We start from the raw sequence: 115,343 nt of genomic DNA on the forward strand, positions 1-115,343 counted from the left end.
CGCCAGAAATGATAAAAGAAATAATTCCTACTGTTGAAGTAGATCCAGCAACTATGAAGGAAAACGAAGCACCAAAATCACCTGGTATGAAATATAAACATTATGCACCAGATGCTCAAATGCATCTTGTAAATGGAAGTATTGAGTTTATACACAAACTTATACACAATTCCAAAACAGAAGGAAAAAGAGTAGGGATATTAACAACTGAAGAAAATGCAACGAAATATGATGCAGATGTAATTCTTACATGTGGAAAACGTAGTGACTTATCAACCGTAGCTGCAGCATTATATGATTGCATTCGTAAATTTAATGAAGAACATGTTGATATCATTTATTGTGAAACCTTCCCTTATGAAGGCATTGGAATTGCGATTATGAATCGTCTGTGGAAAGCCTGTGGACATTCAGTTATTCAGGAAAAATAATAGATGCTAAGGTTCGGTCCATTATTATATTCATATTTAGACAAAGCTCATAAAACTTGATTTTCAGACTGATTGCAAGCGTTTGTCAACAGTCTAAAAAATTTTATTAATTTCCCTCATATCATTTATAGGACGTGCATATCTTTTAATAGCAAGTCCTAGGGGGGAAAGCATGAATAGCTCATTAATCAATGAACTAATTACATTAACTATTATGGGATCTGCGCTAGGTTTAGATGCATTCTCAGTTGGATTAGGAATGGGAGTTATACAACTTAAATTTAAACAGATCATCAATATCGGTATTGTAATCGGACTCTTTCATGTAATAATGCCCTTATTAGGAATGATCATTGGATATGAGTTATCCGAGAATCTGGGACGATTTGCTGTATTACTCGGTGGATTCTTATTAATGGGGATAGGCTTTCACATGATCTACTCAACTTTATTTGGAAAAGAAGAAAATAAATATTCACCGACAGGAGTAGGGTTACTTCTTTTTGCATTTAGTGTAAGTGTGGACAGTTTTTCGGTTGGAATTAGCTTAGGAACATTCGGTGCTAAAACATGGCTAACAATTCTACTATTTGGTATTATCAGTACAATTTTAACCTGGGCTGGATTACTTTTAGGAAGAAGAGTAGAACAGGAACTTGGTAAATTTGGAGAACTATTAGGTGGTTCGTTCTTATTGATTTTTGGAATAAAACTATTATTTTTTTCTTAACAGATACATAAGGTGAATAAGAGCTAAGGATGGAGAAAATTGGAGACAATTGCCCCATCCTTTTATTTTTTAGTAAAATAGATTAAATAAAACGTTCAGATAAATGAGGGTGAGGTATTAAGATGAAAAATATATTATTTGTTTGTACCGGAAATACATGTAGAAGCCCAATGGCAGAAGCGCTATTAAGACATCATGGTAATGAGTTCTATCAGGTCAAGTCTGCTGGAGTATTTGCTATGTCAGGTGACCCTGCTTCTCAAAATGCAATATTGGCACTGAAAAATAAAGGGATAGATACAAATCATTCCTCGCAGCCAATAAATGAAGATCTATTGGAATGGTCTTCTAAAGTCTTATCAATGACATTGAGCCATAAACAAATGTTAGTTTCTAAGTTTCCTCAGTATAAGGATAGAATATTTACATTTTATGAATATATAAACGGTCAAGCTAAAGATATTTCTGACCCTTATGGAGGGTCATTAACAACTTATGAAAATACTTTGAGCGAATTAGAAGAGTTGGTAAAACAGATTGTACAGAAACCAAACGAATATTAATTTAATCAGTGATTAGATGTTAATTAGATGCCCTAAATCTGAACATAATAGTGTAAGATAGAAATTGAAGTCAATTCAATACGATAGAAAATTAATTCAAAGATATCAATACGGGGGTTATCTAATGAAAGTAGCAATAGCGTCTGATCATGGTGGATTAAATATACGTCAAGAAATCATGAATTTAATGGATGAAATGGGCATTGAATACGAAGATTATGGTTGTGAGTGTGGTACATCTGTAGACTACCCAGATTATGCATTCCCAGTTGCACAAAAAGTTGCAAATGGAGAAGTAGACCGTGGAATATTAATTTGTGGAACAGGAATTGGTATGTCAATTGCCGCAAATAAAGTTGAAGGAATTCGATGTGCTTTAGTGCATGATACTTTTAGTGCGAAAGCAACTCGTGAACATAATGATACGAATATTCTAGCTATGGGGGAACGAGTAATCGGACCTGGTTTAGCAAGAGACATTGCAAAAATATGGTTAACGACTGAGTTTGAAGGCGGTCGACATGAAAATCGAGTAAACAAAATTAAAGACTACGAAAAGAATCACCAATTATAAAACCTAAATGAGAAGCCGTTAATCCAAAACATAATGTGAAGATTATCGGCTTTTTTAATAATGAATAATAGAATGTTAGTCAATTTAAAGAATGATTCTACGAAAGGGGCAAAACAAGTGAATGAAGAATTAAGGTTAGTAGCCGGGCAAATAAAATCATTATTACACGAGCTAAATGATCATGTGAATTTTACAAGTGAGCATGTTTTAGTCATTGGATGTAGCACTAGTGAGGTTAGCGGACAAAGAATTGGAACTTCAGGAACAATCGAAGTAGCGGAAGTCTTATTTAATGAGATTAAGGCTTTTCAAGATGAAACAGGAGTACAATTAGCATTTCAATGCTGTGAACATTTGAACAGGGCATTGATTGTTCAAAGAAAAACGGCAAAAAGTTTACAATTAGATGAGGTAACTGTGGTACCAGTTCGTACTGCAGGAGGAGCACTTGCCTCATTCGCATATAGACATTTAGATCATGCTGTAATTGTTGAGCACATTAAAGCGGATGCAGGGATTGATATTGGCGATACTTTAATCGGTATGCATTTAAAGCACGTGGCAGTTCCTTTAAGAACAAGTATTAAACATGTTGGACAAGCCCATATTACGGTGGCAAAAACTCGTCCAAAGTTAATTGGTGGAGCGCGTGCAGTTTACGCAATAGATGAAGACGTTAAATAATGTGTTTTTTATTATAATAGAATAGTTAAATGTTAGTTATTTGAAAGATATATCTTTCATTTTCAATATAAAACATGGTAAAATAGAAAGGAATTCGGTCGTTTTATCGAATAATATAGTAAATTTATACTAGTAATGTTCGTGTTTTACAAAAAGGGGGATATAACTGTGGAAAATTTAAAAAAGCAAGATCCATCATTGTATGAGGCAATACAGTTAGAGTTAGGTAGACAACGTACTAAAATCGAGTTAATTGCTTCTGAAAACTTTGTAAGCGAAGCAGTAATGGAAGCCCAAGGTTCAGTATTAACAAATAAATATGCTGAAGGATATCCAAGCAAACGATACTATGGCGGTTGTGAATATGTTGATATCACAGAAAACATTGCAAGAGACCGTGCAAAAGAAATTTTCGGAGCAGAACACGTAAATGTTCAACCTCATTCAGGTGCTCAAGCGAATATGGCAGTTTATTTCACTATTTTAAAACATGGTGATACAGTATTAGGTATGAATTTATCACATGGTGGTCATTTAACTCACGGAAGCCCAGTAAACTTCAGTGGGGTACAATATAATTTCGTTGAGTATGGAGTAGATCCAGAAACTCAAGTAATTAACTATGAAGATGTATTAGAAAAGGCTAAAGCGCATAAGCCTAAATTAATTGTAGCTGGTGCAAGTGCTTATCCAAGAGCAATTGACTTTAAAAAATTCAGAGAAATTGCAGATGAAGTTGGAGCTTACTTAATGGTCGATATGGCACATATCGCTGGTTTAGTAGCAACAGGTCTTCATCAAAATCCAGTTCCATTTGCTGATTTTGTTACAACAACTACTCATAAAACATTACGTGGACCACGTGGTGGTATGATTTTATGTAAAGAAGAATTCGCAAAAGCGATTGATAAATCAATCTTCCCTGGAATTCAAGGTGGACCATTAATGCACGTAATTGCAGCTAAAGCTGTAGCATTTGGTGAAGCACTACAAGAAGATTTTAAAAAGTATGCACAAGCGGTCATCGATAACGCTGCTCGTTTAGCAGAAGGCTTAAAATCTAACGGCTTAAATTTAGTATCTGGTGGCACAGATAATCACTTAATTTTAATTGATGTTCGTTCATTAGAGTTAACTGGTAAAGTTGCTGAGCACGTATTAGATGAGGTTGGTATTACATGTAATAAAAATACAATCCCATTTGATCCAGCAAGTCCGTTTGTAACAAGTGGTATCCGTATCGGTACAGCTGCTGTAACTTCAAGAGGGTTTACTTTAGAAGATATGGATGAAATTGCATCAATCATTGCTGATACATTAAAAAATCACGAAAACCAAGAAGTACTAGAAGCATCTCGTAATCGAGTTAATGCTTTATCAAGCAAATACGAATTATATCCTACATTTTAATAAATAAAGTATAAAGTAAGCTATCTTTAGAACTGTATTTTCAATTGCAAATAGCATTGAAGGTGCAATTATACTAAAGATAGCTTTAATTTTTTAAAACTTTGTGATAAAGTTCACAAAAAGTTCATTTAAACTTGTGGAAAACTTCACATTATTAATCGGAAATGGATTACAATAACTCATGTAAACAGTAATTAAAAATTTATATAAACGGAGGCAAAAACTTATGTTTATTAATTTTTTAAGAACTAATAAAATTGCATCTGGTTTCTTAACGATTATTCGTCTTTATTTAGGTTATGAGTGGATCCATGCAGGTTGGGGTAAGTTATCAACTGGAGGATTCGATGCTTCAGGATTTTTAGGATTTGCAGTTAAAAGTGCCACAGGTGATCACCCAGCAGTTCAAGGGTGGTGGGCAGATTTTCTAACAAACTTTGCAATACCAAACATCGATTTATTTAATATATTAGTTCCTATTGGAGAATTCGCAATCGGACTTGGACTTATTCTTGGATGTTTTACAAAAACAGCAATGTTCTTTGGTTTAATGATGAACTTCGCATTTATGTTTAGTGGTACAACTAGTACAAATCCACAAATGGTATTATTAGGAATCTTTATAATAATTGCTGGTTCTAATGCAGGACGTATTGGATTAGATCACTATGTTAGCAAGTTTATTAATAGAAAAACTTCTTTCGCTCCAAAAGTACCAGATCATAATTTAAGAAACGCATCTTAACTATGTAACCAAAGAGGGAATCAATAGGTTCTCTCTTTTCAGAGTGTTGAAATATAAAATGGTCAATAGAAAAAACGGATTTTAAATGAACATTTATTAATGATGAGATGATCATTTTTGGTTGAGCTATCTATTAATGGTTTTAAATTTTAATATGTTTAACAATTTTATGATTCCAATAACGCTAGTAAGTTTTTTTCAGAAGTTAAAAATATTACAAAGCTATAAATTCAGTTGATTAGTTTAATAAATTAATGTTCGATCTTAATTGACCTACAATTTGATTAATAAACAACTGATAGGATACGCTAAGTAAAGGTTATTTGATTAGTTTATATTGCAGACTTCTTATTGATGAATAAGTTGATTGGAACGGAGGGGTGCTCGACTCCTATGGGATAAGCGGGAAGGCTGAGACCCCGCAGGCTCGCCGAGGAGGCTCAGGTCTCGCCCCATGGAAAGCGAGCATCCTGTAGTGGAAATCAACATCGCTCTACTCCATTACGAAAATTTGGTAAGTTAATTGACAAGGTTGTTTTTTAACAAGGTGCAAAGAGGGAACCAATAGGTTCTCTCTTTTTGTTTAAGATAAAAACTTCTCTGACTTATATTAATGAGGAAGAGGAGTTTTTTATTCAAAATGGGTCAAAATAGCAATTAGATTAATAAAAAAAGGCAATATTGAAGTTTATATGTAAAAAAGATCTAAATTAATTCTAAGTGATTGTATAATGTGGCTTGAATTATTTAACCGCTTTCGGTATTCTTTTTAAGAATAATAAATTAATAAGTATTTGCAAGGAGCGATAAAAGTGAGTAAAGTATACGTTTTTGATCATCCGTTAATTCAGCATAAAGTTTCTTTAATTCGTAAAAAAGACACTGGAACAAAAGAATTTCGTGCACTAGTTGATGAGGTTGCAGGTTTAATGGCATTCGAAATCACACGCGATCTACCACTACAAGAAGTGGAAATCGAAACACCAGTAGCAATTGCAAAGTCAAAAGTTATTGCTGGTAAAAAGTTAGGGATTGTACCAATTTTACGTGCAGGTTTAGGGATGGTTGATGGATTCCTTCAATTAGTTCCTGCAGCTAAAGTTGGACATGTTGGATTATACCGCGATCCTGAGACATTAAAACCGGTTGAATATTACGTTAAACTTCCTACAGATGTTGAAGAGCGTGACTTCATTGTGATTGATCCAATGCTTGCGACAGGTGGATCAGCGGTTGAAGCAATCAACTCTTTAAAAACACGCGGTGCTAAAAACATTAAGTTTATGTGCTTAATTGCAGCTCCAGAAGGTGTTGAAGTTTTACAAAAAGCACACCCAGATGTGGACATTTACATTGCTGCCCTTGATGAAAAATTAAACGATCATGGTTATATTGTACCTGGTCTTGGCGACGCTGGAGATCGTTTATTTGGTACAAAGTAATTACATTTTTAAAGCTTTCCTAGCATAGGAGAGCTTTTTTCACATTAAGAAAGTATAAATTGGCAGCTAGGTAGCTTACTCGACGTAGTCGTTAATTTTAGGAATTAAGTATAAGTGCAACTACGTCTCTACCTTTGTTTTAAAGGCTCGGAAGTCGACGAGTTTTCTTTAAATTAAAAGGGGTACAATAATTAAAAATTTGAACGTGAAATAAGGATGGGTAAGTTAAAGGGGATTAGGGAATGTCACTCGAAAAACAAAGGTTAATAATAGATGCAGCAAGACTATATTATGATTCTGACTTTAGTCAACAAGAGATCGCGACACAATTAGGAATCTCTCGTCCAACTGTATCAAGATTACTCCAACAAGCAAAGGAATTGGGATATGTACGCATTGAAATTATTGACCCCCTTGAAGGCAATCAAGATTTAGCCCGAGAGTTAAAGAAGAAATATAATTTACAATCTGTTGAAGTTTGCTATTCACCAATTGATGACTACAATGAAGTTTTGCAAACAATCACTAAAAAAGCTGCAGATGTATTAGTAGATATAGTCCATGATGGTGACGTTGTTGGAGTAACTTGGGGAACTACGATGTATCATATTGCAACAAAGTTAAGTAATAAACAAGTAAAGGGTGTAGAAGTAATTCAGCTGAACGGTGGAGTAAGTTACTCTAAAACGAATACATATGCATCTGAAACGGTAAATTTGTTTGCTGAAGCATTTAACACCGTACCAAGATATTTACCACTACCAGTTATATTTGATAATCCACAAGTAAAACAAATGGTTGAAGAAGATCGCCATATTGGTCGATTAATTGATTTGGGAAAACAATCAAACGTAGCAATTTTCACTGTAGGAACTGTTAAAAAGGATGCCTTGTTATTTAAAGTTGGCTACTTAAACGAGAAGGAAGAGACGGATTTACAAACATTCGCTGTAGGAGACATTTGCTCTCGCTTTTTTGATAAAGACGGAAATATTTATTCTGAACTCCTTGATCGACGAACGATTGGAATTGAGTTAGATGAGCTAAGAAGTAAAGAAAAATCTATTTTAGTCGCGGGTGGAGAAAGGAAAATAAATGCTATTCACGGTGCTTTAATGGGTAAATATGCAAGCATATTAATAACCGATCAATTTACTGCAAAAAGATTGTTAGAGCAAGGATAGGAAAGGAAGAGGTAAAGCTATTCCTTCCCTTTGTCATGTTCTCTATTAGACAAATTTTAAAAAGAGGGTGTCTTAAGAGTGGATATCCCCAAAATTAGATATTTTTACATTTAAAAAGGAGGCGTCTTTTTTGTCAGGTAACCTGACTTTGGAGACAGCCCCTTTTCTATATATATAAAAGGTAAAATTATCCTTGAACATAAGTTCAATTTGTATTTTACAAAATTTCATAGCGGTGTTATAGTAAAGACATATTCAAAGTAACTTAGTAAATAAACATTTTTTATAATAAAACCAATAAGGGAGCGACTATATATGAATTACGCAAGTTTAGTAGATCACACATTATTACGAGCTGACGCAAAAAGAGAGGAAATTGCAAAATTAGCTGAAGAAGCAAAAGAATTTAGCTTTGCATCAGTTTGTATCAATCCTACTTGGGTTTCTTATGCAAGTGAATTATTAAAGGATTCTTCTGTAAAGGTTTGTACGGTAATTGGTTTCCCTCTAGGAGCAAACACTCCAGAAGTAAAAGCATTCGAAACTACAAACGCAATTGAAAATGGTGCGGAAGAAGTTGATATGGTTATCAATATTTCTGCATTGAAAGAAAAAAATGACGAATTAGTTGAAAGAGATGTACGTGCAGTTGTTGATGCTGCTAAAGGTAAAGCTTTAGTAAAAGTAATTATTGAGACTTGTCTTTTAACTGACGAAGAAAAAGTTAGAGCGTGTGAATTATCAGTTAAAGCTGGCGCTGACTTTGTAAAAACTTCAACAGGATTTTCAACTGGTGGAGCAACAGTAGAAGACGTTGCATTAATGCGTAAAACTGTTGGAGAAAACGTAGGCGTTAAGGCTTCTGGCGGTGTTCGTAGCTTAAAAGACGTAGAAAATGTAGTAGCTGCTGGTGCAAACCGTATCGGAACAAGTTCAGGTGTTAAGCTCGTTCAAGGTGAAGAAGCAAACACAGCTTATTAATTTCAAAATAATTTTAAAATAAAAAAAAGTGAGTGAGTTATTGCTCTTTAGCTCTTACGTTGGTAATATGGTAAAGCGAAGACAAAACTCACACACTTTAATTAAGAATTACCTAACAATTCGTTAAAGGGTGATAAATATGAATACACAATCATTAATCAATGAAGCTTTAAAAGTTCGTGAAAACGCATACGTTCCTTACTCGAAGTTTAAAGTAGGTGCAGCAATTTTATTGAATAACCAAACGGTCTACACAGGTTGTAACGTAGAAAATGCTTCTTATGGACTAACAAATTGTGCAGAAAGAACTGCTATATTTAGTGCGGTCGCTGCGGGTAACGGTTCAGCAAAAATCGAATCAATTGCAATAGTAGGAGACACTGAAGGTCCAATTTCACCATGTGGTGCATGTAGACAAGTAATCGCAGAATTTAGTGATGAAAATACAAAAGTATACTTAACTAACTTAAAAGGTGACATCACTGAAACAACTGTTAAGGAATTACTTCCTGGATCATTTAGTTCAAAAGATTTACAAGGTTAATCCTTGTCTGACATCTAACTTCTAAATGATGTCTGACATCCAACAAATAAAAAAGTTGTGTTCGTTTTGAAAGCGCTTAGATTAATTAAAAACAAATTTATTGGATTTTCGGGGGAGAAACATGAAATATATTATAGCTCTTGTTGGATTACTAGTTGTTTTCGGTCTAGCATTCATCGCTAGTAGTGATCGTAAAAAAATTAAATATCGTCCAGTTGTTATCATGGTCGTTGTTCAAATCATTTTAGCGTTCTTATTATTAAATACAGAAGTAGGTTTAATTTTAATTAAAGGAATTTCTAACGGATTTGGAAAGTTATTAGAATACGCTGGTGAAGGTGTTAATTTCGTATTTGGTGGTATGGCAAATGAAGGTGCTTTCCCATTCTTCACAGGAGTATTATTACCAATCGTATTTATTTCTGCATTAATTGGTATTTTACAATTCACAAAGATTTTACCGTTTTTTATTAAATACATTGGTTTAATTTTAAGCAAAATCAATGGTATGGGTAAATTAGAGTCTTATAATGCAGTAGCATCTGCAATTTTAGGACAATCTGAAGTATTTATTTCAGTAAAAAAACAATTAGGTCATTTACCAAAAAATCGTTTATATACTCTTTGTGCATCAGCAATGTCAACAGTATCTATGTCAATCGTAGGTGCATATATGACGATGGTTGAACCAAAATATGTAGTAACGGCAATTGTATTAAACTTATTTGGTGGATTTATTATTTCTTCAATTATTAATCCTTACACTGTTACACCTGAAGAAGATATCTTAACGATACAAGAAGAAGAAAAACAAACATTCTTCGAGATGCTTGGTGAGTATATTTTAGATGGTTTCAAAGTAGCAATCATCGTTGCAGCAATGTTAATCGGTTTTGTTGCATTAATTGGTGCAATTAATAATATTTTTGATATGATTTTTGGAATCTCATTCCAAGGGATTTTAGGTTATGTTTTTGCTCCATTCGCATTCATTATGGGTGTACCATTTAAAGAAGCGGTTGATGCAGGTAGTATTATGGCAACAAAACTTGTTTCAAATGAGTTCGTTGCAATGATGGATTTAGCAAAACATGGTAAAGAGTTCTCAACTCGTACATTAGGAATTGTGTCAGTATTCCTTGTGTCATTTGCTAACTTCTCATCAATTGGTATTATTGCAGGTGCAGTTAAAGGTTTACATGAAAAGCAAGGTAATGTTGTAGCCCGTTTCGGTTTAAAATTATTATTTGGTGCAACATTAGTAAGTGTTTTAACGGCAATTATCGTAGGTATCGTTTTAAAATAATTTAATCCAAGCGTTTGACTTAGATCAGGCGCTTGTATTTTTTTTCTAATCTTAAAGTAGGAGGGTTGAGTTAAAAAGTGAATTTCTAACAATTTTCTTTTTAACAAGTCACTATGGGATCTGTAGGTTTACTTTTATCTGGTGCAACTCTGTTTTTAAATAGTCTTGTATTATTAAACAAAGCGAATGCTAAAAGTGCAGCTTTATTAAACTTATTTGTTGGTACATTACAAATCGTTATTCCTTTCTATTTATTAATGCATTTAGGTGCTGGTAAGTGGGAATTATTTAATACGGCAAGTATTTTCTTTTTTGGTATTACTTATTTATATAATGGATTTACAAATCTTAAAGGTTTTAATGGAACTGGCTTAGGTTGGTTCTCACTTTGGGTATCAATCATGTCTGTACTTTGGGCTTTCGTGAACTTCGCTATTATTCATGATGTTGTGAACGGACTATTATGGGTTATGTGGGCATATTTATGGTATCTATTCTTTGCTGGCCTTGTATTAGGTAAGAAAATAGAGCGATACACAGGAATTGTTGCAATGATACAATCTTGGACTACAATTACTCTTCCTGCATTTTTTATGCTTTTAGGGATTTGGCAGGAGACAGTCATTTCAAATGCATGGATCGTAGTTTTAGGAGCTTCGATTTTGTATTTTATCATACATGAGATTAAAGCGTATGTTACAAATAAAAGATTCCAGTTGTTTAACCAACCTGAATTAAAAAATTAATGATAATACAAAAAGACTAACTTTTTAGGTAAGCTTTATGCTTTACCTAGAGTTAGTCTTTTTTCATTTTGAAAACTTTGTAGGTTCTAGAGAAAATTACCTTTTTATACATGAATGAACGATTAGTGAGAAAGCTAAAAAGAAAATATCTTATATAAAGGAGAACCTGCATTGAATGAAAAATTACTTTCTTAAAATAATTATTTGTTTAGTTTTTTTACTAGTTCCATTTAAAGATGTTTATGTAAATGCACATGAACAACAAAAACAAGTAGCTTTAATTTCAGTTAAAGACGGAATGATTACACAGGCGATAAAAAATATTGCTGAACGTTTCCCTAATGTAACCGTAAGACAACAATACACTGAGACGTACTATGGTTTTTCTGTATCGGGTTCTCTTGAAGAGTTATCACAGTTAGCTAAAATGCCGTTAGTAAAGGATATGCACTTTGTTACAACTTATAGAGCTCATTTAGAAGATAGCATCCCTTTTATTGGAGCGGACGAAGCTCAATTATATAAGGATCAAAGGGGAAGAAAGATTACTGGTGAAGGCGTAAAGGTAGGAGTAATCGATACTGGTGTTGATTACAGGCATCCTGATTTGAAATCAAATTATGGTGGCGGTTACGATACGATTGATTTAGATAAAGATCCAATGGAGACTAAGCTTGAAGAAAAAAGTACATTTCATGGTACCCATGTAGCTGGTGTAATAGCGGCAAATGGAAAAAGAAAAGGTGTAGCCCCTAAAGCTACAATCTATGCATACCGTGCTCTTGGTCCTGGTGGTGTTGGTACATCAGAAACTGTTATGGCTGCAATTGAGCGAGCAGTGAAGGATAAAGTAGATATTATTAATTTATCGCTAGGAAATGATGTGAACGGACCAGACTGGCCGACAAGTATTGCGTTAGATAAGGCAGTAGAAAAGGGTGTACTTGCAATTACGGCTGCTGGAAACTCTGGACCAGGGCTATGGACTGTTGGTTCTCCCGCTACGGCATCAAAGGCTTTAACAGTTGGTGCAAGCTATCCACCTGTTCTTTTCCCATCTATCCACGTGAAAAATAAAGAGACAATTATTAGTCCTATGATTGGATCTGCTAAATGGGATAAAGGTTTAAATGGGCGATTTGTATTTAAGAAATACGGCGAAAAGCGTGATTTAAAAAGAGTAAAAGACAAAATTGTCTTGCTTGAAAGAGGAAAAATCACGTTCACAGATAAAGTAAAAAATGCTCAAGACGCTGGTGCAAAGGCGGTTATTGTCTTTAATAATATCGATGGAAATTTCATTGGACAAATTAAAGGGAAATTTACTGTTCCAGCAGCGACTATTTCAAGAAAAGAAGGTTTATTAATTAAGAAAATCATTGAAAAAAGTAAAGTAGAAGCTAAGACTGGCCATGAAAAGAAGGTTGATATACTTGCAGATTTCAGCTCTAGAGGGCCGGTAACAGGTACTTGGCAAATGAAGCCGGATTTATTAGCTCCAGGTGTACAAATAAAAAGTACAATTCCGGGTGGGTATTTAGCGCTTCAAGGAACGAGTATGGCAAGTCCACATGTTGCCGGAGCAGCTGCTCTTGTAAGACAACTGCACCCAGATTGGAGTATGGACGATTTAAAAAGTGTGCTAGTCAATACAGCAACACCATTATATAAGAATAATAAAAAGATGTATCATGCGTACGAACAAGGTGCTGGAAGATTAGATATTGAAAAGGCACTTGAGACTGAGACAACATTATTTCCAACTTCTTTATCTTTAGGAGTAACTAGAAAAACCGATTTACAAATTAAGAAAGATTTTGTCGTAAGAATATCTAATAAATCAAATATGCCAAAACAAGTTACAGCAATAAATAATCAGCCAGCCACTGGAATACAATGGGTATTACCTAAGCCTTTTACAATTCCAGCTAACACTAGCAAAAAAATTAGCCTTACTGCAACAGTTGATACGAAAGTATTAAGAGATGGATTTTATGATGGGGCAATTACGTTTAGTACAAATGATGATGAAAATCTAAGAATGCCGTTTTTATTACTACAAGGAGAACCGAACTTTCCGTCAGTAATGGGATTTCACTTTGGAAGGGTAAAAGGTAAAAATCGCTATAAATATGAGCTTTATTTACCAAGTAAGGTTGAGGAATACAAAATCGCTGTTTTTGAATCTGAAACATTCCGTTTGTTAGGTGTGATTGATGAACAGGAAAATAGTAAAAGGGGGATTATCAAGAAAGAACTAGTTTTAAAAGACTTTCCTAAAAGTGGAATTTATAAATTTGTGATTTTTTATAAACGTAAACAGTATGAAAGTGCAACGGAATCTTACGTAAATGTCGCAAAAATTTATGTAGAAGACTAAAAATTGGTAAGTAATTTTTAATAGTTTTTTAATTTAGGTAATTGACACATTTTTGTAACATATTGTATGCTTAACATGAATGTTTAAAAGGGTTTTCAATGTATGTAAATACTATGTTATTAAAATTTTTTGAACGTTTTGTGAACAATTTGTGAACGTTTTCAATGTTTAGAGATTTTAGCAAATATTTGTTGTAGAATTAACCATGATAAGACTTTTGGCAATTTTTTGGAGAATGACAATTGACATGGAGGGATTTTGTATGAAAAACAACAATCAACATCCTCTTAAAGCAATGGCACTCATGTCTTCCATTCTAGCTCAGCTTGTCGGTTCTATTCTCATAGGCATCTTTCTAGGAAGATGGATTGATTCATTTTTTAATTGGCCAGTACCAGTATTTATGATCATCTTTTTACTGTTAGGATTATTTACTGGAATCTACGGCACGCTTAAATTAGTTAAGCAATTCACACCAGGGGACTAGTTACATGCAAAAAGATAATTTTAGACGATTCACACGAGATATGTTGTATATCATTTCTTTAGCTGTTTTGGGTTGGGCATTTACCGACTATAAAACAATATTCACAGGCTATATTCTCGGAACAGTAACTAGCTTTTATTGTATATGGATTCTACACAGAAAGATAAATACCTTCTTTGACCGAGTTTTAAAGCAACAAAAAGTTCGATCTTTAGGTACTGTAATTTGTCTTTCAGCGGTGGCTCTAGCTATGGTCATCGCGCTTCGGTATGAAAATTTTGTGAGCATACCGGCACTAACTGCGGGACTAATGACAGGACATCTTGTCATTATGATACATTTTGCATTACAACAAACGTCTTTTGCAAGGAAGAGAGGTGAATAAATTGGAACACGGCACTTATGGTTTTAAATTTATTGGTTTAGATTTTACGTTAACAAATGTTCTAATGACTACCATTGCTGCAGTAATCGTCTTTATCATCGCAGTTACATGCGCAAGAAGTCTACAAATACGCCCAACAGGAAAGCAAAACTTTTTAGAGTGGGTTGTAGATTTCGTTAAAGGCATTATCAACAGTACAATGGATTGGGAAACTGGTGGTCGCTTCCTTACACTAGGTGTGACATTACTTATGTACATATTTGTTTCAAATATGTTAGGTCTACCATTCGATATCTCATTCGATGGAAACTCAGTTTGGAAATCACCTACATCAGACCCAGTCATTACTTTATCATTAGCAATCTTTATAGTTGGTTTATCACATTATTATGGTATCAAGATGCGCGGTTTTGGAGCGTATGGTAAAACATTCTTCCAACCAATGCCATTCTTATTCCCATTAAAAATTATTGAGGAATTAGCAAACACATTAACGCTAGGTCTTCGACTTTACGGTAACATTTATGCGGGGGAAATCTTACTAGGTTTACTTGCAACAATGGGTACACATGCTTATGCAACAAGCACAGGCGGAGGTATTCTTTGGACAATCGCAGCGGCAATACCAATGATCGTATGGCAGGGATTCTCTGTATTCGTTGGTTCAATCCAAGCGTTTATCTTCGTAATGTTAACAATGGTTTACTTGTCACATAAAGTGGCGGACGAGCATTAATCGGCTCATTGAATTTGGTAGTTAGATAAAAATTATAAAAAAAAATATATTTCTTATGATTAAGAAGGAGGAAATTTAAAATGGCTTTAATCGCAGCGGCAATCGCAATAGGTTTAGGTGCACTAGGTGCAGGTATTGGTAACGGTTTAATTGTATCACGTACAGTAGAAGGTGTTGCTCGTCAACCAGAATTACGTTCAACTCTTCAAACTTTAATGTTCATCGGGGTTGCATTAGTTGAGGCACTTCCAATCATCGCGGTAGTTATCGCATTCATGGCATTTGGTAAAGCGTAAGATTTATACAAGTAGTTAAAAAATGGCGAAGTTTGTGTTCACATTTACTTCGCCATTCCTTTATGACACTTTTGTTGTAAAGATTGAATTTTGAAAGTAAAGCTAAAGTCGGTAAGAGACCTAGGCTATGTTATAAAAAAGAAAAATTATTAAATGATACCCTCGAAGGGAGTGAAGGCTTGTGTTAAACGGTTCATTATTCGTAATCGGTGAAGCAAACGGACATGGTATACCTTGGGGCGATGTAGCGTTTCAATTAGTAATCTTCTTAATCCTACTTGCTTTATTACGTAAGTATGCATTAGGACCAGTAATGGGAATTATGAAACAACGTGAAGATCACATCGCTAATCAATTAGACTCAGCTGAGAAAAACAACGCTGATGCAATGAAACTAGTTGAAGAGCAAAAGCAAGAGTTAGTTGCTGCTCGAACTGAAGCTCGTGAGCTTCTTGAGAAAGCTAGAAAGCAAGCTGATGTACAACGTGAAGAAATCGTTGCCGCAGCAAAAGCAGAAGCTGAAAACTTGAAAGAAAGCGCTAAACGTGAAATTACTCGTGAAAAAGAGCTTGCAGTACAATCAGTTCAACAACAAGTTGCTTCATTATCTGTATTAATTGCTTCTAAAGTACTTGAAAAAGAAGTGAAGTCTGAAGACCAATCTGCTATTTTTGATCAATATCTTAAAGAAGTAGGCGAAGCTAAATGAGTAACGAATTAGTTGCAAAACGCTACGCAAACGCTCTTTTTGAATTAGCGACTGAACAAAATTTAGTAGAAACTGTTGAACATGACTTACAAGTAGTGAAAAAGGAGTATGTAGAAAACTTAGAATTAAATAAGTTTTTACAACACCCTGGTATCACAAAAGAAAGCAAAAAGTCTGTCTTAAATGACACGTTTGCTTCAATCTCTGAAACGGTATTAAATCTAGTATGCTTATTAGTTGATCGTGGGCGAATGAGCACTATTTCTAACTTAGTAACTGAATATGTAAAAATTGCGAATGAAACTCGTAATATTGCAGATGCAACAGTTTACTCTGTAACGGCAATGTCTTCTGAAGAACTAGATAAAATTGGAGCGTTATTCGCTTCTAAATTAGGTAAAAACTCAATACGTTTGAAAAACGAAATTGACCCATCTTTAATTGGTGGTTATAAAGTTCGTGTTGGAAACCGTATTTTTGACGGCAGTTTAAAAAATAAACTTGTTCGAATTGAACGTGAATTAATCGCAAAATAGTTTGTAGATAGGGGTGAAATGCATGAGCATCAAAGCTGAAGAAATCAGTGCGCTGATTAAAAAGCAAATCGAAAATTACCAAACTGAAATAGAAGTTAGTGATGTTGGTACAGTTATCCAAGTTGGTGACGGTATCGCTCGTGCTCATGGTCTTGACCAATGTATGTCTGGAGAGCTAGTTGAGTTCTCTAACGGCGTTATGGGACTAGCACAAAACTTAGAAGAAAACAACGTAGGTATTATCATCTTAGGGCCTTACACAGGCATTAAAGAAGGCGACGAAGTTCGTCGTACTGGACGCATCATGCAAGTTCCAGTTGGTGAAGCATTAGTAGGACGTGTAGTAAACTCATTAGGTCAACCAGTTGATGGTTTAGGCCCAATCGAAACGACTAAATCTCGTCCAATCGAAAATGCTGCTCCAGGCGTAATGGCACGTAAATCAGTACATGAACCATTACAAACAGGTATCAAAGCGATCGACGCTCTTGTACCAATCGGACGTGGACAACGTGAGTTAATCATCGGTGACCGTCAAACTGGTAAAACAGCTGTTGCTATTGATACAATCCTTAACCAAGCTGACCAAAACATGATCTGTATCTATGTTGCAATCGGTCAAAAAGAATCAACAGTTCGTGGACTTGTTGAAACTTTACGTAAGCACGGCGCATTAGATTACACAATCGTTGTAACTGCACCTGCTTCATCTCCAGCTCCAATGTTATACTTAGCTCCTTTTGCTGGTGTAACTATGGGTGAAGAGTTTATGTACAATGGTAAACACGTATTAGTAGTATACGATGATTTATCAAAACAAGCGGTAGCTTACCGTGAGCTTTCATTACTATTAAAACGTCCTCCAGGTCGTGAAGCATATCCAGGGGATGTATTCTACTTACACTCTCGCTTATTAGAGCGTGCAGCTAAGTTAAATGATGAGTTAGGTGGCGGTTCTTTAACTGCATTACCATTCATCGAAACACAAGCTGGTGATATCTCAGCTTATATTCCAACAAACGTAATCTCGATTACTGACGGGCAAATCTTCTTACAGTCTGACTTATTCTTCTCTGGCGTACGTCCAGCGATCAATGCAGGTCTTTCTGTATCACGTGTTGGTGGTTCAGCGCAAACTAAGGCGATGAAATCAGTAGCAGGTACTCTACGTCTTGACTTAGCGTCATTCCGTGAGCTTGAAGCATTTGCTGCGTTCGGTTCTGACTTAGATAAAGCAACTCAAGCTAAACTTAACCGTGGTGCTCGTACAGTTGAAATCCTTAAACAAGGTTTACACAAACCGTTAAAAGTAGAAAAACAAGTAACATCTTTATATGCGTTAACACGTGGTCACTTAGACAGCGTAGCAGTTGAAGACATTACTCGTTTTGAAGAAGAAATGTTAGCTTGGATGGACGCTAACGCAAAAGGTCTTTTAGATGCTATTCGTGATACTGGTAAATTACCAAACGAAGCTGACCTTGACGCTGCAATCACAAGCTTTAAAAAGAACTTTATTGCTTCTAAATAAGAAGGCGATTTAAATATCTGGATTTGAAGGATCGGGCTCATAGCTCGTCCTTCATTTAACTGTTTACCAAAAGGTGGTGAAAACCTGTGGCATCATTACGCGATATAAAAACAAAAATTAATTCAACAAAGAAGACAAGCCAAATCACAAAAGCGATGGAGATGGTATCTGCTGCGAAATTAAACCGTGCTGAGCAAAACTCTAAGCAATTCGTTCCTTACATGGAAAAAATGCAAGAGGTAGTTGGTAGCGTGGCAAAAGGCGTAAACAGTAGACATCCGATGCTAGTAACTCGTCCAGTTAAAAAGACTGGTTACATTGTCATCACTTCTGACCGTGGTTTAGCGGGTGCATTTAATAGTAACGTATTACGTGCGGTAACTAATACAATTAAAGAGCGTCATAAATCGAATGATGAATTTGCAATTATTGTACTAGGTCGAGTTGGACGTGACTACTTTAAGCGTTTAGGTTACCCAATCGTTGAAGAGGTTCTTGGGCTTCCAGATCAACCTTCATTCGATGATATTCAACAATTTGCTAATCGTACAGTTCAAATGTATACAGACGGCATTTTTGATGAGCTTTACTTATCATATAACCATTTCGTAAGTAAGATTTCTCAAGAAGTTACTGAGAAAAAGCTATTACCTTTAACAGATATTGACACAGGTAAGGCAACAACTAACTACGAATTTGAACCATCTGATGATGAAATCTTAGAAGTTTTACTGCCTCAATATGCAGAAAGTTTAATCTTTGGTGCATTATTAGACAGTAAAGCTAGTGAACACGCTTCACGTATGACAGCGATGAAAAGTGCAACTGATAATGCGAAAGAAGTTATTAGTAAGCTTACTCTTCACTATAACCGTGCGCGTCAAGCAGCTATTACACAAGAAATTACTGAAATCGTCGGTGGAGCAGCAGCACTTGGCTAATCTGCTTACATCGGCTATATAAATTGAACGGCTTTTAATGAAACAATGCTAGGAGGAAAAGCGATGAGCAATGGTATTATTACTCAGGTATTAGGTCCAGTAGTAGACGTAAAGTTCGAAAACGGCCAATTACCACAAATATATAATGCGTTACGTGTTCGTAAAGAAGCGGGCGACGCAAACGAAGTAAACATTGATTTAACATTAGAAGTTGCTCTTCACTTAGGTGACGATACTGTTCGTACAGTTGCAATGGCTTCAACTGATGGATTAGTACGTGGAATGGAAGCAGTTAACACAGGGAAACCAATTTCGGTTCCAGTTGGTGACGCTACATTAGGGCGCGTATTCAATGTGTTAGGTGACAACATTGACTTAGACGAAGAACTTGGAGAAGACGTACGTCGTGACCCAATTCACCGTCAAGCACCTAAATTTGAAGAATTAACTACAAAAGTAGAAATCCTTGAAACTGGTATCAAAGTAGTAGACTTATTAGCTCCTTACATCAAAGGTGGTAAAATCGGTCTATTCGGTGGTGCGGGTGTAGGTAAAACTGTATTAATTCAAGAATTAATTAACAACATTGCACAAGAGCACGGCGGTATCTCAGTATTCGCTGGTGTAGGTGAACGTACTCGTGAAGGTAACGACTTATACCACGAAATGAGCGACTCTGGCGTTATCAAGAAAACAGCGATGGTATTCGGACAAATGAACGAGCCACCTGGTGCACGTCAACGTGTTGCCTTAACTGGTTTAACAATGGCTGAATATTTCCGTGATGAGCAAGGACAAGACGTGTTATTCTTCATCGATAACATCTTCCGTTTCACTCAAGCAGGTTCTGAGGTTTCTGCCCTATTAGGTCGTATGCCTTCTGCGGTAGGTTACCAACCAACTCTTGCTACTGAAATGGGTCAATTACAAGAGCGTATCACTTCAACAAACAAAGGTTCTGTAACTTCGATTCAAGCGATTTACGTTCCTGCCGATGACTATACGGATCCAGCACCAGCTACAGCGTTCGCTCACTTAGATGCAACAACTAACTTAGAGCGTCGTTTATCTGAGATGGGTATTTACCCAGCGGTAGATCCATTAGCATCTACATCTCGTGCATTAAACCCTGAAATCGTTGGTGAAGAGCACTATGAAGTAGCTCGTCAAGTACAATCAACTTTACAACGTTATAGAGAACTTCAAGATATCATCGCAATCTTAGGTATGGATGAGTTATCAGAAGAAGATAAATTAGTCGTAGCTCGTGCTCGTCGTATTCAATTCTTCTTATCTCAAAACTTCCACGTTGCGGAGCAATTCACAGGACAAAAAGGTTCTTACGTACCAGTTAAAGAAACTGTTAGTGGATTCAAAGAGATCTTAGAAGGTAAATATGATACTCTTCCTGAAGATGCATTCCGTCTAGTTGGACGCATTGAAGAAGTAGTAGAAAAAGCAAAAACATTAGTATAATAATTGTCTAATCGAAAGGCTTGTTCATCATTCTATTTGAATGAACTTGATTAGCTCACGAAGCTAGACAGGAGGAGTTCACTATGAAGACAATGAAAGTCAGTATCGTCACTCCTAATGGACCGGCTTATGAAGGCGAAACAGAATTCGTTAGCACGAAAGCAACTAGCGGTGAGCTAGGTATTTTACCTGGACACATTTCAACTGTGGCACCGTTAGCAACAGCACCTGTTAAAATTAAATCACCAGCTGGAACTGATTTCGTTGCAGTTAGTGGCGGATTCATTGAAATTCGACCTGAAGCCGTTACAATATTGGCTCAATCTGCTGAAGCATCAACTGAAATCGACGTTGAGCGCGCAGTAGAAGCAAAAAAACGTGCAGAAAAACGTCTACAAGAAAGACGCCCTGACACAGATATCAAACGTGCAGAACTTGCTTTACACAAAGCAATGAACCGTTTAAACGTAGCACAATATAAGTAATTAAAAAAAGAGCCCTTGGTTGGGGCTCTTTTTTTGCTTGAGTATGTGGGGTGGGGGTGTTTAGTAAACCGGTGGGTGCAATTAGACTAGAAGATACTGCAATTAAGTAATAGGAAAGTGCAAATAAACAGTTTGAGTGTGCAAATAAATTTAAATGAGAAGCAAATAAACTGTTAGGTGCAAATAAAATCGAAGAAACTGCAATTAAAAATTGTAAAACTGCAAATTAAATTAATGAAAGTGCAAATATAATCAGGTTACTGCAATTAAATTTTGCAGAACTACAATTAAAACTGAGAAAACTGCAATTAAATCTACCATAAATGCAAATAAAACAGACACATCATAATAAAATATCGAATTTATGATCAGCTTTATATAAAATTTGTTAGTTTCATCAAAAAATAGTTTAGTAATAGACCAAATTTAACTAAATTACAGAAAAAGCGACGGTTATCTGCTCAATTTTTATAGTTTGTATTAGAAGGTATCTGTACAGAAAATCTTGAATATAAAAAGAAATCTAAGAGAGGTGACTTTTTAATGATATTAAAAGAACGAACAGTTCCGTTAGTTATTAAAAAATTGGATGCTCTATTAAGGAGATTACCTAGTGATCATCCCCAATGGTCAAGAATTGAGGAAGATCTATTTAAGTACAAAGCAGGTTATCAAGGTGAAAAGTCTTTAGATTATCATCTTAGTTTTTTTCCAAAAGAGCGTAGTTTCATTTTGCATGATGTAAGGTTAGTCGATGATTTTCAGCACTTTTTTCAAATCGATACGATCATAATAACCCCACGTGTACTAATCATTATTGAGGTAAAGAATTTAATTGGTACTTTGTATTTTGATCAACACTTTAATCAACTTATTCGATCAATTGATGGGAAAGAAGAGTCTTTTATAAACCCCATTCTTCAAGTTGATAGGCAAAAAAGACAACTTTCACAGTGGCTACGAAAACATAATTTTATAAATTTAAGTGTCATTCCTTATGTGGTTGTAAGTAGCCCAAAAACAATCATAAAAGCTTCATCAAATCAAAGTGAGATTGCTAAAAAAGTTGAGGAGCTAGAATTGAAATTTAAAAGCGATTTTTATACACATAAAGAAATAAGGAGATTAGCTAAATTATTAATAAAGCAACATCAGCTTTTAGATCAAAATATATTAGATAAGTACAATATTGGTAACATTGAACTTTTAACTGGAGTAATTTGCACTAATTGTCATCATTTTTCAATGGTACGAGATAAAGGGAATTGGATATGCAAGAATTGCTTACATGTTTCAAAACTAGCACATATTAGTGCTTTAGTTGATTACTTTTTGTTAATTGGAAACTCAATAAATAATAAACAAGTTAGAGACTTTCTCCATATACCCTCTATCTACAACGCTTCAAGACTCCTCCGCAAACTAAACCTACCATCATCGGGAACAAAAAAAGACAAAATACACTATTTGGACGAGTTGTCACAGCAATCCTCTTTTTAGTTTAATTCCAATCCCGCTGTTGTTAAAATTCCATTTCTTGAGATTTTTAAAAGGTATTCTGCCATGTGTTTTTTTGTGTATGGCATGTCATTTTCAACCCAAAATGAAATTACGCTGAGCGTTGAGCCTGAAATATAACTTACTAGTAGGTCACCTGGGACAAGGTATTTATTCTTTTTTGGCTGTATGAATGCAATGCCTCTTTCGAATGTTGTTGATAATACTTCGTAAAGTCTTCTTCTAAAAATATTTGGTCCTTGTCGTTTTAGGAGGACTTTGTAGAAGTAACTGTTTTTTTCGATGTGTTCGAATAGATGGTAGTAGGATTGTAAGGCCATTCCATCGAGTGAGTTTGGATTTCCGTCATACATGCTAAAATCTACATTCTTCATGGCGCTGTCTAAATCAACTAGTTTTTCTTTAACGATTTGGCGGACCATTTGGTACTTGTCTTCGTAGTGGCTATAAAAGGTTGCTCTATTGACGTTTGCTTTTTTAGTTATATCTTGTACACTGATCGCTTCGAATTCTTTATCTGCTAATAGTGTAATTAATGCATCTTGTAAAAGTTGTCTAGTTCGAATGACACGAGGGTCATGATTATTTTTTATGCTCATTTTAAAACTCCTTTATTAAATAACTTTAAGAAATTAAACAATTAATAATAGTAGTGTTGCTTAAACAACAAATTTTAAATTATTAACGGTTGAGTACGTTTATAAATCAATTATAATTAAAAACTATGAGAAGTAAAACGACAATGTGTTGCTTTACTTTTGTTACCTATATAGAGAAACGATTAAAAATTTAGGAGGAATTTTATTTATGGGGAACATGAAGAAAATGGTGTTTGTTAACATAATTACTTTAATCATATTAGTTGCTGGTGGATTTGCTGGTTATTACTATTATGATCAATCAACAAATTATATAAAAACGGATAATGCTAAAATAGATGGGCAACAAATTGTCATTTCATCTCCTGCTGCTGGTAAGCTTGAGTCATGGTCAGGTTCATTCGGAAAAACATTTTCACCAAATGAATCAATTGGTAAAGTTTTAACTGCACCTCAAGCAGCTGGAGATACTGCACATGAAGTATCAGTTTCAGTACCTACAAATGCTACGATTGTTCAAGCAAATGCAATTAAAGATCAATTGGTTGGTACAGGTTCAACTCTTGGTTATGCATATAACTTAGATAATCTTTGGGTTACTGCAAACATTAAAGAAACTGAAGTGGAAGATGTGAAAAAAGGTCAAGTGGTTGATGTATATGTTGACGCATATCCAGATACAACTTTAACAGGTACTGTAGAATTTGTTGGATTAACAACTGCAAATACATTTAGTTTATTACCTTCTGGAAACTCTAATGCAAACTATACGAAAGTAGAGCAGGTTGTACCTGTAAGAATTGCTTTAGATCATAATAAGTCATTTGAAATTGTTCCAGGAATGAATGCTTCTGTTCGTATCCATAAGTAAGGAGGAATTTCTATGTCTACAGGAATGATCATAGCATATGGAGGGTTTTGCTTAATTGTTTTCTTTATTATTAATCGAATTGTATTAAGGAATAAAGAAAATGACCTAAAAATAGATAAAAGAGATGAAATGGTCCAATCTGAAGAACCAAATAAAATAGAAAAAACTGAAGAAACTCAAAAGAAATCAATTCCATCTGAGTCAAGTGAAAAACAGAGCTTTAGCATGGGAAAAGTTTTGACAGTACTATTACTAGGTATGTTCATATCGATTTTAAATCAGACGTTAATAAATGTTGCTTTACCGAAGTTAATGGCAGATTTTAATGTAACAACTTCGACTGCACAATGGTTATCTACTGGTTTTATGTTAGTGAACGGTATTTTAATTCCAGTCAGTGCTTATTTAGTTGATACATTTACGTATCGTAAATTATTTATCTTTTCGATGATTGCTTTTACGATTGGTTCAATTATTTGTGCTTTATCAGGTAACTTCCCAATTATGATGGTAGGTCGTGTAGTTCAAGCTGTCGGAGCTGGTATTTTAATGCCACTTGGTATGAATATCTTTATGACGATCTTCCCACCTGAAAAACGTGGTGCAGCAATGGGATTAATGGGGATCGCAATGATTCTAGCGCCAGCTATTGGCCCTACAATAACTGGTTATGTAGTTCAAGATTATTCTTGGCATTTCTTATTTTACGGAATGGCTGTGTTAGGTGTCATTTCAATCATTTTGTCTAACGCTTGGTTTCATATATCACGTAAACGTTCATTCCCAACATTAGATATTTGGGGAGTAATCAGTTCGTCACTTGGATTCGGAAGTTTATTATATGGATTCAGTGAAGCCGGTAATAAAGGTTGGGGTAGCACTGAAGTAGTTCTTTCTTTGGTAATTGCATGTATCAGTTTAGGTTTATTTGTGTGGAGAGAATTAACTGCTAAACAACCGTTAATAAATTTAAAAGTATTTAAATCTTTTTCATTTACTTACACATTATTAATTAACTTAATCGTTACAACAGCATTATATGGGGGGATGATTTTACTACCTCTTTATTTACAAAACATTCGTGGGTTTACACCAATTAGAGCAGGATTATTATTACTTCCTGGTTCATTGATAATGGGTGCGCTCGGACCACTTACGGGTAAATTGTTTGATAAATATGGTATCCGTCCTTTAGCTATTTTTGGTTTACTTATTATGACTTATACAACTTATGAGTTCACTAAGTTGTCTATTGATACACCATATTTAAAAATTATGTTTTTCTATACTTTACGTTCATTCGGTATGTCATTTATTATGATGCCAATTATGACGGCTGGTTTAAATAAATTGCCTGTTAAGATGATTTCTCACGGTACTGCAACACAAAATACACTACGACAAGTTGCAGGTTCGGTCGGTACAGCGGTGCTCGTTACAATTATGACGACTCAAACGACAAATCATTTGGCTGACTTTTCAAATGAAGTGACTTCAACGAATTCTTTCATTATGGATTGGGTTCATCAAACAGGCGCACAGTTAGCCGCTGCAGCTGGAGTAACACCTTCCCAAGGCGGAGCTTTAGCAGTTACAACGCTTTATAGTCAGGCGTCTAAATTAGCATCTATCAATGGAATCAATGATGCATTTATTTTTGCAACTGTATTATCAGGTATCGCATTAGTGCTTTCATTCTTTATGGGAAGTACAAAGAGCAGAAAGGTTGCACAACCTAAATCTAAATCTAAAAATCAAAATAAGCAGCAATCTTCAGAAACGATTGCATCTTAAAAATGAACCAGTTCATGTATTGAACTGGTTTTTTTTTCGACAATTATCACTATATTTTAACTTGTGGGAATTGTGAATAACTTTCTGTGGATTTGTGGATAACTCTTATACTAATATAAAGTTATAGTTAGTGATTACAATGATCAAAATATTAGAATTTTATTAGAACGACATACATATAAGATAAATAAAGAATAATGGAATTTATTTTCCAACTATATCATTCAATTTTCAGATTAATGGCAATAAATATCGACACGTTTTTGTCACATTTGTTATAATGGATACGATTACAAAACTGAATAGTAAAAATTAATGAAAAATACATTATATTTATAATAAGTATATAATGTAGAGCTCTGTAGTTAGAGGAGGGACAAGTTTCGTGAATGCTTATTTAAATAATTATGTGATCGTAGTTGTGTTTCTAGTTATAGGAATTGCGCTTCCAGTTGTCGCACTCTCGGTAATAGGTAAAATTTTAAGACCGAATGTACCAACTGAAGCAAAAGCAACGACCTATGAAAGTGGTATTGAACCATTTCATGATGCGAAGGTTCGTTTCCACGCTGGATATTACATTTTTGCACTATTATTCGTTATTTTCGATGTTGAAACTGTTTTCTTATATCCGTGGGCGGTTGCATATGATCAATTAGGCCTTTTTGCTTTTGTAGAGATGATTATTTTTATTCTTATGCTACTACTTGGACTTATTTATGCTTGGAAGAAGAAGGTGTTGAAATGGTTATGAAGTTAGATGGAATTTCTGTTGCTGAAATGGAAGAACTCCAAAAGAATATTTTTTTCACGACTTTGGAAGAAGTGAAGGCATGGGCAAGAAGTAACTCGTTATGGCCATTAACATTCGGGTTAGCTTGTTGTGCAATTGAAATGATGGGTGTAGGTTCATCTCATTATGACTTAGACCGATTTGGATCATTTTTCCGTACTTCTCCTCGTCAATCTGACTGTATGATTGTTTCTGGAACTGTTACGAAAAAGATGGCGCCGATTGTTAAACGCTTATATGATCAAATGCCTGAACCAAAATGGGTAATTGCGATGGGCTCATGTGCAACTGCTGGTGGACCATATGTTAACTCGTATGCAGTTGTTAAAGGAGTGGACCAGATCGTTCCTGTAGATGTGTATATCCCTGGATGTCCTCCGAATCCAGCAGCATTAATTTATGGAATTAACAAATTGAAAGAGAAAATTCGTTACGAAGCTAAAACTGGAAAGCAGGTGACGAATAAGTGAGTGAAGATAAGTCAAAAGAACAGTTAAAGAAAGAAGCAGCCGAGAAGGCAAAAGAAGCAGCTCGACGTAAGATGGAACAGTTGAAGGCTGAAAAGGAAGCTGCAAAAAATACTGAAGTTCAAAAAGAAGAAGTTCCTGTAGTTGAGGAACCAACTGTTGAAAATGAAGTTAAACAAGAGGAACCAGCTTCAGAAGATGAAAAAGCGAAAGCACTTGCACTGGCTAAAGCAAAAGCAGTAGCAGCAGCGAAGGCAAAGGCGGCAGCAATCGCAAAACAAAAAGCTGCTGAAGCTAGCGAACAAGCTGAAGCAGAAGAGCCAGAGCCGACTTCTGATGATGATAAAGCAAAGGCCTTAGCAGCGGCGAAGGCAAAAGCAGTAGCGGCAGCAAAAGCAAAGGCAGCAGCAATTGCGAAACAAAAAGCAGCGGAAGCGGGCGAACAGGCTGAAGCAGAAGAGCCAGAGGTGACTTCAGACGATGATAAGGCAAAGGCCTTAGCAGCGGCGAAGGCAAAAGCAGTAGCGGCAGCAAAAGCAAAGGCAGCGGCATTAGCGAAGCAAAAAGCATCAGAGGGTGGAGAAGCTCCGGTAGATGGTGCAGATGATGAAAAAGCGAAAGCACTTGCAGCAGCAAAGGCAAAAGCAGTAGCGGCAGCAAAAGCAAAGGCAGCGGCATTGGCGAAACAAAAAGCAGCAGGTGGAGAAGACACTGCAACTGCTGGATCGGACGATGAAGCGGCAAAAGCAAAAGCGAAGGCCATTGCAAAAGCGAAGGCAAAAGCAGCAGCAGCAGCAAAAGCGAAAGGTAAAACAGATGGTGGTAAAGAGGCTCCAATTGAAGAAGTGAAAGCTTCTCATAACCAACCATTATTAGATGAGGTAAAGGCATTAATTGAAAAAGAGTTTGGAGCGGAAGTTTTTGAGGAAGCAATTATTAATACGCTATCTAAACATGATCCAACTTTTACAATTAAAAGAGATGCTTATTTTAAGGTAGCACAGTTCTTAAAGAATAATGAACAGCTACAATTTACTTATTTATCTGGATTACATGGAACTGATTTTGTAGAGTACATGGAAGTTTACTCTTACATATATTCATATAAACGTAAACATGGAATCGCTTTAAAAGTAAGAGCAGACCGTGAACAACCTATAGTTGATAGTATTACTCCAATTTGGGAAGGTGCAAACTGGCCAGAGCGTGAGACTTACGACTTACTTGGAATTCAGTTTGAAGGACATCCAAAGTTAGAGCGTATATTACTGCCAGATAATTGGGTTGGCTATCCACTAAGAAAAGATTACGTTCAATTTGACGAGGGGGTGTAGGATAAGCCATGATTCGTACGGAAGAAATGCTATTAAATGTCGGACCTCAGCATCCAAGTACACACGGTGTATTTCGTCTTGTGTTAAAGATTGATGGAGAGATCATTAAAGAGGCGACACCTGTCATCGGTTATCTACACCGTGGTACAGAGAAAATCGCTGAAAATCTTCAATATACACAGATTATTCCATATACAGATCGTATGGATTATCTATCAGCAATGACCAATAACTATGTTATCTGCCATGCTGTTGAAACAATGATGGATATTAAAGTTCCAGAACGCGCGGAGTATTTACGCGTTATTTCAATGGAATTAGGGCGCGTTGCTAGTCACTTAGTTTGGTGGGGTACAAACCTTCTAGATATTGGAGCAGTGAGTCCATTCCTTTATGCTTTCCGTGAGCGTGAAATGATTATCAATCTATTAAATGAGCTTTGTGGAGCGAGGTTGACTTTTAACTACATGCGTGTAGGTGGGGTTAAGTGGGATGCTCCTGAAGGTTGGATTGAAAAAGTAAAAGAATTTATTCCTTATATGAGAGAGCAATTAAAAGGATATCACGATTTAGTTTCTGGTAATGAAATCTTTATTAATCGTGTAAAAGGTATTGGTGCATATTCACAAGAAGATGCAATTAATTTTTCATTAAGTGGTGCAAATCTTCGTTGTACTGGTGTTAAATATGATCTACGAAAAGATGCTCCTTATTCTATTTACGATCGCTTTGATTTTGATGTACCAGTAGGGACAGTTGGCGATGCATGGGATCGTTATATGTGCAGAATGCTAGAAATTGAAGAGTCATTAAAGATTTTAGAACAAGCTGTTGAACAATTCCCTGCTGAAGGTGATATTTTAGCAAAAGTTCCTAAAATCATCAAAGCTCCTAAAGGTGAAGGATACGTTAGAATCGAGTCACCACGTGGAGAAATCGGTTGCTATATTGCAAGTGATGGAAAAAAAGAGCCGTATCGTTTGAAATTTAGACGACCATCGTTTTATAACCTGCAAATTCTTCCAAAGTTATTAAAAGGCGAAAACATCGCGAACTTAATTACTATTTTAGGTGGTATTGATATTGTACTTGGGGAGGTAGACGGATAATGATAGAAAATCTTCTACAAAGTACACCGTCTTGGATAAATTTTCTCATCTATTTAGGATTAGGCGTTATTTTTCTATTTGTAGTTTTAGGTTTCGTTACGTTTGGAATCCTATCAGAACGTAAAGTAATGGGTTTCATGCAAGGTCGTATTGGACCTAACCAAGTTGGTGGACGTTATGGTTTACTTCAAACTGTTGCTGACGTATTAAAACTACTTTTAAAAGAAGATACAATTCCAAAAGCGGCAGATAAACCATTATTTATACTTGCACCGATCATTGCATTTGCACCAGCGTTTATGGTATTAGCAACTCTACCTTTTACAGATAACTTACAGTTTGCTGATATTGGTGTTGGATTACTTTACTATATTGCTGTTTCAGGATTAACAACAGTTGGTGTTGTTACAGCGGGTTGGGCTTCAAATAACAAGTACTCACTTATTGGTGGTATGCGTGCTGCAGCACAGATGATTTCATACGAAATTCCGTTAGTAATGAGCGTATTAGGTGTTATTTTATTAACTGGAAGCTTAAATTTAAATGATATTGTTAATGCACAAGGGAATGTATGGTTCATTGTAACTCAGCCGATTGCTTTTATCGTTTTCTTAATCGCAGCCGTAGCAGAATTAAACCGTACACCTTTTGACTTACCTGAGGCTGAGTCAGAACTAGTAGCAGGTTATCATACAGAGTTTTCAGGATTCCGTTGGGCATTCTTTATGCTTTCAGAGTATGTTTACTTTTTTGCAATGTGTTCGTTAATTACGATTCTATTTTTAGGCGGATGGAAACCAATTGCGGGTCTAGACTTTATTCCTGGAGCTGTTTGGTTCTCTTTAAAATTTAGTGTAATTTTATATTTATTAATTTGGTTCCGTGTAACATTCCCACGTTTACGTGCTGATCAATTAATGGAGTTCGGTTGGAAAGTATTGTTACCAGTTTCATTAGCTAATATTTTAATAACTGCATTAGTAAAAAGCTTGTTCTTCTAAACAAATAGACCAATCTAAAGGGGTGTGAGTCATGATTGGGTTAGTAAAAGGTTTAAAATATACTCTTCAAAATTTAACGCGCGAGAAAGTGACGTATGATTATCCAAATCAGCCGATTCCGTTACCAGATCGTTTTCGTGGAATTCAAAAGTTTTATCCAGAAAAATGTATTGTTTGTAATCAGTGTTCAGCAATCTGTCCAACAGACTGTATTACATTAACTGGGAAAAAACATCCTGATCCTACGAAAAAAGGAAAAATTATCGACACATATGATATTAATTTCGAGATTTGTATTTTATGTGATTTATGTACAGAAGTTTGTCCAACAGAAGCGATTATTATGACTAATAACTTTGAACTTGCTGAATATTCACGTGATGAATTATTTAAAGACCTTCAATGGCTTGATGAAAATGATCAAAACATTCGAAAGGAGAATAAAGCATGAGTGGTTTTGTAGTTGCTTTCTTTCTTCTTTCTTTATCAGCCATTTTAGGTGGCGTAATGATGTTAAACTCAACGAAAGTTATGCATATGATGCTTTCACTTGTTTTAACATTCATTAGTATTGCAGGGATTTATGTCCTACTATCAGCTGAATTCGTAGCTGTTGTTCAAATTCTTATTTATTCCGGTGCAGTAACAATCTTAATGATTTTTGGAATCATGTTAACGAAACATGATATTGAAAGTGAAAAGCCAAAAAGAAATTGGAGAAACATTGCTGCATTTATCGGTATTGTTGCATTTGGAGTCGTTATGTTTTTAGGTGTAAATGGACTTTCAATTGATGCACCAGATGTTGATTTAGCAACAAATAATACGAAGAATATCGGATTACAATTATTTACAAATCATATCGTGCCATTTGAAGTAATGTCCGTATTATTACTAATTGCTTTAGTAGGTGCGATCATATTAGCAAAATCAGATGATTCAAAAGAGGAGGGTACGAAGGAATGAGTTCAGTTCCAATTAATGCTTATCTTCTTTTAGCGCTAATTTTATTTTGTATCGGATTATATGGTGCATTAACAAAACGAAACACAGTAATCGTTTTAATTTGTATTGAGTTAATGTTAAATGCCGCAAATATTAATTTAGTGGCATTTAGTAAACTTGGTGTAGCACCGTCGTTAACAGGACAAATTTTTTCATTATTTACGATTTCAGTTGCAGCTGCTGAAGCTGCAGTGGGCGTGGCAATTTTAATTGCATGGTATCGTCATCGTCAGACAGTCAATATTGATGAAGCTGATTCATTGAAAAGATAAATAGGAGGTGGAATTTGATGATGCAGTATGCTTGGCTTGTTCCGGTACTTCCGCTAATTTCCTTTCTAATCCTAATATTAGCTGGTACAAGAGGAAAGAAAGGTAGTGGGATTTTAGGAGCAACTTTAACAGGAATCTCATTCATCATCTCCTTGTTCGTCTTATTTGACCGTCTACAAGGGGATACAGTGCAGAAATTATACACTTGGTTAACAATTGGAAATATCGATATTCACGTTGGATATGTAGTAAATGCACTAAATTCGTTAATGCTAGTAATCGTTACGTTCGTTAGTACATTAGTACATATTTATTCAACAGCATATATGGAAGAGGATGACCGAATTACAGTGTTCTTCGCATATTTAGGCTTATTTACATTTGCGATGTTAGCACTTGTCATTTCACCTAGCATTCTACAACTTTATGTATTCTGGGAGTTAGTAGGTTTAGGTTCATTTTTACTTGTTGGTTTCTACTTTTATAAAGAGGAAGCAAAAGCAGCGGCTAAAAAAGCGTTCATTATGACTAGAATAGGGGACGTTGGTTTATTTATCGGGATGGTACTTTTATTTTGGAAAACAAAGAGCTTTGATTTCGATCAAATTTTCAATGTAATCCAAGGTGGACATGTGAGTACCGGTATGTTAACTCTTATTGCGATCTTGATTTTCGTAGGAGCAATGGGTAAATCAGGTCAGTTCCCACTTCACACATGGCTTCCTGATGCGATGGAAGGTCCAACACCTGTTTCAGCATTAATTCACGCAGCAACAATGGTAGCAGCCGGTGTTTACTTAGTAGCAACGACTTATCCAATCTTTATTGCAAGTGGAACTGCTTTAACTGTAGTTGCGATTGTCGGAGGATTTACTGCGATCTTTGCAGCAAGTATTGGTCTTGTGCAAAGAGATATTAAACGAGTACTAGCATACTCTACGGTCAGTCAATTGGGCTATATGATGCTTTCATTAGGTGTAGGTGGTTATACAGCAAGTATTTTCCACTTAACTACTCATGCATTTTTTAAAGCATTGTTATTCTTAGCTGCAGGTAGTGTTATTCATGCCGTACACACTCAAGACATCTTTAAAATGGGTGGATTACGTCAGAAAATGAAATGGACATCTACACTATTTTTAATTGGTACATTAGCTATTACAGGTGTACCATTACTATCTGGTTTCTTTAGTAAAGATGAGATTTTAGCTGCAACTTGGGAAAACGGAAATTACGTTTTATTCGTAGTTGCTTTAACTGCGGCATTCTTTACTTCATTCTATATGTTCCGATTATTTTTCTTGGTTTTCACTGGAGAAGAAAAGACAAAAGGTGCGCACGAGTCACCGATGTCAATGGTTCTTCCAATGTCATTATTAGGGATCCTTGCTATCTTTGCAGGTTATATTAATTCACCATTCTTTGGTCGTCACTTAAATGATTTTTTATTAGACGGAGCTCCATTTACAATTGCTGAGCATAGTCATGAGCCGGTTTGGATTATGATCGTAGCAACACTTGTTTCTTTAGCTGGAATTACGCTTGCTTACAATATGTATGGCAGAAAAGTGAAACAAACTAAACAAGAAGAAAATGGATTATTCTATGAAATTCTTCTTAATAAATACTATATTGACGAAATATATAACGGTTCAATCGTAAAAGGTATGTTTGCAATCGGGCATGTAATGTTTGCAATTGAGCGTTTTGTCATTGAAGGGCTTGCAGTTCTAGTAAAAGGAATTGTAAGTACTATCGGTGGAATTGGTTCAAGGCTTCAAAGTGGCCAAGTCCAAACTTATGGATTTATTACATTACTTGGTCTTGCGCTAATCTTATTAGCAATCATTGTGACAGGGGGGTACAACTTATGATGTCTCATTTCTTATTATGGGTTGTTTTCTCACCTTTATTGGGATTATTACTAGTTTCTTTTGCTCCAAAGAATTCTTATAAGCTTTGGGCATTATTGACTTCGGTTTTATCATTTGCGGTTACTATACTAGCTTATATAGCAGGTCAGAATCATTCTAGTTTAAAAGGTTGGAATATTTCATATGATTGGTTTTCATTTGGAAAATTTTTCGCTGGATCAACTAGATTGTTTCAAGTTAAGTTTGAACTTGGAGTAGACGGTCTATCATTAGTGATGATTTTACTTACTGGTATTATCTCATTGATTGCTGTAATAGCAGGTTACTCTATTAATAAAGGTTCAAAAGGCTTCTATCAACTATTATTTATTTTACAAGTAGGTATGTTCGGTGTATTTGCAGCTCAGAACTTAGTGTTATTCTTCTTATTCTTTGAATTAACACTAATTCCAATGTTCTTCTTAATTGGTAAATGGGGCCGATTTGATAGTGAACGTGCTGGATACCAATTCTTAATTTATAACGGATTAGGATCTGCATTCTTATTATTTGTTATTGCTGTCCTATTTGCTCGCACAGGCACAACAAATTATGAAGTTTTAGCTAACATCATTCCAGCGGGACAACAAACAGTTAGTCCAATTTCAGAGCATTTAAAAATGGTTCTATTAATTTGTTTATTAATTGCATTTGCAATCAAACTACCATTATTCCCGTTCCATCGATGGATGGTGAATGTTCATACACAAGCAAATCCTGCTGTAGTGATCATTCATGCTGGTATCCTATTAAAAATTGGAACTTACGGTTTAATTCGTTTTGCTTTAGGTATTTTCCCAGAGCAATTTGAAAAAATGTCGGTAGCTCTTGCGATTATCGGTGTAATTAATTTACTTTACGGAGCTTATATTGCTTTAATTCAAAAAGAGTTACGTTCTGTATTGGCATATTCAAGTTTCTCCCACATGGGAATTGTTATTATTGGATTAGCAGCAATGAATAGCGCTGGAATTCAAGGAGCGATTTTACAATCAGTATCTCACGGTTTAATTGCAGCACTTCTATTTTTAATAGTTGGAATGTTAGAAAACCGAGGTGATACTACTAGCTTTGACCGTATTTCTGGTCTTTCAAAATCAACTCCAAGACTAGCCGGCTTACTACTTTTTGGCGGTATGGCATCATTAGGTTTACCAGGTCTATCAGGGTTCGTAGGGGAATGGTTATCATTTGTTGGCCTTTTCCAATCTCATAAAGCAATTGCAACTGTCGGTACGTTAGGAATCATCTTAACTGCAGCTTATATTTTAAGAGCGATTTTACAATTAAGCTTCGGTAAAAGTAGTGAATTTATTTCATCATTCACTGATTTATCAAAACGCGAAGCAATCGCTTCAGTTATTTTAGTATTTGCGATTGTTCTGCTTGGTGTATACCCAGCTTTCGTAAATGATATGATTGTGTCATCAGTGGATTTTATCATTCAAGGGATTAGAGGTGTATAGAAGATGACTTGGAAAGCATTATCTGAATTTCAATGGGGAACAATGGGTCCTGAGATCATTCTAGTAGTTGCTGCGCTTCTTCTATTAACTCTTGAACTCTTATTACCTAAAAATGCGAGTCGTAAAATAGTCGGTTGGATTGGCTTGTTAAGTGTAGTTGGATCGCTTGTATGGTTAATCACACTTCACTCACATAAACCAATAAGTCTATTAGCGGGATCGTTTAAATTTGATTCGTTTGGGTTTTTATTTAAACTGATTTTATTAATTGGAGCAATCTTAGTTTTATTACTTGCACTAGGAGATAAATCAATCGCAGAACGCTCAGAATACTACACATTGTTTATTACAGCGTTAATTGGAACAATGTATATGGCTTCAAGTAGCGATTTAATTACCTTATTTGTTGGATTAGAGCTACTTTCGATTTCATCTTATATTCTAGTTGGAATTCAAAAGAGAAGAGAGGGCTCTTCTGAGGCAGCACTTAAGTATGTAATTAACGGCGGTATTTCAACTGCAATCACACTATTCGGATTAAGCTATACTTATGGCTTAACAGGTACAACAAACATTACTGAAATGAATTTGGCACTTCAACAAGGAATACCAAGCAGTAATGGGTTTCTAATGATCCTAGCATTTGTACTAGTATTTGTTGGATTATCATTTAAACTAGCATCTGTTCCGTTCCATATGTGGGCTCCAGATGTATATGAAGGTGCTCCAACACCTGTAACAGCATTCTTAGCAACAGTTTCAAAAACAGGTGGGTTTATTATCGTACTTCGCATCTTCTTAGCAATTTTCACTGGTGCATTATTGATGAAGGAACAAAAATCTGTATTCGAAGTAATGCAACCAGTTGTTGCAACATTGGCTGCGTTATCGATGATTATAGGTAATACAATTGCTTTAAAACAAAACAGTCTAAAGCGCATACTTGCATACTCAGGGATTGCACACGGAGGTTATGTTCTAGTTGCATTTGTAAGTATTTCACCATTCATGTTTGAGGGGATCTGGTTCTATTTATTAGCTTATACATTCATGACAATCGGTATTTTAACAATTGTCTATAATGTACAACAACAAAGGGGATCTGATTCATTATCATCATTTGCAGGACTAATTAAAACGAATCCATTTTTAGCGATTACAATGACAATATTTGTTTTATCGCTAGCGGGTATTCCATTAACGGCAGGGTTTATAGGAAAGTTAAATATTTTCTTGGGAGCCTTTGTCCAAGTTAAAGGATATTATGTATTAGGTGGAATTCTACTTTTAACTACAGTAGTATCTTATTTTTACTATTTCGGCATCCTTCAAAATATTTTCTTTAGAAGTGGTGAAGAGCGTAAAATTGTACTTCCTAAGACACATCTATTCGTTGTATTGGTTTGTGCTGTCATAACAATTCTATTAGGTATTAAACCGTCTTTAGCATTAGATGTATTTCATAAGCTAGACATTGTGAAAGACTTCTTTATGGCGTAAAATATATTTAAATTAAAAGTGTAGGATGATTCCTACACTTTTTAATTTGTAGAGAAAGTATACTATTTGGTTTTCAGACTGTTTGAAATTGCATGCACTTAAGAACAGCAATCTGAAAGTTTTTCTATAAAAATCGATCGAAAAGAGGACGTGAAAAATGGAAGCTTTAGTTGGGACAGAAGCGTTATTAGCAATAATTGTCCATTTATTTTTCATTATTTTAACTTGGTGGGCTTTAACCGCAATTAAGTGGGAGAGTATTATGAAAAAAGGTCATGTCGCCCAAATTCGACTTTTTATGGTGCTATTGACGATTACAATTTCCTCTGCTGTAAGTAGTTTTTTCTTAGACTATCTACAATATACAAAAAACATTACATATTTATTGAAATAATTTGTCAAAAAGTATGTTACGATGTATCGTATAAACCCCTCTCTACCTGTGAAAAATGGAAGTAAGAGAGGGGATTATTTATGAAAAAGACTGTGTACATATTTTTAATTACAATTACTTTTGCTTCTGCATTATTTTATAATTGGGGTAAAATCGGTATGGCAGACACAGGTATAGGTCAATTGAACCGTTTTGCAGACGTATTAAATAAAAAAGACATTTCGGTTACAAGTTGGAATTTATACGCAAGAGAAGCTAAAATGAATACTTCGGTGTCCAAAATAGTCGGTAAATATAAAGCGGATTTTAAAAAATTTAAGTGGACGAAATCTAATAATGGTAATAAAATAATTGGTACATTTAACCATAATTTGGTCACAGAAAGAATCGTTGTTACATCTACTGGCAATAACAGTAGCTATGTAATTTATGAACTTAGTGGGACTAAATGGGACCAGCAGGCTGAAAAAGAAACAAATAAACTTATTAAGAACTCACTGGAAAATATTTTTAGTAAAGAACCTACTTTTTTTACTTGTATAAAGGGGACAATGGGTGGTAAACTTGAAGGTGTTTTGCAGGGTATAAAAAATGATTTTTTGGGGACTTTTAAAGCAACAAAAATTGAAGAAATAAAAGAAGGGGCATTCGTCTCTGTTTCAGCATATACTGAACAGTGGAATGACGCTCTGGTTGCAAATGGCAAAAAAATTAATTTACAAATTGCAATACGTGAAAACAATGTTGATAAATCAACGACAATTATTATTGGCACACCGATTATAACAGTAGAATATTGATAGATCTATTTTAGGACACGGAGGGGAAAAGTTTGGATAAAATCATTGTCCGTGGCGGGAAACAGCTTCAAGGCACAGTTCGTGTAGAGGGTGCAAAAAATGCTGTCTTACCAGTTCTTGCTGCAGCGCTACTAGCTAGTGAAGGAAAAAATATAATTCATGACGTACCAACTCTATCTGACGTTTACACGATTAACGAAGTTCTTCGTAATTTAAATACAGAGGTTGGGTTCAAAAATAATACAGTAACAGTTGATGCTTCAAAGGATTTACATGTTGAAGCACCATTTGAATATGTTCGTAAAATGCGAGCATCTATTCTTGTAATGGGGCCACTTTTAGCAAGAAATGGTCATGCACGTGTAGCGTTGCCAGGTGGATGTGCGATTGGATCTAGACCAATTGAACAACACTTAAAAGGATTTGAAGCAATGGGAGCTCAAATTACGGTTGGTAATGGTTTTGTAGAGGCAAAATCAAACGGTCGTTTAAAAGGGGCAAAAATCTATTTAGATTTCCCAAGCGTAGGAGCAACAGAAAATATTATGTCTGCAGCAGCACTTGCAGAAGGAACAACAATTCTTGAAAATGCTGCGAAAGAACCTGAAATTGTTGACTTAGCAAACTTCATTAATGCAATGGGTGGTAAAGTTCGTGGTGCTGGAACAGGCACTATTCGAATTGAAGGTGTACCAACATTATTTGGTACAACTCATCACATTATTCCTGACCGTATTGAAGCTGGAACGTTTATGGTAGCAGCAGCGATTACGAATGGTAATGTATTAATTGAAAATGCAGTTCCAGAGCACTTAAGCTCAGTTGTAGCGAAAATGCGTGAAATGGGCGTAACAATTATCGAAGAGGAAGAAGGACTTCGTGTAATTGGTACAGACAATTTAAAACCTGTAGACATCAAAACAATGCCTCACCCAGGCTTCCCAACAGATATGCAATCACAAATGATGGCACTTCTATTAAAAGCTAATGGAACAGGCATGATTACTGAAACAGTCTTCGAAAATCGTTTTATGCACGTGGAAGAATTCCGTCGCATGAATGCAAATATTAAAATTGAAGGTCGATCAACTATTATTCATGGACCAAATGATCTTCAAGGAGCAGAAGTAGCTGCTACGGATTTACGTGCTGCTGCATCACTTATCCTTGCTGGTCTAGTTGTTGATGGATATACTCGTGTTACTGAATTAAAACATTTAGATCGTGGTTATGTAAATTTCCATGAAAAGCTTGCTGCACTTGGAGCGGACATTGAACGTGTAAACGAACCAAGCACAGCTGTAGAGGAAGAAACACTAAAAGATTTACAAGCGTAAACTAAAAACTAATTCTAATGCCTGGCACTTTGTGTTACCCCACATAGAGTCGGGCATTTTTGCATTTTCATGCAACTTTCTACTATCAGTTATAGACAGAAACCTTATAAAATATTCTAAAAATAATAAAAAAATAATACTATTTGTTAAAAGAAACTAATTTGAAATCAATCTATATTTGTTCTAAATGCTTGTCCATATACATAAATTATCTTTAGAAAGGGCAATTAGTTGAAAATTGTCATTTAAAGTTGTTTTGAAATGGATAGGAGGAAAATATGAAGTCATTTAAAACATTAATCACTGCAGGATTAACTACTTGCTCAGTCGTTATTATTATCCCTACATTGCTTGTTCTACCATTTCATAGCCATACAGATGGTAGATTGGTTGATCAGCTACAGAAAAAAGCAAACCAAGTCGCAGCAGCGAACAAAAATGACAATCTAAGTATTGAAGTCTTTAGAACAAAAACACAAAAAGTTGAAAAGCTACCAATTGAGGAATACGTATTAGGAGTAGTCGCATCAGAAATGCCAGCAAAATTTGAAACAGAAGCACTAAAAGCACAAAGTTTAAGTGCAAGAACATTTATCATCAAACGATTGAAAGAAGGAAAACCACTTCAAGAAGGTGGAATTGTCGATGATTCAGTTAATTTTCAAGTCTTTCAGGATCGCGACGACCTCAAGAAAAGATATGGCGCTGAATACGATAAAAGTATAGCCAAAATTGAAAAAGCTGTAAAAGCCACTGAAGGACAAATATTAACATACAATGGACAACCTATAACTGCTTCATTCTTCTCCACAAGCAATGGATACACTGAAAACTCCGAAGAATATTGGAAAAATAGTGTACCATATTTGAAGAGTGTACCGAGTCCTTGGGATTCCGTTGCTCCAAACTATATATCAAAAAAATCATTTACAATAAGTGATTTCGAAAAGAAACTTAATGTAAAAATTAATAAGGCAGACATAGGGAAAGTCACGTCGAGAACACAAGGTAAACGTGTAGAACAAGTGGCGTTTGGTAAAAAAACTCTCTCAGGCAAAGAAATCAGAGAGAAACTAAACCTGCGTTCAACAGATTTTTCGTGGGAGCGTACAGGTAATGAAATCATCATTACAACAAAAGGTTTTGGCCATGGAGTAGGTATGAGTCAATACGGAGCAAATGAGCTTGCTAAGCAAGGAAAAACATACGATGAGATCGTTAAGTATTATTATAAGGGTATCGACATAAAGAAGCTTAGTAAGAAGGATTATGATGTATTGAAGAAGCTTTAAGAAATTTTCATTCGGAAAGACAAAAGGCAGACCACATAGAGGTCTGTTTTTTTGTATAATCGCTTAGATCGATTTTTTTTTATGAAAAGAAGAAAGTAACTTAAAAAACACTCTAAAACGAACTAGGATTCGTCCGTTTAGAGTGTTTTTTGATTAATAGAGTTATTTATTTTGGGAAGCCAAGGAGCTTAATTACAGAGATTCTAGCGTAATTTAAATCACTCAGGTTCAAATTCAGTTAAGAAAGTCAGTTTCTTAAGTTCCTTAAGATTACTCTACAATTCTACTTCTTTTCTCGACTCTTATTGCTTTTGAGCATATTTATAATAAAAGTATCCAACAAATGGACGTACTTTTATGTTTTTTACATTTGATTTTTGTAAGTACACATATCCAGCTTGGTAAACGGGAGCAATCGCAGCATCATCTAGTAAAAGGTCTTCAGCATTATGAAGGAGCTGAGTACGTTCTGATTCGTTTTGTAAGCTGATTGTGTTTGCCTTTTGTACAAATTCGTCATATTGAGCGTTTTTATAATTTAATACATTTAAAGCTGATTTAGATGTAAATAGCTCTAAATAAGTCGTTGGATCTGGATAATCTGCACCCCATGTATCTAGAGAGAGATCATAGTTTCCTTGCTGGCGTAATTCGAATTTTTGTTGTGCTGGTTGTACGACAATATTAACTGTTAGACCTTTTAAATTTGTTTCTAATTGTGATTTTAAATATTCACCGATTTTACGCGATGTATTATTATCACTTACTAGTAGTGAAATTGTCGCATTTGATTTACCACTCTCAGTTAAAGCTTCTTTAAAAAGTGATTTAGCCTTTTCTAAACTTACTGTAGAAGGATGAGATGTTGAGCTAACAAAGTCCACACCTTTAGTGTTTTTTACTAAACCTTTAGGAATAATTCGATCAGTAGGAATCGAACCATCGTTTAATAGTGTTGTACTAATGTCCTCTTTATTAAAGCCGTTTGCGATTGCCTTACGCACTTTTAGATTTGCTAAAAGTGGATTTTTTTGATTAAAGCTGATGTAAGAGACAATTGGCATAGCTAATTTGTTTAATTCTTTATTCCCTTTATAACGATCGATAACATTAGAATCAATAATTGCTTGGTCAAGTTCGCCAGTTTCATAGAGATTAACTGCAGTTGTTGTTTCTTTCATGATTTTAACGTCAATTTTATTTACTTGGACATTCTTTTTATCATAGTATTGTGGATTTTTTGTCATTGTAAATCCAGCTTCATGATTCCATTTACTTACAACGTAAGGACCATTATATAAAGTTGTATTTGCTTCTAAACCATATTTGCTACCTTGCTCCTTAACGAATTTTTCATTTAACGGGAAGAACATTGGTAAACTAGTTAGTTGAATGAAATATGGAATAGGGCGTTCAAGTTTAATTTGTAATGTTTTATCGTCTAGTGCAGTTACCCCGAGTTTATCCACAGATAACTTTCCTTGGTTAATTTCTTTTGCATTCTCAATATCATATAAATCGTATGCAAACTGAGCTTTAGTATTTGGATCAACTGCTCGTTTCATTGCAAAAACAAAATCTTTTGCCGTTACTGGGTCTCCATTTGAATATTTAGCATCTCTTAAAGTAAATGTATAAACCTTACCATCCGTACTAACTTTATGTGATAAAGCAGCCGCAGGAACGTATTCTCCTTTTTCATTTGGCATATAAAGACCTTCCATTACACTATTAAGTGCGTTTAATGATGGTCCATCTAAAGCTAGTGAACTATCAAGACTTACAATATCTGAAGTATCCATTAAATGTAGCGTGTGATCGTTTGACTTCGAAGCTGTCTGATTTGATTGTTGTCCACAGCCTGCTAGTGCCAATGTGAGTAATAAAGTAATTGATACGAATTTTTTCTTAGTAAATATCATTTTATTTTTTCTCTCCTTATTTTTGGGTACAAAAAAAGAGTCCCCGCCTTATAAAAAGGACGAGGACTCCCGTGGTGCCACCTTAATTAGCCTAAAACCGTTTAGACTCACTTTGCAGTATCAAAACAAATGAATTGAACTACCTTGTGACAAAAAGCAGTATCGAAACACTAGTTTGAATACCTGTCTCTTTTATCGGTGAGACGTCCGCCAAAGCCTACTGCATAAATAAATGGTTCGGTTTGGGTGCTCAGAAGCCCATTCAAAAATATGTCCGTACTGACTTGCACCAACCGTCAGCTCTCTGAAACTTTCATATAATCTACTCTTCTTCATCATCGCAAAAAATATATAATGACTGAAATAATTTTTTAAGTTTAAGTTTTTATTACATCGTACAAGCTTGTAGTGTGATTATATTTTGTAAAAAAGAAAAATGCAAGAAAAATATTTTATAAACTTCATAATGAGACTTATTAACTTATCCACAAATATTGTGTATAAACTCTGTGGAATTGTGGATAAATCGCTTTCATTTGTTAATATTTTTCTAGTATTTTGTGGATTAATGTGAATTAGTTTGAAATTGTGTGGAAAAATAAGAATTTTGTCGAACTAAAATTTTCTAAATTGCGTATATAATTCCAGAAATCTGTTGACAATGATTGCAGAGGTGATAAGGATGAGAGAGGAACAAAACAAAAAAACTTCTCAAAAGGTTATTAAAATGTTAAGAAAGCGTTGGGTAGTACCAGCAATTTATTTAGTGAGTGCGGCAGTAATTTTGACAGGTGCGTTATGGTATCAATACAGTAATGCTCCAACTCCAACAAAAACTGGAACTACAGTTGATACGAGAGAGCCTGAAGCAATTCCAGCTTCAAAGCCAGAAGAAAAATTAACTTACCCAGTTTCAAAGGATGCAACAGTTCAAGTTAAAAGTCATTACTATGATGACACTGCTTCAAAAGATGAGCAACAAGCATCATTAATTCAAATGGATAATAATACTTTCACGATCAACACTGGTATGGATTTAGTTGATAAAAGTGGAAAAGAATTTGATGTAACAGCAGCTCTTAGTGGTACTGTTACAAAGGCTCAAAAAGATGCTGAGCTAGGATATGTAGTTGTAGTAGAAAGTGGTAATGGATTAGTTTCATATTACCAAAGCTTAAAATCTGTAAGTGTTGAACCAGGAACAAAAGTTTCACAAGGACAAGTTCTTGGTGTAGCTGGAACAGGTTTAATTGGTAAAGAAAATGGCATTCATGTTCATTATGAATTACGTAAAGATGGTGTAGCAATTAATCCAGAGAAATACCAAGGACAAGATGTTTCATCAATTATTAGTTCTGAAAATACAAAAAGCGAAACAAAAGATTCTAATACAATGAATACTTCTGGTAATGTATCAGATGACAAAGAAGAAGGTTCTTCTAATACTTATTCAGGTGGAAATAAAATTCAACAATAATAATTAAGCAATTCACAAAGTGCCTAACACGTGGGAATCATACCCCATATGTGTTGGGCACTTGTTTTTTTCTGATAATTGTGCATAGTTAGACACCTTTGCTAATACAATGTTATAAACCCATCAAAGAGGTGTTTGAGGTGAGGAATCGTGGATTTTCTACCTAGTCAAAATAAATGTACCTCAGCAGGTCAGTCAGAGCAGGAAAAAGAGCAGCTTAGTCAGTCAAAACGAGTCTCATTTCACGCTTCTCACATCCATTTAGAGGAGGAGAGTAGTGTGCACGATTACATCAAAGAGAGAACGATCAAGATTGGGAAATATATCGTGGAGACGAAGAAAACAGTACGCGTAATTGCTAAGGAGTTTGGCGTGTCAAAAAGTACAGTACACAAAGACTTAACAGAACGCTTACCGGAAATCAATCCAGATTTGGCAAATGAAGTAAAAGAAATTTTGGATTATCACAAATCAATTCGTCACTTACGCGGTGGAGAGGCTACAAAACAAAAGTATCAAAAAGAAGACGTTGAGAAAGTAACTAAATAGGGTTTCTGAGCCTTGAAAACAAAATTAAAAATATTTAACCTCCTGTTCACAAATATTAATTACTAAAAGTAGTTCTTTATGGTAAAATTATATTTTGGTATGGAACGTATTCGGGGAACTGCTCATGAGTATAGTGAATAAGGAGGAGCCAAAAGGAATGTTTTCTAAGGATATCGGAATAGATCTTGGTACAGCCAATGTCTTAATACATGTTAAAGGTAAGGGAATCGTATTAAACGAACCTTCTGTAGTTGCAATAGAGCGTAGTAGCGGTAAAGTATTAGCAGTAGGGGAAGAAGCAAGCCGCATGGTAGGTCGTACACCTGGTAATATCGTAGCAATTCGTCCACTTAAGGACGGTGTAATTGCTGACTTTGATATTACTGAGGCAATGCTACGTCATTTTATAAATAAATTAGATGTAAAGGGATTCATGTCAAAGCCGCGTATTTTGATTTGTTGTCCAACAAACATCACATCTGTTGAACAAAAAGCAATTCGTGAAGCTGCTGAAAAGAGCGGCGGTAAACAAGTTTATCTTGAAGAAGAGCCAAAGGTTGCTGCAATCGGTGCTGGAATGGATATATTCCAACCAAGTGGTAACATGGTAATTGATATTGGCGGTGGGACAACCGATGTCGCTGTTTTATCGATGGGAGATATCGTCACCGCCTCTTCAATTAAAATGGCAGGGGACAAGTTTGATATGGAGATTCTAAACTATATCAAGCGTGAATACAAACTGCTAATTGGAGAGCGTACTGCAGAGCAAATTAAAATTGAAGTAGGTACTGTTTTCCCTGGTGCAAGAAATGAATCAATCGATATCCGTGGCCGTGATATGGTAACTGGATTACCTCGTACAATTACTGTACAATCTGATGAAATTCAAAGAGCATTAAGTGAACCAGTTTACTTAATCGTACAAGCTGCAAAAACAGTATTAGAACGTACACCACCTGAATTATCAGCTGATATTATTGATCGTGGAGTTATTCTAACTGGTGGCGGAGCATTACTTCATGGAATAGATATTTTACTTGCAGAAGAATTAAAAGTACCTGTTTTCATTGCTGAAGATCCTATGCAATGTGTTGCAGAAGGTACTGGAATTATGTTAGAAAACATTGATAAGATTCCAAGTCGCTATTTAAAATAAAAAGCTCAAGCTTTGTAGCTTGACTACACACTGAAATCTCAAGCATAGAGCTTGGGATTTTTTTGTTTGGAATTTATTAGTAGCAGTTATCTTTGTTAGAAAATTTTGTTAGAAAAGTGTTTAGGTTTTGTAAAGTTAAGATGAACAAGAAGGTAGTCAAAGTCTGAATAGAGAAAAGGAAAGTATCAAAGTTTAAAAGGCTTCATTTAAAGTTTAAATTAAGTAATTGTAAAACGAGGATGATCTAGGTAACCGGTACATATGATTTAATACTTAAAACTCTGCCAATTTAAAAATTATGTGAAATAGCTCTACTAGCTTAATTTCAGATTTAATCTTAAAAAAATCGGAAAAGGATTGATGGGTAGAGTTTTAATTTAACCGGTGCAAATGATGATCGAACTTCAAGAAAGTAGAGATTTTATTATTACTTAAAAGTAGACCTATAGAAATCAAAACTGAATTTGCAATTAAATAGTAAATTTTAAAACTTAAATTATTCTTCACTTTAAGCATTGAGAAAGAGTTTTTTATCTTTACTGATTAATTGTATAGGATGGGGATGAACCATGACACATATAGTTGTTGCTGGTACGGGATATGTTGGTCTTACTACAGGAGTTTCATTTGCTACAGTTGGTTACAATGTAACATGTGTTGACATTGATGCTGAAAAAATTGAATTACTACAAAAAGGAATTTGCCCTATTTTTGAACCGGGTTTGAAAGAATCCTTATTAGAAAATAGTTTCCTTAACAAAATTGAGTTTACAACAAACTTCAAAGCAGCATATAGCCAGGCAGATATCATATTCATTGCGGTCGGCACACCAGAACTTCCAGATGGAACAGCCAATTTGCAATATTTGAAAGCTGTTGCGAAAGAGATCGCAATTCATGCTAAAAAAAATCTAATAATTGTCATTAAAAGTACTGTTCCAGTTGGAACGAATGAGGCAGTTAAGAAGATCATGTTGGAAAATGCCCCTCCGCATTTAACGATTGAAATAGTATCCAATCCTGAATTTCTAAGGGAAGGTTCTGCGCTATACGATTTATTTAATGGCGATCGAATTGTCATTGGTTCCGAAAGTCAAAATGCAACGGACTTAATAAAGGAATTATATAAACCATTTAATACGCCTATTTATACAACAGATGCAAGAAGTGCGGAATTGATTAAGTATGCATCTAATGCTTTTTTAGCTACTAAAATAAGTTTTATTAACGAAATTGCCATGATCTGTGAAAAATTAAATGCTGATGTTGATCATGTTGCTCATGGTATTGGGCTAGACCATAGAATCGGTTCAAAGTTTTTAAAAGCCGGTATTGGATTTGGAGGGTCTTGTTTCCCAAAAGATACGACTGCTTTAGTAAAAGAAGCTGAGTTAGTAGGTGTAGACTTAAAACTATTAAAATCCGTTATTACAATTAATAATCAACAGAAAATAAAACTATTAGAATTAGCAAAATCCCTTTTTGGAAATTTAAATAATAAAGAAATTGCAATTCTAGGAGCAAGCTTTAAACCAAATACAAATGATATTCGACATGCACCATCTATTGATTTAATTAATCAGTTCATAAGAGAAGGTACTAATATTACAGTATATGATCCATATGCCTTACCTGAATTAAGAAAAGTATTTGGAGATTCTATCAATTATTCAGTTAATGTGAAGGATGCTATTCATAAGAGAGAGGCCACATTTATTTTGACTGAATGGAGAGAAATCGTAGAAACTGATCTCCAATTGTATGAGGAGCTAATGAAGGTTCCGTTAGTAATTGATGGACGTAATTGTTATGAATTAACTAAAATGCAAAAGAAGAACATCCACTATTACTCAATCGGTCGAAAGCCAGTGAATCCAATCCCACAGCTTATTAATAAATAATTAGACTCGTATGAACGAAAATTCTGTGACTCTTCCGTAGGATTTCGACTCTAAGTTGTGAGGATAAGAAACGCCGCCTCGAAGATCGGGCACCATATAGGGGCAAATAAACGATTCTTATAATATAAGTGAAATGGGATGTCTCTATGAGACAGCCTTTTTTTGTGTGCAAAATAAACCACTTAGAAAACAATACATTAAATGAAATATTTTGGAAAAAGTATAAGAATAATAAGCCATGATTATGGGGCGGTGGAAAAAAGTGTTTAACTACAAAGAAACCAATAGTGCAGCTACAAATAAAAAAATTCCATTTCAAAATAATATATCTCGTTCTTTAAGTAAGGACATTTTAGAGAATATAAAAAGAATAAAAGATGATTTTGGAGATAGCTCTGACCTTGTGATTCGTCATGAAACACTTGGGGAAGGTATGCAGTATTCTTTTGCAGTCATTCATATTGACGGAATTTCAAACGAGAAACTAGTGAATGATGGAATCATAAATAAAATCGTTAAAATTAATGCAGAAAAAGAAACAACGCTGTCATTAACGGATTTAGAGAATGGCTTAAAAAGCGTAATCGCCGTTTCAAGTTTAAAATCACAATCAAGCTATACAAATCTCCTATCAGCATTACTGATTGGAGACACCGTTGTTCTTTTAGATCATGACAGTAACTTCTTAGTTGCATGTACAAAAATGGTGCAATCTAGAAGTATTTCAGAGCCTTCAACGCAAACTGTAATCAGAGGACCAAAGGATAGCTTCACAGAAAGCTTACGTACAAATACTTCTCTAATTCGTAATAGAATTCAACACCCAGCGTTGCGGATTGAGTCAATGAAAATAGGCGAAGTAACGAGAACTGATGTAGAAATAATGTATATAAAAGGAGTTGTAGATGAAGAGTTATTAAGGGAAGTAAAACATCGTTTAGAGGCTATTAATGCAGATGAAATCTTAGAATCCAGCTATATTGAAAACTATATTCAAAACGACCAAAAGACCATTTTTCCTACAATGATTAATTCAGAGAGACCTGATGCTGTAGTAGGTAATTTACTGGAAGGACGTGTTGCAATTTTTGTAGCTGGTACACCATTTGTCTTAATTTTACCAGCTACATTTACGCAGTTTTTTCAATCTCCAGAGGATTATTATCAAAGCTCATATATTGGAACTTTTTTAAGATTGCTGCGTTATATGTCGTTTTGGACAGCCTTATTTGCACCTGGAATTTTCATTGCAATTACTTCATTTCATCAGGCTGTAGTTCCTACCGTTTTATTAGTAAGTTTAGCTGCCCAGCGTGAAGGTGTACCTTTGCCAGCGATTGTTGAAGCTCTTGGTATGGAGCTAATTTTTGAAGTATTACGTGAAGCCGGAATTCGAATGCCAAGAGCGGTTGGGCAGGCACTTTCAATTGTTGGAGCCTTAATCTTGGGGCAAGCAGCTGTACAGGCAGGATTTGTATCTGCATCAATGGTTATCATCGTATCAATTACTGCGATTGCTAGCTTTACGATCCCTTATTATAATATGTCAATTGCCGCTAGGATTCTTAGGTTCATATTATTATTGGCAGCGGCTTATATTGGTTTATTTGGAATGTTAATTGGTGGTTTAATTATATTATTACATATGTGTAGCTTACGATCTTTTGGAGAACCATATTTTGCACCATTTGGACCATTCCGTATAAAAAGTCAAAAAGATACTATTTTAGTTGTACCTAGTCAAGGAAACACAAAAACCGTTAAAGAACAAAGATCTGGAGAATAAGTATGAAAAGAAAATGTATGATCTTAATTCTAATGACAAGTTTACTTTTGGTGAGTTGTTCTAATTATAAAGAACTAAACAGTGTATCAATCGTGGTAGCTATGGGTGTTGATTATATACCTAAAGATAATCAATACAATATGGTTCTTCAAATCATAAATCCGAGTGCAATTGCTAGCGTTACCGGTTCAATAGGTACACCAGTTATTTCCCTAGAAGAAAAAGGTAGAACGATTTCGGAAGCGGCTCGAAATATTACAAAAAGTGTTTCTCGATCAAATATATATTCTCATGTAGCACTCGTTGTCATTGGTGAAAACTTAGCAAAGGAAAAAACGTTGAACTATATATTTGACGTGTTTGAGAGGGATTCCAAAATACGTGTTAATATTCCAGTCATTGTTGCAAGAAACGACAGTGTTTATCGAGTAATGAATAATTTACCAGCACTTGATAAATTACCGGCTAAGTCAATCGTGGGAAAAATTAAAAATACGTCATCTCTTTTAGGAGAAAATCAAGAAATACAAATGCGCCAAGTAATATCAGCCCTTTCAAGTAGTGGTAGAGAACCAGTTATTAATGGTGCAGTTTTAGAACATGCAACGAAGACTTCTGAAACACTTGATAATTTTTCAAGTGTGAAATCATCCTATAACAAGATTGAGGGGTTAGGCGTTTTTAAAAAAGGAAAGCTAGTGGGCTGGTTAGACGGCTCACCGGCAAAATCAGTACAAATAGTTGATAATGCAATAAAAGAAACAAATATACAAATAAAATGCAGCAAAAAAGAATATGATTCGATGGAGCTCACACGTGTGAAAACGGACACGAAGATTAAAATGAAAAATAAAACACCGATAATTCACATAAAGGTAAAATCGATCGCCATTATTGATGAAGTACTTTGCAATGACAATTTTGATAAAGCAAACACGCTAAAAAAATATGAAGTATTGAGTGAGAAAGCGATCAAGAAAACTATAGATGAAGGAATTAAGAAAGCACAAGGATATGGGGCAGATATTTTTGGGTTTGGCGATAAACTACATTTATCAGATCCAAAGGCTTTTAAAAAATATGAGAAAAATTGGGATGAACAATTTCAAAAAGCTAAAGTGAAAATTGATGTTGATGTCCAAATAAATAATGTAGGTATGAGAAAAAAAGCTTATCCATTTTAGAAAAGAAGGGAATGCTAATGAATCGAAAATTATCAATTGGTGCCTACCAATTCTTTAGTATTATATATTTATTTGAAATGGGGAGCTCTACATTAGTAGGACTTGCATCTGGTGCAATGCAGGATGCTTGGATTAGTGTTTTAATAGCTCTGGTTACTGGATGCTTACTGTTTTGTGTTTACATTAAATTATTTGATCTGTATCCCGAGCTACCATTAACGAGATATGTTCAATCTATTTTAGGGAAGTTTGCTGGCAAAATACTAGCAATGGTTTATATACTCTATTTTATTTATATTGGAGCAAGGGTTCTTAGAGACTTTGAAGAATTACTAGTGATTACACTTTACAATGCGTCCTCACTTATTTCAATCGGTATTTTATTTATGTTCTTATGTATGTATGCAATCTTTAAAGGCTTTGAAAGTTTCGGTAGAGTATGTGAGTTTTTGTTTATCGTAATCATCTTCATAATGGTATCAATAATTGGTTTTGAAGTAATTGCAGGGCTAATAAAGACTGATAATTTAAGACCCGTATTAGAGACAGGCTGGAAAAAAGTAATAAAAGAAGCATACCCTTTGACCGTTACATTTCCATTTGGCGAAATGATTGTATTTACAATGATTTTACCTTATTTAAAGAAACCAGAATATGCATGGAAGGTCGGCATTCCTGGATTAATCTTTGCAGGTCTGGTTTTAACGTTAGTAACAATGCTTAATGTTTGTATTTTAGGTGCAAACACGGTGGTGAGAGCTACTTATCCTATCTTAACTGCAATTAGTTACATCAACATTGCTGATTTTATTCAAAGACTGGATTCAGTCGTTGTCATTGTTATTGCTGTTGGAGGATTTATTAAGATAACGATTTTTTTCTTTTGTGCGATCGTTGGAGCGGCAGATTTATTTAAAGTGAAAAAATCGGATACACTTACTTATCCAATTGCAGTAATTATAGTAATTTGTTCCGTTTGGATGGCACCTGACTATTTAGAGCATTATAAAGAAGGGTTTGACATAGTTCCTTACTATTTACACATACCTTTACAAATCATTATTCCTACTGTTTTGTTGATCATTGCAATGATCCAAAAGAAAGCAAACACAAAAGAGAATGCAGCATAGAAACTCTAACTGCATTCTCTTTCGTTTTAATTAGAAGTATTTTGATTTTGTTCTCGATTTCGTTTCTTTTTTAGTTTTTTCATATACGATAGGACGACTTTGGCAACACCGAATGGTACAGTAAAAAAGAAAATTAATACATAATCCTCACCTACTAGTTCTGTTTTGCTAAGTTTTATATTCGTTAGTAGATGAGGAAATTGATCACCATTATATAAGTCAATCCCTTCCAATAAGCACATCTCTAGTATAAACAAACATAGAAATACCCAAAACACCTTCAATATCAGCACCCCACTTACAATAACTAATTACAATTATTTTGGTATATGATGGCAGTGATTATACGGGAAGTTAGGGAAACTTCAACAAAAGTCCGAAAAAATCTATCTAAAAATTTTGTATGTAATATGAAGTGTAAAAGGGGAGAGCTAATTGATCTGTAGTAAGGATGACAGCATTTATGTTGTACTTATTAAGAAAATTTTTAAGTCAGCCATATTATGCAATGAAAACCGAACTAATGTATACCCTACCTAAAGCTGAGTCTATTAAAACCGTAGAGGTTGAAAAATCAATAAATGATGGAATAAAAAAGAGACAGATATAGAAGGCGATTACCTATTTTATATCTGTCTCTTTATTCGGATTTGAGAACCTTGACTCAAGCGAAATTCATTATAATTAGTTTAAAGAACATTAGTGAATTTATCTAATAATCTAGTTTGAACTTAATAATTAAAGCGCTGATTTATTATTTGTATTATGTTTATGTGAAATCGATTTGCGATTTTTCTGGATCCAATAGCCAATTGTTACTAAAATGACCCACGGTACACCAATTTTCCAAGCTGAATTCCAATCTGGTGAAAATGCCATTGTAATTAATATACCACTAAGAAGAAGTATTCCGATCCATTGAAGAAATGGAAAGAGCGGTGCTTTAACTGGTAATGTCTCTTTATAATGAAGGTGAACGGTTTTTCTAAAGCGAAGATGACTAATTAAAATCATAAGCCATACTAAAATTCCACCAAAGATTGAGATACCAAATAATTTATTAAATGTATCTGGGTAGTACATAGACAATACAGTTGCGATTAATACTCCTGCACTTGAAATGAAAATTGCCGTTACAGGCGTACCATTTTTTGATAATTGACCGAATGATTTTGGGGCATAATCTCCACGAGATAAGGAGAATAACATACGTGATGTTAAGTATAAATTAGTATTCATACTAGATAGTGCAGCTGTTAAGATAACAAAATTCATAATGCCAGCCGCATATCTCACACCTGAACTCTCGAAGACTTTGACAAACGGTGACCCTGATACTTCATGGGCACCTGCTTGCATCCAAGGTATAACAGCAACGATGATTCCTAACGATAGAATATAGAATAAAAACAAACGTAGAACCATGCTCTTCATTGCTTTAGGAATTGCTTTTTTGGGATCTTTAGATTCCCCAGCTGTAACTGCGACAATCTCTACTCCATAAAAACTAAAGATTGCCATAAGCACTGCCATCCAAACTCCTTTAAATCCATTAGGTAGGAATCCGTGCTGATCGGTATAATGATGAAATCCTACAGAATGCGAATGCCCAATTCCGAATAGGAGCGAAACACCAAAAACTATGAACAGTACAATAGCCACGACTTTAATCATTGCAAACCAATACTCGATTTGGCCAAAGTTAGCAACAGACCTACTGTTCACAAGAACTAAAGCTATACCAAAACCAAGTGTCCATAACCAAACAGGAATACTAGGAAACCAATACTGCATATATAGTCCAACTGCGACAGCTTCTCCACCAATTGCGATTACTTGTGCCGCCCAATACGTATAGCGGATTAGGAAACCTGCCCAAGGGTTTAAATACATCTCTGCATAAGTACCGAATGACCCGGCAGTTGGATGCACAACAGCCATTTCAGATAAACTAAACATCATAATGACTGCTATAAATGCAGCAATAATATAACTTAGAATAACCCCAGGTCCAGCGTATCCGATTGCAATACCACTTCCCATAAATAAACCGGTGCCAATTGCTCCACCAATTCCAATCATGGTCAGCTGTTTACTCGTAAGTGAACGACTTAGTCCTCCTTCTCGTTCAATTACTGTTTTATTTTCCTTCATACTGTTTCGCCACCTTTCTTGAATTGTTTACTATAAGATAACGTCCAATCAACACTTTTCCCGGCAATCAGCATACTAAAAAACGTAAGGAAAGTTCGCTGTAATCCTTCTCCGATTAAAGAACACAAAAGGACAATTCCGTTTATAACCATCATCGTTTTACCAATAGAAAAATTCGAGAATTTTCTATTGATTACTACACTTGCTATATCAAGCCCTCCAGTTGTACCACCTGCTAATATCACGATCCCAATCCCGACTCCTGACAAAATACCACTAAGGAGGCACCCTATTAAAGGTAGGTGCGGTCCTGGTATTGAGGTAAATAACGTTAAGAAGAGTGATAAACTAAACATACCGAGTAAACTTAACAGTGCAAATGGTACACCGACTGCTCGGTATCCAATTAAAAATAGTGGAATATTTAATAGAAAATATAGGAGCCCTAGTGGAATAGGTATTAATTTAACTAGCATCATACAAATACCACCTAGTCCAGGAGCCACAATTCCGTTTGGTACTTGGAAAAAGTAATAGGTAAGTGCGACCAAGATTGTTCCGACAATTACCATAATTACTTTTTGGAAATACAATTTTTTGTTAGATTTTAATAATTGCATAAGCAATTTCCTCAATTGCACGTACAACTTCGTCTTCTGTATTGTAAAAATGAGGAGCTACACGTAAGACGTCATTTCGAGCAGAGACAATTATTTTTTTCGTTTTCAAGTAACGCTCAACGGCTGTAGCTTGTTCCACTCGAATAGCAGTGTTACTACCTTTTATAGATAAATCTGTTGGGCTAACAACGGTCAAACCGCGTGAATGAGCGGTTTCAATTGCAACAGTTGATAAGTGAGATAGATACTCCTGAATGGCAGGAACACCAATTTGATTTAATAAAGAAATACCTGCTTCAGCTGCATAAGCGTTGATCATCATAGGAGTTCCAGTATCAAATCTCCTTGTCCCTTCTGCATAATCAAGAAGATGCTGATCAAATGCAAATGGATTTACTCGACTAAACCAACCAGTCGTTGGGGGTTGTAGAGACTCTGCTAATTCTTTTCTTACATATAAAAAGCTAATCCCAGGTATACCAAGTAAAAACTTTTGTGCACCTGTTGCGAGTGCATCGACTCCCATTTCCTTTACATCGATTGGAACACTTCCGGCAGATTGATAGGCATCGACAAATAGTAGTGATCCATTCGCTTTGGTAATGTTTGATATAGCTTTGATATCCTGAATAAAGCCATTATAATAAGAAACATGTGGAACAGAAGTTACAAGTGTGCTTGAATCCACTGCTTCTTCGTATTGGTCGATTTGAATTTGATGACTGTTTTCTTTTAAAAACGTGACGTTTGCGCCGCGTGGTACTTGTGATAACCAAACATGACCAATGCAAGGAAAATCAATATCCGTAGTAACAACTTTATTTCGACTTCCAGTAAAATCTAACGAGGCTGCAAATGAAGAAGCGGCATCCGATACACTAGATAGCACCGCAATCTCATCTGGAGAAGCATTTATTAAAGTAGCAAAAGCAACTTTTGCTTCATAGACTTTGTCCATCCATCCTTCCCAGTCCATACCTTTTTCGGTCCAGCTTGTTAGGTAAGATTGAATACTTGCCTTCACCGGTGATGAGATTGCACTTTGGGAACAACTTGATAAATGAATTGTTTCAGATAAGGTCGGAAAAAGAGAACGTTTTTCTATAAATGGGTTTATCATTTTAAATCATCCTTCCACTAATTTGGTAGCGTTTTCATTTTTGATATTTAATTAATATGAGGTGACATATGAATCATCAGTCCTTATGGTTTGAACAAGGTGAATGGGCAGCAATTCCTTTTCTTGAAATAGGTAAAGAACTTTCATTTTCGCGTGAAAATGTATTAATTCAACAAGATGAGAAACATCCTTTTGTGTATCTCGTCCTTGAAGGGCGAATTCGAATTTATTTGTTATCGCCTAATGGGTCTGAACGCCATTTATATATCGTTGGACCTGGTAATATTATTGGAGAATCAAACGTATGGGCAGAAGAAGTATATGGTTACAACGCATCTACTTCATCAAGTGCACGAGTCCTTCGAATACCCAAACCAGCATTTCATGATATTGTTATGAGAGACCCGATGCTTATTCAAAAAGTACTAAGATCATTGAGCAACAAACAATCAGCTTTATTACTTCAAACGAAGTTAATGAGTTTTTCAGATATAGGTGAGCGGGTTCTAACTATGTTGCGCCAATTAGCATCCTCATATGGTAAGGAAACACCTAAGGGTATAACAATTACGATTCCATTCACTCATCAGGAACTTGCTTATGTAGTTGGTTCTTCACGTGTAAGCGTGTCCTATGTAATGAATGAATTATGTGAAAAAGGAATTATCGAGAAACAAAATGGCCGCTACACATTACTAGCCTAAGAGCGTTAACGCTTTCGTTTAGTAACTTAATCTTAAGAAATTCTTTCGCCTAAATCTGTCAAATACTTTACAAAATATCTGATTTTTTTTAATTTTCCATAAATAAAATAGATACTAATTTTAGATTATAAAATCTATAGGCTACTAGAATAAATAAATCCCTTAATCGGGGTGACCTCAAATGGCTGAAGTATAAATTGATAATATAAAAACTCCCAAATGAATATATCATCGAGCGATGAGAGATAAAATAGACAGTTCATTATTGGTTTGCGTTAACTTGCAAAATAAGATAGTATTATATTTATAACGCATAGAAGCTGGTCTTAAGACTTGCTTCTTTTTTATTAACATATAGAATCTTTTCAATTGGAGGACTACATAAAATGTTAGATATTAAAGCAATTAAAGAAATTCTTCCTCATCGTTACCCATTTTTATTAGTAGATCGTATCATTGAGCATGAAGAAGGTAAACGTGCGATTGGTATTAAAAATGTTACAGCTAACGAAGAGTTTTTTAATGGTCATTTCCCTGATTATCCTGTAATGCCGGGAGTACTAATTGTAGAAGCCCTAGCACAAGTTGGTGGAGTAGCAGCTTTAAGCTTAGAACAAAACAAAGGAAAGCTAGCATTATTTGCTGGTATCGATAATTGCCGTTTTAAAAGACAAGTAGTACCAGGCGACCAGCTAAGACTAGAGGTTGAACTAGTGAAAATGCGTGGACCAATCGGTAAAGGTAAGGCAGTAGCAACTGTAGACGGACAAATCGCTTGTGAAGCTGAACTTACATTTGCACTTAAATAAATCGAATTAAATTAGAAAAAATCCTATTTGAAAAAAATAGGATTTTTTTATTATTGAATATTGTAAAGCTACCAGTGAGATGGATGAGCTGCAAACAAAGAAGCTGAATCTGCAATTAAAAAGTTGTGCCCGTATAATTATGTAAAAAAAGTGGTTCATACACTAGTCTAGAGAATTTAAATGCCCAATTAGTTATCATGATTAAATGTGTAGTGAGCTTTATTCGTTTTTCTCCACTCTATAGCTTTTCGCTCTATTTCCTTCACAAAAGCATCTTTTCCATCCATGTATCCATAAATATCATTTGAAAATTTTTCAGCTAGTTGTGCTTTTAGTTCCCCATAAGCTTTCATCTCATCCTCATGTGCCCATAAATAAGCAGGAACTGCTAAATGGCGCTCAATTTCTTTTTCATTATCAAACTGATACATATGCATTTGATGGGTACGATTTTCTCCACCTTTTCGGTAGTATCTTCTACCTGTTAGACCGAACTCACCAAGCCCCTCATAACCAATCTCAGCCAATTGACCGTTATACTTGTCTATGTTTTCTATGTTTTTAACGACAGGCAACATATCGATAATCGGTTTAGCTTTTAAATTTGGAACTGATGTACTACCAATATGATGAATTTCAATAAGCTCATCTTTTAGGATTTTACGAATACGATTTGCTTCTTCTTGAAATAAGTTATTCCAATTTCTATCATGGTTTTTGACAATTACGTTCATTCCATTTTTTGTGCCCATATTACAACCTCCATTTAAAAGAAAATGGGATTATCTTAAATACAATAATCCCATTTGCCTTGCATATTAAACTCCTAACAAATCAACAAGCTCATCCATAGACAATTCTGTAATCCATTGTTCGCTCGTTATGATTGTATCGTTAAGTGATTGTTTCCGTTGTAGCATTTCATCAATTTTTTCTTCTAGTGTCCCAATCGTTACAAATTTATGGACTTGAACGAATTTTGTTTGTCCGATTCGGTATGCACGGTCAGTCGCTTGATTTTCAACAGCTGGGTTCCACCAACGGTCAAAGTGCATTACGTGATTTGCTGCTGTTAAGTTTAGTCCTGTTCCGCCAGCTTTGAGTGACAGAATAAACACTTTTACATCGCCGTTTTGAAAGCGAGAAATCATATTATCACGGGCAGTTTTAGGAACACTACCGTTTAAGAATAATACTTCTTCACCAAATTTTGCTTGGATTGCCTCTTTAAGCATATCGCCCATTCTCACATATTGAGTAAAGATTAGACAGCTTTCGCTTTGTTCAAGGATTGGGTCTATTAATTCGAATAGTCGTTCAACTTTGCTTGATCTCTCTTCGAATTCAACAAGCTGTGATTCCTTTAAGAATAAAGAAGGGTGATCACAGATTTGTTTTAATTTATTTAGCATCCATAAAATACGGCCACGACGTTCGATACCAGTTAATGTATCGATTTGTTTTAAGCTGTCTTGAACAACTTGTTCGTATAATGCCGCTTGTTCAACCGATAAAGGACAGAGCATCTTTTGTTCTTGTTTCGGTGGAAGATTTAAAGCAACATCTTCGTCTTGCTTTGTCCGTCTTAGTAAGAAAGGCGAAATTAAACGATGAACAGCATTTATCTTTTCTTCATCTCGGTCCTTTTCAATAGGGTTTACATAATTGCTAGCGAAACGGTTTAGCGAACCAAGATATCCTCTATTTATAAAATCAAATATTGTCCAAAGCTCCGTTAAGCGGTTTTCCATTGGGGTACCGGTAAGAGCAATGCGATGCTCAGCTTTTAACCCACGAACTGCACGAGACTGCTTTGTTGTTGGATTTTTTATATTTTGAGCTTCATCAAGAATGATACTTTTCCAAATATATTGCGTAAGGTCCTCATAATCTAAAACGCTTAAAGCATAGGAAGTAATGACAATATCAACATCTCTTATTACTGAAAATAAATCTTCACCTTTTAATCGATTTCCTCCATAGTGAACATGAACAGTTAAATCAGGATAAAATAATTCAATTTCACGTTTCCAGTTGTTGATAACAGAAGTAGGGCAGACAATCAATGATGCCCCTTGTTTTTCTTCGTTTTCTTTACGATAAGCTAAATAAGAGATCGATTGAATTGTTTTACCAAGCCCCATATCGTCAGCAAGTAATGCACCAAATCCCATATTTTTCAAATGAACTAGCCATTCGAATCCTTTTTGTTGATATGCACGTAAAGTTGCTTGCAGACCATGAGGAACATTAAGCTCAGGAACTTCTGAAATGGATGTTAATCGTTTAGTTAGTTCTCGGAATACATCATCTACTTCGATTTCAACTTCGGCAAAAGGTGAGTGATCGTCCTCAGGTTTTTCAGTCCCCTGTAGTAGCTCATGTTGAAGAACTTCGTGAAATCTAAGTCCCTGTTTTTCAGCCTTTGCCATCATTTTCTTCATACGTGCAATAAAAGCAGGGTCAAGTGCAATCCATTGACCGTTAAATTGAATTAAGCGTCTTTGATTTTCAACGAATTGCTGGAATTGTTGTTCTGAAAGCTCCATCCCATTTGTAGAAATTCGCCAGTTGAAGTCAACCAATGTTTCCATATTGAAAAATGAATTTCCAGCAGGTTTACCTTTTACACTTGCTTTTAAAGTCATCTTATTTTGTTTTAAAGCTTGCCACCAGCTTGGTAAAAGAACCTGAATATTTGCGGAAAGTACTTTTTCACTATCCTCTGTTAAAAAAGTCCAAGCTTCTTGTTCACTTAAAACTTCTTTTGGCTTATGATCATCGATTAAGTTTGGTGCTAATAAGCCTACTCCTTGGAACGTTCGATCTAAATACTCAGCATAAGATGAATGCTTTTTATGTAATGATTCATGTCCGTTATATTCATAAGGTTTTATCGTTTTTCGTTCATCAATTAAATATGTACGTAAATTCCAGTCATCATGTTCACTCAATGGCTCTTCAAGTACTAATCGAATTGAAAATGGAACATCATCGTCTCTTAACCCGATTTTCACATGCCAATCATCTTCATCAATACTATGTGTGAGTTGCTGTTTTATATAACTTGGATTGTGATACAAGCCCCTAGCAATATCCCAACGTTTAGACTGTAATGTTTCGATTTCAAACTGCTGTTTAATTGCAGAAGAAACCAATTCCTGTAAAGTTGGTTCTAATTGTTCAAATCCATCAATTTTCCATAGCTCTTCGCCATTCTGATAATGAGCAAAACTTGGCGAAACGTGGCCTTCGTTAAAATCATCGTATAAACGTGAGATGACCGAATGAAACTCGTTTGCTTCATCTAAATAAGTAATCTCTACTAGTGAGTTTTCTTGATGTTCTCTAAAAAAAGTAAGTGCTTCGATTGGAGTTAAAAGAATTCCTTCAATCTGACCGACTCGGGTCGGCTGCAATAATGTCCCATAATATGAAGGTTCATGCCATTGAAACACTAGATGCTTCCATGCGGTTACCGGTAAAATGACACCGTGACTTTGCATTCCATAAATGAGTAAGCCTTTTCGCTCGACCCATTTTACGGCAATACTAAGATTTGCTAGTCGCTTCATTGACTAATTTTCCTTTCTTTAATTCCTCTTGAAGTGCACGTAAACGAATAAATTGAGATTCAACATACTGAATATAGTCATCCCACTCATTCATACGCTTTAATTTTTTATAATTTGTTCTTAGTTTTTTTAAATATCGTACAGCTATTTTATAGTTTGCTCGACCTTTTAACTCAATGTAATAAAGAACCAAGTGATGGTAAATAGGCAATACTGATTGAGGTGAGTACTTATGTACTTCCTGAAGGTCATGTTTATCAATGTAATCAGGATTGTAAGAATATAAGTGCATTTGTAGCTCAGCCCATCGTTTGTATTCACGATTATGCATTAAATAATCAGTGTACTGCATCACACTATATGGTAGTAATGCTTGATAAACTACTTCTAACCCAGCCGTTTCATTAGTGTAAAAACTATTGTACTCATAATTAGTAAGGAAATGTTTCGCAAAAGTAGTTTTTGCATATTCATCATCGCCATTTTTTAAAAAGTGTAAAAGCATCTCGTAATATAATGGCAAAAACAATGTTAGTCGATCTGTTTCATTGTTTTTTCGAAGACTTTCAATCCAGTAAGTAAAGCAATAGAGAGTACGTTCATTATTGCTGTATTGCTTTATAATGGACAGCATTGATTCATCTTCTTTTAATAAAAAGTATAGATGAGCTTTTCCTAAATCTGCATAATAATTGTCCTCAACCTTTGATAAAGTTTCTAAATCCTTATATAAAATCTTTGGACTATTTAATAGCTCTTTATATACATGACGAAAAGAGTTATATCGAGGAACTAAACAAAGGTTTCTTTCTAATAAAAGAGATTGCAACTGCTCACGAAGAACCTCTTCGTACTGAGTAGAAACAGAACCTCCAGTTAAATTATGTAATTGCCTACTAACTGCGTCAATTTGATTTTCTAGCATTGTCATTTCACGTGGTAAATGAGCATTGTCGTAAACTGTACTTTGAATTTCTATTTGTCCGACCATTTTATTCATTGTAAAAATTGACGCAAGTAACTGATATTGTAGCTTTTCCTTTTCTTGACGTGGTTGTTGGTTCAATAATCCATGATAAAACCGTTCATATAATGGATAAACAAAATAAACATCTTGGTAAAATGACGTCCTTTGCTGTTCTATGTACTCCTTATACTTTTGCTCAAACAACGCCACTGTCTCTTTAGGTTGATCCTGTTCAAACATATTCATTTGATCCAGCAGTTGGCGACCGGTCATGATATTCGGGATACTTTTTAAAGAAGACTGTTTAAACTTCCTCATAATATCTCCGACTAAAGAAAATGAAGCGGCAGCATAGCAAAGTAGTGCAATTTGATGTTGGCATGGAGGAGCTTCGTAGCAATCACATCCATTTTGATCATGGTTTTCAATATGTAGAATTGGTAAATGAATTTGGTCGCCCTCTTCGACAACCCCGACTAGGCGACCTTCGCGAACCGATACATTGTATACTTGACCTAGCCTATACAACTGCAGGCCAGTTTCAACAAGCTCTGCGTCCCTCGTATTTTGAGGAGAAAGCTTTGAAAAAAGTGAATATGAAAGTTCATAAATAATATCTTTACTTAAATCACGCTGAAGCATTCGATGCCTCCTTACTCGAAACATTCTTATTGGTAATTATACCCTAAACAAATACGATACACATAGCCGAAAAGGGAAAAAATGAAAGTTGGTAACTCGGAAACAGCAAATAAAAGTGTGAAACGCAATTAAATTCCAGGAGCGCAAATAAAAAGTGCAAATCGCAATTAAAATTCAGGAATCGCAAATAAAAAGTGTGAAACGCAATTAAAATTCAGGAATCGCAAATAAAAAGTGTGAACCGCAATTAAAATCCGGGAACGCAAATAAAAAGTTTAAATCGCAATTAAAATCCGGGAATGGCAAATAAAAAGCATCGAATCAAATAAATTCAAAAAAAAATCGTATTTATATTGTAAAATCCTCATAGTTTCAACTAAAATCTATAAAAACATACCTATTTTAAAGTAAAAAACGTAACAGGAATAGACAGGTGTGTAATACAATTTTAATATGCAATGAAAATGCTAATATTATAAACTAATAATATATTAGACAATTAAAATAAGCTCCCTAAATAGGGAGCTTTTCGTCTGTTATGAGATTATTATATAAAAACAATTACTTACATATACACAATTGTTTTTGATTAATTAGAGAGGTGAAGGGTTTGAAAAAAGGTTTTATTAGTTTAGTTGTTTTAGTACTTATGTTTAGTATGTTTAAAGATGTATTTGCAGAATCAACAACAAATGCAAATTCAGAAAAATGGGTTGTAACGCTAAAACCTACAGATTTGACGATTCAGAATAATGAAACTGGAGGAACGACCGGCGGAGCAACAACTGGAGGAACGACCGGCGGAGCAACAACTGGAGCAACAACTGGAGGAGCAACCGGAGGAACAACAGGTGAAGCAACCGGAGGAACAACAGGTGAAGCAACTGGAGGAACGACCGGCGGAGCAACAACTGGAGGAACAACTGGAGGAGCAACCGGAGGAACAACAGGTGAAGCAACCGGAGGAACAACAGGTGAAGCAACTGGAGGAGCAACCGGAGGAACAACAGGTGAAGCAACCGGGGGAACAACTGGAGGAACAACAGGTGAAACAACCGGAGGAAAGACTGGTGCAGCAACAAACGTAACAACAACTACTATAACAATACCAGCAAACGTTAAGTTAAAAGTAGATAAAGAGGAGAATGACCTTTACTATGTTACTTATAATGGGAATGCTGGGACTATTTTGAAAAGTGCGGTCCGAAATGCAACGCCATGGGAAATCTACCCAACGGCGAAAGTTTTTAAGGTAACTAGCGATACACCTCTATTATTAAATGAAAATGGTAAATTAGTGAATAGGGGAACAGTTAAAGCAAATACGGTTTTTAGTAAAACAGGTGAGAAGAATCAGTATTTAATGATCCAATATTCTAATCAAACTGCTTATATTGATAAAAATAAAACAACCCCTTTACCAAATGAGACATTGCCTGTAATCAGTATTGTGACGCAGCCTGTTAAAATTACGGCGGGTGTTGCAGTACGAAATACTAAAATTGTTTTCCCACGGGATCCGAAACCAACGATGGTTAGTATACCTGCTAAACAAAAAATAGTAATTGATTCAGCTTATTCATCTTATTATGTCGTTAAAGTTGGAGGGCTTAAGGGGCTAATCCCTAAAGCAGATATTTCGTTAAAAACTTATAACTACGTTGACCCAAATGGTGACTACTCATATGACGAGTTGACAGCGGATTTACAGGAGCTGAATGCTTGGTACCCTGGATTTACTAAAGTTGAAACAATTGGTAAATCTGTAGATGGTAGAAATTTATATGCGATTAAGTTAGGGACTGGTAAATCTGAAATTAGTATAAACGGTTCGCATCATGCACGTGAGCACATGACGACAAATGTCATAATGGAAATGCTTGATCAATACGCTAGTGCGTATGAAAAAAATACAAAAATATCTGGTTTTGATGTAAGGAAAACATTATCCCAAACGTCTATTTATTTTGTACCAATGGTTAATCCTGATGGTGTAATGCTTGTACAAAAAGGTGCGAGCAGTGCAAAGAATCCAAATCAGGCCATTAAATTAAATAATGGTAGCAAGAATTTTAAAGCTTGGAAGGCAAATGTACGTGGCGTAGATTTAAATCGTCAATATCCAGCTGGGTGGAATACAATTTCTGGTAATAAGTCAAAGCCTGGCCCTGATAACTATAAAGGTACAAAGGCTCTAAGTGAACCAGAAGCTAAAGCTTTATATGATTTCACAAATAAACATTCATTCAAAAATACAGTTGCATATCACTCATCAGGAAATATTATTTTCTGGCATTATAACCAATCAGGAACTCAAATGGCTAGAGATAAGGCAATTGCTACAAAATTATCAAAACAAACAGGCTATAGTTTGGTCGCTCCCGCAAAAGGTGGAGGCGGTGGATATAAGGACTGGTATGTCGCTGCAAAAAAACGACCTGGATTTACTATTGAAATTTCTCCTTATGTAGGGAACAAACCAGTTCCTAATAGTTACTTTAGTAGTATTATGAAGAAGAACTTACCAGTTGGTTTAATACTTGCTAACGAAAAGTAAAAAATAAGGTCATTTTTTATAAAAATTATTAATTTTTAATTATTCTTCGTGCACAATTTGTTTTTCATTTCATTTTATGTTACGATAGGGACATACTTAATAAGAAATTGGTTAATTCAATTCATGTGTTAAAAGGGACGAATTTTCATCCTGTTCTAATGTGTGTATTTTTTCTTAACAATACTCATTAAGTGTAAAAAAACAGGTATAATGGAGGTTCGTACAATGAACACAGGTACAGTAAAATGGTTTAACGCAGAAAAAGGTTTCGGATTCATCGCTGTTGAAGGTGGAGACGATGTATTCGTACATTTCTCAGCTATCCAAGGCGAAGGTTTCAAATCTCTTGAAGAAGGCCAAAAAGTAAGCTTTGAGATCACTCAAGGTAACCGTGGCGCTCAAGCTGAAAACGTAGTTAAATTATAATTTTCACTTTTGAGTGAGTAAAAGGCTGCTAGCATTTTTGTTAGCAGTCTTTTTTATTTTGTTTGGAGAAGTGAAGTGGTAATGGCGTCGATTGCAAATAAAATATCTGCAACCATAAAAAACAGCCAAATCTGCAAATTAATTAAAAGTAAATTTGAAAAAAATTCTAAAACTGCAAATATCTGCTGGCTTCTCTATTATAATTGTACTAAATCAACTAAAAGTGGTTTAAAAACTGGTGGAAAAACAATAATAAATTTTATTAAAAAAAATGCGGACTCGTAACTTACATACATACCTTGTTTAATCAAGTAGTGTCCTAGGTATTCTTGAAGCTAAATAGTTAAAAAATCAACAAAAAAAAGAGCTTAAAGTAAGCTCCTTTTCTTAAACAAAACTTTATTTTAATGCAGAATCAATTAATTCGGTTGCTTCAAGTTGCGATATGCCTTTAATTAAGCTAAGTTCACCAACAAACATGCGTTTAGCCGTGTCTAGCATTTCTCTTTCACTAGGATTTAAAGGTTTCTCTCTACTTTGAAGTGTTAGATCACGTACCACTTGAGCACCAGCGAGTAATTCGCCAGACTTTAATTTTTTCATGTTTAAATCATATTTCTGTTTCCAAGATAAGGAATCGTCGGGAAGACCATTTGAAAAGTCATCTAATACATTACTTAAATGTTCATTGTCTTCGACTAAACGAATTTTCGTGTTTGAAACATTCCCTTGAGGAACCATCAATTTTAAATTGCTGGATGGTATGTTGATTATGTAGTACTGTTGTGTTACACCTTGTATAACTTTCTCTTCGATGGAATCAATTACTGCAGCTCCCTGCATTGGGTAAATAATTTGATCGCCAATTTTGAACAATGTACCCACCTCCGAAAATTCTTATAACTTAAGTATAACATTAATAAATGAAATAACAAAATTTATATGATAACATTTGTAAAATAAAACTGTCAATAATTTTATGTATATTTTTTTGCTTTTTTGGGGAAAAGATGAACATGTCATATGGTCGTGGACATAATATGAAGAAAGAGACTGTCGAAAGGAGGCTAGGTTACTAATGAATTTTCGTGTAGTTATTTTTATCGTTACAGTACTTACTTTTTTTACAACGACCACTGGATGTAGCCAACAAGAGCAAAGAGAGCTAGAGAAGCTTCCCAATGGCGTATTACTAGCAGCATCTGAGCTTTCTTATGAAGCATTTCTAGATAAAGAATTAGGCAAAAGCTTAAGAGAACATAAAGGGATTGCTGATCCATTACTTACTCAAGTTCATAAGAATCTTAGTGATTATCAGCTTGTTTCTATTACATCTGGTAATATTGGATTTTCAGCAATAGCATTAAAAAACAAAAAAAATAATAGTTTGTTATTTGCGTTTAGTGGATTAAAGAAAATCAATTTACAAGATATTTATCAAAGACTAGTTGAATTTGAAACTCCAGAGAATGGTTCACCAGTTGTCGTAGATCAACAAGCTCAGCAAGCATATGCCTGGGTTACATCAATATTAAATAAAAAAGAGAACAATCATTCAAGTGTATATGTTACAGGTCATTCCTTTGGAGGTTATTTGGCCCAATTTGTAGGCTATCAGCTTAAAAATGATAAAAAATTGAAAAATCATCTATTTGTACAGGGAGTTACATTTAACTCATTAGGTGTACTATTAGATGATGGTTCGAAAAAACTTCATGCAAAGTCACAAAAAGTCCAAAAAACTTTTAAACCGCTGTTTACTAATTACATTGTAAATGGTGACCCATTGGATTACGCCAATAAAACCTTCTTTAAACAAATAACTGGGTACTCACTCCAGCATCTAGGTAATGTAAAATATATTACAGTTGATGAAAAATATAAAGCATCTTTAACTGCTTTAGAAAAAACAACAGATTTATGGACAAAAGCAAGATTATTGAAACCTTTGTACCCTTATCACGATTTAGTTGAGTTTGAGGGAGTGTTTTGGAAATAGAATAGAGTAAGTTTTTAAAGATACTAAGATTAATCTAATAAACCTTTATCATTGGTTTATGAACTAATCTTAGTATTTTTTTGTGTCAAACATAATTAAAATGTAAAAAAGTTATTTCTATATTAATAGTCATTTATTGAGACAATTAAGAAATGATTTTCATAAGATATTATATCTAAATAATATTCATTGAATGGAGGTAAAAGTTTTTTGACTTATTTTCTTAAAATTGGACAAGCATTAGAAAATAAGAAAAGTATTTTTTTTGTTTCATATTCTGAAAAGTTTTTAAGTAATAAAGCTCCTTTTTTTACGGTTATTCTCAATATAGATGGTGGTAGTTTTACTGATGTGAACTTTGATCAGAAGGTAGATGGTGGGAATTTTACTGACACACCTTTAGGCAATATAGATGGAGGGAGTTTTTAATGGCACAAAAAATACAAATTCGTAGAGGCCTTAAAGCAAATTTACCACTTTTGGATGTTGGTGAATTTGGATTTACTACGGATACAAATGAACTCTTTATTGGATCAAGTAATGGTAATGTTTTATTTTTAAATCGGAATGAATTATTTAGTTTAGTTATTGATTTAAAAACTTTAGGGGTAAAATCAGGAAATAGTGCATTTGCAGCAAGTAATTCAGCGATTCTAAAAAGTTTAATTACACAATACCCAAATGGTGAATTTACTTTTTATTTACCAAAAGGAGAATATTATTTTAATCCAATAGACCTAACTAGTATATCAGGCAGTATTACAATAAAATTAAAAGGTGAAAATGATGGATTATCCCCATCTTGGTTTAAAAGTGTATCCACTACAATTAAGACAAATAAGCAAGATTTTATATATGACCGAAGAAATCCTTCTCCAGGCATTTGCTTCTATGTGGAGGATTTAAAGTTCTATTCTTATGAAGGTTATACAGAAATTCCAACCGGAGTTTGTTTTGGAGCACAAAATGACGGATCTGCTGAATACAATTTCCATTTTTATAATGTATTCATTCATGGCTTTGATTACGGATTTAAATCACCAGGTTTTTCATGTTCAGGAAGTGGCGGTAAACATATGTCATTCTCAACCTGTCATTATGGAATATACATTAAATCAGCAAGTCATTTATTTCAAGCAGATGATGTAGAGCTCCTTTACAATCGAGTTGGTATTAGATTTGGTTATGGGGGTACTCCATGTTCAATTTCAAATATCCACGTAGCAATTGGCTATTTAGGCGCAGATAAAAATAATTTCGATCGCTTTATGGTCATTCACACAAAAGGTAGTGTGAATATCTCTAATTTATATCAGGAAGCATACGAATCAGACGCGCAGCCTGAGAAGACAACGATAATTGATTATGAAGGCTGGGCATTTGGAATTAATCCAATAATTATAGAAAACATTCCAATTACCGCTCCTTCAGGAAATGGAGGACTTTTTTTAAGAGGAAGAACTTATTTAGGTGAAGGTCCAGAAACAGGAACTGTGAATCCGGTTGAGATTGATAGCAGTGATATTAATCAGTATCCAAACGGATGTGTAATTTTTAAAAACTGTATGCCTCCAGGTGATTTCACAACTTTGAAATCACTAATTGATATAAATGGTTCAGATGGAACAGGTTACTATTTTGAAGGTATGGAAATATATAAAAATGGGTTGTCTTTATCAAAAGACTCATTGTATAAATTACGATCAAAATTTAACTATGTTAGTTATAATTTGACGAGCTTTCAAAATTATTTAATGTATAATTTCTCAGATTTACAAACGCCCGTCTCAGATGGAGTGGCATTTAAGGATAAATTTGTTGAAATGGCATCAAAGGTAAATGTAAAAGGATCAGTTTATATAGATGCTGGGATTTCTACTAATGTAAAAGTAGTATTAGGTGTAATTTATGATTACTATGATGATGCTACTGGTGGTACAAATAATAGAGGTGTAGAGTTTTCGCCAATTTGTACAATTGATACTACAGGTGGAAAAGTTTTCAATGGTGGTAATTTCTATGTAGATGCAAGTTTTACAAAAGGCACAAATCATAATTATAGAAGTCAGATTAAATTAGGTTATAAACTGGTCGACGGAGCAACAAGCACTTACAAGTTAAAGTCTTCTGACTTTAGTAAAATAACATATAATGTAGAAATACGGAAATTACTATTCTGATGAATGGATTATAGAGGGGGAAGTAATTTGAGTTATAAATACCTCTTCATAATTTACTTTTGGGGCGACGACGTCCCCTTTTTTTATGGGCTTTTTGGATATCTCCAGTCAGTATTTAGAGAAGTTTCAACTATTTAGACTGACTGGAGGCACTGGATTATGATGCGAAGAGTCCTTAGAGGAAAATTAGCACCTTAAATGAGTAATCAATACAATCTTAGTGAACGCATTATTGTTAAGCGTTATTTATACTGTATATCATCTCTAAGAGACTCAACCTTTGTAAGGGCCAGATCGATATCTGCTTCACTAACACCAAAATGTGCTAAAGCATCATGAAGATGGGTAGCAATTGCATTAAAATGTTCAGGTTGAATATTCATGCCTGCATGGGCTTTTGACATTGATTTTCCTGAATATTGGTTTGGCCCTCCTAAAGCAAAGCTGATAAATTTTGTCTGATGGCGACGCTGCTTATCCATATCTGTTTTTTCGAAGAAGTGATTGACCGTTTTATCTTTTAGTACTAAATCATCGTAAAAATAGTCCACAACTTTTCCGACTGTTTCTTCTCCACCATATTTTTCGTACAGAGTTTGTTCCATATTAAAACTTCCTTTCATAATAGGCTAAAACTAGAATTCCCGAAGAAACTTGGAAATATTACTAATTTTTTACTAAATATATTTCTTAAGTAAAAATTTGTAAAAAAGAAAACTTAATAGTTGATGTTAAATCTTTGGCACTTTTGATTAAACATAAAAAAGAAATTATTCAATTTAAACGACGACTTGGCATATATGGAAATATCTATAATAAATTTATTATATAGAATCTACCATTTAGCAGTGGGGCGTGAAAAAAGGGACAAGTATGGAAAAAAACGATTAGACTACTTCATTAATATTATTGTTTTTTTAGTTTTAGTGATTTCTTTATCCTTAAGACAAAGCGTTTAGCATAATATTTTTATCCTTAAATTGAAAGGGAAAAGTAGTTTTTAGTAGATTAGCACCTATATTTCTTAAAAAAGAACAACTTTAGACTTAATTTAAGAAATATATTTAAACTTTTAAAAATAATTTAATAGGAATTTTTAATTAAAAAAATAAAAACAAATGTATTTTAATTTGGTAAAAAGGATGTAAATTTATAGAAAATATTATTGACTTGTTCTTTTTAAGGAATTAAAATTTAGTTTATAATTAACGTAATTTTCAGTATTTTGTTGAAACAATACGCCATTTAGAATGGATTAGTATCTATAATATATATCATTTTTTACATTCAGCTGTTCGTTATATAGAAACTGAACGTTAATTTTAAATTAATTTAGTAGTGACTTTGTAGAATTTTAATACCTGTTTCTATTAAAAATGAATATTATTATCCATAGTTTTGTTCAATATAAAGAACCTTAAAGAAATTTACCTTTAGTTATTTTTGAATTATAGAATAAATACAAGTCCTCTCAAATTTTGTTCTTTATAATGAACTTATCCGATGGAAGCAGTATAAACAAAATATTGAAAAAAGTGGTGATGAATTTGGAAAATGAATTTAACATTAAAAAGTTATACGCAATCATAAAGAAACGTATTTGGATACTTATTGTATCAATCAGTCTATTTTTTGCTTTAGGTGGAATCTATACAGTCTATCTTACAACTCCACTGTACTCCACTTCTTCTAAATTAATAGTAAATGCAAAAACACCAGATTTAATGAACACACTATTGGTAATGGTAAAAGAGCCATCATTATTGGAATATGTTATTGAGCAGATGAATTTGAATATAACCTCAGATGATTTGAGCAAAGAAATTACAGTTGAAAGTGTAAACGGTTCATCGGTGGTTAAAATTACTGTAGTAGATTCAAATCCTGATTTAGCGGCAGAGATAGCCAATACTACAGCAGATGTTTTTATGAATCAAATGCCAAATATATTAGGATTTAAGGATATTAAACTTTTATCACGTGCAGAGGTCAATAATATTCCAATTAATGAAAATTATAGCAAATATAGTATTTATGGATTGTTAGTAGGATTAGCTGTTGGTATAGGACTCGTCTTTTTACTTGATTCATTGGATGACACGGTGAGGTCAGAGCAAAATGTTGAGGAATTACTTGGAATTCCTGTTTTAGGGACTGTTTCTAAAATGAGAAAGAAAAATACGTCATTAAGCAAAAGTGAAAGGAAACTTAATGCTATGAAGGAGGAGTATCATGCGATTAATGAACAGAAAATCATCACAATTAAAGAACAAAATCAATCTAATCAATCTAGTAACTTCTAATAGTCCAAATAGTAGAATTTCTGAGGAATACAGGACAATTAGAACAAATTTTCTAGGGTCAGTGGATGGACGGAAGACCCAATCTTTAATTGTGACATCTCCAAACCATAATGAGGGGAAATCTACAACTGCGGCAAATCTAGCAATATCACTAACACAGTTGGGAAAAAAGGTTCTCTTAATAGATGCTGATTTAAGAAGACCGAAGCTATTTTCTGCTTTTAATATTGGTAACTCTCTTGGATTAAGTAGCGTATTAACAGGAGAAAATAGATTAGAAGATGCAATAAAACATACGGAAATTAAAGGTTTAGATTTATTACCTAGTGGACCAACTCTTGCCAATGCAGCCGATCTATTAGGTTCAATATTAATGAAGACATTAATCGAGACAGCAACAAATCAATATGATATGGTCTTGGTTGACACACCTCCTGTTCTTGAATTTGCAGATGTAAAAATTTTCTCAGATTATTGTGACGGTGTAATATTGGTTATTCGCTATGGGAAAACAGAAAGTATTGATCTTATTCAAGCTAAAAAACTATTAAATGATAGTTCAAAGTTAGTAGGAGTCATTCTAAATAACAAAAGATAAGGATTTTAGTTGCTAAAAAAATAGATTTTATTTTTATAACCTTGTTCTTTATTAAGAATAGTACCAACTTGAAGTAAAGGTGATGTCTTCTTACCTCTATCAATGAAGGCACTCGGTTATACTGTGGGTTGAAAGATACCTTAGACGCAAGTCGTCGAAAGTGTGATGTGAGGGTGGGTTGGATGCCCAATATTTAATTTAAAGTCTTTAACTATTGGATTTTTAAAGGGATTCAATAGTTAAAGACTTTAAAAATTTTAAGTGAACTCGTGTAGAAAAGGAGTAAGAAATGTGACTTATAGACAAAGAGTTTCTTTTATTATTTTCTTAGATTCATTTATTGTATTAACTTCTATTTTCTTTAGTCGATTTTTAGTAAACGCAACGATTGATGTTTTCAAAGCTCCGATTGTTATTAGCTCAATTACATTGGTACTTAGCCATCATTTATTTTCATTTATTTTTAAGCTATATAAGAAGGCCTGGGAGTATGCAAGTATCGGAGAACTAATCATAATCTTTGAAGCAATTACTTACTCAATTCTTTGCACTGCAATCGTACAGAAGTTGATTATACATGAAATGTATTTCCGACTATTAACGGTAACGTGGGTTCTACATATTTTGTTAATCGGAGGAACCCGTTTAGTATGGAGAATATATACAGATTCGTTTAAGAAGAATACAGAGAATAAAAATAGAACACTTATTATTGGTGCTGGTGCTGCAGGTACAATGGTAGTAAGACAATTGTTAAAAAATTATGATTCAGAATTAAAGCCAATTGCATTTATCGATGACAGTGTTAAAAAACAAAATTTACATATTTTGGGTATTCCGGTAATAGGTGGAGTAAACCAGATTGAAAATTATGTAAATAAACTAGATATAAGCAATATAATAATTGCAATTCCATCCTTAAGAAGAAAAGAACTTAATAAAATTTTACAAGAATGTACTAAAACAAAAGCAAAAACAAAAATTCTACCAATGCTAGAGGATATTATGACTGGAAAAGTATCCGTAAATCAATTTCGTGATGTACAAGTTGAAGACTTATTGGGGCGTGAGGCAGTTGAACTGGATATTGAAATGATTTCAGATTCAATTACAAATAAGATTGTATTAGTAACTGGTGCAGGCGGGTCTATTGGGTCTGAGATTTGTAGGCAAATTTCAAAGTTTAGTCCAAGTACTTTAATTTTATTAGGACATGGTGAAAATAGCATTTATACAATAGAAATGGATTTAAAAGAGCAATTCGTAAATACTTCGATTAAATTTGTAACAGAAATTGCAGATATACAAGACGAGAAGAAAATGATATCGATTATGAGAAAACATAGACCGCATGTAGTATACCATGCAGCTGCACATAAGCATGTTCCTTTAATGGAACAAAATCCTGAAGAAGCAGTGAAAAATAACATCATTGGTACACTAAATGTTGCAACTGCTGCTAGTTTATATGACGTTGAAAATTTCGTTATGATTTCAACTGACAAAGCCGTAAATCCAACTAGTGTAATGGGGGCAACTAAAAGATTGGCAGAAATGATAATACAAAATTTGGATCGAAATGGTAAAACTAAGTTTGTCGCTGTGCGATTTGGAAATGTCTTAGGTAGTCGGGGTAGCGTGATTCCTTTATTTAAGAAACAACTTGAAAAGGGTGGACCAATTACAGTAACTCATCCAGATATGGTTAGATACTTCATGACAATTCCTGAGGCTTCGAAGCTGGTGATCCAGGCCGGAGCTTTAGCTAATGGAGGAGAAATTTTTGTATTGGATATGGGCGAGCCTGTAAAAATTGTTGACCTTGCTAAGAATTTGATTAAATTTTCAGGTAACTCAATTGATGAAGTGGGAATTGAGTTTACTGGCATACGTCCAGGTGAAAAGCTGTTCGAAGAATTATTGAATAAAGAAGAAGTGTATGAACAGCAAGTTTATCCGAAAATTTATGTAGGAAAGACATCAAAACTATATATTGACGAAATAAATGAAATAATTTTAACATATTCTACATTGGATCAGGAAAATCTCAAAGATAAATTACTGAATATTTCGAACAGTAAAATTGAAATAGAACAAGTGCTTTCAATATCTTAAAGGAGTGCCCATTTATATGAAAGTAAAAAAAGGTATTATTCCAACGGTGGGATTAGGGACTAGATTCATCTCAGCTACAAAAGCAATGCCAAATGTAGAGAAAAATAAAACTGGAATGGTTAAAAGGAATAATTGGTGAATTCTATGAAAAAAATATTATATATAACGACACTAAGTAGAACAATCAATGCCTTTTTAGTTCCTCATATTAAAAAACTTATCAGTGATAAAAACATAGTTGATTGTGCCTGTTCAGTTGATTTAGAAATCGAGAGATCTCTAACTGAGCAAGGCGTAAATATTTACGACATTCCTTTTTCTAGGAATCCATTTCATCCATCAAATCTAAAGGCATTTAGACAGCTTATCAAAATACAAGCAGAGCATAAGTATGATATTGTACATGTCCATACACCAATTGCCGCATTGTACGGAAGACTTTTAAAGGCCAAGTTTCCCCAACTAAAAACAGTATATACAGTACATGGATTTCACTTTTATAAGGGGGCTCCCGTTACAAATTGGTGTATCTATTATCCTATTGAAAAAATAATGGGTTACTTTACAGACACAATCATAACGATGAATACTGAGGATTTTCAGAGAGCTCAGAAATTTAATATAAATAGGATTCTAAAAGTCCATGGTGTAGGGGTTGATTTTGCTTCCTATAACATGGATTTATTTCATAAGGACGAAATTAGAAGAAAATTGAATTTAAGTAAAGATGACTTTGTTATTCTTATGATTGCAGAGGTGAATCAAAATAAAAATCATAGGCAGATGATTGATGCCGTCGATATTTTAAAAAATAGAGGGATTCAAGTCAATGTAGTATGTGCAGGCGATGGACCGCTAAAAGAGGAACTAAAGGAAGTAGTAAGAATTAGAGGATTAGAAGAAAATATACAGTTTTTAGGTTTTCGTAATGACATTAGTGAACTTATAGCTGCCTGTGATATTGGGATTCTTTTATCACATAGGGAAGGTCTCCCAAGAAACATAATGGAGTTAATGGCATGTAAGAAAACAGTGATCGGTACAAATATCAGAGGTATTAGAGATTTAATTGAAAATAATGTAAATGGATTTTTAGTACCAACTAATGAACCAACCGTAACTGCGGACAGAATTGAACAGCTAATTAAGGACAGAGTATTATTAGAACAGATGGCTTCGAACGCGAATCACTTTATTAAGAAGTATGACGTAAATCAAGTGGTAAGTAGTATAGCTAAATCTTATGCTCTGTAAGTAAGGAGTCTATTACTATGAAGAGTTTACACGTTTTACCAATGAATAAGCTGAGTGGAGCCGAGAAATTGGCTCTTATTTTATGTAAAAATATGAAAAATGATGAACCAATAGTTGTTTGTGGTGGAGAAGATTTAAAATCAATCTTTAAAAAAAATAATATAAAGAGCTACTCAATAGACTTTAAAGATAAAAACCCAATAAAAATATTTTTGAATCTAAGAAAAATAATAAAAAATAACAACATTAAGATTGTTCATGCACATGACAATATAGCATCGATTTTTTCTTATTTAACGATAAAAATATTTCACTTAGACGCAAAAGTTCTTTCTCATATTCATATTTGTTATCCATGGTTAGAAAGTAATAACCTAAATAAACTAATTGATACTTTTTTTCGAAAACGATATGACCATAATATTGCGTGTGGCAAAGAAGTATTTGAATACTATAAAAAAAATTCTGACTTTATTAATCATGTGAACACTACTACGCTCTCGAATGCGATTGATGTTGAAGAGATTAGAAATTATGTAGATATGGATAGAGAAAGAGCCTATCGAGAATTTAGTATACCAAAAAGAAAGGTAATAATAGGTTTTGTTGGTAGACTTTCCGAACAAAAAGGAATCATTCCTTTTATTTACCAATTAGCAAAACAGAAAGAGAAGTTTGAAGAATGCCAGTTTTTATTAATAGGCAGCGGAGATCAGGAAGAAGAGATAAAAAGTTTAATAAAAAATCTAGAATTAGAGGAATTGTTTAAACTCACTGGGCATCAAGATAATGTTTACAAATTTTATCCACTTATTGATATATTCTTTTTGCCATCGATAAATGAGGGACTTCCAATGGTAATTTTAGAAGCAATGTGCTTTGAAAAACCTGTAGTTGCAATGGATGTGGGAAGTATAAGTGAGATTATAAAAAATGAGCATAATGGATTCATTATTTCTAATTTAGATTATCAACAATTCATAAAGAGTTTACTATATTTAAAGAATCAAGAGTTAAAACGTAAACAATTTGGAGAAAACGCTTATCACTCAATTAAAAAAGATTACGATATTACAAACTATGGAGCTTCAATAAAAAAAATATATATCAGTATGTTAAAGCTGGAGGGATAAAGTGTCAAAGTTTCTTACAATTTTAACCCCTACATTTAATAGAAGTAAATTGTTAATCGACTGTTATGTAAGTCTAAAGAATCAGACATTAAAAGATTTTGAATGGATTATCATAGATGACGGAAGTATTGATGATACGAAAGCGATCGTTGCTGAACTAATGAGTAAAAATGAAATAGATATAAAATATTTTTATAAAGAAAATGGTGGAAAGCACACAGCTTTAAATGAAGGCGTAAAACATGCCCAGGGAAAGTTATCATTAATTTTAGATAGTGATGATCGTCTAACCCCTGACGCTGTAGGATCGATTAATAATTACTATAAAAAGTATAAGGAGCAAAAGGAAATTGGAAGTATATCGTTCCTAAGATGCTACAGTGATGGAAAGATAATTGGTGATACTTTTAATGAAAGTGAAATCATTTCTACTTATATTGATTTAATTATGAACAAAGGGACAAAAGGAGATAAGAGCGAAGTATTTGTTACGGATATTTTAAGGAAATACCCATTTCCGGTATATAAAAATGAGAGATTTATTGGAGAGCATGTTGCTTGGGTACGAATTGCACGTAAATACAAAACGTTATATATTAATAAACCTATTTATATCACTGAATATTTAGAAGGAGGATTAACGAAATCAGGAAGAAGATTACGGATTAACTGTCCTTTAGGTGGTATGGAAAGCAGTAAAGAAACTATAGATAAAAATTTCAACTGGAGAGTTCGAATTAAAAGTATGATGCTATATATTTGCTATGGTTTTTTTGCCAAGAAAAAATTAAATTGGATGTCAAAAAATTCGAAACAGTATTTATTATTCTGGTCTACTTTACCTGCAGGTATAATGTTATATCATTATTGGAATGTAAAGTATAATAACTGATTTTAGTAAGGGTGAGTCTATTTTGGTACCTTATGTTTTGACTTTACTATTTGCTTATAGCTATGGGTGGTTAGCAAAACGATTTGGAATTATTAAAAATAAGCAATTCATTAATAATAAATATTTTATCTTTCCTGTATTAATTACTTTAATACTGATATCTGGACTTAGATTCATGAATGCTCTTTATAGTGATGAATGGATCTATCGAAGTGATTACGCCAAAATTGGAAATATGGATTTTAAAGATATATTTTCATTAAAGATTGAGCCGGGTTTTGCATTACTTAATTGGGCATTGTATAAAATATCGATTCAACCGCAATTTCTTATATTTATTTGCGCAGCAATAACCAATACGCTTATAGTTTTAACAATTGCTAAATTTAGTGAGAAGTTTGAGTTAAGTATACTCCTTTACATATGTATTGGCTTTTATTTTACTAGTTTTAATATTATGAGACAGTACTTAGCAATCAGTATTGTATTTTGGGCAATAAGATATCTGGGTAAAGGAAAATTCATAAAATATTTGATCTCCATATTAGTCGCGTCGACTTTTCACTTTTCTGCTTTAATAATGATTCCAACATATCTAATTTATAAAGGAAGAGCTTGGACAAAGTGGACAATTCTAACGATGGTATCTGGAGTCACGTTTACCGTTTCATTTGCTATACTCGTGAATATATTAGAGGCAGCTCTAGCAAATACTAAGTATAGTGATTATTTTAAAACATTAACAGAAGGTTATTATGGTGTTAATATTTTGAGGATTTTGATATTTATAATTCCGTTATTTCCTTTATTTATTTGGAGAGTACCACTAAAAAAAATATATTCAAATAGCGATCATTTGGTAAATCTCTACGTAATAGGCGTGATATTTATGTTACTTTCATCCAATTATGTTTTTATTGCTAGGATTGCAGATTATTTTACGATATTTAGCGTATTATTGATTCCGAAACTAACTGCATTATTTAAGAAAAGCAGCTTTAATCAATTAATTTATTTTGGCATTATGGTTTGTTATATGACGTTTTTCTATTATCAAATAAGCAATAGTGCTGGTTATACTAGTATTTTCTCAATATAAAAGGATAGAGAAAGAGGATGGAAATATGAAAAAGGTATTATTTCTAGTTTCAGATATGGAAAGTGGTGGATTTCAAAAAAGCTTAGTGACATTATTACAATGTTTTGATTACAGTAAATATAAAATCGATATAGCTGTATTCTCACCGACTGGGATCTTTTTAAATCAAATTCCAAAAGAAGTAAATTTAATAAATCTGGGATTCCCACCTTCGTTTTTCAAAAAATTCCCGGGATGTATTTTAGATCTAATAAAGGAAAAAAAGATAAAATTTGCATTGAAAAGAACATTTCATTTCTTACTATCCAGACTTAATAAAGGTTATGCTGCAATGTATATGTCATCTAACTTCCCTATTATTGATGAGCATTATGATGTCGCTATTGATTATAATGGTCAACAAATTCTTTATTATTTAGTAGATAAGATAAAAGCCAATAAAAAAATAACCTATTTCCATAATGATTATGAAAAATGGAGTTACTACTATTCGGCCGATAAATTATATTACCCTAAAGTGGATTACATTGTAACTGTCTCAGAAATTTGTAAACAATCTTTAGATAAATTTTTTCCAGAATGCTCCCATAAAACGAGAGTTATTGAAAATATCAGTTCACCGACATTAATTAACAATATGGCGTGTAGTAACTTAGACTTGTTTGATGGTTTTGAAGGGACCAAGATTGTAACTGTGGGTAGACCTTTAATGAGTAAAGGGTACGATATTGCAATTAAAGCATCTGCTAAATTAAAAGCAAATGGATATAATTTTAGATGGTATTCGATAGGAACCTCAAATGAAGAATCAAAGTTTAAAAAAATGGTAACGGATTTAAACCTAAATAATGATTTTATTTTTTTAGGAGAAAAAGAAAATCCTTATCCATATATAAAACAGGCCGATCTCTATGCCCAGCCCTCACGATATGAAGGTAAGTCTGTAGCAATTGATGAGGCAAAAATACTAAATAAGCCTATTATTGTTACTAATTTTTCTACTGTACTAGATCAAATTGAGAATAAAGTAAATGGTATAATTACAAATATGGACGAAGAAAGTGTGTTCAAAGCTATAAAAGAGGCAATAGATTATAAAGAAAAACTAACCCTATTAACTGCAAACCTGAAAAACGAAAAATTAGGTAATGAGCACGAGATAAATAAGTTATATAGATTAATAGAGAACAATCAGGAGAAAATATCGAATGAAGAAAAAATTGCTGTTCTCAATTGAGTCCTTAAGGATAGGAGGTGCTGAAAAAAGTTTAGTAACTCTATTATCAAAGATTGACTATAAGAAATTTGATGTGGATTTATTTTTATTTAATTATTCAGGTGAATTTATTTCACTAGTACCAAAGGAAGTAAATATTATTAATAAAGATAATGATTATAAATTTTTTTCAGCACCACCAATTAAATCACTAACTAATTTATTAATAAGTAAAAAATACAACCTTTTTTTTACTAAATTCATTTTTCTATTAATATTAACAATTCATAAATACATTTTGAAAAAAGAGTATATTGGATGGAAGTATGTTAGTCACTTTCTTCCCAAATTTAATAAAGAATATGATTTATCTGTGGGATTTCTAGAAAAAAAATCAATCTATTTTTCAGTAGATCATGTTAAAGCTAAGAAAAAAGTTGGATGGATTCATACAGACTATAGCAAAATCCCTTATAACTATAAGTTAGATAATCACTATTTTAAAGAATTAGATTTCATAATGACAGTTTCAAAGCATTGTAAAGAAGTGCTAATGCAGAAATTTCCAGCATGTAATCATAAAATAAAAATAATAAATAATATCGTCTCGCCAAATTTAATAAAAAGTATGGCAAATGAGATGGTCAAACACAATATAGAAAAAAGTACGGACGAGATACTGATTGTTACTGTTTGTAGATTAATTCCTCAAAAAGGGATAGAGGATGCAATAAATGCATGTGAAAAGTTAGGTAATCAAGGGTTTAAAATAAAATGGATAGTTATTGGAGATGGACCTGAAAAAGAAAAATTAACTAGTTTAATAAAAAATAAAGGATTAGTAAAACAATTTTTTCTTTTTGGGAGTAAAGGTAATCCGTATCCTTATATGAAAATGTGTGACATTTATGTGCAGCCTTCACATGTAGAAGGATTTGGAATTACGGTATTAGAAGCTAAGATTTTAGGTAAAGCAATTGTAACGAGTGACATCCCAGAATTTAGAGAGCAGATACAACATCATGAAAATGGATTAACTTATGGCAATATCGATGAACTAGTATCAAATATAGTGAAAATAATAAAGGAAAAAGATCTATCCTTAAAATTTATGAGGAACTTAGAAAATCAACAATTTGATAATTCAATTGAAATTAATCAGTTAGTAAAAATTATTTAATTAAAAGGGGGGTAGATCTTGCAACCTTTAGTAAGTGTAATAGTTCCTATATATAATGCCGAGAAATATTTAAAAGAGTGTATTAATTCTTTAATTTCTCAATCTGAAAAAAATATTGAAATAATTTTAGTGAATGATGGATCTACGGATAATAGCCTCAATATTGCATATGAGTATGCTAATAAAGATCCTAGAATAAAAGTTTTAAACCAAGAAAATGCTGGTCCAAGTGAAGCTAGAAATAATGGAATTGATCATTCCTGCGGTAATTACTTATCCTTTATTGATGCTGATGATTGGATTGAACAAAACATGTATAAAGAAATGTTGGCTTGTGCTATGAATAAGGAAGTAGATTTAGTTCTATCAAATATAAAACTTATAAATAAAGATAATCAAATTGTTCATGCTCCAATAAAAGAAATAAATAAAAGTATATTTAATAAAAGTGAAATATTAAATGAACTAGTTCCGTTTGCACTTGAATTTGGAAATATAAATTCTTTAGCATCGAATTTATATTGTAGAGAACTAGTAGATAGTAACAACATTAGATTAAATGTTGACATTTTTTACGGAGAAGATTGGATATTTAATTTGGAATATCTAAAACATTCTAAATGTGCGTTATATATGGATAAGTCCTTTTATAATTACAGAAGAGGGATTGATAGCTCATCAAGTAAATATAATGATAAAACTTTTGAAACAAATGGAGTAATTATTTATAGAACTTCACAAGATTATGCAAATTATTTTAAAAGTAATATTTATATTGGTGGGGCAAATTTCCTCAATGTTACAATTCATTGCATTATATGTGAATGTAGAAGGCATGATATCGGATTTAGAGATAAATTAAGTAGGATCATGTCAATGTTAAATAATCCAAAGTTAAATGAAGCTGTAAAAAACACTAATCTGAAGAAACTACCCTATAAAAATAAAGTTATGGCAATGTTATTAAAATATCGATTAAATTGGTTAGTGTGCGGATATTTTGGAATAAAAAACTTTTTAATGTAGTCGATAATAAAAAAAATAATAAAAATTATGTGTTAAAAGGATAAATTTTTTTTATAGGAGATATTAAAATATGCATCCTAAAATAAGTATAATAGTTCCTATTTATAATGTTGAAAATTATATTCATAAATGTATTGATTCAATTTTATCCCAAACATTTTCGGATTTTGAACTGATTCTAGTAAATGATGGATCCCCCGATCGTTGTGGGAATATAGCTGAAGAGTATTCCAAAAAAGATAGTAGAATTATAGTAATTCATAAAAAAAATGGTGGACTATCTGATGCTAGAAATTCAGGTATTGAAATTGCTAAAGGGGAATACATAGGGTTTGTGGATGGCGATGATTGGATCGAACCAGATATGTATAAATTACTTTATGATATGTGTGTAGAAAAAGAATGCGAAATTGCCAGCTGTAATTACTTTATTTTAAAAGATAATGAAAAGATTGAGAATAATCCATATCCTTTAATGGTTCAAAGCAGAAAGGAAGCAATGAGAACCTTACTAGATGGAAAAATGTATAATGAAGTTGTGTGTACAAAGTTATTTAAAAGAAGTTTATTTGAAAAACAAAGATTTAAAATAGGGATTATTCACGAGGATACTGACTTTACTTATCGAATGATTCATGAAAGTAATAAAGTTTGTTGTGTTGGTAGTTCTAAATATAATTATTTACAGCGAAGTGGAAGTATAATGGAAGATTCAACTAAGAATATAAAAATTGATAGTGTATTAATATATATAGATATGTATAATTTCATGATTAAATATTACCCAGAGCTATGTAATAAAGTGTTAACAAAATTGGTATTTACTTCATTACATTTATTAAATTTATTTATTACAAATACTAATTTTTCGATTTATAAAAATGAATATTATAAAGTTACTAGCATTTTAAACAAATACTCAAATAAAACAGTAAAACTAAAAGAGTTACCTTTTACTGTAAAAATATTATTGCTAGTCATTAAAATTCATCCATTAATTTACAGGCCATTACTAAGCTTAATACAAATTAAGCATTTATTAACTAGTAAATTAAAGGGAGGAATAAGAAGTTTAAAATTAAATAAAGTTCAAGAATAGAGCATTTCAATTAACTTATTAGTTGAAATGCTTTTTTTCATTACTTTTATTTTATATAGGAGGATGGCACAATTGAGAATTTTAATTACAGGTGGAGCGGGCTATATCGGAAGTCACGCTTGTGTAGAACTTTTAAATAATGACTATGAAATTATTGTTGTAGATAATTTTTCAAATAGTAGTCCCGAGAGTTTAAAGTGCATATCTGAAATTACAGGAAAATATTTCCCAATCTATCATATAGATATATTAAATAAAGGGAAGCTTGAAGAAGTGTTTATGAACCATCATATTGATGCTGTAATGCATTTCGCTGGATTAAAAGCAGTTGGTGAATCAAATAGCAAACCACTTGAATACTATCAAAATAATGTAACCGGCACCATCTATCTTTGTGAACTTATGAAAAAATATAATGTAAAAAAGCTTGTATTTAGCTCATCTGCAACCGTGTATGGCTCCCCAGATCAAGTGCCAATTTCTGAACACATGATGTTAGGGGCGGTAAATCCATATGGTCGCACGAAACAAATAATAGAGGATATACTGAGAGATTTATATAATTCCGACAATAATTGGAGAATTACATTATTGAGATACTTTAATCCTGTAGGTGCCCATAAAAGTGGATTGATTGGCGAAGATCCAAAAGGAACTCCAAACAATTTAGTTCCATACATATCGCAAGTAGCAGTAGGAAAGTTACTTAGTTTAAATATCTTTGGAAATGATTATCCAACGTTGGATGGAACAGGTATTAGGGATTACATTCATGTCGTGGATTTAGCGAAGGGCCATTTAAAAGCACTAGAAAAGCTTGGAGATGAAAATGGAGTAAACGCGTATAATCTCGGGACAGGTAGAGGCTATAGCGTTCTAGAAATGGTTAAAGCATTTGAAAAAGCTTCTGGAAGAAAAATTACTTACACAATTAAGGAACGTCGGCCAGGAGATGCAGCTATATGTTTTGCAGATCCTTCCAAGGCAAAAGCGGAGCTAGGTTGGGAAGCAATCAAAGATATTAACGACATGTGTGAGGATGCTTGGAATTGGCAAAAAAATAATCCTAATGGCTATGATAAATTTTCAGAAATCAATCTGCCTATAACGAACACTGGTATCTAATTGTTTCAAATTAAGTAGGAGGAAACTTTGAAATCGATTAACTTGAATCAGGAGCAGTTAAAGGAGATTCTTGAAAGCTTTTATAAAAAAGGTAATGAACAAGTTGATATAAAAACACAGGATTTTGTAAATGAAATCATTTATAAAATACAGACCCTGCGTAACACGAACCTAGTAAATGTAAGTAAGCTTAAATAGGGGGTCCAATTATATGAAAAGAAGTATAGATTTAATTATTTCTCTAATGATATTAATTGCTTTTTCTCCAATCCTCTTAGTTGTTGGAGTAATGGTAAGATTCAAAATGGGATCACCAATTTTATTTACTCAGGTAAGGCCAGGATTAAACGGGAAACCGTTTAACTTATACAAATTCCGTACAATGGTTGACTTAAAGGATTCAAATGGTGAGCTATTATCTGACGAGTTACGATTAACCAAATTTGGAATATTCCTTCGAAAAATGAGTTTAGATGAATTTCCACAGTTGATTAATGTCGTTAAAGGTGAGATGAGTCTAGTAGGTCCAAGACCACTTTTAATGGAATATTTATCTCTTTATACGAAAGAGCAAATGCAACGCCATGATGTTAAGCCTGGAATAACTGGTTGGGCTCAAGTGAACGGTAGAAATGCAATCACTTGGGAAGAGAAATTTAAATTTGATATTTGGTATGTAAAAAACTTCAGTCTTATAGTAGATTTAAAAATTTTATTCTTAACGTTTATTAAGGTGATCAAGAAAGAAGACATTAGTCAGCAAGGGCAAGCGACGATTGAAAAATTTAAGGGTTCATATGAAGTGATGTAGTATGAAAATAATTATATTAGGAAATGGTGGACACAGTAAAGTCATTCAAGAAATGGTACACTCTTTAACAAATCACGAAATCATAGCTATTTTAGATGATATATTTACTATTGAAAAACGGGAGAATGAAATCATATATGGTCCTGTAGATTCTATAAAAAAATACCTTACTTTTCAAGTTAAAGTAATCATTGCGATTGGTAATAATGATACAAGAAAAAAAATAGTAAATTTACTAAATATAAATAGCGATCAATATTTATCAATTATTCATCCATCAGCAATAATAAGCCCATCAGCTATCATTGGGAATGGGACAATTGTAATGCCTAAGTCAGTTATAAATACAGGTGCAAAAATTGGAAACCATTGCATTATTAACACAAGCTCGATTGTTGAACATGATAATTTGATTGGGGATTACTCACATGTTTCACCAAATGCAACATTAACTGGAAATGTTGAAATAGACGAAGGAGTCCATATAGGAGCTTCTGCAACTATTATACCAGGCTTGAAAATAGGAAAATGGTCAGTCATTGGAGCGGGATCAACTGTTTTACAAAATATTTTACCTTACAGTTGTGCAGTGGGAAGTCCTGCTAAAGTAATTAAAAAGTTAGCTGTTGGAATTAAAAATTAAACGAGAAGGGGTTTACAAATGTCTTTATCAAAAATTTATCTTTCTCCTCCACATATGAGTGGAAATGAGCAAAAATATATTAATCAAGCATTTGATTCGAATTGGGTTGCACCTCTAGGACCAAATGTTGACGCATTTGAAAAAGAGATTGCCTCATACGTAGGAGCCAGTGGAGCAGTTGCCGTCAATTCAGGAACGGCGGCAATTCACTTGGCTCTTTCTTTATTAGGCGTAACAAAAGGTGATAAGGTTTTTTGTTCAAGCCTTACTTTTGTGGCAAGCGCGAACCCGATTCTTTATCTAGGAGCTCAGCCAGTTTTTATTGATTCAGAGTCAGATACGTGGAATATGTCTCCGAGGGCTCTTGAAAAAGCTTTTCAGGATGCACATTTGGAACATAAGTTACCAAAAGCTGTAATTGTTGTGAACTTATATGGTCAAAGTGCAAAAATGGACGAAATACTTGCATTATGTGATCAATTTGATGTTCCAATCATTGAAGATGCGGCTGAATCACTGGGATCAACATATAGAGGTAAAGTAAGTGGTACCTTTGGAAGATTTGGTATTTTTTCATTCAATGGAAATAAAATCATTACAACGTCAGGAGGAGGAGCGCTTATTTCTAATGACGTTGAAGCCCTACAAAGAGCTCGTTTTTTAGCTACTCAAGCAAGGGACTCAACACTATTCTATCAACATAGTGAAATGGGATATAACTATCGAATGAGTAATATACTAGCTGGAATTGGAAGAGCTCAATTAGAAGTATTGGATGAAAGAGTAGAAAAAAGAAGACTTATCTTTGAACGTTACTCTAAAGAACTATCAAATATAACTGGTTTATCGTTCATGCCTGAATTAAAAAATACAAGGAGTAATCGCTGGCTTACAGTCGTTACAATTGACCAAGAATTAGGAATTTCTACTAAGCGTCTAATTGAAGCATTGGCAGAAGAAAATATTGAAGCTCGTCATGTATGGAAACCGCTCCATATGCAGCCCCTTTTTGAAAATACCCCTTATTATTCACATGATAAAAATGAAGATGTAGCTCAAATCTTATTTAAAACAGGCATATGTCTTCCTTCTGGATCAAACTTAACAGAAGAAGAGCAAAACAGGGTTATAAGTTGTCTTAAAAATACAATTTATAAAGAACTCTTTAAGCTAAAAGAGGTGAAAATATGATAGGAAAAAAAATACAAGAAATTCGTAAAAAGAAGGGGTTAACATTATCTGAGCTTGCTGAAAAAGCGAATATTTCTAAGTCCTATTTAAGTAACATTGAACGTGAAATAAACCAGAATCCATCTATTCAAGTTATGGAAAAGATTACGAAAGTACTAAGTGTCGATATGAGCACTTTGTTAGGTATAAATGCAGAAATACAGCATCCCCTTGAAAAGGAATGGTTCAATTTTGCAATTGAACTTAAGGAATTAGGAATTGATATTGAAAAAATCCATGAGTATAAATCTATTTTTGAGTTTATAAAATGGAAAAGTAAAATTGAAAACAACAGATAGCATTTAAAAATTGATGATATCTTTAGATATTTCATTGTAAAGGTGTGAAAGAGAATTGGGAGATACATTAAATAAATTACTTCTGCTCTTTAACAAAAGAGAAAAGAAAAAGTTGTTAGTCTTATTTCTTATGATGATAGTCTCTGCGATGTTTGAAACAGTAGGGATTGGATTAATCGTTCCATTCGTAGGTATTGTTACGAATCCTTCGATTATAAAGGAACAAAAGATTTTAAATACAATTTATGAGTTATTTCAATTTAAATCGACAACATCTTTTTTGATCTTTTCGGTCTTTGTACTACTTTTGATTTTTGTTTTAAAAAATTTATATATTTTATTGTTTCAATATTCCCAGAACCGTGTGATTCTTAACCAACAAGTTAAATTGTCAAAAAGACTATTTAATGGGTACTTAACAAAACCATATACATTTCATTTACAAAGAAACACAGCAGTATTACTTCGAAATGTAAATGAGGAAGTACCTAAAGTGTTTCAGGGGATTATTTTATCCGGATTTCAATTGTTTACGGAGTTACTTGTAATATTTTGCATTTTAAGTTTGTTATTATATACAACTCCAGTAGCAACATTAACAGCCTCCTTTTTATTAGGCGGAAGCGTCATATTGTTTTTAAAAATGTTTAGGAAAAAGATGAGTGAAATAGGAAAAGAACAACAGCAAGTTAACGGGCAGATGATTAAATGGATGAACCAGGGGTTAGGCGCAAGTAAAGAAGTGAAGGTATCAGGAAAAGAAAACTTTTTTGTTAATGCTTATGCAGAGCAGAGCCAAAAAAATGCAATTATTAAACGGTATATCATGATGCTTGACCAAGTTCCAAGGTTGTTTATTGAAACGTTAATTGTATCAATTGTTCTTATTACTATGTTGATCATTATTTTCCAAGGGATTACGATGACAAAAATAGTATCTACTATGGCTCTATTTGCAATGGCAGCTTTTAGACTTATGCCTTCTATTAATCGAGTAATCTCGATGATTTCAACTATTCGATATAATAGGCCAGCTTTAACTGTTATCTATGAAGACTTATTTGTAAATTCAGAAGAGCTTTCGCAAATTTTTACGGAAGATCACTCTTTAGATTTATCTATTAATGAAGAGGGGACATTTAAGGATTCAATTAGATTGAATGGTGTGTTTTTTAAGTATCCTAACCAACAGGACTATTCAATTAAAGACGTATCATTAACGATTCCAATAGGTCAATCAGTAGCATTTATAGGGGAATCAGGCGCTGGAAAAACAACTCTAGTAGATATTATTCTTGGTCTTTTTCGTCCGGAAAAAGGAACCATTTCTGTCGATGATAAGGATTTTCACGAAATAGAGTCAACTTGGAAAAAGAAAATAGGATATATTCCTCAATCGATTTTCCTAACAGATGACACAATTAGAGGTAATATTGCTTTTGGAATGCCAAATTCTCACATAGATGATAGAGCAGTATGGAAAGCTCTAGAACAGGCACAGTTAAAGGCGTTTGTTGAGTCTCTGCCTGAGAAGTTAGATACACCTGTTGGAGAAAGAGGAGTAAGACTTTCTGGCGGTCAACGTCAACGGATTGGGATTGCTCGAGCACTGTATCATAATCCTGAAATAATTTTTATGGATGAGGCAACATCAGCATTAGACAATGAAACGGAAAAAGAAATTATGTCAGAAATTAATAAGTTGAAAGGTGAAAAGACTTTAATAATCATTGCTCATAGACTAACTACTATTGAAAATTGTGATGTTGTATATAAGATAAGTAATGGAAAACTTGTCTCTGTTAATGAATTAAAAATGTCAGTAATATAATTTCAGACGGGTAGGAGGAGGAAACTAAGGTTGAAGAGAATAATAGATATTTTAAGAAAAGTAAAGAGGAAGTATCACTCATATAGATTTTGGCAGTATTTAATAAAAAAGATGGAAAAGAATATTCAATTCGAAAAGCTTAGTAATATGTCCCCTTATATAAATAAACCTGGAATTGCATTTACATTTGACGACAGTTATAGAGTTAGCCAATGGGCTAAATACGGAAAAGAATTGTTTGGACATTACGATGTAAAAGTAACTTTTAATGTAAATGCATTTCATCATTTTGAAAATGAAAGAGAGCATTCCCAAGAAGAAATAGATTTATTATTAGAGTTACAAGCCAAAGGTCACGAAATAGCACACCATGGTTATAAACATCAAAATGCTGACACATATTCCCGTGAAAAAGGTGTATATAAGTGGTTAGATGCTGAGATTGAACCCTTGTTCGATTGGCTGGAAAAACAATCACACTCTAAAACAAAAGAGAAGTTTAAAAAGCCTGTTACCTTTGCATTTCCATATGCAGAATACAATGAAGATAATATTAAGGCGTTAATACCTAAATACTTTAAAATTGTTAGAGGACAATTGGTAGGTGATAATCTTACACCATTTAAACATACTGGATTAGCTCCTTCAATTTGTATAGATAGAAATTGTTTGCAAAATCCTAAGTATATAAAAAAAATGATGAAAATTTGTAAAAAAACAGGCATGAATTTAATCTTTATGTGTCATTCAATAATTCCAGATGAAATTTGCTGGGATGAATTTGGATGGGGAGAGGACCCTACTGGTTCAGGTAAGTATAGAATTTCACCTAATACAATTCAGTATATTATTAGTGAAGCAAAAAAGTTAGGAATGGAATTCTATACAACTGCTGAATTAGCTGGTGCAGCTACTTTCATAGATAGAAATTTTGAAAATTTTGTAAGAGAATTAGTATCGAGACCAAATGATAAATGGATTTCTATATCGAAATTGAGCTTAATAAAAGAACTAGATTTGAGAAACCAGAATATTTCTAATTTAGATGGTATACAGTATTTTGTAAATCTAGAAAAACTATATTTAGCTGGTAATAATATTTCTGATTTTAGATTGTTAAATAAGTTAACTAATTTAAAAGAATTAGATATTAGTATAAACTTAGTTTCTTAGATAGATTAAATTCGAGGTGTTGGAATGCATGAGTATTAAGAATAAGTTAAAGCAAAATAAAATTACTTATTTTTTTATTAAGAAATTAAGATTCATTCAACTTATTACGTTACCTAAATTATTTAATATTTTTAAGTTTAATCTAATGAAGTATTTAAGGTTAATGGGAATCTCTCATGTTAATCAATATAAAAAGTTAAAACTACTAAAAAATAAACATGTTGGAGAGAGATGCTTTATAGTAGGCACTGGACCTAGTTTAACTATTGAAGATTTAGAAAAACTACATAATGAAATTACGTATAGTATGAATTCCATATGCTTAGCTTTTAATGAAACAAATTGGAGACCAACATATTATGGAATTCAAGATATAGGGATATATAATCAATTTGAAAAGGAAATAGAGTCACTTGAGGTCGAATGTAAATTCATAAGTGACTTTATTGTTAAACAAAAAAAAGTTTCAGATGATTCTTTTATATATCCACATAATATACTTAGTCATGATTTTCCACATAAAAAATATTATTCAAAGTTTAGCGGTAATGCCTTTGCCGTGGTATACGATGGGTATTCAATTACGTATTCAATGATTCAAATAGCAGTTTATATGGGATTTAAAGAAATCTATTTGATTGGTGTAGATTGTAACTATCCAAGCAATTTAAACCATCACTTTAGGGAGTATCAAGGTGTTGACTCTACGTTTTTAACAGCGGGCGAAAGAATGGTTGTTGCTTATAAAGAAGCTAAGATGTTTGCAGATAAAAATAATATAAAAATATATAACGCTACAAGAGGAGGAATGCTAGAACTATTTGAAAGAGTAAATTTAGATGAGGTTTTATTTAGGGGTTCTTTGTTACAAACCAAAGTGGAGTAGTATTTTTATTAAATAAGTTTGGGGTAAAAATGTATGCTAAAAAGTTCAAGCAAAAAGCAAATGCAGAGTAAAGAAAATACATATATTTTTATTGATAATTTACAATATAGGCTACTATATATAAAATTAGATCAAAATATAGTAAGTCTTATATACTACATGCTTTTACGAGGAAAACCTTTTAATTTTTTTACAAGAAAAACAAGAAGTCGAGTGTTAAATTTTATAAAACCCTTAGTTTGCTTAATTAGAGTAATAGAATTTATCTATTTAATTTATAAAAAAAAATATTTACTTCCTGGATCTCAAAGTTCCCATCCCAATATTTCTACAATACATAATGGACACTGTTTATTAGTAACTGTTCAAGGGGAATACAAAATTGTAAATTTTAAAGAGAAGATTCTCATAACTTTTTTTCCTAATCATTTTTCAATTAAGGAGATTAAAGAAATTATAACGAAATTTAAAGAATCTCAAAAGTGTAAATTAGCACCGGAGTTAATAAGTTGGGATATAAAAAAACGATTTATGAAGGAGTCATATTATAATATTAAAACTTCATCATTTAATTTTAAGAATAATCAACATTTCTATTCAGAAGTTCTTCCAATATTACAGGATATAATATTAAGTAATAACCACCAATTAATATTATTGAAAAATCATATTCAAAACTTAAACATTAGGATCAATAAATTAGTAGAATTGTATTTAAAAGAAAATAAAAAGTTAAAAAGTTTCGCAAAAAATATTCAAGATTTTATTGTAGAAATTAATGAGAAACTGGAAGAGAAACCTTCTGAAATGAAATTATTTTTAGTGTTTTCTCATGGTGACTTTTGGGAAGGAAATATTCTTAAAAATAAGTTGGGGTGTAGAGTAATAGATTGGAATACTCTTAATAAGAGAAGTTATTTCTTTGACTTTTATTTTATCATGTTTGACATAATTTCAAAAATGGATGACTCGGTAAAATATAATCAAAGCAGAAAAATAGAAGACGCCTATAAATTTTTTATTAGCAACAATATGAAGAATATAAACTTTAAAAATTTTGTCGACCAATCTGAAACATACCAATATATTTATTATTTGGAATATATTCTTCTTAAATTACAAGAAAATCTAAAAAGAGATGTAAGGTATTTAGGTTATTTAGAAGAACAGATTAATTTCTTTAAATTATATGAACTTTATAGAAATGAAAATCTATTATTTAGTGATATTCCTAATGCTTTTGAATATGGAGTTGAATTAACATAAAAAAAGATTTTTTAATATATCCTGTGGTTCTTAAAAAAGAACGGTATCCGGATTAAAAAAAGACGGAGGATTTATATGAAAATTATCGGAGTAATTCCAGCTAGATATAATTCGTCAAGATTTCCAGGAAAACCATTAGCAGATATTTGTGGAAAACCAATGATTTGGTGGGTTCACGAACGATTAAAAGGATTAGAGGAACTAAGTGAAGTATATGTAGCAACAGATGATTTACGTATTAAAGAAGTTTGTGAAAGTTATGGAATAAAAACGATTATGACTTCTGAAAATCATAAAACACACCTAGACCGACTATACGAGGTTTCTACATTAATAGATTCTGATTTTTATATTAATGTAAACGGGGATGAACCTTTAATTGAAACTGAGGCAATTAGAAGGATTCTACCTAAGGAAGTTGATTCAAATTCCTTATATGTATCAAATTTAATGACAGAATTAAAAAATCCTTTAGAGGCCGTAGACTTCTCTAAAATAAAAATTGCAACAGATGTTTTTGGATATGGTTTATATTTGGCCAGAAGTCCAATTCCTTACCCAAAAGGGACATACGATTTCTATTATAAGAAGTTCGTTGGAGTACAATGTTTTACAAAAAGTGCATTGGACTTCTGTTATTCAGCTCCAAGGGGACCTTTAGAGGCTGCTGAGGATATTGATGAATTTAGATTTATAGAAAATGGTCAAAGGATAAAATTTGTAGAAGCAAATGTTACTACTTTATCTGTAGATACTCCAAAGGATTTAGATAAAGTACGGGAAATCATAAAAAATCGTATAGAAAGTGTGGTTTTTGAGTGAACAATATAAAGCTACTCGACTGTACTTTACGCGATGGTGGATACATCAACGATTGGAACTTTGGCAAGAGAACGGTTAAAAAAGTAATTGAAAAGTTGACACAGTCTAATATTGACATTATTGAATGTGGATTTCTTAGAGATGTGGATTATGATAGTGATACTACAATTTTCAATGATATAGAAAAGATCAAGGAACTGATTCAGCCAAAAAATAATGATACTATTTACGTAGCTATGATTGATCAACCATTTATCTCAATCGACAAAATAAAAGTATATGATGGTACTTCAATTGATGGGATTCGATTAACGTTTCATGATAATGAAAAAGAAATCGCTGAAGCATTAGAATATGGAAAAATGTTAATTGAAAAAGGGTATAAAGTTTTTATTCAACCTGTGGGTACTACTAGCTACACTGATGCGAATCTGTTAGCTTTGATCGAAAAAGTTAATGCGTTAAAACCATATGCATTTTACTTAGTTGATACACTTGGGATCATGTACAAAAATAATTTACTAAGAATGTACCATCTACTAGATCATAATCTTGATAAAACAATTAGCATCGGATTCCATTCTCATAATAATTTACAACTATCTTTTTCAAATGCCCAAGAATTGTTAACGCTGCACACTAAAAGAAATATAATAATAGATTCTTCGGTATTTGGTATGGGAAGAGGAGCGGGAAATTTATGCACTGAGCTAATTTCCGAGTACATCAATGAAAATATTGAGGAAAAATATAAAATAGTACCGTTATTGGAAATTGTAGATGAACATTTGAGTAGATTTTTTAATGAGCCTAAATGGGGTTATTCCGTCCCCTATTTCATAGCTGCAATCAATAATTGTCACCCTAATTATGCATCATATTTAATGAACAAACAGACGATTTCTGTTAAATCAATCAATACAATATTAAGTAAAATCCCGAAGAAAAAACGTGATCTTTATGATGGAAATTATATTGAGGATTTATATATAAATCATCAAATGCAATTGGTAGACGATACAGAAAGTTTAAAGAAATTAAGGAAACTAATTGGTAATAAAAAAGTACTTATTATAGCACCAGGTAAATCAATTGAAAAAGAATTAGAGTATATTAAAACGTTTATAAACGAAGAGAACCCATTTATTATTAGTGTAAATTTTTTACCAAGTACTTTTAACTGTAATGCCATTTTTATTAGCAATAGTAAGAGATTTAAAAGTATGGAAGATGTAATAAAAGATTTATCGATTGCAACAAATTTAATAACAACATCTAACATTACAAACTTAAAAGTCGATTCATCTATAGTCGTTAACTATTCTGATTTACTGCTAGAAAACTCCATAATTTCAGACAATGCTGGATTAATGGCTATTAACTTATTAAATCGTTTATTTATTGATCATGTGTATCTTGCAGGATTTGATGGGTTCAGTTTAAACAAGGCTAAAAACTACTATTCAACAGAATTAATTAATCATATTGAAATGGTTGAGCTTGTTAAGAAGAATGAAGAAATAAAAAATTATTTGACCACTGTAGAAAAGCATATGGGAATTCACTATGTAACTTCGACAATTTATAAAGATGTTCATTTGTATAGTAAGACATATTAAAGCGGAGGTCATATGAAATATTCTACAATCATTTTTGACTTAGATGGAACATTATTAGATACAGCCGAAGGAATCATGATTGGTGCGAATCATACTGCAATTTTAATGGGGGCACCTGAATTAACAGTTCAACAACAGAGACGATTTATTGGTCCACCACCTGTCGAATCATTTATGCGAGAGTGTGGTTTTAATGAAGGAGTGGCAAGAGAAGCTGTAAAAATATATAGAAGTAGATATAAAGAAAAAGGTAAATTCGAAGCAAAACATTATAGCAATATTAAAGAATTACTAGTTTCATTGAAAGAGAAAAACTGTACTACAGCAGTTGCAACACTAAAGAGGGATGATTTAGCGAAAGAAATTTTGGAAAACTTTGAATTGAATAAATACTTTGATGCTATTTTTGGAGTCGATGACGCCGACACGCTTAGTAAATCTGATTTAATTTTAAGGTGTTTAGAAGAAGTAGGGCAAAATGATTTGTCAAAGGTAGTATTGATTGGCGATAGCATGCATGATGCAATTGGTGCAGAGAAAGTGGGAATTGATTTTATTGCCGTGACTTATGGTTACGGATTTGAAAGTAAAGTTGACGCAAGTAAATGTAAAAATGTTTATGTATCTGAAAGCGTTGAGGAGCTCTTTGATTTTTTTGAATTAAAGCAGACGATTAAGTATTAATTTTATTTGAACGGGCTATCAATACTTAGTATAAAAAGTGGACAATGGAGCGGTTACTTTGAAAAATAAATTAGCAAAAGTAGTTGCAGGTTTAATCACATTATTTATCTGTACTCTATTAATTTATATAATTTGGGATAATAACCGGATTACAATAGCAAAACAAGATGTCATAGTAGACCACTTACCAAAAGAATTTGAAGGATATAAAATTCTTCAAATCACAGACTTGCATAGTAAAGAGTTTGGTAAAAGTCAAAGTCGCTTGTTAAGATCCATTAATTCCACCGATTATGATGCCATTGTTTTTACTGGGGATATGATTCTTAAAAGCCAAAGTACTAATATTAAGCCTTTTTACCAATTATTAAAAGGAATACAAAACAAAGAGAATGCTATTTATATACCTGGAAATGAAGATCCAGATGCATATTATGTAAATTCAAAAGGCGTATTAGTAAAAAGTAAGTTCATAAAAGGGATGGAAAAACGTGGTGTCAAATTCTTGGAATCTGTTTATTCAATCAAAAAAAACAATTCCTCAATTAACTTCGTTGACTTTGAAACGTCGATCCTAAACGCATCTCAAAGCGAAAAACAAACAAATGGAATCTTCTTACCTGAATATGCACAAACGAAGCAGTATATTGAGTATCGTAAATCATTAATAAAAGAGATGTCCGGTATCAATCATTTAAAAAAGAATGATGTCTTAATTGCACTTAACCACTACCCTATAGTTGACAAGAGAATTGATAGTCTTTTAAATGATTCTAGTCTGAAGTTTAGAGACCGTAAATACGATTTGATTATTGCTGGACATTATCATGGAGGACAAATTCGTTTACCTTTTATAGGAGCACCATTTGTTCCAGAGGGATGGTATAAGTGGGGTGGTCTGTTTCCTCCACAAAACCGTGTTAAAGGACTTTGGGAGTACAAACATACTAAACAATATGTGAGTACAGGTCTTGGAAGCAGCAATTTTATTCGGTTCCTAAAGTTTCGTTTATTTAACCCACCTGAAATTAATGTTTTAACATTAAAACAAAAAAAATAAAATTAACAAGACGTTGAAATATATTTTCTTTAATTTAGTCTAACTACTCTTTAATTTTTACTAAAAGGAGCAATACCCGTGAGCTGGAAAAAAATAATGTTGCGCATTGGAATTGTTTTGACCGTACTGGTAGTGATAGCTGGGGCTACTGGATTTTATATTTATCATGAAGTAACAAAAACGACAAGCGTTATCTATCACCCAATTAAAAAGACGGAAAAAAGGGTCGAACCCGTCAAAGTTAAGGAAAAAAATCCATTCTCAGTTTTACTCCTTGGCGTAGACAAACGACCAGGTGACCAGGGACGCTCTGATTCCCTTATGGTCATAACAGTTAATCCTACAAAACATACGACGAAAATTATTAGTATTCCACGCGATACTCGTACTGAAATTGTAGGGAAAAATCGTACTGATAAGATTAATCATGCATTTGCATTCGGTGGAATACAAATGAGTGTAAACACTGTGGAGAAATTTTTAAACATACCTATTGATTACTATTTAGAGGTCAATATGGAGGGATTTAAAGGCGTTGTAGATGCAATTGGTGGAGTAGAGGTTATGAATACTCTAGATTTCACAAATGACGGTTTTCACTTTAAAAAGGGATTATTGTCTTTAAATGGAGAAAAGGCGTTAAGTTTCTCGCGAATGCGTTACGAGGATCCACAAGGTGATTTTGGACGAGAAGCTAGACAACGTCAAATTATTCAGGAAGTAATTAATAAAGGAACAAAAATTAAAAGTTTAGTGAGTTATAAGGATATATTAAATTCGATTAGTAAAAACCTAGAAACTAATTTAACCTTAGATGAAATGTTCGATATACAGAAAAGCTACCGCGGTGCCACTGTCAGTATTGAACAACAGCAACTAGAAGGAAGTGGGAAAATGATTAAGGGAATCTACTATTATTTAGTACCGGAAGAAAATCGTTTAGCACTTTCAAATGAACTACGCGATCAGTTGGGATTAACACAATAGCCTGAATTTTTATGGAGAGAAAAAACCCCGATTTGTAATATAGTTTAACTATATTACAAATCGGGGTTTTTTGCTTTGATCTTTAATCTGAACGGAAAGACTATTCCTCTGATATCTATCCTCTGTAGTTTCTACAAATTTCTACATATTGATGTTCGATCGTAAACCTGCAGACTACTAAAGACCTAGTACTTAATCCTGTTTTTTCCCTTGAAATATGAAAAAAAATAGAGAATGAACAGCATTTACGTTTAATCATTTTTGTATTTTATGTGTAAAAAGGACTAATTAATAGAGTGATAGTTAGTAAGTTCTGTTTTGCCAACAGAAAATATCAAATAAATACAATTATCGTCAAAAAGTGATTTAAAAAAACAATATTCTCGTCGTTTTTTGTCAAAATAGCACTTTTCATAAAGGTTCAACTCAATTGTTAGATTATTTAGTCTTTTGTATAGTTAAATTGTATACGTTCTTACTGGAGAACAGAATACAAAATATATACAATTTAGGGAGAGAGAAAGAAATGAAAAAGGTTAAGAGTAAAGTTGTAATAGGTATTGTATCTGCTGGTTTAGTTATTTCTGGAGGGATTGCATTCGCAAGTACTAATGCAGGGGAGTTATTAACAAACTGGGCTAATTCGAAAACTTCTGATGCAAAAACTGAGCTTTCTTCATCATACCAACCAAAATATGATTCTTCTGTTGCAGATATGAAAACTAACGTAAATAATTACAAAGTTGATGCTGCAAACACAATCGAATCAGTTGGAGACGCTCAAACAAAGTTGGCAAATCAACAAATTAGTGCGGCTTTAAATGAGCATATTGCGGCAATTTCTGAAGCTATGGCAGCTTTAAATATGAGTATTCCTACCGATTTTGCTAACTATGTTTCAACAACAAACGGCAAAACAACTTCTGATTTAAATGCATTATCAGATACGCTAAATAGTAGCTTTAACACTCAGCTTTCAGCAGTTGCTAAAAGTGCGGATACAAAACTTCAAACTAATTTAAATTCTTCTCGCACAACAGCTGTGAACACTTTAACGCAAAAAATTAATGATGCCAAAACTGAAATCTCTACTTTAATTAATGGACAAGCGTCTGATTCAGAAAAAGCTGTTTTAGATCACTTATCATCTGAAATTGCTCGCATTGAGGCTTCACTAAAAAATGAGATTGATACACAAAAAGCTGATTCTATCAAAACTTTAGAAGATACGCAAAAACAAACTGTTAGCGATGCAACTAAACAGCTACAAGATTTAGTAGATGCAATTAATAAGTAAGAAGTAAATTCTCTAAAGGTTTGTTTTTTCATTGTAGTCATTGGGAGGTAAATTATGCAGAATAATACAGAAAAAACAGAAAAACAAACATGGATCTCCAAAAAAATAAATAAGCTTTTAATTGGATCTGTTACGTTAAGTGGTGGATTACTTATCGCAACAACATTTTCATTTGCCGATACGAATTTACCAGCAGCAATGACTGCGTGGACAAAAAAACAAACTCAGGAAGCAAGTGATTATATTATTGGTATGACAGAAGCAGAAACAATTAAGCAAAAAGCACGCTTAGTTAAAGAGGTGCAAGAAAAGTCTAATGAATCTGCCGAAGAAATTCAAAAATATGCAACGCAAAAAAGCTTAGAATCGCAAGAAGAGCTACAAAAGTATGGAGATCAATTAATCAAGCAAATAGATAGTAAGAACGAAAAAGATGTACAAGAAGCAAAAGCAAAAATTGATAAAATTATACAAAACGCTCAGAAACGAGCTGAAGAAGAAATGGATCAGCAGGTTCCTATGGTGAACTCAAATAATGAAAATGAAACATCTAACTCAAAAAAAGATGATTCACAAAATAGAAACAGCCAAGAACAGTCTAGCGAGGTAGGTCAACAGTAATGGGTGCTACTAAAATTGAAGAACAAAATACATTAGAAGAAAAGAGTACAAAAACTTTTAGTCAATCATTAACTGAATGGCTAAAATTCTTCCTGATTTTAAGTGTTCTTTTAGTAATCTTGCTAAATACAGTTGGGCTAACAAAGGTGAGCGGATTTTCAATGTACCCTACTTTAAATGATGGGGATTTAGTCTTTGTGAATAAATTAGCTCGTTTTACACATGATCCGGAGTTGGGTGATGTCGCGATTATGAGATTAGAATCTGAAGGATTTGATGTTGTAAAACGAATAATTGGCGTTCCTGGGGACACAGTTTTTGTTAAAAAGGGAATTATTTATGTAAATAACGAACCAGTCCCTGAAATCTCTACAAATGGGACTTCGGAAGATATGGAAAAAATAATGGTACCTAAAAATGACTTATTTGTTATGGGCGATAATCGAGAGCCGGGAATTAGCTACGATAGTAGAAGTAAAGATTTTGGGTTTATACCTATTAAAGATATTAAGGGTTACGTACTTATTTCAATTTTACCAATTCATAAAATTGCAAAACCACTAAAAGTGTAATCTGTCTAATGGAGGCACGAAGGAAAATGGAGAAGAAATCAATTAAAAAGAAAGTTGCAGTCGGCGTATTGGCTGCAGGAATTTTAACAACAGGTACTGCATTCGCATCTACAAATGCTGGAGCGTTATTTACAAATTTTGCCTCTCGACTTTTAAATGATGCGCAATCTACTGTAAGTAGTACACTGGGTACAAAAACTTCAGATGCAATTGGTGCGATGAAGGATCGATTAAATTCTTTGTTATCTAACTCAGAAGATGGGGTAAATAATAAACAAGGTGAATTATCTCAAGCTGGAGCTAATACAATTAATGGTCAGTCAAGCGAACACGTTGAAGCGATTAACAATGCTTTAACTGGCATTAAACAAAATACGCCAAACGAATTTACCCAATTAGTAAACCAACTAAATGGGCAAACGACTAGCGGTGTTGAAGCTGAAGTAAAGGGATTAAAACCAGATTTCAGTTCACAAGTTGCAAATGGTAAACTATCAATTTCTGCTGAGCAAGCAAAAGCGCTTGATGCTTTAGAGGATGAATTAGATAAAGCCAAAGCAAGTTTAGCAGATTTAATTAAAGTACAAAAAAACACTAGTGATGCAAAACTAAAAGATTATTTATCAGGTGAAATTGCTAGAATAACAGATGTTATCAATACTGCAACAAATGACTTAGAATTTAAGAAATCAAAAGCGTTAGCTACTAAAGCTACAACTATTAAAAATGATACACTTAATGATTTAGATTCTTTAGCTAGTGGATTATATAAGCCGCAAGAGAGTTATCTAGCAGATTTTGAAAGTGCAAGTTCACCATTTTCAATTGCTGGTGATTGGCAAAGAATTAATTCAAAAGTAGATGGGAAAACTGACTATTATTTAATTAGCAATAACATTTCTAATAATAGTTCTTCTACTGCTGAAGTGACAATCAATGTACCAAATAACGCATACAACGCATTCTTATCTTTTGATTATTTAGTTCTATCACAACTAGATAAGGATATCTTAACGATTTCATTAGATGGCAATGTTCTTGTCAATGCGTCAGGAACAGATAACCACTGGTCTAATGTAAATCTTGGAATTAAACCAGGTAATCATGTGTTAAAGCTTACATATGCTAAAGATAAATCTGGAAGCGCAGGCAAGGATGCTGGATATATCGATAACATTTCTTTAAAGTATGATTTACGTAAATAAATGATAAGAAGGGCACTCTTTCGTTTGAAGAGTGCCCTTCTTATTTTTGTTAGAAAAAAATCTTCAAATTAAAATGGAAACATTTTAATTTGAAGGTTTATTTGCCTTGCTTATACTTATTAAACTCAATAAATTTTAATAATTCATCTTTTGGTATACCTGAATTAATTGCTTCTTGAAGGATATCCATCCATTCAGAATCAATAATTTTTGTTGGATCAATATCATCTTTCAGGAGGCTTTCTGCCGTTGTATTGAAGACGCCAGCAATTTTTTCAAGTACTTGAATTGAAGGATTGCTTTGTAGATTTCGTTCAATCGAACTTATGTAGGATTTTGCGATACCAGCACGTTCTGCAAGCTCTGTAAGTGACATTCCATGTTGTAAACGTAGTTTTTTAATTCGTTCTCCAATCATATAAGCTACTCCATATCTTTTTGACTATTACAAAAAGTATATCATAGTAGTGAGTAGTTCTCCTAGTTTTGACACGAATCTTTAACGCAATTGTAAAGAAATGATCGCACTTCATCAGGACTTATGCCTACTTCAATGCATTCTAGTAGTAAGTCGATCCAGTTTAATTCGGCAGAATGTTTTTCCAATTCACTGTACATGGATAATGGCCTCCTAAAATTAAGGTATAAAATACCTAGGTAACCCTGCTATCTTAGTTCGTTTAATAGTTAAAAAATACAGTGAATTAGTGCTTTTTTCCTATGTTCACAACTAAGATCAGTGGCTTTGCGTCCCAATCTCTCAATTGGTTTGCCTTTTTCTAGTGGGAGTTCTAGTTTATTAATTACAATTTTTAAAAAGTTTATAAAACAATTATATAATGAATCCAATACGTAGTTTGTAGGAATTTGTAGTTTCAAAAAAAACAATAATATTACTAATATTTCAATTATATTAAACGCATTAGATAAATCAAGGTGTTTTTTTATATTTGCAACAATTGGAAAAGTTTCGAGAAAATAGATTTCGACATTAGATTAAAAAATGTCGAAACACTAATAATCAGTTGGGGAAATTTAGTAATTTTAGGATAATTTTCTTACCTTAGGTCAAATCAGAAAAAAATGATAATAAGAATTGAATTTCTAGTCACAGTGACATAGTCTATCTGGAAACATAAGTAGGAAGAAAGTAATGGGATAATTGGAAGATAATGAAACTACATTAGTTAAGTAAAAAAATAAAGTAATCATTAATTAGATTACTTTATTCTTTTAGTTTTATTTTGGTTCTCTTAGTCTTTTTAATGCATAACGATAACTAGATCGAACACTTGATTCATTCATATTTAGGTTATATGCGATTTGTGGAAACTCATGATCGTAATAGAAACGCCTAATTAGAATTTGCTTTTGTAGGGGAGAAATACCATCTAGAAAACTTATAAAATGATCTAGTGAAAATGTCTCGTCGCAATATATTACATCCCCGTGGTTTTGTTCTACGACTACATTTCGCTCATCATATTTAATTGCCTTTGTTAGCTCATTTAGTAAATAGCCCCTTACTGTAACAAATGCATAATTTGAAAAGCTCCCTTTATCACTTTGATAGTGTTGATAAGCCTTCCATAATGCTATTTGACCAATTTGATAATATTCATCTAAGTTTTTGTATATATGTAGCTTCTTCATAGTTGCTTTTATCATTCGGGAATACTGGTTTAAGCATTCCTCGAATGTACTTGGCCTCAATTTTCCTGAAAAAACTTCATAATTTATATGTTCTTCACTACTTTTCATGCTTACTGCCTTCCTAAAAGGCATGCCCTTATGTTTATTCCGCGGTGAAGTAACTATATAAAAAAATAAGAAATATATCATATTTGGAAACATCAATTAAGAATAAGAAAATAGAGTGAAAGTTGAGTATTGAATTTAAAACTTTAAATTTGCCAGAAATAATCAATTGAAATTTTATATATTACTATTTTTAAAAGAAGTAAAGTTTACTAAAACACTGGCTAGACGGTCATAGAAGTTTCAAAAATACGGAAAGATAATTTTGATATAATCGATATGTATAAAATCCTCAAAGGAGGCATATATGTCGAAATTAGATTATGTTGTAACATATGAAACAATGCTGATTGAAGCTGCAGATCATGCAGAGTATTTAACCAAAATAACAGATAAAAACAAAGGGGTAATCTATTCAAAACGGCCAATGAAAGCAATCTTAAAAGAATCCGCCCTTTACCATAATCAATCTATTAAAGGTCATCTCGAAGTCGTAAAAAGTAAATATCCAACTATGAAAAAGATTCCTCTTATGATTAATCCCACATTATCAATTATTATGATTCCTACATCTTCGCAAAATAACATATCTTGTAAATGGCTAAATTTTATCCAAATAAATAAATATATAAAAGAGAAAAGAAAAACAAAAATACAGTTTAGGAATGGAGAAGAGAGGACATTACCAATTTCTTATTACATCTTTGATAAACAAATTAGTAAAGCTACAAAGATTATTAGTATGTATTTAAGTCAGAAAGTAGAATATAAGCTAAAATCAGATGAAGAAAAGTTAATGATGATTAAGGAGTTAATAGAAGGATATTCTTCTGATGGGTAGATAGAGGCAAGTTTCTTTGGAGAGAGTAGGGGCAGGAAATACAAAAAAGCAGGCTTTAAGATCTTATTTGATCAAAAATCCTGCTTTTAACTTTTTGAATCTATACTTTAATTATTCCTTAAATAACTTCTTGATCAGGTATTCTGATTGTCCATTGTGAGAACGCATTTATTTCTACTAGTTCTTTAGGGAAGATAAATGTCCATGGTTTACTCGTATTTGCCAGGATTGTTAATGGAGGTAGTGTGAATAATCCTTTCGCAATTATTTCGCCATTCTCATTTAACATTTCTAGTGGTAGTAATTCTAAATTAACAGCTTGTGTTGATCCATTTCGAACTAAAATATTAACGCCTAAGTTTCCTTCTTCATTATAGCTTGCTCGTAAAGCATGTAAGCTCACTTCATTTATGCGTAATTTAGGTAAGGAATTTACAAGATTGCTTAATTCTGTAATTTGTTCTTCAGAAAGTCGTCCTTCCCATGATGGATCTATATCTAATCTGTGGATAGTTTTCGATAAATCAAATGCTAACTCAAATCCTGTTTCAGGTAAATCCTCTTTTAGTAAATACTCTCGTTCAAATACAAAGCGCCATGGGCGGCTACTGCAAGGAGGCATTTCGCCAAGCTCTTCCAATCTAAATCCTTTTTTAGCTAATAGTTCTCCTTCTTCACTAATCAATAAAAGAATAGCATCTTCTAAACGAACTAATTTTTCTAAACTATTACGAACGAATGCTGTAACAGTTGCACTTCCGTCATCATTAGTTTCAAGTTCGATTGCAGATAATGACAATTGATTTGGTTTTAAAGGAGAAAGCTCATTATTTAAAAATTGATATACATAACGCTTTTCATCTTCAATATGCATTAATGGATGGAATGAAACTTTAGGAAAAATTTCAACCACTTCGTTTTCTTCAACTTGAACTGCTTGATCAGTAGATGTTTGTTGCAATAAATCACTCGATGAAACTGTTGAATCTTTACCCTTTTGTAATAAACGCTTAATCGATGATAACATTTTGTTTTACTACCCCCTGTGGACAAGATAATTCTTGGAATGTTGAAGCAAGATTTGTTGATATTTCTTGTTGTATTGAGTTATAAGTATGTTTAAACAGAGTAAATCCTTCAAATTCATATAGTCGAATTGGATCTTCTTGTTGATACTGTCTTAAGTGTATCCCTTCAATCAATTGTTGTAAATGCTCTAAATGTTCAGTCCAATATAAATCTATAGTACTTAATGCCGTGCTTTTTAAAATACTAATAAGTTTTACTTTTTTCTCTTCCTCTATCCCACTTAATACATCTTTATATACTGAAAAAGCTTCTTTTACGTTATGCCAAATCTCTTGTTCAGTATTAAAATGTTCAATATCTATTCGAAGTGGTGGTATAAGTTGTTCAAGTGCTGTTTTTCCTTCAAATAGATCCCAATCTTCAGGTGAACTATCTTTAGGATAGAATTGCATTAATAAGTGGTCAACAGTTTCTTCAACTTGACCAATAAGCCAATCTATCCCAATTTCATTTTGCAAAAAATTATTTCTTAATTGATAAATAATACGGCGATGTTCATTCGCAACACCATCTAATTTAAGCTGCCAATCACGAATTGAGGACTGTTTTTCTTCGCAAAACTTTTGTGTAGATGAAACAAAGTCATGTATGGTGGAATTTAGTACCTTACCAAATTGATCGGCTTGTAGATTCTTATATAATTTCTCTAGCTTTTCTGGATTATATTTTACAAATAATTCATCTTCTAATGAAAGATAGAATTGAGATGAACCAGTATCTCCTTGTCGCCCTGCACGCCCTTTTAATTGTAAATCAATACGCTCACTTTCATGACGTTCGGTTCCAATTACATGAAGACCACCTAAATCTGATACCCCTTCACCTAATAAGATATCAGTCCCCCTACCTGCCATGTTGGTTGAAATGGTAATCATACCCTTCCGACCAGCTAGAGCAATCATCTTTGCTTCTTCTTCAACATTTTTTGCATTAAGGAGCTGAAACTTTATCGATTCTTTTTCTAATAATTCCGCTAAAATTTCAGATTGACGAATGGAGGTTGTCCCAATTAGAATTGGTTGTCCCTTGTTATGTCGTAATTTTACATCAGCCAGAACTGCTCTGAGTTTTTCTTCTGTTTTTTCAAACACAATATCCTCGTGGTCAATACGGATTACCGGTTTATTTGTAGGAATTCGAATAACTTCCATGTTATAAACATGTAGGAGTTCTTTTTCTTCCGTCTTTGCAGTTCCAGTCATGCCAGAAAGAATTGGGTACATACGGAAATAATTTTGTATTGTTACAGACGCAACGGTATGGTTTTCTTCAGTTGTTATTAATCCTTCTTTTGCCTCGATTGCTTGATGGAGACCGTTACTTAACGATCGTCCCTCCATAATTCGGCCAGTAAATAAGTCAATTAGTTGAATCTCGCCTTCTTGAACAATATAATCAACATCGCGTTGAAATGTTAAATCAGCTTGCAATGCATTATGAACATAGTGGAAAAGCGTTGTATGTTCTAGGTCATATAAATTATCAATCATAAATGCCTTTTCAATCCTTGAAATACCTTCTTCAGTTAAAGTAATTGCTTTAGTTTCTTCATCTAAAGAATAATCGCGATCTTTTAGAAACGTACGAATAAAGCGCGCACATAGCGAGTATAAGTGTTTATTTGTTGGTTTTTTTCCAGCAATAATTAGTGGTGTTTTTGCTTCATCTATTAATATTGAGTCAACTTCATCAATAATTGCATAATGATATGGGCGTTGAACTTGTTCAACTAAAGAAGTGACCATATTATCGCGTAAATAATCAAAACCAAACTCTGTTCCGATTCCATAAGTAATATCTGCATTGTATGCAGATTTTTTAGCCTCAAAGGTTAAGTTGGGAATGTTCAAACCTACTGTAAGACCTAAAAATTCGTGAATTTGCCCAATTTGGTCCGCATCTCGTCCGGCTAAATATTCGTTTGTAGTAATAATATGAACACCTTTTCCTTCAAGCGCACGAGTATAGGCAGGTAATGAGGAAACCAATGTTTTTCCTTCCCCAGTTGGCATTTCAGCAATATTTCCATCAAGTAATGCAAGTCCGCCGACCAATTGGACATCATAGGGGCGCATCCCTAAAACGCGTTTGGATGCTTCGCGCACTAGAGCAAAAGCATCTATTGTAATTTCATGAATAACAGCTTCGTTATTAGAAATTTTTTGCTTTAATTGATAAGTAAATTTACGTAATGCTTCATCGGTTAGACTTTCAAAGAACGGCTCCTTTGAATTTATCTCTTGAACAACTTTTTCATACTCTTTTAATTTCCGAATGCCAATAATTTTTTGCAAAGTCTGGATCAAGGATGTTCCCTCCTGAGCTGGTAATCTATCAATTCTCTTCTTTAAATGTAACATAAGTTTTAGGGGACTCAAGGTGTAAAAAGTGGGAATTTATTGAAAAGAATGAAAATTATACTGTTAATACTAGAGTAAGAATTATTAGCATTCAATATGTAGTGAGCGATCTTTAAGTAAAAATAACTAGATAATTTCAAAATGTGACAAATTGCTTACTTCCTATTATATATAATCTTAGTAGTTTCATATTATTAGTCTACTAAGATATGAGGGAGAGAGCTTAATTGAAGACAAAGATCGGTATAATCTTTTCTGCTGCAATACTTTTAACAAGTATATTTAGTTCACCATCGTTGACACACAGAGGCACTAAACATGAGACAAATTTAATAAGTAGTAATGAAGTAAAAGCTGCAATAAATCAAGAGAGCAGTGAACAGTCAACAATTCAAAAGGTTGAGACGAATCAACAAAAAAGGTGGGAAGCACTTCAACTGAATCCACTCCCAAGTAGTAAAAACCTAACTTATAGTTTCAGTAATAGCACAAAAGTTTTTACAAAGCCCTTCCCAGAGCAGTATCAAACCGTTAATGGAATACTGAGCTTTCGAGGCGGACCTTTCCGAAATAATGGTTCGATGGGAACGACGGTTATTTCAAAGCAAAAGTTAGTTAAGAGCTGGTCTTTTCAAACTTCTTCTTCATCTGGATGGGGCGGGGGCTCAGGATGGACCGGTCAACCTAGCGTAATTGAATGGAAACCACAAGAACAAAAAATTATGAATTTATATTCTCAATTTAAAACAAAGTCAAACTTTAAAGAAGTAGTTTATGGGTCTTTAGATGGAAGAGTTTACTTTTTAGACTTGGCAACAGGTAAGAAAACGAGAAATCCAATTAATATTCAAAATCCAATTAAGGGTAGTGTGGCTCTTGATCCACGCGGATATCCTCTTTTATACGTTGGACAAGGTATACCGCAAACCGGGAAAATAGGCATGAGGATTTTTAGTCTAATTGATGGCTCTCAATTAGCATTTATTCCTGGAATAGATTCTTATTCTTTCCGTGGTTGGGGTGCTTTTGATGGATCTGCGTTATTTAACCGAGATGATGATGCTATGTTAGTTGGCGGGGAAAATGGACTAGTTTATTTTATAAAACTAGATACTAAATATGATCCAAAGGCTAAAAAGATAAAAATTTCTCCAGTCATTTCAAAATATCGATATAAACTTAAAAATAATTCTTACCAAGGTATTGAAAATTCAGTAGCAGTATTCAAAAACATTGCATATTTCGCCGATAATGGTGGCGGTATTCAAGCGCTAGATATTATTAAGAAAAGGCCAATTTGGGCAAATAATGCATATGACGATACGGATGCGTCAATTGTCATTGAGAATTCTAATGGTACACCGTTTTTATACACAGGTTCTGAAATTGATAAACAAGGAACTAAAGGCTATGCACGCATTCAAAAGTTAAATGGAGTTACTGGTAAAGTAATTTGGGAGAAGAAAATACCAGGTTATTCGATAAAAGGTAATCATCCAGTTAATGGTGGACTACTGGGGACACCAATTGTTGGAACTGGACCATTAAAAGGACAGGTTATTTTTAATATTTCAAGGTATAAAACGATGAATGGTGGCTTATTAATTAGTTATGATACAGTTACTGGGAAAGAAAAATGGCATTTAGATTTACCAAACTATGCGTGGTCTTCTACAGTAGCGGTTTATACAAAAGACAATAAAGCTTACTTAATTCAAGGTGATTCTGTTGGTAACATGTACTTAATTAGTGGTAGCGGAAAAATTATCAATAAGATTAATCTAGGTGTGAATATTGAGGCGTCTCCAGTTGTAGTTGGCCAACAAGTAATTGTTGGAACTAGAGGTGGTAAATATATAAGCGTCAATATCCAATAAATATAGTGGTGAATGATCCCTAACTCCGTTTGAGGAGCTAGGGATTTTTTGTTTATTTGTATAATTTTTTTTAAAACGCTCTTTTCAATTGTGTTAATAACGTATTAAACTTCTATTAAAATAATTGGATTTTAAGCAAATAGATTAGATAATATGATAAGTGTATCTATTTATTACTGTATTAGGGGAGTGAAAGGATTTGGCTAATAAGGGAGAAAATGAAGTTGAAAGTCGTTCAGAACATAGAAAACTTAAGAATAAGGATGATGGTTTTAGTAGTAAACGATACTTTTCGTTAATACTCGCAATAGCTGGAGTACTAATAATAGGCGCTACAGCAATTTTTTATGTTTACCCAAAAATAATGAACGAAGGTAATATTCATCCAAAAAATGCTTCTACAGAGTCAGTGGCGGATAAGGATGTAAAAAAAGAAACAAAAAGTGAAAAGACAGCTGAAACAAAAACTAAGGAAGTAGCTAAAGAAACAACTAATAAGGAAACAAAAGTTACCGATGTAGAAAAGCAATCAAAAGATTATATTTTACCAGGTAGTAATAGTAGAAAACTAACGAATGCAGATCTAATTAAATTAGCTCCAAATGATTTACGTTTAGCCAGAAATGAAATCTATGCTAGGCACGGTTTAGTATTTAAATCTAGTGATTTGACGATTTATTTTAGCTCGAAGTCTTGGTATAAACCTAATCCAGCATATGGCGGACAGCTTAATGATGTAGAACAATATAATTTAAATTTAATTAAATCAAGGGAATAGTTGGATATACAAAAAATCTTAAGAAAAATAACTACAGTTCCTTTTAATAAGCTATTAAAAAAAGCAAAGTTCAGTGATTAATGAACTTTGCTTTTTTCATTTGTTATAATACAATGCGTTTGAAAAGAAAATAGCTACAGGAGTATGTCTTAAAGGTTAATCTCGCTTCCTTGATTAGCTAACCATTTTATGATTTTCGTTGCTCCATTTTCCTTTGCTACTTCTTTTACTGTCATTCCATCCACGTTCTTTATTGATAAGTCTGCACCTTTTTTAATTAGGTATTGGAATGTTTTTACATCATCTACATCATATGTTGTATCAAAAATAGGTGTTTCCCCAGAACTGTCTTGCTGGTTAATATTTGCTCCGTATTTTAGTAGTAAGTCAATTGCTTGCTTGTCTCCCAAAGAAGCAGCGGCATGTAAGAGTGTCCAATCATCTGCATCTCCTATAGAAGGATCAGCTCCGTTATCAAGTAATAATTTTAACATCTCTAAGTTAAGATGGTCTTCATCAGTATATGAAGTTACGAGAAGTGGAGACTCGTAGTCATCATTCAATTCATTTACGTCTGCACCTTCGTCAATTAACTCTTTAACTTGTTCAACATCGTTATCAAGTACTGCTTGCGTTAATGGTGTTTCCTTAGATAAATAACCATCAACGAATGATTGTGCTAGTGGAATCGCTTTTTCTACTAATAAGCCTGCACCGACTAAAACTCCGAACGACAATGCAAAAACAGTTATAGCAATCCCGTATACGCGTTTTGGAGTTTTAAATAGAATATCGCTTTCTACATTATTAAAATGATGCAAAGCGTTAATACGTTTTGGTAAAGTTGGATGCGACATTAATCGTTCACTTAACCAAATTAAAAAACCTTTTTCATTGCTACTATTTAATAAATATTCACGTTGATCAATTCGTTGATAATATTTGCGTCCAACTGCTAACATCGTAAGTGCTTGAGTCGATGCTTCAAAATCATTTATATAATAACTAGCCATTCGATCACTTGTATACTCACATGCACGTGAATAAGCCGAACCTAAAAAAGGAACCCAATTTGCAGGTAATACTAAAGCTTGTTTCAGAATATGATTTCGTTTAATATGTGCAAGTTCGTGTGCAATCACAAAATCAACTACTTTTGGGTTTGATTCAATCTCTTCGAATAGATCTGAATATAAAACAATCATATTCCGTCCAAAGAAACGCGTAGCAAAAGCATTTAATAATCCTCCAGATTGGATTACATAAAAATCTGGTAGAAAATAAAAGCCCATTTCCTTTGAAATTTCTCTTGTTCTCAAATATACTTCTGGAAATTGTTTTTCAGTAATCTTAACACCATTTATACGTATGTGGGCGGTGTAAATTAAATGGGCAAAGAGTGGTAAAACGATTAATATTCCTAAAATAATAAGACCAACAACACTTAAAATTAGTAATAAATAAATTGGAATACTAATAATTAAAAGTAATATAAAATAAAACGATTCTTTCCGATTAACTAACGGCTTCACTTTTTCTCCTCCTATCTCTCAGTCCTTATAGTTTAACAAGTAAATAGAGAGGATGTCATACATATATTTAAGAGAAATGAAACCAATTACTTCCACTAAATATTAAAAAAATTTCTTTTTACCCTTTAAATAAAAAATAGTATGATAGACTATAGTTTACTTTTTTAAGTATTTATTTAGATTCAATTTATATAGTAAAAACAAGCATGATTTAGAATGAAAATTTAAGGGGAAGTTAAAAATAAATGGAAACTCAGTTTAGAGAACAAAATTCCTTGTCAAGAGCGGGTATACGAACAATGAGAAATAAACGAATACCTAGTTTTAATAGAAAATGGATGTTTATTTTAATACCGATAATCGTCATATTAATTACACATTTAACATTAAATTACTTAAATTCGCCTAAAAGATTAGTGAAGATTTTTGATAAAGCTGTGTCAGATAATAATTTTAAAGAAGTCACACATATGCTACAAAAAGGCGGTACGGGGGCATCCCTAGATGAAGACTCAGTAATCGCATTTATGGATTACTTGAATAGCTATGATGTATTAGATAATTTAGACGATATGATTCAAAATAATAAAGTGGTTAATAGTAAATTAATAGATAGTCGTGGAAATTATGTGCTTTCAATTAAAAAGGGTAGTAAATTTTTAGGGATTTATCAAACTTATTTAATAAGTGCCCAACCATTCGAGTTAACGATTTCTTCGCCAATTGACGACATTGACTTAAAATTAAATAATCATATTACACACTTGAAAACAGACGAATACGAAACAACATATCACAAAATTTTACCTGGAAAGTACACTTTGGCTGTTTCATATAAAGGTGTTTATAGTGATGTTAAGGATGCAGTTGATATAGATTTTTCTTCTGCTACAAAAAATAAATTATCACAGGAATTAACCTTTAATGTTAGTTATGTTCAAATTTACTCCAACGAACCTGATGCAGAACTTTTTGTAAATGGAAAAGACACTGGGGAAAAAGTAAGTGACCTAGATCGATTTGGTCCGTTTTTATTAAATGGTAAAACAGTAGTTCACGCTGAAATTGAAAAAGATGGTGAGTTATTTAAAACAGATGATATTCCAGTTACAGGAAAATATGTGGATTTAATGTTTGATACGCCAGTTGAAAAGCAGGACGATACTGGTCAAAAAGATGGATTCTTTGCAGGACTTAAACGATTTTTTGATAAGTATTTACCAAGTCCTAAGCCTTCTTCTGATTTGGAAGAAAAGCAATTAATTAACGGATTGTTTAATCAAAATGGCCAAGCATTCTTACAGTCTAAAGAATATCAAGACAAAATTAAGAAAAAAGATACAACACAAAAACTCACAAGCTTTTCTATGAAAAATTCAAAGCAAGATGATTCAGGTATGATCATTACAACAAATGAGACGTATGAGATAACTGAAAAAAATGGAAAAACTAAAGCGAAATCATTTGAAATTACTTACCACTTCTCAAGAGAAAATGATGAATTGAAAATGGATCGAATAGTAGAAGTAAAAGAGATAAAGTAAAGTGTAGTAAAAGAGTCCACCTTAGGTTGGACTCTTTTTAGGGTAATGAAATAAAAATGGTCAAACGTAAGTTAAGTGAACATTATTGATAATACAATTCATTCTTTGATGATCCATTAATGGTTTTAAATGTTAATATGTTTGAGCGGTTTTATAATAACAACAAACTCTAGTAATTGTTTACTCTTGAGAAGTTAAAAATTTTTAAGAACAAATTTTTATAAAAACAAGTATAAATGATTATTATAATAAGTTATGTTTGGTCTTAATTGACATACAAACTGATTAACAAGCTATTGTGTTACTCTAGTAAAAGTTATTAGAGTAGTTTTTTAGTATAATCATTTTTTTGATGAAAGAGTTGATTGGAACGAAGGGGTGCTCGACTCCTATGGGATATGCGGGAAGGCTGGCCGAGGAGGCTAAAGAATCTCGCCCCATGGAAAGCGTGCACCCTGTAGTGGAAATCAACATCACTAAACTCCCTTTACGAAAATTTGATAATTACTTGAAAAGAGCCCAATTAAGATTGGACTCTTTTTTTGTAGATTCAGAGTTGGAGGAGCCCGCAAATATTAAGCTGGGGTTAAAAGAGCGACATTCTTATTAAGTGTTTATTAAAAGAAATATTTCTTTTTTCACATTTTAATGTCAAATATATGTAGTTTTAGCACATTGCTTTTTTAAATAGGAATATTCGTTATAATGTATTAAAGAGAAATGTTTGGAGGTAATGAAAAAGAATAGAATGTGGAAATTTATTAAAAAACTTCTTTTATCTACACTTCTGATGTCAATTATTGGGTTATTTGCGATCTATCGTTACTATTTCCAAGGCGTGTTGAAGTATGAAACACAAGTTTATACTGAATTAAAGGCGTCTGATTTAGAAGAATACACTCCTTTATTACTAGGTCTAATGATGCAAGAAACGAAGGGGAAAGGAAAAGATCCAATGCAGGCTTCAGAATCACTAGGACTTGCAAAGGATAGTATTCAAGATACTTCAAAAAGCATACAACAAGGGGTCTCACACTTTAAAGACGTGTATTCCTATGGTAAAAAACAAGGCGTTGATTTACAAACCATAATACAAAGTTACAATATGGGAATTGCCTATATTGATTTTGTAAAAAAACATGGTGGTAAACATTCAGATCAACTTGCTAAAACGTATTCACTATCGATGGTGGAGACGAATCCTGAGCTTTATACGTGTAATAATAATAAGAAAAATTTCAGATATCCATATTGTTATGGAGACTTCACATATAGTCAAAAAGTAATGAAAAAAACAAAGTACTTTGAGATTTTAGTCCCGCTTAAACATAATATTGTAGGAAAACCATAGTCCATGGAGAAGAGTAAATGTCTTCTTTATGGACTTTTTAACTTTTTTTTTAGAATTGTGTCAATTTAATTACAAAATGGTTGTCGTTTCGATAAAACAAAACAATTTCCTTTTTTTACCGATATAATTATTGAACAAAACAATTCAAATTCCGACATTTTATGACTTATACTTAACTTTAGTGTTAATTTTTGTTAATTTCATTTTAAAAACATTTATAATTTATTAATTTTACTAGCTTAATAGAATTGGATTGTTTTATTCTACGGTTTAAATGTAAAAATGGTAGGAAAGGAAAGTTAGATACATGAAAAAAATGGGAAGAGTACTTTTGGTATCAACAGGCATCTTGGTAGGCACCTCCAGCATTTCCTGTCCTAATATTGGTTTGGAAACATCAAAAGCGAGTGCAGCGATCGTAAATATTAAAACGAAGTATCAAACGACAGCAAATCTAAATTTAAGACAGGGGGCAGGTACAACTTATAAGTCCATTTTGACTATTCCAAAAGGAAAAGTAATTACTGCTACTCAAAGAA

General features: G+C 33.3%; 109 protein-coding genes, 1 pseudogene, 1 riboswitch and 1 other annotated feature (2 of these 112 running past the window's edge). Of the genes and pseudogenes, 93 read left to right on the forward strand and 17 right to left on the reverse strand.

The annotated features are described in order from the left end of the window. The 25 genes from AB1282_RS06780 to AB1282_RS06900 form a co-directional block, all read left to right on the forward strand. Positions 1-431 carry the 3' end of an L-threonylcarbamoyladenylate synthase gene (locus tag AB1282_RS06780; RefSeq protein ID WP_056469260.1) on the forward strand. Its footprint begins 613 nt before the window's first position, so the window shows 431 of its 1,044 coding nt (coding positions 614-1,044); the start codon falls outside the window, past its left edge; the stop codon is at positions 429-431. A gap of 172 nt (positions 432-603) precedes the next feature. Further along, positions 604-1,161, forward strand: a complete 558-nt coding sequence (locus AB1282_RS06785) for a manganese efflux pump MntP family protein (RefSeq protein WP_056469263.1) — start codon at positions 604-606, stop codon at positions 1,159-1,161. A gap of 122 nt (positions 1,162-1,283) precedes the next feature. Continuing rightward, positions 1,284-1,724, forward strand: coding sequence for a low molecular weight protein arginine phosphatase (locus AB1282_RS06790; protein ID WP_056469266.1), 441 nt, complete (start codon positions 1,284-1,286; stop codon positions 1,722-1,724). A 124-nt stretch (positions 1,725-1,848) separates the two neighbouring features. Beyond that, positions 1,849-2,298, forward strand: a complete 450-nt coding sequence (gene rpiB / locus AB1282_RS06795) for a ribose 5-phosphate isomerase B (protein WP_025568584.1) — start codon at positions 1,849-1,851, stop codon at positions 2,296-2,298. 72 nt (positions 2,299-2,370) lie between these two features. After that, positions 2,371-2,982, forward strand: a complete 612-nt coding sequence (locus tag AB1282_RS06800) for a TIGR01440 family protein (RefSeq protein ID WP_429898747.1) — start codon at positions 2,371-2,373, stop codon at positions 2,980-2,982. A 168-nt stretch (positions 2,983-3,150) separates the two neighbouring features. Then, positions 3,151-4,392 (forward strand): serine hydroxymethyltransferase, encoded by a 1,242-nt coding sequence (gene glyA / locus AB1282_RS06805; RefSeq protein ID WP_056469271.1) that lies wholly within the window; start codon positions 3,151-3,153, stop codon positions 4,390-4,392. A gap of 226 nt (positions 4,393-4,618) precedes the next feature. After that, positions 4,619-5,137, forward strand: coding sequence for a DoxX family protein (locus tag AB1282_RS06810; RefSeq protein ID WP_429898748.1), 519 nt, complete (start codon positions 4,619-4,621; stop codon positions 5,135-5,137). An 812-nt stretch (positions 5,138-5,949) separates the two neighbouring features. Continuing rightward, positions 5,950-6,579: a uracil phosphoribosyltransferase gene (upp, locus tag AB1282_RS06815; protein ID WP_025568588.1), complete on the forward strand. Its 630-nt coding sequence runs from the start codon at positions 5,950-5,952 to the stop codon at positions 6,577-6,579. Between the two features lie 242 nt (positions 6,580-6,821). Next, entirely contained in the window at positions 6,822-7,763 is a 942-nt protein-coding gene (locus AB1282_RS06820) for a sugar-binding transcriptional regulator (protein ID WP_056469276.1), read from the forward strand. 315 nt (positions 7,764-8,078) lie between these two features. Further along, the gene (gene deoC / locus AB1282_RS06825) at positions 8,079-8,744 is read left to right on the forward strand and encodes a deoxyribose-phosphate aldolase (protein ID WP_056469279.1); all 666 of its coding nucleotides are present in this window, start codon (positions 8,079-8,081) and stop codon (positions 8,742-8,744) included. Between the two features lie 139 nt (positions 8,745-8,883). Then, positions 8,884-9,288, forward strand: coding sequence for a cytidine deaminase (locus AB1282_RS06830; protein WP_056469282.1), 405 nt, complete (start codon positions 8,884-8,886; stop codon positions 9,286-9,288). 121 nt (positions 9,289-9,409) lie between these two features. Next, a complete protein-coding gene (locus tag AB1282_RS06835; RefSeq protein WP_056469285.1) occupies positions 9,410-10,594 on the forward strand; it encodes a NupC/NupG family nucleoside CNT transporter in 1,185 nt (394 codons plus the stop codon). A gap of 113 nt (positions 10,595-10,707) precedes the next feature. After that, positions 10,708-11,340, forward strand: coding sequence for an AmiS/UreI family transporter (locus AB1282_RS06840; RefSeq protein WP_056469288.1), 633 nt, complete (start codon positions 10,708-10,710; stop codon positions 11,338-11,340). Between the two features lie 175 nt (positions 11,341-11,515). After that, positions 11,516-13,720, forward strand: coding sequence for a S8 family serine peptidase (locus tag AB1282_RS06845; RefSeq protein WP_429898749.1), 2,205 nt, complete (start codon positions 11,516-11,518; stop codon positions 13,718-13,720). Between the two features lie 262 nt (positions 13,721-13,982). Continuing rightward, a complete protein-coding gene (locus tag AB1282_RS06850) occupies positions 13,983-14,207 on the forward strand; it encodes an AtpZ/AtpI family protein (RefSeq protein ID WP_025568596.1) in 225 nt (74 codons plus the stop codon). A 4-nt stretch (positions 14,208-14,211) separates the two neighbouring features. After that, positions 14,212-14,592 carry an ATP synthase subunit I gene (locus AB1282_RS06855; RefSeq protein WP_056469298.1) on the forward strand — a complete coding sequence of 127 codons (381 nt, stop codon included), beginning with the start codon at positions 14,212-14,214 and terminating at the stop codon, positions 14,590-14,592. Positions 14,593-14,656: 64 nt separating this feature from the next. Then, complete coding sequence (gene atpB, locus AB1282_RS06860) at positions 14,657-15,328, forward strand: F0F1 ATP synthase subunit A (protein WP_429901074.1); 672 nt, start codon at positions 14,657-14,659, stop codon at positions 15,326-15,328. An 80-nt stretch (positions 15,329-15,408) separates the two neighbouring features. Next, positions 15,409-15,624 carry a F0F1 ATP synthase subunit C gene (gene atpE / locus AB1282_RS06865; RefSeq protein WP_025568599.1) on the forward strand — a complete coding sequence of 72 codons (216 nt, stop codon included), beginning with the start codon at positions 15,409-15,411 and terminating at the stop codon, positions 15,622-15,624. A gap of 205 nt (positions 15,625-15,829) precedes the next feature. Beyond that, positions 15,830-16,333 (forward strand): F0F1 ATP synthase subunit B, encoded by a 504-nt coding sequence (atpF, locus tag AB1282_RS06870; protein ID WP_029715296.1) that lies wholly within the window; start codon positions 15,830-15,832, stop codon positions 16,331-16,333. Beyond that, positions 16,330-16,869, forward strand: a complete 540-nt coding sequence (locus AB1282_RS06875) for a F0F1 ATP synthase subunit delta (protein ID WP_056469304.1) — start codon at positions 16,330-16,332, stop codon at positions 16,867-16,869. Before atpF ends, AB1282_RS06875 begins: the two co-directional genes overlap by 4 nt. A gap of 22 nt (positions 16,870-16,891) precedes the next feature. After that, positions 16,892-18,400 (forward strand): F0F1 ATP synthase subunit alpha, encoded by a 1,509-nt coding sequence (atpA, locus tag AB1282_RS06880; protein WP_056469307.1) that lies wholly within the window; start codon positions 16,892-16,894, stop codon positions 18,398-18,400. 86 nt (positions 18,401-18,486) lie between these two features. Further along, positions 18,487-19,341 carry a F0F1 ATP synthase subunit gamma gene (locus AB1282_RS06885; RefSeq protein ID WP_056469310.1) on the forward strand — a complete coding sequence of 285 codons (855 nt, stop codon included), beginning with the start codon at positions 18,487-18,489 and terminating at the stop codon, positions 19,339-19,341. Between the two features lie 63 nt (positions 19,342-19,404). Further along, a complete protein-coding gene (gene atpD, locus AB1282_RS06890; protein ID WP_025568604.1) occupies positions 19,405-20,817 on the forward strand; it encodes a F0F1 ATP synthase subunit beta in 1,413 nt (470 codons plus the stop codon). Between the two features lie 83 nt (positions 20,818-20,900). Next, positions 20,901-21,302 (forward strand): F0F1 ATP synthase subunit epsilon, encoded by a 402-nt coding sequence (locus AB1282_RS06895; RefSeq protein ID WP_429898750.1) that lies wholly within the window; start codon positions 20,901-20,903, stop codon positions 21,300-21,302. 543 nt (positions 21,303-21,845) lie between these two features. Then, positions 21,846-22,802 (forward strand): nuclease-related domain-containing protein, encoded by a 957-nt coding sequence (locus tag AB1282_RS06900; RefSeq protein WP_429898751.1) that lies wholly within the window; start codon positions 21,846-21,848, stop codon positions 22,800-22,802. On the opposite strand, the gene AB1282_RS06905 is transcribed toward AB1282_RS06900, so the two are convergent. After that, entirely contained in the window at positions 22,799-23,419 is a 621-nt protein-coding gene (locus tag AB1282_RS06905) for a TetR/AcrR family transcriptional regulator (RefSeq protein ID WP_082459427.1), read from the reverse strand. The genes AB1282_RS06900 and AB1282_RS06905 overlap by 4 nt on opposite strands. Positions 23,420-23,645: 226 nt before the next feature. On the opposite strand from AB1282_RS06905, the gene AB1282_RS06910 reads away from it, so the two are divergent. The 17 genes and pseudogenes from AB1282_RS06910 to spoIID all read left to right on the forward strand — a co-directional run bounded on the left by AB1282_RS06910 (position 23,646) and on the right by spoIID (position 40,767). After that, positions 23,646-24,290 (forward strand): HlyD family secretion protein, encoded by a 645-nt coding sequence (locus tag AB1282_RS06910; RefSeq protein ID WP_390310842.1) that lies wholly within the window; start codon positions 23,646-23,648, stop codon positions 24,288-24,290. Positions 24,291-24,302: 12 nt separating this feature from the next. Next, positions 24,303-26,015, forward strand: a pseudogene (locus tag AB1282_RS06915) (DHA2 family efflux MFS transporter permease subunit); the annotation flags it as partial. A 454-nt stretch (positions 26,016-26,469) separates the two neighbouring features. Next, on the forward strand, positions 26,470-26,838 hold the full coding sequence (locus AB1282_RS06920; RefSeq protein ID WP_056469320.1) for an NADH-quinone oxidoreductase subunit A: 369 nt from the start codon (positions 26,470-26,472) through the stop codon (positions 26,836-26,838). Further along, the gene (locus AB1282_RS06925) at positions 26,829-27,347 is read left to right on the forward strand and encodes a NuoB/complex I 20 kDa subunit family protein (protein WP_056469321.1); all 519 of its coding nucleotides are present in this window, start codon (positions 26,829-26,831) and stop codon (positions 27,345-27,347) included. The genes AB1282_RS06920 and AB1282_RS06925 overlap by 10 nt, the downstream gene beginning before the upstream one ends. Continuing rightward, on the forward strand, positions 27,344-28,678 hold the full coding sequence (locus AB1282_RS06930) for an NADH-quinone oxidoreductase subunit C (RefSeq protein WP_429898752.1): 1,335 nt from the start codon (positions 27,344-27,346) through the stop codon (positions 28,676-28,678). Before AB1282_RS06925 ends, AB1282_RS06930 begins: the two co-directional genes overlap by 4 nt. Before the next feature lie 8 nt (positions 28,679-28,686). Then, positions 28,687-29,787 (forward strand): NADH-quinone oxidoreductase subunit D, encoded by a 1,101-nt coding sequence (locus tag AB1282_RS06935; RefSeq protein WP_056469327.1) that lies wholly within the window; start codon positions 28,687-28,689, stop codon positions 29,785-29,787. Further along, positions 29,787-30,788, forward strand: a complete 1,002-nt coding sequence (nuoH, locus tag AB1282_RS06940; protein ID WP_056469331.1) for an NADH-quinone oxidoreductase subunit NuoH — start codon at positions 29,787-29,789, stop codon at positions 30,786-30,788. The genes AB1282_RS06935 and nuoH overlap by 1 nt, the downstream gene beginning before the upstream one ends. A gap of 31 nt (positions 30,789-30,819) precedes the next feature. Further along, on the forward strand, positions 30,820-31,239 hold the full coding sequence (gene nuoI / locus AB1282_RS06945) for an NADH-quinone oxidoreductase subunit NuoI (protein WP_025568978.1): 420 nt from the start codon (positions 30,820-30,822) through the stop codon (positions 31,237-31,239). Beyond that, a complete protein-coding gene (locus tag AB1282_RS06950) occupies positions 31,236-31,754 on the forward strand; it encodes an NADH-quinone oxidoreductase subunit J (protein ID WP_056469334.1) in 519 nt (172 codons plus the stop codon). Before nuoI ends, AB1282_RS06950 begins: the two co-directional genes overlap by 4 nt. Beyond that, entirely contained in the window at positions 31,751-32,065 is a 315-nt protein-coding gene (nuoK, locus tag AB1282_RS06955) for an NADH-quinone oxidoreductase subunit NuoK (RefSeq protein ID WP_025568976.1), read from the forward strand. The genes AB1282_RS06950 and nuoK overlap by 4 nt, the downstream gene beginning before the upstream one ends. A 17-nt stretch (positions 32,066-32,082) precedes the next feature. Further along, positions 32,083-33,939 carry an NADH-quinone oxidoreductase subunit L gene (gene nuoL, locus AB1282_RS06960; protein WP_429898753.1) on the forward strand — a complete coding sequence of 619 codons (1,857 nt, stop codon included), beginning with the start codon at positions 32,083-32,085 and terminating at the stop codon, positions 33,937-33,939. Beyond that, entirely contained in the window at positions 33,936-35,444 is a 1,509-nt protein-coding gene (locus AB1282_RS06965; protein WP_429898754.1) for a complex I subunit 4 family protein, read from the forward strand. The genes nuoL and AB1282_RS06965 overlap by 4 nt, the downstream gene beginning before the upstream one ends. Positions 35,445-35,447: 3 nt before the next feature. Beyond that, positions 35,448-36,944, forward strand: a complete 1,497-nt coding sequence (nuoN, locus tag AB1282_RS06970; protein WP_390310815.1) for an NADH-quinone oxidoreductase subunit NuoN — start codon at positions 35,448-35,450, stop codon at positions 36,942-36,944. A 157-nt stretch (positions 36,945-37,101) separates the two neighbouring features. Beyond that, positions 37,102-37,338, forward strand: a complete 237-nt coding sequence (locus AB1282_RS06975) for a DUF1146 family protein (protein ID WP_025568971.1) — start codon at positions 37,102-37,104, stop codon at positions 37,336-37,338. An 80-nt stretch (positions 37,339-37,418) separates the two neighbouring features. Next, positions 37,419-38,138, forward strand: a complete 720-nt coding sequence (locus AB1282_RS06980) for a YwmB family TATA-box binding protein (RefSeq protein WP_056469346.1) — start codon at positions 37,419-37,421, stop codon at positions 38,136-38,138. 32 nt (positions 38,139-38,170) lie between these two features. Beyond that, a complete protein-coding gene (gene murA / locus AB1282_RS06985; RefSeq protein WP_025568969.1) occupies positions 38,171-39,475 on the forward strand; it encodes a UDP-N-acetylglucosamine 1-carboxyvinyltransferase in 1,305 nt (434 codons plus the stop codon). A gap of 278 nt (positions 39,476-39,753) precedes the next feature. Beyond that, positions 39,754-40,767: a stage II sporulation protein D gene (gene spoIID / locus AB1282_RS06990; RefSeq protein WP_056469349.1), complete on the forward strand. Its 1,014-nt coding sequence runs from the start codon at positions 39,754-39,756 to the stop codon at positions 40,765-40,767. A gap of 302 nt (positions 40,768-41,069) precedes the next feature. Here the strand turns inward: spoIID and AB1282_RS06995 are convergent, their stop codons facing one another. After that, complete coding sequence (locus AB1282_RS06995) at positions 41,070-42,689, reverse strand: peptide ABC transporter substrate-binding protein (RefSeq protein WP_056469352.1); 1,620 nt, start codon at positions 42,687-42,689, stop codon at positions 41,070-41,072. Positions 42,690-42,741: 52 nt separating this feature from the next. Further along, positions 42,742-43,037 (reverse strand) — a binding site (T-box leader). Between the two features lie 334 nt (positions 43,038-43,371). Between AB1282_RS06995 and AB1282_RS07000 the strand changes: the two genes are divergently transcribed. The 7 genes from AB1282_RS07000 (at position 43,372) to AB1282_RS07030 (ending at position 51,875) form a co-directional block, all read left to right on the forward strand. Next, entirely contained in the window at positions 43,372-44,166 is a 795-nt protein-coding gene (locus AB1282_RS07000; RefSeq protein ID WP_056469355.1) for a M23 family metallopeptidase, read from the forward strand. Positions 44,167-44,445: 279 nt separating this feature from the next. Then, positions 44,446-44,715 (forward strand): sporulation transcriptional regulator SpoIIID, encoded by a 270-nt coding sequence (spoIIID, locus tag AB1282_RS07005; RefSeq protein ID WP_025569002.1) that lies wholly within the window; start codon positions 44,446-44,448, stop codon positions 44,713-44,715. Positions 44,716-44,872: 157 nt separating this feature from the next. Beyond that, entirely contained in the window at positions 44,873-45,874 is a 1,002-nt protein-coding gene (locus AB1282_RS07010) for a rod shape-determining protein (protein ID WP_056469946.1), read from the forward strand. 569 nt (positions 45,875-46,443) lie between these two features. Beyond that, positions 46,444-47,775 carry a UDP-glucose dehydrogenase family protein gene (locus AB1282_RS07015; RefSeq protein ID WP_429898755.1) on the forward strand — a complete coding sequence of 444 codons (1,332 nt, stop codon included), beginning with the start codon at positions 46,444-46,446 and terminating at the stop codon, positions 47,773-47,775. Positions 47,776-48,037: 262 nt separating this feature from the next. Beyond that, entirely contained in the window at positions 48,038-49,561 is a 1,524-nt protein-coding gene (locus AB1282_RS07020) for a spore germination protein (protein WP_286131646.1), read from the forward strand. Positions 49,562-49,563: 2 nt separating this feature from the next. After that, entirely contained in the window at positions 49,564-50,745 is a 1,182-nt protein-coding gene (locus AB1282_RS07025) for a Ger(x)C family spore germination protein (RefSeq protein ID WP_429898756.1), read from the forward strand. 17 nt (positions 50,746-50,762) lie between these two features. After that, a complete protein-coding gene (locus tag AB1282_RS07030) occupies positions 50,763-51,875 on the forward strand; it encodes a GerAB/ArcD/ProY family transporter (protein ID WP_429898757.1) in 1,113 nt (370 codons plus the stop codon). 26 nt (positions 51,876-51,901) lie between these two features. On the opposite strand, the gene AB1282_RS07035 is transcribed toward AB1282_RS07030, so the two are convergent. The 4 genes from AB1282_RS07035 to AB1282_RS07050 all read right to left on the reverse strand — a co-directional run bounded on the left by AB1282_RS07035 (position 51,902) and on the right by AB1282_RS07050 (position 55,769). Further along, the gene (locus AB1282_RS07035; protein ID WP_429898758.1) at positions 51,902-52,159 is read right to left on the reverse strand and encodes a hypothetical protein; all 258 of its coding nucleotides are present in this window, start codon (positions 52,157-52,159) and stop codon (positions 51,902-51,904) included. A gap of 454 nt (positions 52,160-52,613) precedes the next feature. Continuing rightward, positions 52,614-54,029 (reverse strand): amino acid permease, encoded by a 1,416-nt coding sequence (locus AB1282_RS07040; RefSeq protein WP_429898759.1) that lies wholly within the window; start codon positions 54,027-54,029, stop codon positions 52,614-52,616. Beyond that, positions 54,026-54,649, reverse strand: coding sequence for a YitT family protein (locus tag AB1282_RS07045; protein WP_429898760.1), 624 nt, complete (start codon positions 54,647-54,649; stop codon positions 54,026-54,028). Before AB1282_RS07045 ends, AB1282_RS07040 begins: the two co-directional genes overlap by 4 nt. After that, positions 54,630-55,769 carry an aminotransferase class V-fold PLP-dependent enzyme gene (locus tag AB1282_RS07050; protein ID WP_429898761.1) on the reverse strand — a complete coding sequence of 380 codons (1,140 nt, stop codon included), beginning with the start codon at positions 55,767-55,769 and terminating at the stop codon, positions 54,630-54,632. Before AB1282_RS07050 ends, AB1282_RS07045 begins: the two co-directional genes overlap by 20 nt. Positions 55,770-55,837: 68 nt before the next feature. Between AB1282_RS07050 and AB1282_RS07055 the strand changes: the two genes are divergently transcribed. Both AB1282_RS07055 and fabZ read left to right on the forward strand, forming a co-directional pair. After that, complete coding sequence (locus tag AB1282_RS07055; protein WP_056469374.1) at positions 55,838-56,473, forward strand: Crp/Fnr family transcriptional regulator; 636 nt, start codon at positions 55,838-55,840, stop codon at positions 56,471-56,473. Between the two features lie 386 nt (positions 56,474-56,859). Next, positions 56,860-57,282, forward strand: a complete 423-nt coding sequence (gene fabZ, locus AB1282_RS07060) for a 3-hydroxyacyl-ACP dehydratase FabZ (protein WP_056469377.1) — start codon at positions 56,860-56,862, stop codon at positions 57,280-57,282. 188 nt (positions 57,283-57,470) lie between these two features. Here the strand turns inward: fabZ and AB1282_RS07065 are convergent, their stop codons facing one another. From AB1282_RS07065 to AB1282_RS07075, 3 genes are all read right to left on the reverse strand, one after another. Beyond that, positions 57,471-58,034 carry a GrpB family protein gene (locus AB1282_RS07065; protein ID WP_429898762.1) on the reverse strand — a complete coding sequence of 188 codons (564 nt, stop codon included), beginning with the start codon at positions 58,032-58,034 and terminating at the stop codon, positions 57,471-57,473. 66 nt (positions 58,035-58,100) lie between these two features. Next, positions 58,101-60,857 (reverse strand): DEAD/DEAH box helicase, encoded by a 2,757-nt coding sequence (locus tag AB1282_RS07070; RefSeq protein ID WP_390310828.1) that lies wholly within the window; start codon positions 60,855-60,857, stop codon positions 58,101-58,103. Beyond that, on the reverse strand, positions 60,835-62,466 hold the full coding sequence (locus tag AB1282_RS07075) for a hypothetical protein (protein WP_056469383.1): 1,632 nt from the start codon (positions 62,464-62,466) through the stop codon (positions 60,835-60,837). The genes AB1282_RS07070 and AB1282_RS07075 overlap by 23 nt, the downstream gene beginning before the upstream one ends. 610 nt (positions 62,467-63,076) lie before the next feature. Here AB1282_RS07075 and AB1282_RS07080 point away from each other — a divergent pair. After that, a complete protein-coding gene (locus tag AB1282_RS07080; protein WP_429898763.1) occupies positions 63,077-65,023 on the forward strand; it encodes a M14 family metallopeptidase in 1,947 nt (648 codons plus the stop codon). Positions 65,024-65,248: 225 nt separating this feature from the next. Further along, positions 65,249-65,449, forward strand: a complete 201-nt coding sequence (locus AB1282_RS07085) for a cold-shock protein (protein WP_056469390.1) — start codon at positions 65,249-65,251, stop codon at positions 65,447-65,449. 399 nt (positions 65,450-65,848) lie between these two features. Here the strand turns inward: AB1282_RS07085 and AB1282_RS07090 are convergent, their stop codons facing one another. Then, the gene (locus AB1282_RS07090; protein WP_286131649.1) at positions 65,849-66,334 is read right to left on the reverse strand and encodes a CarD family transcriptional regulator; all 486 of its coding nucleotides are present in this window, start codon (positions 66,332-66,334) and stop codon (positions 65,849-65,851) included. A gap of 193 nt (positions 66,335-66,527) precedes the next feature. Here AB1282_RS07090 and AB1282_RS07095 point away from each other — a divergent pair, with 193 nt between their 5' ends. The 3 genes from AB1282_RS07095 (at position 66,528) to AB1282_RS07105 (ending at position 69,628) form a co-directional block, all read left to right on the forward strand. Further along, entirely contained in the window at positions 66,528-67,448 is a 921-nt protein-coding gene (locus tag AB1282_RS07095; protein ID WP_056469396.1) for a lipase family protein, read from the forward strand. A gap of 210 nt (positions 67,449-67,658) precedes the next feature. Further along, positions 67,659-67,877 carry a hypothetical protein gene (locus tag AB1282_RS07100; protein ID WP_429898764.1) on the forward strand — a complete coding sequence of 73 codons (219 nt, stop codon included), beginning with the start codon at positions 67,659-67,661 and terminating at the stop codon, positions 67,875-67,877. Next, positions 67,877-69,628, forward strand: a complete 1,752-nt coding sequence (locus AB1282_RS07105; RefSeq protein ID WP_429898765.1) for a hypothetical protein — start codon at positions 67,877-67,879, stop codon at positions 69,626-69,628. The genes AB1282_RS07100 and AB1282_RS07105 overlap by 1 nt, the downstream gene beginning before the upstream one ends. 242 nt (positions 69,629-69,870) lie before the next feature. Here AB1282_RS07105 and AB1282_RS07110 read toward each other — a convergent pair whose 3' ends face one another. After that, positions 69,871-70,233: a group I truncated hemoglobin gene (locus AB1282_RS07110; RefSeq protein WP_429898766.1), complete on the reverse strand. Its 363-nt coding sequence runs from the start codon at positions 70,231-70,233 to the stop codon at positions 69,871-69,873. A gap of 942 nt (positions 70,234-71,175) precedes the next feature. Between AB1282_RS07110 and AB1282_RS07115 the strand changes: the two genes are divergently transcribed. From AB1282_RS07115 to AB1282_RS07265, 31 genes are all read left to right on the forward strand, one after another. Next, positions 71,176-71,931 carry a YveK family protein gene (locus tag AB1282_RS07115; protein WP_390309980.1) on the forward strand — a complete coding sequence of 252 codons (756 nt, stop codon included), beginning with the start codon at positions 71,176-71,178 and terminating at the stop codon, positions 71,929-71,931. Beyond that, a complete protein-coding gene (locus tag AB1282_RS07120; RefSeq protein ID WP_429898767.1) occupies positions 71,861-72,529 on the forward strand; it encodes a CpsD/CapB family tyrosine-protein kinase in 669 nt (222 codons plus the stop codon). The genes AB1282_RS07115 and AB1282_RS07120 overlap by 71 nt, the downstream gene beginning before the upstream one ends. Before the next feature lie 291 nt (positions 72,530-72,820). Beyond that, on the forward strand, positions 72,821-74,644 hold the full coding sequence (locus AB1282_RS07125) for a polysaccharide biosynthesis protein (protein ID WP_429898768.1): 1,824 nt from the start codon (positions 72,821-72,823) through the stop codon (positions 74,642-74,644). Positions 74,645-74,660: 16 nt separating this feature from the next. Then, a complete protein-coding gene (locus AB1282_RS07130) occupies positions 74,661-74,783 on the forward strand; it encodes a hypothetical protein (protein WP_390310389.1) in 123 nt (40 codons plus the stop codon). 5 nt (positions 74,784-74,788) lie between these two features. Continuing rightward, positions 74,789-75,898 (forward strand): glycosyltransferase family 4 protein, encoded by a 1,110-nt coding sequence (locus AB1282_RS07135; protein WP_429898769.1) that lies wholly within the window; start codon positions 74,789-74,791, stop codon positions 75,896-75,898. 17 nt (positions 75,899-75,915) lie between these two features. After that, on the forward strand, positions 75,916-77,031 hold the full coding sequence (locus AB1282_RS07140) for a glycosyltransferase family 4 protein (protein ID WP_390309988.1): 1,116 nt from the start codon (positions 75,916-75,918) through the stop codon (positions 77,029-77,031). A gap of 1 nt (position 77,032) precedes the next feature. Beyond that, positions 77,033-77,923, forward strand: a complete 891-nt coding sequence (locus tag AB1282_RS07145) for a glycosyltransferase family A protein (protein ID WP_429898770.1) — start codon at positions 77,033-77,035, stop codon at positions 77,921-77,923. A 22-nt stretch (positions 77,924-77,945) separates the two neighbouring features. Continuing rightward, positions 77,946-79,022: an EpsG family protein gene (locus tag AB1282_RS07150; RefSeq protein ID WP_429898771.1), complete on the forward strand. Its 1,077-nt coding sequence runs from the start codon at positions 77,946-77,948 to the stop codon at positions 79,020-79,022. 25 nt (positions 79,023-79,047) lie between these two features. Beyond that, positions 79,048-80,259 (forward strand): glycosyltransferase, encoded by a 1,212-nt coding sequence (locus AB1282_RS07155; RefSeq protein WP_390309993.1) that lies wholly within the window; start codon positions 79,048-79,050, stop codon positions 80,257-80,259. Continuing rightward, complete coding sequence (locus AB1282_RS07160; protein ID WP_429898772.1) at positions 80,231-81,418, forward strand: glycosyltransferase; 1,188 nt, start codon at positions 80,231-80,233, stop codon at positions 81,416-81,418. The genes AB1282_RS07155 and AB1282_RS07160 overlap by 29 nt, the downstream gene beginning before the upstream one ends. An 18-nt stretch (positions 81,419-81,436) precedes the next feature. Next, the gene (locus AB1282_RS07165; RefSeq protein WP_429898773.1) at positions 81,437-82,444 is read left to right on the forward strand and encodes a glycosyltransferase family 2 protein; all 1,008 of its coding nucleotides are present in this window, start codon (positions 81,437-81,439) and stop codon (positions 82,442-82,444) included. Positions 82,445-82,514: 70 nt separating this feature from the next. Next, entirely contained in the window at positions 82,515-83,543 is a 1,029-nt protein-coding gene (locus AB1282_RS07170) for a glycosyltransferase family 2 protein (protein WP_390309999.1), read from the forward strand. A gap of 72 nt (positions 83,544-83,615) precedes the next feature. Further along, the gene (gene galE / locus AB1282_RS07175; RefSeq protein WP_390310000.1) at positions 83,616-84,668 is read left to right on the forward strand and encodes a UDP-glucose 4-epimerase GalE; all 1,053 of its coding nucleotides are present in this window, start codon (positions 83,616-83,618) and stop codon (positions 84,666-84,668) included. Positions 84,669-84,695: 27 nt separating this feature from the next. Further along, entirely contained in the window at positions 84,696-84,866 is a 171-nt protein-coding gene (locus AB1282_RS07180; RefSeq protein ID WP_390310002.1) for a hypothetical protein, read from the forward strand. 13 nt (positions 84,867-84,879) lie between these two features. After that, positions 84,880-85,479, forward strand: coding sequence for a sugar transferase (locus AB1282_RS07185; protein ID WP_429898774.1), 600 nt, complete (start codon positions 84,880-84,882; stop codon positions 85,477-85,479). Position 85,480: 1 nt separating this feature from the next. After that, positions 85,481-86,122 (forward strand): acetyltransferase, encoded by a 642-nt coding sequence (locus AB1282_RS07190; protein WP_429898775.1) that lies wholly within the window; start codon positions 85,481-85,483, stop codon positions 86,120-86,122. 18 nt (positions 86,123-86,140) lie between these two features. Next, entirely contained in the window at positions 86,141-87,313 is a 1,173-nt protein-coding gene (locus tag AB1282_RS07195) for a DegT/DnrJ/EryC1/StrS family aminotransferase (RefSeq protein WP_429898776.1), read from the forward strand. Continuing rightward, positions 87,310-87,651: a helix-turn-helix domain-containing protein gene (locus tag AB1282_RS07200; protein ID WP_390310010.1), complete on the forward strand. Its 342-nt coding sequence runs from the start codon at positions 87,310-87,312 to the stop codon at positions 87,649-87,651. Before AB1282_RS07195 ends, AB1282_RS07200 begins: the two co-directional genes overlap by 4 nt. A 55-nt stretch (positions 87,652-87,706) precedes the next feature. Continuing rightward, complete coding sequence (locus AB1282_RS07205; RefSeq protein ID WP_429898777.1) at positions 87,707-89,482, forward strand: ABC transporter ATP-binding protein; 1,776 nt, start codon at positions 87,707-87,709, stop codon at positions 89,480-89,482. Positions 89,483-89,512: 30 nt separating this feature from the next. Continuing rightward, complete coding sequence (locus AB1282_RS07210; RefSeq protein ID WP_429898778.1) at positions 89,513-90,655, forward strand: polysaccharide deacetylase family protein; 1,143 nt, start codon at positions 89,513-89,515, stop codon at positions 90,653-90,655. Positions 90,656-90,683: 28 nt separating this feature from the next. After that, on the forward strand, positions 90,684-91,541 hold the full coding sequence (locus tag AB1282_RS07215; protein WP_429898779.1) for a 6-hydroxymethylpterin diphosphokinase MptE-like protein: 858 nt from the start codon (positions 90,684-90,686) through the stop codon (positions 91,539-91,541). A 33-nt stretch (positions 91,542-91,574) separates the two neighbouring features. Continuing rightward, positions 91,575-92,807 (forward strand): hypothetical protein, encoded by a 1,233-nt coding sequence (locus AB1282_RS07220; protein WP_429898780.1) that lies wholly within the window; start codon positions 91,575-91,577, stop codon positions 92,805-92,807. A 75-nt stretch (positions 92,808-92,882) separates the two neighbouring features. Continuing rightward, positions 92,883-93,629 (forward strand): 3-deoxy-manno-octulosonate cytidylyltransferase, encoded by a 747-nt coding sequence (locus AB1282_RS07225; protein WP_429898781.1) that lies wholly within the window; start codon positions 92,883-92,885, stop codon positions 93,627-93,629. Next, entirely contained in the window at positions 93,626-95,248 is a 1,623-nt protein-coding gene (locus AB1282_RS07230) for an aldolase catalytic domain-containing protein (RefSeq protein WP_429898782.1), read from the forward strand. Before AB1282_RS07225 ends, AB1282_RS07230 begins: the two co-directional genes overlap by 4 nt. Positions 95,249-95,260: 12 nt before the next feature. Continuing rightward, the gene (locus AB1282_RS07235; RefSeq protein ID WP_429898783.1) at positions 95,261-95,932 is read left to right on the forward strand and encodes an HAD hydrolase-like protein; all 672 of its coding nucleotides are present in this window, start codon (positions 95,261-95,263) and stop codon (positions 95,930-95,932) included. 58 nt (positions 95,933-95,990) lie between these two features. After that, positions 95,991-96,992: a metallophosphoesterase gene (locus AB1282_RS07240; RefSeq protein WP_429898784.1), complete on the forward strand. Its 1,002-nt coding sequence runs from the start codon at positions 95,991-95,993 to the stop codon at positions 96,990-96,992. A 96-nt stretch (positions 96,993-97,088) separates the two neighbouring features. Next, the gene (locus AB1282_RS07245; RefSeq protein ID WP_429901077.1) at positions 97,089-97,979 is read left to right on the forward strand and encodes an LCP family protein; all 891 of its coding nucleotides are present in this window, start codon (positions 97,089-97,091) and stop codon (positions 97,977-97,979) included. Positions 97,980-98,505: 526 nt separating this feature from the next. Then, a complete protein-coding gene (locus AB1282_RS07250) occupies positions 98,506-99,276 on the forward strand; it encodes a hypothetical protein (protein WP_056469460.1) in 771 nt (256 codons plus the stop codon). A gap of 54 nt (positions 99,277-99,330) precedes the next feature. Beyond that, positions 99,331-99,897 (forward strand): hypothetical protein, encoded by a 567-nt coding sequence (locus AB1282_RS07255; RefSeq protein WP_056469462.1) that lies wholly within the window; start codon positions 99,331-99,333, stop codon positions 99,895-99,897. After that, entirely contained in the window at positions 99,897-100,469 is a 573-nt protein-coding gene (gene lepB, locus AB1282_RS07260; protein WP_429898785.1) for a signal peptidase I, read from the forward strand. The genes AB1282_RS07255 and lepB overlap by 1 nt, the downstream gene beginning before the upstream one ends. Positions 100,470-100,495: 26 nt before the next feature. Further along, the gene (locus AB1282_RS07265) at positions 100,496-101,674 is read left to right on the forward strand and encodes a hypothetical protein (RefSeq protein ID WP_429898786.1); all 1,179 of its coding nucleotides are present in this window, start codon (positions 100,496-100,498) and stop codon (positions 101,672-101,674) included. Positions 101,675-101,771: 97 nt separating this feature from the next. On the opposite strand, the gene AB1282_RS07270 is transcribed toward AB1282_RS07265, so the two are convergent. The 3 genes from AB1282_RS07270 to AB1282_RS07280 all read right to left on the reverse strand — a co-directional run bounded on the left by AB1282_RS07270 (position 101,772) and on the right by AB1282_RS07280 (position 103,435). Next, a complete protein-coding gene (locus AB1282_RS07270; RefSeq protein ID WP_025671315.1) occupies positions 101,772-102,092 on the reverse strand; it encodes a helix-turn-helix domain-containing protein in 321 nt (106 codons plus the stop codon). 62 nt (positions 102,093-102,154) lie between these two features. After that, positions 102,155-102,292, reverse strand: coding sequence for a hypothetical protein (locus AB1282_RS07275; protein ID WP_156339643.1), 138 nt, complete (start codon positions 102,290-102,292; stop codon positions 102,155-102,157). Positions 102,293-102,327: 35 nt separating this feature from the next. Beyond that, positions 102,328-102,458, reverse strand: a riboswitch (cyclic di-GMP riboswitch). 455 nt (positions 102,459-102,913) lie between these two features. Then, entirely contained in the window at positions 102,914-103,435 is a 522-nt protein-coding gene (locus AB1282_RS07280) for a sigma-70 family RNA polymerase sigma factor (RefSeq protein WP_056469471.1), read from the reverse strand. A 304-nt stretch (positions 103,436-103,739) separates the two neighbouring features. Here AB1282_RS07280 and AB1282_RS07285 point away from each other — a divergent pair, with 304 nt between their 5' ends. Further along, positions 103,740-104,273, forward strand: coding sequence for a competence protein ComK (locus AB1282_RS07285; protein WP_056469474.1), 534 nt, complete (start codon positions 103,740-103,742; stop codon positions 104,271-104,273). A 118-nt stretch (positions 104,274-104,391) separates the two neighbouring features. Here the strand turns inward: AB1282_RS07285 and AB1282_RS07290 are convergent, their stop codons facing one another. Beyond that, a complete protein-coding gene (locus AB1282_RS07290) occupies positions 104,392-105,300 on the reverse strand; it encodes an accessory Sec system S-layer assembly protein (RefSeq protein WP_056469476.1) in 909 nt (302 codons plus the stop codon). After that, positions 105,284-107,668: an accessory Sec system translocase SecA2 gene (gene secA2, locus AB1282_RS07295; protein ID WP_429898787.1), complete on the reverse strand. Its 2,385-nt coding sequence runs from the start codon at positions 107,666-107,668 to the stop codon at positions 105,284-105,286. Before secA2 ends, AB1282_RS07290 begins: the two co-directional genes overlap by 17 nt. A 281-nt stretch (positions 107,669-107,949) precedes the next feature. Between secA2 and AB1282_RS07300 the strand changes: the two genes are divergently transcribed. Together AB1282_RS07300 and AB1282_RS07305 are read left to right on the forward strand one after the other, a co-directional pair. Beyond that, positions 107,950-109,599 carry a hypothetical protein gene (locus AB1282_RS07300; protein WP_429898788.1) on the forward strand — a complete coding sequence of 550 codons (1,650 nt, stop codon included), beginning with the start codon at positions 107,950-107,952 and terminating at the stop codon, positions 109,597-109,599. 199 nt (positions 109,600-109,798) lie between these two features. Then, positions 109,799-110,377, forward strand: coding sequence for a YARHG domain-containing protein (locus AB1282_RS07305; protein WP_429898789.1), 579 nt, complete (start codon positions 109,799-109,801; stop codon positions 110,375-110,377). A 149-nt stretch (positions 110,378-110,526) separates the two neighbouring features. Here the strand turns inward: AB1282_RS07305 and AB1282_RS07310 are convergent, their stop codons facing one another. Beyond that, entirely contained in the window at positions 110,527-111,909 is a 1,383-nt protein-coding gene (locus AB1282_RS07310; protein WP_429898790.1) for a M48 family metallopeptidase, read from the reverse strand. A gap of 245 nt (positions 111,910-112,154) precedes the next feature. Between AB1282_RS07310 and AB1282_RS07315 the strand changes: the two genes are divergently transcribed. The 3 genes from AB1282_RS07315 to AB1282_RS07325 form a co-directional block, all read left to right on the forward strand. Then, the gene (locus AB1282_RS07315) at positions 112,155-113,453 is read left to right on the forward strand and encodes a TcaA 3rd/4th domain-containing protein (RefSeq protein ID WP_429898791.1); all 1,299 of its coding nucleotides are present in this window, start codon (positions 112,155-112,157) and stop codon (positions 113,451-113,453) included. Between the two features lie 733 nt (positions 113,454-114,186). Further along, the gene (locus AB1282_RS07320) at positions 114,187-114,804 is read left to right on the forward strand and encodes a lysozyme family protein (protein ID WP_429898792.1); all 618 of its coding nucleotides are present in this window, start codon (positions 114,187-114,189) and stop codon (positions 114,802-114,804) included. Between the two features lie 307 nt (positions 114,805-115,111). Further along, positions 115,112-115,343, forward strand: partial view of an SH3 domain-containing protein gene (locus AB1282_RS07325; protein ID WP_429898793.1) — the 5' end (the start) only. The gene runs 2,603 nt beyond the window's last position; only the first 232 of its 2,835 coding nucleotides appear in the window; its start codon is at positions 115,112-115,114; the stop codon falls past the right edge of the window.

This window comes from Gottfriedia sp. S16(2024) (assembly GCF_050473765.1).
Lineage (GTDB): Bacteria > Bacillota > Bacilli > Bacillales > Bacillaceae_G > Gottfriedia.

What these genes read in the sequence shown, in the direction of transcription:
- AB1282_RS06785 (WP_056469263.1), top strand. Translation starts at nt 604, where the DNA reads ATGAATAGCTCATTAATCAATGAACTAATTACATTAACTATTATGGGA.
- AB1282_RS06790 (WP_056469266.1), top strand. Translation starts at nt 1,284, where the DNA reads ATGAAAAATATATTATTTGTTTGTACCGGAAATACATGTAGAAGCCCA.
- rpiB (WP_025568584.1), top strand. Translation starts at nt 1,849, where the DNA reads ATGAAAGTAGCAATAGCGTCTGATCATGGTGGATTAAATATACGTCAA.
- AB1282_RS06800 (WP_429898747.1), top strand. Translation starts at nt 2,371, where the DNA reads ATGTTAGTCAATTTAAAGAATGATTCTACGAAAGGGGCAAAACAAGTG.
- AB1282_RS06810 (WP_429898748.1), top strand. Translation starts at nt 4,619, where the DNA reads ATGTTTATTAATTTTTTAAGAACTAATAAAATTGCATCTGGTTTCTTA.
- AB1282_RS06820 (WP_056469276.1), top strand. Translation starts at nt 6,822, where the DNA reads ATGTCACTCGAAAAACAAAGGTTAATAATAGATGCAGCAAGACTATAT.
- deoC (WP_056469279.1), top strand. Translation starts at nt 8,079, where the DNA reads ATGAATTACGCAAGTTTAGTAGATCACACATTATTACGAGCTGACGCA.
- AB1282_RS06830 (WP_056469282.1), top strand. Translation starts at nt 8,884, where the DNA reads ATGAATACACAATCATTAATCAATGAAGCTTTAAAAGTTCGTGAAAAC.
- AB1282_RS06835 (WP_056469285.1), top strand. Translation starts at nt 9,410, where the DNA reads ATGAAATATATTATAGCTCTTGTTGGATTACTAGTTGTTTTCGGTCTA.
- AB1282_RS06840 (WP_056469288.1), top strand. Translation starts at nt 10,708, where the DNA reads ATGGGATCTGTAGGTTTACTTTTATCTGGTGCAACTCTGTTTTTAAAT.
- AB1282_RS06845 (WP_429898749.1), top strand. Translation starts at nt 11,516, where the DNA reads ATGAAAAATTACTTTCTTAAAATAATTATTTGTTTAGTTTTTTTACTA.
- AB1282_RS06850 (WP_025568596.1), top strand. Translation starts at nt 13,983, where the DNA reads ATGAAAAACAACAATCAACATCCTCTTAAAGCAATGGCACTCATGTCT.
- AB1282_RS06855 (WP_056469298.1), top strand. Translation starts at nt 14,212, where the DNA reads ATGCAAAAAGATAATTTTAGACGATTCACACGAGATATGTTGTATATC.
- atpB (WP_429901074.1), top strand. Translation starts at nt 14,657, where the DNA reads ATGACTACCATTGCTGCAGTAATCGTCTTTATCATCGCAGTTACATGC.
- atpE (WP_025568599.1), top strand. Translation starts at nt 15,409, where the DNA reads ATGGCTTTAATCGCAGCGGCAATCGCAATAGGTTTAGGTGCACTAGGT.
- AB1282_RS06875 (WP_056469304.1), top strand. Translation starts at nt 16,330, where the DNA reads ATGAGTAACGAATTAGTTGCAAAACGCTACGCAAACGCTCTTTTTGAA.
- atpA (WP_056469307.1), top strand. Translation starts at nt 16,892, where the DNA reads ATGAGCATCAAAGCTGAAGAAATCAGTGCGCTGATTAAAAAGCAAATC.
- atpD (WP_025568604.1), top strand. Translation starts at nt 19,405, where the DNA reads ATGAGCAATGGTATTATTACTCAGGTATTAGGTCCAGTAGTAGACGTA.
- AB1282_RS06895 (WP_429898750.1), top strand. Translation starts at nt 20,901, where the DNA reads ATGAAGACAATGAAAGTCAGTATCGTCACTCCTAATGGACCGGCTTAT.
- AB1282_RS06900 (WP_429898751.1), top strand. Translation starts at nt 21,846, where the DNA reads ATGATATTAAAAGAACGAACAGTTCCGTTAGTTATTAAAAAATTGGAT.
- AB1282_RS06905 (WP_082459427.1), bottom strand. Translation starts at nt 23,419, where the DNA reads ATGAGCATAAAAAATAATCATGACCCTCGTGTCATTCGAACTAGACAA.
- AB1282_RS06910 (WP_390310842.1), top strand. Translation starts at nt 23,646, where the DNA reads ATGGTGTTTGTTAACATAATTACTTTAATCATATTAGTTGCTGGTGGA.
- AB1282_RS06925 (WP_056469321.1), top strand. Translation starts at nt 26,829, where the DNA reads ATGGTTATGAAGTTAGATGGAATTTCTGTTGCTGAAATGGAAGAACTC.
- AB1282_RS06935 (WP_056469327.1), top strand. Translation starts at nt 28,687, where the DNA reads ATGATTCGTACGGAAGAAATGCTATTAAATGTCGGACCTCAGCATCCA.
- nuoH (WP_056469331.1), top strand. Translation starts at nt 29,787, where the DNA reads ATGATAGAAAATCTTCTACAAAGTACACCGTCTTGGATAAATTTTCTC.
- nuoI (WP_025568978.1), top strand. Translation starts at nt 30,820, where the DNA reads ATGATTGGGTTAGTAAAAGGTTTAAAATATACTCTTCAAAATTTAACG.
- AB1282_RS06950 (WP_056469334.1), top strand. Translation starts at nt 31,236, where the DNA reads ATGAGTGGTTTTGTAGTTGCTTTCTTTCTTCTTTCTTTATCAGCCATT.
- nuoK (WP_025568976.1), top strand. Translation starts at nt 31,751, where the DNA reads ATGAGTTCAGTTCCAATTAATGCTTATCTTCTTTTAGCGCTAATTTTA.
- nuoL (WP_429898753.1), top strand. Translation starts at nt 32,083, where the DNA reads ATGATGCAGTATGCTTGGCTTGTTCCGGTACTTCCGCTAATTTCCTTT.
- AB1282_RS06965 (WP_429898754.1), top strand. Translation starts at nt 33,936, where the DNA reads ATGATGTCTCATTTCTTATTATGGGTTGTTTTCTCACCTTTATTGGGA.
- nuoN (WP_390310815.1), top strand. Translation starts at nt 35,448, where the DNA reads ATGACTTGGAAAGCATTATCTGAATTTCAATGGGGAACAATGGGTCCT.
- AB1282_RS06975 (WP_025568971.1), top strand. Translation starts at nt 37,102, where the DNA reads ATGGAAGCTTTAGTTGGGACAGAAGCGTTATTAGCAATAATTGTCCAT.
- AB1282_RS06980 (WP_056469346.1), top strand. Translation starts at nt 37,419, where the DNA reads ATGAAAAAGACTGTGTACATATTTTTAATTACAATTACTTTTGCTTCT.
- spoIID (WP_056469349.1), top strand. Translation starts at nt 39,754, where the DNA reads ATGAAGTCATTTAAAACATTAATCACTGCAGGATTAACTACTTGCTCA.
- AB1282_RS06995 (WP_056469352.1), bottom strand. Translation starts at nt 42,689, where the DNA reads ATGATATTTACTAAGAAAAAATTCGTATCAATTACTTTATTACTCACA.
- AB1282_RS07000 (WP_056469355.1), top strand. Translation starts at nt 43,372, where the DNA reads ATGAGAGAGGAACAAAACAAAAAAACTTCTCAAAAGGTTATTAAAATG.
- AB1282_RS07010 (WP_056469946.1), top strand. Translation starts at nt 44,873, where the DNA reads ATGTTTTCTAAGGATATCGGAATAGATCTTGGTACAGCCAATGTCTTA.
- AB1282_RS07015 (WP_429898755.1), top strand. Translation starts at nt 46,444, where the DNA reads ATGACACATATAGTTGTTGCTGGTACGGGATATGTTGGTCTTACTACA.
- AB1282_RS07025 (WP_429898756.1), top strand. Translation starts at nt 49,564, where the DNA reads ATGAAAAGAAAATGTATGATCTTAATTCTAATGACAAGTTTACTTTTG.
- AB1282_RS07030 (WP_429898757.1), top strand. Translation starts at nt 50,763, where the DNA reads ATGAATCGAAAATTATCAATTGGTGCCTACCAATTCTTTAGTATTATA.
- AB1282_RS07040 (WP_429898759.1), bottom strand. Translation starts at nt 54,029, where the DNA reads ATGAAGGAAAATAAAACAGTAATTGAACGAGAAGGAGGACTAAGTCGT.
- AB1282_RS07045 (WP_429898760.1), bottom strand. Translation starts at nt 54,649, where the DNA reads ATGCAATTATTAAAATCTAACAAAAAATTGTATTTCCAAAAAGTAATT.
- AB1282_RS07050 (WP_429898761.1), bottom strand. Translation starts at nt 55,769, where the DNA reads ATGATAAACCCATTTATAGAAAAACGTTCTCTTTTTCCGACCTTATCT.
- AB1282_RS07055 (WP_056469374.1), top strand. Translation starts at nt 55,838, where the DNA reads ATGAATCATCAGTCCTTATGGTTTGAACAAGGTGAATGGGCAGCAATT.
- fabZ (WP_056469377.1), top strand. Translation starts at nt 56,860, where the DNA reads ATGTTAGATATTAAAGCAATTAAAGAAATTCTTCCTCATCGTTACCCA.
- AB1282_RS07065 (WP_429898762.1), bottom strand. Translation starts at nt 58,034, where the DNA reads ATGGGCACAAAAAATGGAATGAACGTAATTGTCAAAAACCATGATAGA.
- AB1282_RS07070 (WP_390310828.1), bottom strand. Translation starts at nt 60,857, where the DNA reads ATGAAGCGACTAGCAAATCTTAGTATTGCCGTAAAATGGGTCGAGCGA.
- AB1282_RS07075 (WP_056469383.1), bottom strand. Translation starts at nt 62,466, where the DNA reads ATGCTTCAGCGTGATTTAAGTAAAGATATTATTTATGAACTTTCATAT.
- AB1282_RS07085 (WP_056469390.1), top strand. Translation starts at nt 65,249, where the DNA reads ATGAACACAGGTACAGTAAAATGGTTTAACGCAGAAAAAGGTTTCGGA.
- AB1282_RS07095 (WP_056469396.1), top strand. Translation starts at nt 66,528, where the DNA reads ATGAATTTTCGTGTAGTTATTTTTATCGTTACAGTACTTACTTTTTTT.
- AB1282_RS07105 (WP_429898765.1), top strand. Translation starts at nt 67,877, where the DNA reads ATGGCACAAAAAATACAAATTCGTAGAGGCCTTAAAGCAAATTTACCA.
- AB1282_RS07110 (WP_429898766.1), bottom strand. Translation starts at nt 70,233, where the DNA reads ATGGAACAAACTCTGTACGAAAAATATGGTGGAGAAGAAACAGTCGGA.
- AB1282_RS07120 (WP_429898767.1), top strand. Translation starts at nt 71,861, where the DNA reads ATGCGATTAATGAACAGAAAATCATCACAATTAAAGAACAAAATCAAT.
- AB1282_RS07130 (WP_390310389.1), top strand. Translation starts at nt 74,661, where the DNA reads ATGAAAGTAAAAAAAGGTATTATTCCAACGGTGGGATTAGGGACTAGA.
- AB1282_RS07135 (WP_429898769.1), top strand. Translation starts at nt 74,789, where the DNA reads ATGAAAAAAATATTATATATAACGACACTAAGTAGAACAATCAATGCC.
- AB1282_RS07140 (WP_390309988.1), top strand. Translation starts at nt 75,916, where the DNA reads ATGAAGAGTTTACACGTTTTACCAATGAATAAGCTGAGTGGAGCCGAG.
- AB1282_RS07155 (WP_390309993.1), top strand. Translation starts at nt 79,048, where the DNA reads ATGAAAAAGGTATTATTTCTAGTTTCAGATATGGAAAGTGGTGGATTT.
- AB1282_RS07160 (WP_429898772.1), top strand. Translation starts at nt 80,231, where the DNA reads ATGAAGAAAAAATTGCTGTTCTCAATTGAGTCCTTAAGGATAGGAGGT.
- AB1282_RS07170 (WP_390309999.1), top strand. Translation starts at nt 82,515, where the DNA reads ATGCATCCTAAAATAAGTATAATAGTTCCTATTTATAATGTTGAAAAT.
- AB1282_RS07185 (WP_429898774.1), top strand. Translation starts at nt 84,880, where the DNA reads ATGAAAAGAAGTATAGATTTAATTATTTCTCTAATGATATTAATTGCT.
- AB1282_RS07190 (WP_429898775.1), top strand. Translation starts at nt 85,481, where the DNA reads ATGAAAATAATTATATTAGGAAATGGTGGACACAGTAAAGTCATTCAA.
- AB1282_RS07195 (WP_429898776.1), top strand. Translation starts at nt 86,141, where the DNA reads ATGTCTTTATCAAAAATTTATCTTTCTCCTCCACATATGAGTGGAAAT.
- AB1282_RS07200 (WP_390310010.1), top strand. Translation starts at nt 87,310, where the DNA reads ATGATAGGAAAAAAAATACAAGAAATTCGTAAAAAGAAGGGGTTAACA.
- AB1282_RS07215 (WP_429898779.1), top strand. Translation starts at nt 90,684, where the DNA reads ATGAGTATTAAGAATAAGTTAAAGCAAAATAAAATTACTTATTTTTTT.
- AB1282_RS07220 (WP_429898780.1), top strand. Translation starts at nt 91,575, where the DNA reads ATGCTAAAAAGTTCAAGCAAAAAGCAAATGCAGAGTAAAGAAAATACA.
- AB1282_RS07225 (WP_429898781.1), top strand. Translation starts at nt 92,883, where the DNA reads ATGAAAATTATCGGAGTAATTCCAGCTAGATATAATTCGTCAAGATTT.
- AB1282_RS07235 (WP_429898783.1), top strand. Translation starts at nt 95,261, where the DNA reads ATGAAATATTCTACAATCATTTTTGACTTAGATGGAACATTATTAGAT.
- AB1282_RS07245 (WP_429901077.1), top strand. Translation starts at nt 97,089, where the DNA reads ATGTTGCGCATTGGAATTGTTTTGACCGTACTGGTAGTGATAGCTGGG.
- AB1282_RS07250 (WP_056469460.1), top strand. Translation starts at nt 98,506, where the DNA reads ATGAAAAAGGTTAAGAGTAAAGTTGTAATAGGTATTGTATCTGCTGGT.
- AB1282_RS07255 (WP_056469462.1), top strand. Translation starts at nt 99,331, where the DNA reads ATGCAGAATAATACAGAAAAAACAGAAAAACAAACATGGATCTCCAAA.
- lepB (WP_429898785.1), top strand. Translation starts at nt 99,897, where the DNA reads ATGGGTGCTACTAAAATTGAAGAACAAAATACATTAGAAGAAAAGAGT.
- AB1282_RS07265 (WP_429898786.1), top strand. Translation starts at nt 100,496, where the DNA reads ATGGAGAAGAAATCAATTAAAAAGAAAGTTGCAGTCGGCGTATTGGCT.
- AB1282_RS07270 (WP_025671315.1), bottom strand. Translation starts at nt 102,092, where the DNA reads ATGATTGGAGAACGAATTAAAAAACTACGTTTACAACATGGAATGTCA.
- AB1282_RS07275 (WP_156339643.1), bottom strand. Translation starts at nt 102,292, where the DNA reads ATGTACAGTGAATTGGAAAAACATTCTGCCGAATTAAACTGGATCGAC.
- AB1282_RS07280 (WP_056469471.1), bottom strand. Translation starts at nt 103,435, where the DNA reads ATGAAAAGTAGTGAAGAACATATAAATTATGAAGTTTTTTCAGGAAAA.
- AB1282_RS07285 (WP_056469474.1), top strand. Translation starts at nt 103,740, where the DNA reads ATGTCGAAATTAGATTATGTTGTAACATATGAAACAATGCTGATTGAA.
- AB1282_RS07290 (WP_056469476.1), bottom strand. Translation starts at nt 105,300, where the DNA reads ATGTTATCATCGATTAAGCGTTTATTACAAAAGGGTAAAGATTCAACA.
- AB1282_RS07315 (WP_429898791.1), top strand. Translation starts at nt 112,155, where the DNA reads ATGGAAACTCAGTTTAGAGAACAAAATTCCTTGTCAAGAGCGGGTATA.
- AB1282_RS07320 (WP_429898792.1), top strand. Translation starts at nt 114,187, where the DNA reads ATGAAAAAGAATAGAATGTGGAAATTTATTAAAAAACTTCTTTTATCT.